Below are 113,971 nucleotides of genomic sequence, written 5' to 3'. Positions count from 1 at the left end.
GACCGTCCGTGGACTCATCACGAGCGGTGTCGAGGTCGGGGGTGCGCCGTTCCCGCTCGAGGCCGCGCTGATCGGCGTCGGGTCGGCCGTGGCCGTCGGTGCGCTCGCCGGGTTCCTGCCGGCGATCCTCGCTGTGCGCGTGAAGGTGATCGACGCGATCCGCTACTGACCGGTGGGTCGCGTCCGGCGCGACCTGCCTGGAGGCCGTCTCGCGTCCGTCACGGATGCGGCGGGCCTCCCTTGGTTTGTCCTGGGAGGGGATTAGGGTTCTGCCCATGGCCGGAGGCACCAAGTCGACCACGCGCTCGCGCGCGTCCTCGTCGTCCCGTGGAAGCGGGACGCGCGGTACGTCGCGCACCCAGGCCACGACGAAGAAGCTCCCGCAGGCGGCACCGACACCGGTGTTCCGCGAGCAGAACCCGCTCGTGACCTTCTGGCTGGCGATGGCGCACGGCGTCGGGGCGATGTTCCGCCTGCTCGGTCAGGAGACCCTCGAGAAGGACCAGCGCCGCGACGGCTTCCCGTTCCTGCTGTTCGTCCTGGCGATCGCGGGCGCGGTCGTCGAGTGGCTCAACCCGACGAACTCCGTCTCGGTGGCACTCGACGCCTACACGTTCGGCGGGCTGTTCGGACGGCTGGCCTTCGCGCTCCCCGTCATCATGGTCGTCTTCGCCGGCTGGCTCTTCCGGCACCCGGCTTCGGTGCACGACAACACCCGCATCGGGATCGGCCTCGGGCTGCTGCTCGTGTCGATCGCCTCGCTCTGCCACGTCTTCGGCGGCCAGCCGAGCGCCACGGACGGCATGCCCGCGCTCGCCGCTGCCGGCGGGGTGATCGGCTGGGTGGTCATCGGGTGGCTCGTGACCATCGCCACCGCCTGGGTCGCCGTCCCGGTGGCGATCGTCCTGCTCGTCCTCTCGCTCTTCATCATCACCAAGACGCCGCCGAACAAGCTCGGCCGACGCCTGCACGAGCTGTACGCGTACCTGTTCGGCGCGCCGGCCCCCGCCGCCGAGACCGAGGACGCCGTGGCCGAGGCCCCAGCGCCGCGCGCGAAGTCCTCCAAGCGCGGGAAGAAGGGCGACACCGACTTCCAGCTGTTCGACGACCTCGGCTTCGACGACGACAAGGCCGCTGCCGACGACGAGACCGAGGGCGGCACGATCCCCTGGTGGCGCCGCAACAAGTCCGGGCGCGAGGAAGACCCGGCCTACGACAGCCCCGTGATCACCGGCGCGACCTCGACGGTGCCCGAGGTACCGGCAGCCGCGGCAGCGCCGAGCCCGAACGCGGGCGCGGCGGCCGGGCTGATCGACCACACGCCCGCCGAGCCGGCGTCCGTGAACCTCAACGATTCCGTCGAACAGGACCTGCAGGACGCCGAGCAGGCGCTCCGCGACTTCGGGACACCCGTGCCGGAGCGTCCCGCGGCGACCGAGGTGATCCGTCCGGACGCGGCCGTGTCCCCGGTGGTCTCCCCGTCCCTCCCGGCCGACGACGTTCCGGAGGCTGCCGACGACGGTCTCCCGCCCGTCGCCGCTGCCGAAGAGGACCCGTCCGCGCCGTACCGCTTGCCGGCCGCGACCACCCTGAGCTCCGGCTCGCCGTCGGTCGCCCGCAGCCAGGCGAACGACGACATCGTCGCCGCGATCACCGGTGTCCTCACCGAGTTCAAGGTCGACGCGAAGGTCACCGGCTTCTCGCGCGGCCCGACCGTCACCCGGTACGAGATCGAGCTCGGCCCCGGCGTCAAGGTCGAGCGCGTCACGGCGCTGTCGAAGAACCTGTCGTACGCCGTCGCCTCGAACGAGGTCCGGATCCTGTCGCCGATCCCGGGCAAGAGCGCGATCGGCGTCGAGATCCCCAACTCCGATCGCGAGACGGTCTCGCTCGGCGACGTGCTCCGGTCGAACGCCGCACGCAAGTCGAAGCACCCGATGACGATCGGCGTCGGCAAGGACGTCGAGGGCGGGTTCGTCGTGGCGAACCTCGCGAAGATGCCGCACCTGCTCGTCGCCGGCTCCACCGGTTCCGGCAAGTCGGTGTTCATCAACTCGATGATCACGTCGCTCCTGATGCGCGCGAAGCCGTCCGAGGTCCGCATGGTCCTCGTCGACCCGAAGCGCGTGGAGCTCTCGATCTACGCGGGCGTCCCGCACCTCATCACGCCCATCATCACGAACCCGAAGAAGGCGGCCGAGGCGCTGCAGTGGGTCGTGAAGGAGATGGACATGCGGTACGACGACCTCGCGTCGTTCGGGTTCCGCCACGTCGACGACTTCAACAAGGCGATCGAGAACAACGAGATCGTCCTGCCGGCGGGCAGCGAGCGGAAGCTCAAGCCGTACCCGTACCTGCTCGTCGTGGTGGACGAGCTCGCCGATCTCATGCTCGTCGCCCCGCGCGACGTCGAGGAGTCGATCGTCCGCATCACCCAGCTCGCCCGTGCCGCGGGCATCCACCTCGTGCTCGCGACGCAGCGGCCCTCGGTCGACGTCATCACCGGTCTGATCAAGGCCAACGTCCCGTCGCGCATCGCGTTCGCCGTCACGAGCGTCACCGACTCCCGCGTCATCCTCGACCAGCCCGGTGCCGACAAGCTCATCGGGCAGGGCGACGCGCTCTTCCTGCCGATGGGGTCGTCGAAGTCGCTGCGCGTGCAGGGTGCCTGGGTGAACGAGAGCGAGGTCGCCGAGGTCGTCCAGCACGTCACGCGCCAGGCCCGCCCGGAGTACCGCCAGGACGTCCAGGCCGTGGTCGAGCGCAAGGAGATCGACGCGGACATCGGCGACGACCTCGAGCTGCTGCTCGCCGCCGTCGAGCAAGTGGTGTCGACGCAGTTCGGCTCGACCTCGATGCTGCAGCGCAAGCTCCGCGTGGGCTTCGCCAAGGCCGGCCGCCTCATGGACCTGATGGAGTCGCGCGACATCGTCGGGCCGTCCGAGGGGTCGAAGGCCCGCGACGTGCTCGTGACGGCCGACCAGCTGCCGTCGGTGCTCGCGAAGCTCCGGGGCGAGGAACCGCCCGCCGCTGCAGCGCCCGCCGCCGGCGCCGGGTTCGTCGGTACGACCGCTGCACCGGCTGCGCCCACGTCCGCGCCGTCAGACGACGGCGACCGCTACGGAGCCGACCCGGTGGGGGACATGACGCGCGGGTACGATGAAGCCGACGACGAGCCCGATGAGGACGCGTGGGGACTGACGGGCAGGGAGTGACGGCGATGACCGCCTCGAACGGTACGGACACCACGCACGGCGCGAAGTTCCCGTGGCGCGGACGACTCATCCGCAAGGGCCCCGGCCCGGCGTCGACGGGCAACGTCGCGAACATCATCACGGTCATCCGGATCCTGATGGCCCCGCTGTTCTTCGTGCTGCTCCTGACGGACGCCGGAGCCGACGGGCCGCTGCGGATCTGGGCGGCGATCACCTTCGTCGTGGCGATCGTCACGGACAGCGCCGACGGCATCATCGCCCGACGCCAGAACCTCGTCACGGACTTCGGCAAGCTCGTCGACCCGATCGCCGACAAGGTGCTCATCGGCGGTGCCCTCGTGGCCCTGTCGATCCTGGCTGAACTGCCCTGGTACGTGACCGTGCTCATCATGGTGCGCGAGATCGGCATCACGGTGTTCCGCTTCGCGGTGCTCTCCGACCGGGTGATCCCGGCGAGCCGCGGCGGGAAGATCAAGACCGTGCTGCAGGCCGTGGCGCTCACGGCGGCACTCTTCCCGTGGTGGAACCTCGTGGGGGACTGGGCGCACTGGGTCAACGGCATCCTGATGACGGCGGCGTTCCTCGCGACCGTCCTGAGCGGCATCGACTACCTCTGGCAGGCCTGGAAGCACAACCGGACCGCGGCGTGACGCACGGGTCGGACGCGGCGGCCCTGGTCGCCGAGCTGACCGCCCGCGGGGAGACCGTCGCGGTCGCCGAGTCCCTCACCGGGGGACTCGTGGTGGCGACCCTGGTCGGTGTGCCCGGCGCCAGCGCGGTCGTCCGCGGCGGCGTCGTGGCCTACGCGACCCCCGTCAAGCACACCGTCCTCGGTGTCTCGGACACGCTGCTCGCCAGCAACGGCGCCGTCGACCCGGAGGTCGCCCAGCAGATGGCCAGCGGCGTCCGCACGGCTCTGGCGGTCGACGGAGCAGCCGCGACGTGGGGGATCAGCACCACCGGGGTCGCCGGCCCGGACCCGCAGGACGGCAAGCCCGTCGGCACGGTGTTCGTCGGGATCGCCTCCGAGGACGGCGCCACGGCGTTCGAGCTGCACCTCGACGGCGACCGCGAGGCAATCCGTCAGGCGACCGTCTCCGAACTCCTGGCACGGATGTCGTCCACGATCCGGGGCCGGGAATAGGTCCCGTTTCCACTGGGTTACATCTCACGCAATCTCCAGCGGTACAGCAGCCGGCCTCGCTAGCATGCTGCAACCGGCAACGCTACAGTTGCTCAACCCGAACTCGGCCATCCGGTCCGAGCGGGCGCGGAGACGACAGAGAGGAGGAGTTCTCATGGTTCTCGTTCGTCAGGAAATCGGCGACGTTCTGCGGGACTTCCGCTTGCAGAAGGGCCGGACCCTCCGTCAGGTCGCGTCCAAGGCCAGCGTGGCTCTCGGGTACCTCAGTGAGGTCGAGCGTGGTCAGAAAGAGGCCAGCTCGGAGATCCTCGCATCCGTCGCGGATGCGCTGGACACCCCCATCTCCACGATCATGCGCGAGGTGGGCGACCGCCTCGCCATCGTCGAGGGGCTCACCCCTGTGCCGGACACGCTCCCGGACGACCTCGTCGCCGAGTTCGACAACGACCTCGCGGTGCGCTGACCCGTACCGCCCCACGACGCCCCCGCTGGTCCGCCAGCGGGGGCGTTCGTGCGTCCGGTGGTCCTCTGCCGTCTACGCTGGAACGATGCGCGTGAGTGAGTTCTGGCGAGCGGTCGACCAGGTGTTCGGCGATGCCTACGGCGCCGTCGTCAGTCGCGACGTGGTGCTCGAGGAACTCGGCGGGCGGTCCGCGGCGGAGGCCCTCGCGGCGGGGATCGACGCACGCCGGGTCTGGGAAGCGCTGTGCGACTCCCAGGACGTCCCGCTCGACAAGCGGCACGGCAAGGGGCTCGCCGAACCGCGGGACTGATCCGAACACGTGTTCGGCGTGTTGCTCGAACGCGTGTTCGATCGGTGGTACTTTCCTCCACATCGGCGCTGTACGAGGACTTCGTCCACAGATCGCGCGGCCGGCGGCAGTGATGTCGGTGGCCCGCTCTAGGTTCGAGGTCATCGGGAACAGCCCGAAGCCTTGTCGCTGAGACACCGGCCCTGCACCACCGGCCGGGGTGGACGCGACAGCCTACAGGCGGCCGACACCGAGCACGAAGGAGCACCCCATGCCATCACCCCAGGACCGCGAGAAGGCCCTCGAGACCGCCCTCGCCCAGATCGACCGGCAGTTCGGCAAGGGCACGGTGATGCGCCTCGGCTCGGACGAGCGCGCCCCCGTCGCCACCATCCCGACCGGTTCGGTCGCGCTCGACGTCGCGCTCGGCATCGGTGGCCTGCCGCGTGGCCGCATCATCGAGATCTACGGCCCGGAGTCGTCGGGTAAGACCACCCTGACGCTGCACGCGATCGCCAACGCCCAGCGCGCCGGCGGCATCGCGGCGTTCATCGACGCGGAGCACGCGCTCGACCCGGAGTACGCCAAGAAGCTCGGCGTCGACATCGACGCCCTCCTCGTCTCCCAGCCGGACACCGGTGAGCAGGCGCTCGAGATCGCCGACATGCTCGTCCGATCCGGCTCCATTGACCTCGTCGTCATCGACTCCGTCGCGGCGCTCGTGCCCCGCGCTGAGATCGAGGGCGAGATGGGCGACTCGCACGTCGGTCTCCAGGCGCGCCTCATGTCGCAGGCGCTCCGCAAGCTCGCCGGTGGGCTCAACCAGACCCAGACCACGATGATCTTCATCAACCAGCTGCGCGAGAAGATCGGTGTCTTCTTCGGCAGCCCGGAGACCACGGCTGGCGGTAAGGCGCTCAAGTTCTACGCGTCGGTCCGCCTCGACATCCGACGCATCGAGACGCTCAAGAGCGGCACCGACGCAGTCGGCAACCGCACCCGCGTGAAGGTCGTCAAGAACAAGATGGCGCCGCCCTTCAAGCAGGCCGAGTTCGACATCCTGTACGGCACGGGTATCTCGCGCGAGGGCTCGTTGCTCGACTTCGGTGTCGACCACGGCATCGTCAAGAAGTCGGGTGCCTGGTACACGTACGACGGCGACCAGCTCGGGCAGGGCAAGGAGAACTCGCGGTCGTTCCTCATCCAGAACCCGGAGATCGCTGCCGAGATCGAGGGCAAGATCCTCGCGAAGCTCGGTGTCGGCGGCGCGTCCGTCGAAGCGGCTGAGGCGCCGGTCGAGTCGATCGCGCCGAAGATCGCGGAGCGCAAGGGCGCGTGACGACCGACCACGACGACGACGCGGGCCTCGCACCGGTCACCGATCTGTTCGGTGCGCGGTCCCGTCGCGTCGCTCCAGCTCCAGCTCCCGAAACGGACGCTCCTGCTCCTGACAACGAGAGCGACATCGCTGCGGACGCGGACGCCCCGATCCCGCTTCCGATCCAAGGGGCGCGAGCGCAGGCCGAGTGGCTGCAGCCGGTGGTCGGGGACGGCTCCGGACGCAGTGCCCGGGCGGAGCAGGACGGCTACGACGACGACCACACCGCCGACGCCACCACCGCCTCGGTGTTCGCGATCGACGGCGGGGCGGAGATCGACCCGGTCGATGCACCGCGCCCGATCGACGAGCAACGCGCCGATGCCGAACGGCTCAGCATGCGGGCTCTCGGGCGCAAGGGTGTGAGCGAGTCCGAGCTCCGGACGATGCTGACGAAGAACGACCTCGACCCTGAGGTCGTCGAGCACGAGGTCGAGCGGCTCACCCGTGTGGGCCTGCTGGACGACGTCGCGCTGGCGACCGACCTCGTCGACCGTCTGCACGACCGGAAGGGCCTCGGTCGTCAGGGCGTGGTGGCGGAACTCCGTCGCCGCGGGATCGACCAGGCGGCGATCGACGCTGCGCTCGAGGCAGCGGCCGATGACGAAGACGACGAGTTCGTCCGCGCGATCGAGCTCGCCGAGAAGCGTGCGGGACAGCTCCGCGGGCTGGACCGAGCGACCGCGGAACGTCGCCTGTCGGGCTTCCTGATGCGCAAGGGCTACAACGGCGGTGTCGTCCGCATCGCGGTGGAGCGTGCGCTCGACGGCGGCGGTCGGGGTCCCCGTGGCCCCCGCGGCTCCGTCCGCTTCGAGTAGCCGAGGCGCGCTCCGGCGGATTTACACTGGGACGACCATGGCCACCGTCGCAGCGCGCCCCCGCACCTACGAAGTCCGCACCTACGGGTGCCAGATGAACGTGCACGACTCCGAGCGTCTGAGCGGCTCGCTCCAGGCCGCCGGGTACGTCATGGCCGACGGTGACCAGGCCGACGTGGTCGTCATCAACACGTGCGCCGTGCGCGAGAACGCCGACAACCGGCTGTACGGCAACCTCGGGCAGCTCGCGGGCATCAAGCGCGAGCGCCCCGGCATGCAGATCGCGGTCGGCGGGTGCCTGGCGCAGAAGGACAAGAACGTCATCCTCGAGAAGGCGCCGTGGGTCGACGTCGTGTTCGGCACGCACAACATGGGGTCGCTGCCGACCCTCCTCGAGCGAGCGCGGCACAACGACGAGGCGCAGATCGAGATCCTCGAGGCGCTCGACGTCTTCCCGTCGACCCTCCCGACCAAGCGGGACTCGACGCTCAGCGGCTGGGTGTCGATCTCCGTCGGCTGCAACAACACGTGCACGTTCTGCATCGTCCCGTCGCTCCGCGGGAAGGAGAAGGACCGCCGCCCCGGTGACGTCCTCGCCGAGATCCAGGCGCTCGTCGACGACGGGGCGATCGAGGTCACCCTGCTCGGTCAGAACGTCAACTCGTACGGGGTCGAGTTCGGTGACCGGCAGGCGTTCGGCAAGCTCCTGCGGGCCACCGGGCAGATCGAGGGCCTCGAGCGTGTCCGGTTCACCAGCCCGCACCCGGCGGCCTTCACCGACGACGTCATCGACGCGATGGCCGAGACCCCGAACGTTATGCCGCAGCTGCACATGCCGCTGCAGTCCGGGTCGGACCGGGTGCTCAAGGCGATGCGTCGGAGCTACCGGAGCGAGCGGTTCCTCGGCATCCTCGACCGGGTGCGCGCGAAGATCCCGCACGCGGCGATCTCCACGGACATCATCGTCGGGTTCCCCGGCGAGACCGAGCAGGACTTCGAGGACACCCTGCGCGTCGTCGAGCAGGCTCGGTTCGCCTCCGCGTTCACCTTCCAGTACTCCATCCGCCCCGGTACGCCCGCGGCGACGATGGACGACCAGCTGCCGAAGCAGGTCGTGCAGCAGCGCTACGAGCGACTCGTCGCGCTGCAGGAGCGCATCACGGCGGAGGAGAACGCCGCCCAGGTCGGCCGACGCATCGAGGTGCTCGTCGCGACGGGCGAGGGCAAGAAGGACGACACGACCCACCGGCTGTCCGGCCGCGCCGAGGACTCCCGACTCGTGCACTTCGCCGTGCCGGAGGGGTCCGCCGTGCCGCGGCCCGGCGACGTCGTGACGGTCGAGGTCACCCGCTCCGCGCCGCACTTCCTCATCGCCGACAACGCCGGGCCGCTGTCGATCCGCCGCACCCGCGCCGGCGACGCCTGGGACCGCGCGCAGGCGGAGAGCTGTGGCGTGCCGACACCGGCCGCCCCCGCCGACGGCCCCCGCGCGGTCTCGCTCGGCCTGCCCACGCTCCGTGTCGGCCGCTGACCGCGGGCCCGGCGACGCCCACACCGACGCGACGGGCGCCGACGCCGACAGCGACGCGGCGGCCACCGACGCCGATGGCGCCACGGCGGCCACCGACGCCGACGGCGCCACCGCGGCCACCGACGCCGACCTGATCGCCGTCGTCGGCGCCACCGGCACCGGCAAGTCCGACCTCGGGATCGCGCTGGCGGAACGGCTGCGGGCATCCGGACGCCCGGCGGAGATCGTCAACGCCGACGCCATGCAGCTGTACCGCGGCATGGACATCGGGACCGCGAAGCTCACCGTCGCGGAACGTCGGGGTGTCCCGCACCACCAGCTCGACGTGCTCGACGTCACGGACGAGGCGAGCGTTGCCGCGTACCAACGCGACGCCCGAGCCGAGATCGACGCGATCCACGGGCGCGGCGGCGTCGCGATCCTCGTCGGCGGCAGTGGCCTGTACGTGTCGGCGGTGCTGTTCGACCTCGCGTTCCCCGGCACCGACCCCGAACTCCGGGCACAGCTCGAACGAGAGCACGACGAGCTCGGCCCCGGCATCCTGCTCGAGCGGCTCCGGGCCCTCGACCCGACTGCCGCAGCGACGATCGACGCACGCAACCCACGGCGGTTGATCCGCGCCCTGGAGATCGCGAGCCGATCCGAGGTCGTCACCCCGAGCCTCCCGTCCGCGCCCCGCACCTGGCGACCAGCTCGGATCCTGCACCTGCACCGTGAACGGCAGCAGCTCATCGCCGGCCTGCACGAGCGCGCAGCGCGCATGTTCGCGGACGGTCTGGTCGACGAGGTCGACGCCCTGCGTGATCAGGGTCTGGAACGCGGGAGGACGGCACGGGCCGCGATCGGGTACGCGCAGGCGCTCGAGGTGCTGCGGGGCGAGTCCACCGTCGCGCAGGCCGTCGAGGCCACGGGCATCGCAACCCGCAAGTACGCGCGACGCCAGGTGTCCTGGTTCCGCCGCTACGCCGACGCCGAGGTGCTCGACGTCACCGGAGCCGACCGGACGGCACTCACCGAGACGGCCCGTAGGATCGTCCCGTGACCGAGCTGCACTTCACCAAGGGCCAGGGGACCGGCAACGACTTCGTCCTGTTCGCCGACCCCGACGCCACGGTCGACCTGACCCCCGAGCGGATCCGTGCGATCGCGGACCGGCGCTTCGGCGTGGGCGGCGACGGCGTCATCCGCGCGGTCCGGTCCGAGTCGTTGCCGGAGGGGCAGGCGCTCCTGGCAGAGGACCCCGCCGCGGCCTGGTTCATGGACTACCACAACGCCGACGGCACCGTCGCGGAGATGTGCGGCAACGGCATCCGCGTGTTCGCGCGCTACCTCACCGAGTCCGGCCTCGTCGAGCTCGCGCCGGGGGAGACCCTGACGGTCGGCAGCCGCAAGGGCCTGGTCGACATCCAGCGCACGACCAACGGCTTCGCAGCCGATCTCGGCCGCTGGGGTCTCGGCATCGAGGGCGGTGGGTCGGACGACGTCCTCGTCCGCGCGAAGAACCTCGACCGTGCGCGCCCCGGCCTCGGCATCGACGTGGGCAACCCGCACGTGGTCGTCGCCCTCGCGACCGACGACGAGCTCGCGGACGTCGACCTCACCTACGTGCCCGTCCTCGACCCGGCGCCGGCCGCGGGGGCGAACGTCGAGTTCGTCCTGCCCGGCGACCCCCTCGTCCAGGACGGCGTCGGGCAGATCACGATGCGCGTGCACGAACGCGGCAGCGGCGAGACGTTGTCGTGCGGCACCGGCGCGGTCGCCGCGGCGCTCGCGACGCGGTACTGGGCCGGCAACGGCGCGCCCGACACGTGGCGCGTCCGCGTCCCCGGCGGCGTCGTCACCGTGCGCATGTTCGCGGCGGAGGACGGCGAGCACGTCTCGTTGTCCGGTCCGGCGGAACTCGTCTTCTCGGGTGACCTGACGGTCTGACCCGACCGCGGTCGTCGGACTGGAGGCACGGATCACCGTGCCGACGTCGGTGACGCTGGTCGTGCCTCCAGACCGCATCCCGGCCCTGGCCGGGTCCTAGTCGGTCGCGATCGCTTCGGCTGTGCGGTGCACCCGCAGCACGCGGAAGCCCTTGTCCGTCGTCGCCCGCGCCACGTGGAAGCCCGCGTCGAGGGTGTCGTCGAGCCACCGCTGCAGCGAGTCGCCACCGAGGTCCTTCGAGACGACGAGCCAGGCGTCGCCGCCGACCTCGAGCCGCGGGAGCCACGTCAGCAGGATCTGGTGCAGCTCGTCCTTGCCGACGCGGATCGGGGGGTTCGACCAGATCGTCCGGAAGCGCAGGTCGGCCGGGACGTCGTCGGGCAGCGCGACAGAGACGTTCTCGGTGCCGGCGGCCTCGGCGTTCGCGCGGGCCAGCCCGAGGACCCGCTCGTTGACGTCGACGCCCCAGACCTGCGCGTCGGGGGACTCGAGGGCCATCGTGATCGCGATCGGACCCCAGCCGCAGCCGACGTCGAGCAGCGCGCCGTCGTGGGCGGGCGGCGGCACGGAACCGAGCAGGACCCGGGTGCCGCGGTCGAGGCCGTCCGGGCTGAAGACCCCTGCCGCGGTGGTGAGCGTGAGCGCCCGACCGGCGAGGGTGACCTGGATCTGCCGTTCGCGGGCGTCCGACGTCGGGCTCGCGGAGAAGTAGTGGTCGTTCGCCATGGATGAACCGTACCGGGAAGCCCGTGTGTCCCGGGCCGCGCGGAGGTACCCTGTGCACAGGATGACGGATACCCACCAGAACGACCAGATCAACGACGACAGCGCTGCCGGTGTCGTCGAACGGGTCCTGCGCAACGCGGACTCCCGCGCGGCCTCGTCCGTGTTCGCACCGGCGCAGGCGATCCAGACCCGATCGGTCGACGACCGCGGCTGGAACGGCGACGGCGACCAGTACGACCGCGAGGACCGCGCGGCCCTCCGACGCGTCGCCGGCCTCTCCACCGAACTCGAGGACGTCACCGAGGTCGAGTACCGGCAGCTCCGGCTCGAACAGGTCGTCCTGATCGGCGTCTACCCGCACGGCGACGCCTCCGACGCCGAGAACTCCCTGCGCGAACTCGCTGCCCTCGCCGAGACGGCGGGCGCCGTGGTGCTCGACGGGCTGCTGCAGCGCCGGCCGAACCCGGACCCCTCCACCTACCTCGGCAAGGGCAAGGCCGAGGAACTCGCGATGGTCGTCAAGGCGACCGGCGCCGACACGGTCATCGCCGACACCGAACTCGCGCCGTCCCAGCGTCGTGCGCTCGAGGACGTCGTCAAGGTCAAGGTCATCGACCGGACGGCCGTGATCCTCGACATCTTCAGCCAGCACGCCAAGAGCCGCGAGGGCAAGGCGCAGGTCGAACTGGCGCAGCTCGAGTACCTCCTGCCGCGACTCCGTGGCTGGGGTGAGTCGATGTCCCGCCAGGCCGGTGGTCAGGTCTCCGGCGGCGCCGGCATGGGTTCCCGTGGTCCCGGTGAAACGAAGATCGAGCTCGACCGACGTCGCATCCACACCCGGATGTCGAAGCTCCGACGGCAGATCGCCGGCTTCCGTCCCGCACGCGAGGCGAAGCGAGCCGACCGGCACCGCAACGACGTGCCGAGCGTCGCGATCGCTGGCTACACCAACGCCGGCAAGTCCTCGCTGCTGAACCGGCTGACGAGCGCGGGCGTGCTCGTCCAGAACCAGCTCTTCGCGACTCTGGACGCCACGGTCCGCCGGACCGAGAGCGCCAAGGGCCGCGAGTTCACCTTCGTCGACACCGTCGGTTTCGTGCGCAACCTGCCGCACCAGCTCGTGGAGGCCTTCCGCTCCACGCTGGAGGAAGTGGGCGAGGCGGACGTCATCGTGCACGTCGTCGACGGCTCGCACCCCGACCCGGTCGCGCAGCTGGCGACCGTGCGCGAGGTCATCGGCGACGTCGGTGCGCGGGAGATCCCGGAGATCGTCGCGTTCAACAAGGCGGACCTGATCGACGAGTCGCAGCGACTCGTGCTGGTCGGCCTCGTGCCGGACGCCGTGTTCGTCTCGGCGCGCACCGGTGAGGGCATCCAGGACCTGCTCGAGGCGATCGAGTCCCGCCTGCCCGAGCCCGACGTGTCGCTGACCGTCGTGATCCCGTACGACCGGGGCGACCTCGTGTCGTCCCTGCACGACGCGGGCGCCGTGGAGTCGGTCGACTACGTCGAGGACGGCACCCGGCTCGAGGTGCGGGTGTTCCAGCGGCAGGTCGCGGAACTCGACCCGTTCGTGGTCGCGCCCGTCGCGTCCTGACCGCGGGGCGTACCCAGCGCGTGCCTGCCAACGGCGTCGAGTGAGCAGGAATCGTCGGGTTGACGCGTTCGACTCGACGATTGCTGCTCCCTCGATGGGGACGCAGGTCAGATCGAGCGGAGGACCGCCACGACCTTGCCGAGCACGGTGGCCGCGTCGCCCAGGATCGGTTCGAACGCGGTGTTGCGGGGGAGCAGCCACGTGTGGCCGTCGCGCTGCCGGAAGACCTTGACGGTCGCTTCCTCGTCGAGCATCGCGGCGACGATGTCCCCGTTCTCCGCGGTCTGCTGCGAGCGGACGACGACCCAGTCGCCATCGCAGATCGCGGCGTCGATCATCGACTCGCCCACGACCTTGAGCATGAAGAGGTCGCCCGTCCCGACCAGCTGACGCGGGAGCGGCACGATCTCGTCGACGTGCTGCTCGGCCGTGATCGGCACACCGGCGGCGATGCGGCCGACGAGCGGGACGAGGGTCGTGGCGTCGACGTCGGGGCCGTCGACGTCCGGCGTCGGCTCGTCGACCAGCACCTCGAGCGCGCGGGGGCGGTTCGGGTCGCGGCGGATCCAGCCGCCGAGCTCGAGCTGCCCGAGCTGGTGGGAGACGCTGGAGAGCGACGACAGGCCGGCAGCGTCGCCGATCTCGCGCATGCTCGGCGGGTAGCCCCGGCTGGCGATCGACGCACGGATCGCGTCGAGGATCGCCTGCTGCTTCGCCGTCAGCGGCTTCTGGACCCGCAGTTCGTCCGCCACGTCGTCTCGCCCTTCGTCGGTGCTGGGACGGTGCCCGCGGGAATGTCGGTGGTCCCCGTTTGACTTGTCCCAGTCGATCGAAACAGTATCCGACCGGCCCACGCCGAACAAACACCTGTTCGAGCGTGTCGGCAGAAATCTCCCCAGAAATCTCCGGACAGGACTTGTGCGACCTCGCATTCGAAACTATGTTCGGTACAGGACTTCGGTTCACCCGAACGGGAAGGCAAGAACGACATGAGCACCATCGCCATCGCTGACATCCAGCGCCCCACGGCGCGCGCCGTGCGTACGCGCCTGCGCCTCACGCGCCGCGGGCGGTTCGTCATCACGACGCTCGCCGCGATCCCCCTGCTCCTGGTCGTCGCCCTCGCGGTGCTGAACGGCGGGCAGGCGTCCGCTGGCAACACCCAGGCGAACGTCCACTTCGACACCGTCACCATCCAGCCGGGCGAGACGCTCTGGCAGCTGGCGGAGGAGACCGCTCCGAACGCGGACCCGCGCGACTTCGTGCAGGACGTCATCAGCCTGAACGCACTCGACGGCTCCGGCCTGCAGGCGGGCGAGCAGATCGCGATCCCGGCGCAGTACACCTCCGCCAAGTAGCGGGCGGAAGAACCGAGCGGGAGCGGCGGACGGAAGCAGCACGCCTGCGCACCGTCCGGACGGCCGGTCTCCGTGGTGCACATGCGGCCTACGATGGATCGGTGGCATTCACGCTCGAAGACCTCCCGATCCGAGACGACCTGCGCGGGCAGAGCCCGTACGGTGCTCCGCAGAAGCACGTGCGCGTGCAGCTCAACGTCAACGAGAACACGCATCCCGTGCCGGCTGACGTCGCCGAGGACATCGTGGAGTCAATTCGGCAGGCCCTCACGACCGTGAACCGCTACCCCGATCGCGAGTTCACCGAGCTCCGACAGTCGCTGGCGGACTACCTCCAGCGCGGGCTCGGGTCCGACCAGGGAATCGGGACCGGCCAGACGATCAGCGCCGAGCAGATCTGGGCGGCGAACGGCTCGAACGAGGTCCTGCAGCAGCTGCTCCAGGCGTTCGGCGGACCCGGGCGTACGGTGCTCGGCTTCCCGCCCACGTACTCGATGCACTCGATCCTCGCCTCGGGGACCGGGACCACGTGGATCCCGGCGCAGCGTGACGACGTGTTCCGCATCTCGCCCGAGACGGTCGTGGCGGCGATCCGCGAGCACCAGCCCGACATCGTGTTCCTGTGCGGGCCGAACAACCCGACGGGCACGCCGCTGCCGATCGAGACCATCGAGGCCGCGTACGCCGCGACCGACGGCATCGTGATGGTGGACGAGGCCTACGCCGAGTTCATGCCGACCGACGTGCCGAGCGCGCTCACCCTGCTGCCGGGTCGGGAACGCCTCGTCGTGTCCCGCACGATGAGCAAGGCGTTCGCGTTCGCCGGTGCCCGCGTCGGGTACATGGCCGCACACCCCGCCGTGATCGACGCGTTCCGACTGGTCCGGCTGCCGTACCACCTGTCCGCCCTCACCCAGGCGGCCGCGGTCGCAGCGCTCCGGCACGCCCCGGAGATGCTCGCGATGGTCGACGACATCAAGCAGCAGCGCGACCGGATGGTCACCGAACTCCAGGCGATGGGCTACCGCACCTACGAGACCTGGTCGAACTTCGTCCTCTTCGGCGGCGTCGCGGACCCGCACGCGGCGTTCGAGGCACTGCTCGACCAGGACGTCATCGTGCGCGACCTCGGCATCCCGAACCACCTCCGTGTGAGCGCGGGCACGGAAGAGGAGACGACCGCCTTCCTCGACGCCATGCGCCGCGTCGCCGCCGACCAGCCGCCGGTTAGGGTTGCAGCATGACCGCGCGCACCGCCACGATCAGCCGGAGCACGAGCGAGTCGAGCATCGAACTCGCGCTCGACCTCGACGGCACCGGCACGTCCGACATCTCGACGAGCGTGCCGTTCTTCGACCACATGCTGACGGCGTTCAGCAAGCACTCCCTGATCGACCTCCGCGTGCGGTCGTCCGGCGACACCCACATCGACGTGCACCACACGGTCGAGGACACCGGCATCGTGCTCGGACAGGCGCTCAAGCAGGCCCTCGGCGACCGGTCGGGGATCGGCCGCTACGGCGACGCCCTCGTGCCCCTCGACGAGGCACTGGCGCAGGCGGTCGTCGACGTCTCGGGCCGTCCGTTCCTCGTGCACACGGGTGAACCCGCCGGCTTCGAGTTCCACCGCATCGGCGGACACTTCACCGGATCGATGGTCCGTCACGTGTTCGAGGCGATCACCTTCAACGCCGGGATCACCGTGCACGTGCGGCTCCTCGAGGGCCGTGACCCGCACCACATCGCCGAGGCCGAGTTCAAGGCGTTCGCCCGGGCCATGCGCAAGGCGGTCGAACTCGACCCGCGCGTCGACGGCATCCCCTCCACCAAGGGGAAGCTGTGACGGGCGCGAGGCCGAACGTCGTCGTCCTGGACTACGGATCGGGCAACGTCCACTCCGCGGCCAAGGCGCTGGAGCGCGCCGGCGCCGACGTCACGCTGACGTCGGACAAGCAGGCCGCACTGAACGCCGACGGCCTGCTCGTCCCCGGCGTCGGAGCGTTCGCGGCCGTGATCGACCAGCTCGAGGGCGTGCGGGGCGGCGAGATCGTCGACCACCGGCTCGCGGGTGGCCGGCCGGTGCTCGGCATCTGCGTCGGCATGCAGGTGCTCTTCTCGCGCGGCATCGAACGCGGGGTCGACGTCGAGGGGCTCGGGCAGTGGCCGGGCACGGTCGAGGAGATCCAGGCCGAGGTACTGCCGCACATGGGCTGGAACACGGTCGAGGCCCCTGCGGACTCGGTGCTGTTCGACGGCCTCCACGACGAGCGCTTCTACTTCGTGCACTCCTACGGCGTCACCGACTTCCCGCTCGAGGCGTACGGCCCGTTCCGCGCGCCGCGCCTGACCTGGGCCGAGCACGGCCAGCGGTTCGTCGCCGCCGTCGAGAACGGCCCGCTCACCGCCACGCAGTTCCACCCCGAGAAGTCGGGCGAGCCGGGCATCCGCCTGCTCCGCAACTGGGTCGACTCGCTCTGAACCCGTCCGACCCCACCGCAACCGAGAACAGGACCATGACCGACCTCATCGCCACCCCGCCCCTCGTCCTGCTGCCCGCCGTGGACGTCGTCGACGGCCAGGCGGTGCGCCTCACCCAGGGGGAGGCCGGTAGTGAGACCTCCTACGGCGACCCGGTGTCGGCCGCCCGCACGTGGCGCGACGAGGGCGCCGAGTGGATCCACCTCGTCGACCTCGACGCCGCGTTCGGCCGTGGTGACAACCGCAAGGTCATCGCGCACGCCATCCGTGAGGTCGAGGGCGTCGCCGTCGAGCTCTCCGGCGGCATCCGCGACGACGCCTCGCTCGAGGCCGCCCTCGCGACCGGGGCCGCACGCGTCAACCTCGGCACGGCCGCGCTCGAGAACCCCGAGTGGGCCGCCCGCGTGATCCGGACGTACGGCGAGCAGATCGCCGTCGGGCTCGACGTCCGCGGCACCACGCTCGCGAGCCGTGGGTGGACCGAGGACGCCGGGGACCTGTGGGAGGTCCTCGACCGGCTCGAGGAGGCCGGCTGCGCCCGCTACGTGGTGACCGACGTGACGAAGGACGGCACGCTGCAGGGCCCGAACGTCGACCTGCTCCGCGAGGTCTGCGACCGCACCGACCAGCCCGTCGTCGCCTCCGGCGGCATCTCGACGCTCGACGACCTGCGGGCGCTGCGTGAGCTCGTGCCGCACGGCCTCGAGGGCGCGATCATCGGCAAGGCGCTCTACTCGGGGGCGTTCACGCTCCCGGCCGCCCTCGACATCACCTCGGAGTAGCCGCGTGGCGGGCATCTCGAACGGCCGCGGCACCGGACCCGACGCACCGGCGGGCGAGGGCCACCCCGACGACGCGCACACCCCCGGCGGCGCTGCCGACTCCGCGGGCATCGCGTGGGCCGGCCGGACGTTCGAGCAGCACGACACGACGTTCGACGACGACGACGGCCTCGCCGACCCATCGCTCGTCGCGGCGATCACCGCGCTGCCCGACGGCGGCTCGCAGCGGTCGATCGTCGAGGCCCTGCGCACCGCGCGCCTGCTCATCCCGCTCGTCGCCGAGGCCGGGGACGTCGGACACACCGACACCGGGAAGCTCGTCGACAAGACCCAGGAACTCTCGATCGTCACGGTCGCCGGGCCGGACGGGCGCAGCGTGATGCCGGCGTTCACCTCGGTGGCGGCGATGCGTGCGTGGGACGCCGACGCCCGGCCCGTGCCGGCCGAGTCTCGCCGGGTCGCGATGGCGGCGGCGAGCGAGGAGACCCAGCTCGTCGTGCTCGACCCGACCTCGCCGACCGAGTTCGTCCTGCGTCGCCCGGCCGTGTGGGCACTCGGGCAGGACCTGCCGTGGACGCCCTGCTTCGAGGACCCGGAGGTCGGGCAGGCCTTCGCCGACTCCGTCGTCGGGGAGCGTTCGGTGGCGCGGGTCGAGCTGGCACCGGGGGACCCGCTCGGGCGGTTCGCCGGGGCGGAGCTGACCGTGGGCCTCGCGCTCCGCCCCGGGCTCGACCAGGCGCAGGTGCAGGAGCTCGTCGGTCGGCTGCAGCAGCGCTGGACGGCGGACGCCGTCATCGCGGAACGCGTGGACAGCATGAGGGTGGCGCTCCGCCCAGCGTGATCCGCGCCTCCAGTCCGATGAGCGGCCCACCCACGTGACGCGCATCGGTTGACCGTCTGGAGGCACGGCTCGCGTCCGCCCCGCGGCCAGCGACCTCCGCCGGTCGCCGCCACGGCGGTGCGGCCCGGCCCGGCGGCCGGTCGCCGGTACGATGGCCGGGTGAGCACGAACCCGACGACCACCCCCGGAACCGGCGAGACCACCTTCGGTCCGACCGGACGGCCCGTCCGGCAGTTCGCGGTGCCCGAGGAACTCGACGGTCACGGCCCCGCTCGCATCATCGCGCTCTGCAACCAGAAGGGCGGCGTCGGCAAGACCACGACGTCCATCAACCTCGGTGCGGCGCTGGCGGAGTACGGCCGCAAGGTCCTCGCCGTCGACTTCGACCCTCAGGGCGCGCTGTCCGCGGGCCTCGGCGTGCGGACCCACGACATCCCCACCGTCTACGACCTGCTGATGGGGTCGATCAAGGACCCGAACCAGGTCATCCAGCCGACGAACACGCCGTACCTCGACGTCATCCCGGCGAACATCGACCTGTCCGCGGCCGAGGTGCACCTCGTCAACGAGGTCGCTCGGGAGCAGATCCTCGCGAGCGTGCTGCGGAAGGTCGCGAACGACTACGACGTGATCCTGGTCGACTGCCAGCCGTCGCTCGGGCTGCTCACCGTGAACGCCCTCACCGCGGCGCACGGCGTGCTCATCCCGCTCGAGTGCGAGTTCTTCGCGCTGCGCGGTGTCGCCCTGCTCATCGAGACGATCGACAAGGTGCGCGACCGGCTCAACCCGGCGCTGACGCTCGACGGCATCCTCGCGACGATGTACGACTCACGAACGCTGCACTCGCGCGAGGTCATGGAGCGCGTCGTGGACACCTTCGACGACCGCGTCCTCGACACGGTCATCGGCCGCACGGTGAAGTTCCCGGACGCCACGGTCTCGGCCCGTCCGATCACGCAGACCGCTCCGGACCACGCCGCCGCGCACGCGTACCGGCAGCTCGCCAGGGAGCTCGTCGAGCGTGGCGCCGTCGCCTGACGACGCCGTCGTCCAGCAGCCGGCCGACGCGCCCGCCGGCACGCAGACCGCGCCCGGCTTCCGGGTTCGGCTCCGGAACTTCGACGGCCCGTTCGACCTGCTGCTGTCGCTCATCACGAAGCACGAGCTCGACATCACCGAGGTCTCGCTCGGCGCGGTGACGGGGGAGTTCATCGAGTACGTGCGCCTGGCCGAGTCGGCGGACGAGCTCGACGAGGCCAGCGAGTTCCTCGTCGTCGCGGCGACCCTGCTCGACCTGAAGATCGCCGGGCTCCTGCCGCAGGGTGAACTCGTCGACGCCGAGGACGTCGCCCTGCTCGAGGCCCGCGACCTCCTGTTCGCCCGGCTCCTGCAGTACCGGGCGTTCAAGCAGGCCGCCGACTGGTTCGGCTCCCGATGGCTGACCGAGTCCCGCCGGCACGTCCGGAGCGTCCGGCTCGAGGAACGGTTCCGCGCCAGGACGCCCGAACTCGTGTGGACCCTGTCGGTGCAGGACTTCGCCGCGCTGGCGACCCTCGCGTTCGCGCCGCGGGAGCTCCCCACCGTCGGACTCGACCACCTGCACGCCCCGCTCGTGAGCATCCGCGAGCAGGCCGCCATCGTCGTCTCGATCCTCCGGACCCGCGCCGACGAGGACGTCTCGTTCCGCGAACTGGTCGCCGGCGTCTCGGAGACGGGTATCGTGGTGGCTCGCTTCCTCGCGATCCTGGAGCTGTACCGGAACGCGTCCATCTCGTTCGAACAGTTCGAACCGCTCGGGGAGCTGACGCTGCGTTGGACCGCCGAGGACTGGTCCGACGAGAGCCTCGCCAACCTGGGAGCCGACTATGACGGATGACGTGCACGACACGTCCAGCGCCGAACCCGGCGGCGCCGACGAGATGGCCGACGCCCGCGCGATCGAGCAGGAGATCCACGCTCGCACAGCGCACGCGGTCCCGATCGACCGGCAGCTCGAGGCGATCCTCATGATCGCCGACGAGCCCCAGTCCCTCGTGTCGCTCGGCGCGGCCGTCGGTGCTCCGGTGCCCGCGGTCCGGCAGGCGATCGAGCGCCTCGTGGCGGACTTCGACGGTGTCGACGGCACCGTCCGCCGCGGGTTCGAGCTCCGGGAGGTCGGCGGCGGCTGGCGCTTCTACGTCCGACAGGACCTCGACGACGTCGTCGAGCAGTTCGTCGAGGCGGAACGGCCCTCCCGACTGTCCCAGGCCGCGCTCGAGACCCTCGCGGTCGTCGCCTACAAGCAGCCGATCACCCGCTCGCAGATCGCCTCGATCCGCGCGGTGAACGTCGACGGCGTCGTCCGGACCCTCGTCGCCCGCGGGCTCATCGAGGAGTCCTTCACCGACGCCGAGACCGGCGCCATCAACTACGTCACGTCCGACCTGCTCCTGCAGCAGCTCGGCATCAACTCGCTCGACGAGCTGCCGCTCATCTCGCCCCTCCTGGACGACGGTGCGGACGGCTTCGAGCAGAACGAAGGGATCCCCGATGGCCGCGTATGAGGAAGAACGACGAGGCGGCCCGCGGGGCGGTTCGAGTCGGACTGGAGGCGCGTCACGCGACCGCAACGCCGGCTCCGGTCGAGCAGGCGGCCGGTCTGGCGACTCGGGTCGCGACGACCGCGGTGGGTACCGGGGTCGTGACGAGCGTCCCGCTTCGGGTGGGTACCGCGGCCGTGACGACCGCCCGTCGAACGGTGGTGGGTACCGCGGGCGTGACGACCGTGCGGGTTCCGGGCGCCGTGAGGACGACCGTGGTGGGTACCGCGGCCGTGACGACCGCCCGGCATCCGGTGGCGGGTACCGCGGCCGCGATGAGCGTCCGTCGAACGGTGGCGGGTACCGGGGTCGTGACGACCGCCGGGAGGCCCCGCGCCGCGACGACGACCGCCGTGGGTACCGGGGTCGCGACGACCGTCCGACCTCCGGTGGGTACCGGGGTCGCGACGACCGTCCGACCTCCGGTGGGTACCGCGGTCGCGACGAGCGTCCGGCGTCGGGTGGGTACCGCGGTCGGGACGACCGCGGGGGAGACCGTGGCCGTTTCGTCGGCCGTGACGACGACCGCCGTGGTGGCGACCGCGGCGGGTTCAACCGCCGTGAGGACGACCGCCCGGCATCCAGTGGCGGGTACCGCGGCCGTGACGAGCGTCCCGCTTCCGGCGGGTACCGCGGCCGTGACGAGCGTCCGGCGAACGGTGGTGGGTACCGGGGTCGTGACGACCGCCGTGACGCCCCGCGCCGTGAGGACGACCGCGGTGGGTACCGTGGCCGCGACGACCGTCGTGATGACCGCCGCGATGATCGCCGTGACGACCGGCGCCCTGCACCACGCCGCGACGACGACCGCCGCCGTGACCCGGCCCGCGAGGACCGCCGCGCCCCCGACGGCCGACCGAGCACGGTGTGGCACAACGGCCGACGCTACGTCGGCGGCACCACGACGGCGCGCAACGGCGACCGTCCCCGCAGCACCGGCCCGCGCGGCACCGACCGCCGCACCACCCCGCGGCCCGAGGGCGCCCGCGACCAGCAGGGCCAGCCGCTCGAGGGCACGCCCGAGCGCCCGATCATCCCGGACTGGGACGCGGCGGACGGGACGGCGACCGCCGGGGCCGCACCGGGCCTCCAGGCTGAGGGCGAGCGCCTGCAGAAGGTGATCGCCGCTGCGGGCGTGGCATCTCGCCGCGTCGCGGAGAACCTGATCGTCGAGGGCCGCGTGACGGTCAACGGCGAGGTCGTCGACGCGCTCGGCCGCCGGGTCGACCCCGAGACCGACCAGATCGCCGTCGACGGGGTCCCCGTGCAGATCGACAGCTCGCGCCGCTACGTGCTGCTCAACAAGCCGACCGGCATGGTGTCGAGCCTGCAGGACGAGCGCGGACGCCGCGACCTGTCCGAGTACGTCGACCGGTACGAGGAGCGCCTCTTCAACGTCGGCCGACTCGACACCGAGACGTCGGGCCTGCTCGTGCTCACCAACGACGGCGACCTGGCGCACGTGCTCGCGCACCCGTCGTTCGGGGTGACGAAGACGTACATCGCGAAGGTGCGCGGCAACGTGAACCCGGCGACGGTGCAGCGGCTGCTCGACGGTGTGGAGCTCGAGGACGGGCCGATCGCCGCCGACAAGGTGCGACTGCTGGAGTCCTCGCGCGGGGAGTCGCTCGTCGAGATCACGCTGCACTCCGGTCGCAACCGGATCGTCCGCCGCATGCTCGACGAGGTCGACCACCCGGTGCTCGAACTCGTCCGGCGCTCGTTCGGGCCGCTGCACCTCGGGTCGCTGCCGATCGGCAAGACCCGGGAGCTCTCGACCGTCGAGCTGGGCAAGCTCCTCCGCATCGCCCGCGAGGCGAAGGGTTCTGCACAGGGCGCCGACGACGGGGAGTCCTCGGACTGACGATCGGTAGGCTTGCCGGGTGACCGACGCCCCCGCCCCGCACGACGCCCCGGACATCGACCGGCGGCTGCGCGGACCCGTGCGGATCGTCGGCGCCGGACTGCTCGGTGCGTCGATCGGCCTGGCGCTCCGCGAGAAGGGCGTGGACGTCGTCCTCGACGACGTCTCGCCCGCGGCGCTCGCGCTGGCCGTCGACTACGGCGCCGGGCGACGTCCGGCCTCTGGCGACGATCCGGAACTCATCGTGGTGGCCGTCCCGCCGGACGTCGTGGCGAGCGTGGTGTCGCGGGAGCTCGCCGCCTCCCCGCACGCGGTGGTCACCGACGTCGCGAGCGTGAAGTCCGGTCCGCTGGACGCGCTGCGTGCCGCGGGTGCGGACGTCAGCCGCTACATCGGCTCGCACCCGATGGCCGGACGCGAGCGCAGCGGCCCGACGGCAGCGCGCGCCGACCTGTTCCTCGGGCAGCCCTGGGTGATCGCCGGACACGACGACATCACCTACCAGCGAGCCGCCGTGGTCGAAGACCTGGCGCTCGACGTCGGTGCGACGGTCGTCCCCATGGACCCGGAGTCGCACGACCTAGCGGTCGCCTACGTCTCGCACACGCCGCAGCTCGTCTCGACGCTCATGGCCGCCCGGCTCCGGGATGCCCCTTCGGGCTCGCTCGGCCTCGCCGGCGGGGGTGTCCGCGACGTCACCCGCATCGCCGCGAGCGACCCTGGCCTGTGGGTGCAGATCATCGGCGCGAACGCGTCGCGCATCCGGCCGGTGCTCGCGGACCTCCGTGACGACCTCGACCGTGTCCTCACGGCGCTGGACGACCCGGCCGGGTCCGGTTCGCCCCGTGCCATCGCCGAGACCATCGCCGCGGGCAACCGCGGTGTCGAACGGCTGCCGGGCAAGCACGGCACCACCAAGCGCTTCGCCCAGGTGGTCGTCCTCGTCGACGACACCCCCGGGCAGATCGCCGCCCTCCTCACGTTCATCGGGGAGATCGGCATCAACCTCGAGGACATGCGCCTCGAGCACTCACCGGGCGCGCAGATCGGCATCGTCGAGGTGTCGGTCGTGCCCGAGCAGGAACAGCGACTCGTCGAGGAACTCGAGGGTCGCGGATGGAGGATCGCAGCAGCATGGGCCTGAACGAAACGCACGCAGCCGCCGAGTCCGGTGTGACCGGTGGTCCGGACGGACCCGACACGGGGCTGCCCACGCCCGACGACCAGCCCGGCCCGATCGGCGGTGCCGGTGGCGGGCTCGACGGGCAGGGCGGTGGCGAGCCGGGTTCCACGAGCGCGCCGATCCCCGCCGGGCTGCCGGACGGCGCCTTCGTCGCGAAGTTCGTCATCGCGGTCGACGGCCCCGCGGGCAGCGGCAAGTCGAGCGTGTCCCGGGCCGCGGCTCGTGCGCTCGGGTTCGGCTACCAGGACACCGGCGCCGCCTACCGGGCGCTGGCGTGGCACGCCCTGCAGGAACAGGTCGACCTCGACGACGCCGCGGCGATCCTGGCGAGCTGGGACACCTTCGACTACGCGATCGGCACCGACCCCGACGCCTACTTCGTCCGGGTGAACGGCGCCGACGTCACCGACGCGATCCGCACGCCCGAGGTCACCGGCGCGGTGGCCCACATCGCGAAGCTGCCGGAGGTCCGCCAGCGGCTCGTGCAGCTCTTCCGGAACGTGATGCGCAAGGCCGATGGCCGGGGCATCATCACCGAGGGTCGGGACATCACCACGGTCGTCGCACCCGACGCCGAGGTCCGGATCCTGCTGACGGCCGACGAGTCCGTTAGAATGGCCCGGCGCTCGGCTGAGGTCACCACCCAGTCGGCCGCCGAGACCTCCGCCGCACTCGCTCGTCGCGACGCGGCGGACGCGAAGGTCGTCGACTTCATGAACGCCGCCGACGGCGTCACGACGCTCGACTCCACCGACCTCGACTTCGACCAGACCGTGCAAGCGGTCGTCGACCTGGCCCGCGCGGCCGGGCACTGACCACCAGGGCCACGCGCGGCCAAGCACTGACAACACGCGGCCGAACGGTCGCCGGCAAGGACACCCACATGGCGCAGCTGGACAACTCAGACCGAGACGACTTCCCGGAGTACGACGACGCGCTCGGCGAGCGGCTCGCCGGGCTCGACGAGGCCGAGGCCGAACAGCGGGCGACCGCGCTCCGCGCCGGGCTCGAGGACTACGAGCTCGACGAGGAAGACGTCGCCCTGCTCGAAGCCGGCCAGCTCGGCGAGGACGGCATCACCTACCTGCCGGCGTACCCGGTGCTCGCGATCGTCGGGCGCCCGAACGTCGGCAAGTCGGCCCTCGTGAACCGCATCCTCGGCCGTCGCGAGGCCGTCGTGCAGGACGTCCCCGGCGTCACGCGCGACCGCGTCTCGTACAAGGCGGAGTGGAACGACAAGCGCTTCACCCTCGTCGACACCGGCGGCTGGGAGCCCGACGCACAGGGCATCAACGCCTCCGTCGCCGCCCAGGCCGAGGTGGCGATCGACCTCGCCGACGCGGTGCTCTTCGTCGTGGACGTCACGGTCGGCATCACCGCCACCGACGAGCACGTCGTGAAGATGCTCCGCGGCACCGACCGCCCGGTCATCGTCGTCGCGAACAAGTCCGACGACGACCGCCGCGACCTCGACGCCTACGAGCTCTGGAACCTCGGTCTCGGCGAGCCGCACCCCGTGTCGGCCCTGCACGGCCGTGGCGTCGCGGACCTCCTCGACCTCATCATCAAGACCCTGCCCGACACGTCGGCCGTCGCCAAGCAGGAGGTCGGCGGGCCCCGTCGCGTCGCCATCCTCGGCCGTCCGAACGTCGGCAAGAGCTCGCTCCTCAACAAGGCCGCGGGCGAGGAACGCGTCGTGGTCAACGACCTCGCCGGCACCACCCGCGACCCGGTGGACGAGCAGATCGAACTCGGCGGCCGCGTCTGGCGCTTCGTCGACACCGCCGGCATCCGGAAGCGCGTGCACCTGCAGCAGGGCGCGGACTTCTACGCCTCGCTCCGCACCACGGCCGCGCTCGAGAAGGCCGAGGTCGCCGTGGTCGTCCTCGACGTCACCGAGCCGATCTCCGTGCAGGACCTCCGCATCATCGACCTCGTCCTCGAGTCCGGTCGCGCGCTCGTCCTGGCCTACAACAAGTGGGACCTGCTCGACGACGACCGCCGCCGCTACCTCGAGCGCGAGATCGAGCAGGACCTCGCGCACGTCGCATGGGCCCCGCGCGTGAACATGTCGGCCCGCACCGGCCGCCACCTCGAGAAGCTCGTGCCGGCCCTCGAGACCGCGCTCGAGTCGTGGGACACGCGCATCCCGACGGGCAAGGTCAACGCCTTCATCGCCGAACTCGTGCAGGAGCACCCGCACCCGGTCCGAGGTGGCAAGCAGCCGCGCATCCTGTTCGGGACGCAGGCCTCGAGCCAGCCGCCGACGTTCGTGCTGTTCACGACGGGCTTCCTCGACCCGCAGTACCGACGGTTCATCACCCGTCGTCTGCGCGAGGTCTGGGGCTTCTCGGGGACGCCGATCAACGTCAACATGCGCGTGCGCGAGCGCCGCAAGCGCTGAGCGACACTGGGGGATCGCACATGACGGGGGCGAGACGACGATGGCTGTTCGCAGCCGCCGCCGTGCTCGCCCTCGTCGTGGTCCTGTTCGCCTGGCGCACCATCCGGGCCGAGCGTGGGATCGATGCCGCGACGCCGGTGGCGACGTCGACCCCGCTCGCCGAGCAGGGGGTGCAGGGCGGCACGCGCGTGTCCCCGTCGAACACGCTCGGCGCTCCGGTTCCGGTGCCCGCCACCGATGACGATGCCCAGGGATCGCCGATCGACCCCTGGTGGCGACGCGTCCCGCCGGTCGCCGGCGACCTCCTCCCGATCGACCGGTTCGCCTCGGGGCACGTCCGGATCGCGCGCACCGGGGAACACCTGCTCGTCACGATCACCGACCTCAAGGTGGCGTCGTACGACTCCGAGCTGCCCGACGTCCGGGTGCTGCTCTCCGAGGGCACCGTGGTCGGAGAGCGTCGCGGGTACTGGACGCGGCACGGCGAGGACGACGACCTCGGCACGATCCCGTCCGACGTCGGGTCGATCACCTTCGACCTCGAGGCGCCCCGCGGTGTCCCGGACCCGGTCCGCTCGCTCGTCGTGTTGGACCCCGACTCCGGCGACGTCCTCGGTGGTGCTGCCCTCATCCCGACCGAGTGACCGACCGACCGACCGACCGGCTGACCGACCGACCAGCTGACCGTCGCCCGCCGGGGGCTCGGTGCGTGTTCCCGACGCGGGATGCGGCACCATGGGAGGGTGACGCAGCAGAACGCCGGGCTCGGTGCCCTCGCCGACCGACTGTGGTGCCGTCTGCACCTCGACCGGTTGGCCGGTGGACGCCAGGCGGGCTACGTCATCCGCGAGGACATGCTCGAACACCCCGAGACGGTCCGCTCGTTCCGGTGGATCCGGTGGCTGCTCGTCGCCGAGACGGTCGTGGGGCTCGCAGCGATCGTGGTCGCCGTGCTCCTGACGAACGCCGGGCAGACCATCCCGTGGGCGGTGTGGTTCCGGGCGACGGTCGTGCTGCTGATCACCCTGACGCTCTACGTGTTCGCGTGGCGGGCGCAGCTCGGCTACTACTGGGCGTACCAGCGGCTGCGGTTGTTCAGCCGGATCTTCCCGGTCGTCACGCTCGTGATCGCGGCGATCCCGGGGCTCTACCCGTTCTGGATGGTCATCGAGCAGATCGTGTTCTCGTTGCTGATGATCGGCATCGGTGACGTGCTGACGACCGACCACATGCGGGCGACGTTCCCGAAGCCCGCGCGGCGGTGACGGTCGGGGGCGGACTCGGAACGACTTCGTCGATGTCGTACGACGTCGGTCTTGTCGCACCGTGCACGCGCGGGGAGTTGCATGCGCGCGGAAGCGACTTCGTCGATGTCGTACGACGTCGACATCGTCGTTCCGAGTCGGTCGGCACTACCCCCGCCCCCGACCGCAGCCTGGCCCTGGTGGTCCCAGGGTCGGACGGGGCCTGCCTCAGGATCGACGACGAGAGCATCGTGGTGGACATGACCGACACGACACTCCCCGGCGGCACCTACAGCCTCGCCGACGACCTCGAGCTCACCCGCGTCGGGTACGGCGCGATGCAGCTCGCCGGCCCCGGCGTCTTCGGACCGCCCACCGACCGGGCCGAGGCGATCCGCGTCCTCCGCACCGTGGTCGAACTCGGCATCCTGCACATCGACACGGCGGACTTCTACGGCCCGCACGTCACGAACGAGGTCATCCGCGAGGCGCTGCACCCCTACGCCGACGGACTCCACATCGTCACGAAGGTCGGCGCCCGCCGCGATGCCGAGGGCGGGTGGCCGCACGCCCGCGAGCCGCACGAGCTCGTCGCCCAGGTGCACGACAACCTCCGGAACCTCGGGCTCGAGCAGCTCGACGTCGTGAACCTCCGCGTGGGCGGCTTCGACGCACCCGAGCCGGGCAGCCTCGCGCCGCAGTTCGAGGCGCTCGCCGAACTGCAGCAGCAGGGACTCATCAAGCACCTGGGCGTGTCGACCGTGAACGCCGAGCAGCTCGCCGAGGCCCGGTCGATCGCCCCGGTCGTCTGCGTGCAGAACCTGTACAACGTCGCCCGGCGCGAGGACGACGCGCTCGTCGACCTCACGGCAGCCCAGGGCATCGCCTACGTGCCGTACTTCCCGCTCGGTGGCTTCTCACCGCTGCAGTCCGGTGCACTCGACGCCGTCGCCGAGCGCCTCGGGGTCTCCCGGCTCACGGTGGCGCTGTCGTGGCTCCTGCAGCGATCGCCGAACATGCTGCTCATCCCCGGGACCTCGTCGGTCGCGCACCTCCGTGACAACGTCGAGTCGGCAGGCTTCGCCCTTCCGGCCGACGCGCTCGCGGAACTCGACGCGATCAGCGCAGCGACCGAGTGACCCCGGGTCAGGCGACCGTGGCCAGCGCGAACGGCAACACGGCCGACGCCCCCGCACGCCGGAGCTCCCGTCCTGCCACGGTCATCGTCCACCGGCTGTCCACCAGGTCGTCGACGAGCAGCACCGGCCCCGCGTGCGACTGCAGCGCCGCAGCGAGCGCGGGATCGACCACGAACGTGTCCCACACCCCCGACAACCGGTAGGCGCTGTTCGTTGCGCCGTCGCCTCGGGGTGTTCCGCCACTCCGGCCGAGCGTCCCGAGGAACTGCAGCCGCCCGATCGAGGACAGCGCCTGCGCCAACGACCCGACGAGCTCGGGCCGTGACAGCGACGACATCGCCACGACCCCGGTCGGCCGGGTCTCCCACGGCCAGTCCTTGAGCGCTCGGACGCAGCCGTCGACGAGCTCGCGGGAGATCGGTGCGTCAGCGGTGGTCGAGGCGAAGAGTGCTCGCAAGGGGCCACCCCACCCGAGGTCGGTCAGACGGGCGACGGCCCGGCCGGGCTGGACCAGTTCGTCGGGGCCGATCTTCCCGCGGACGGGGACGCCGAGCGACGACATGCCCGAGGGCCACTGCGCACGCGGAGCGATCTCGACGCCGACCTTGTCGAGGGCTGCGGCCGCCCCGGACGAGTCCGAGTCGGAGACGGCCGTCGGGAACCACGCACCGGCGCAGTTGTCGCACCGACCACAGGGTTCGGCGGACGGGTCGTCGAGGTCCTGCTGCAGGAGCTGCATGCGGCACTGCGAGGTCGTCTCGTAGTCGAGCATCGACGCGGCCTCGGCGGCACGGGCGGCGGCGACGCGCTCGTAGCGTGGCGCGTCGTACTCCCACGGTTGCCCGGTCGACACCCAGCCCCCGGTGACGCGGCGCACGGCACCGTCGACGTCGAGCACCTTGAGCAGGAGCTCGAGGGTGGACCGCTTGATGTCGACGAGGCCCTCGAGTGCGACGGTCGACATGGCGGTGTCGGTGGACAGGGCGTTGAGCACGGCGGAGGCCCGGGCCTCGGTCGGCATCGAGGCGCTGGCGAAGTACTGCCAGATCTCGCGGTCCTCACGGCCGGGCAGCAGGAGCACGTCGGCGTTGTCGGTGGCACGCCCGGCACGGCCGATCTGCTGGTAGTACGCGACGGGGGAGGACGGCGCGCCGACGTGGACGACGAACCCGAGGTCGGGCTTGTCGAACCCCATCCCGAGCGCACTCGTCGCGACGAGGGCCTTCAGCTCGTTGCCCTTGAGCTGCTGTTCGAGTTGTTCGCGTTCCTCGGTGTCGGTGCGCCCGGTGTACGCACGGACGGCGTACCCGTTCTCGCGCAGGAGCCGGGCGATGTCCTCGGCCGCCGAGACGGTGAGCGTGTAGATGATGCCGCTGCCGGGCAGGTCACCGAGGTGCGCGAGGAGCCACCCGAGGCGTTGCCGGGCATCCGGGAGCGTGAGCACGCCGAGCCGGAGCGATGCCCGGGCGAGCGAGCCGCGGATCGTGAAGACCGGGTCGGCGGGGCCGGCGGTGAGCTGCTCCGCGACGTCCTCGACCACGCGTTCGTTCGCCGTCGCGGTGGTCGCCAGCACGGGCACGCCGTGGGGGAGGGACCGGATGAGTTCGGCGAGCCGGCGGTAGTCCGGTCGGAAGTCGTGGCCCCAGTCGGAGATGCAGTGTGCCTCGTCGACGACGAGCATCCCCATCCGGGCGATCAGCGTCGGCATCTGCTCGTCGCGGAACTTCGGGTTGTTGAGTCGTTCGGGGGAGACGAGCAGCACGTCGACCTCGTCACGAGCCAATGCCGCCTGGGTCTCGCCCCACTCGTGCGCGTTCGCGGAGTTGATCGACACCGCGCGGACGCCAGCACGGGCGGCCGCAGCGACCTGGTCGCGCATGAGCGCCAGCAGCGGGGACACGAGCACCGTCGGGCCGCCCCCACGCCGGCGCAGCAGCAGCGTCGCGAGGAAGTACACGGCGGACTTGCCCCACCCGGTGCGCTGCACGACGAGGGCCCGCTGCCGGTGCTCGACGAGGGCGGAGATCGCCTCGAGCTGGCCGGGGTGGAACACCGCGTCGGGGCGCCCCGTGAGCGCAGCGAGCGCCTGCTGTGCCTCGGCGGCGATGTCTGCAGAAGGCGGGGCGGTGGTGTCCATGCCCCCATGCTGTCAGCACCGACCGACGAAACGCAGGTCGCGCCTCCAGGCTGTGGAAAACCCCTACTGGTAGGTGATCAACGAGGGCGTCGGCGTCACGTCCGCCATGGTCTGCTGTGGCGACAGCATCGGCTGGTCCTCGTCGTAGAAGTTCTTCCAGCCCCAGTGCACGCCCTCCGGCGCACCGTCGTGCAGCGCCTTCCACGTCGCCTGCTTGTCGGGCTGCGACCCCTGCCCGTCGACGTGGATGAGCATGTCCAGCTCGGGGTGCGACTCGAGCGCCGAGCGGTCCTGGATCATCGACAGCCGGAACTGGTGCAGGACGAAGGCCTTCGGCGGCAGCCCCTTCGACCGCACGAGCGACGCCAGCCACGAGGACACCGCGTTCACCTCGGACGCCTGCACGCTCCCGATCTGGGCGAGCGGGACCTGGTCCTTCGTCAGCCGCCACTCCGGGTCGAGCGCCAACCACACGCCCGGCTTCGCGAGCAGCGACTCGTACCGCTTCGCCTGCGACAGGAAGTCCGAGCGCCCCGGCTGCAGGTCGAGGATCACCGGCATCCCGGCGTCGTGCGCGGCATCGACGTACGGCTCGAGGGTCTCCACGGGGAGCTCGGTGGAGTAGTCCCCGTCTGCGCCGGCGTCCCCTGCCGCGACGGTCGCGATGACCTCCATCGCGGGCGTGATCGGCACGTCCCCGAGGCCCTTGTACGACGCCGCGACCGACCGCGCACGCTGCACGGTCGCCGCGGGGTCCTGCTCGCCGAGCACGCCGAGGGCCGGTGCTCCCGGCGCGCCGTACAGCGCCACGTACCGGTGCCCGTCGAACGGCCGCTGCCCGCCGTTCGGCAGCTGCCAGCCGTTCTCCGCGGCACGGACCGCCCACTCGGGGTCGCCGAGATCGTCGAACGCCGCGCCGACGAGGACCGTCGGGTGGTCCGCCCGGTCGTGCAGCGCCGTCACCACGCCGGGTGCGGCCGCCGGGTCGGTCACCCCGCTCGGCATCGTCACGACGTGCGCACCGGCGGCCTTCGCGGTCGCCACGACCGCGGCGTCGGCACTCGCGTCCGCCACGACGACGGTGGCCTGCCTGGAGGCGCGGCTCGACTCCGGCGCGTCGCCCCGGTCCGGTGCATCCTGCTCCGGGACGTCGGTGTCGACCGACACGTCGCCCTCGGCCTGGTACCAGTCGGCGCCGAGGCGCTGCAACTCACGGCCGACGGGAGCGTCGTCCTTCCCGGCGAGCAGGACCGGGACGTGCGCGGCCTCGGCGGCGCTCGCCGCGGCGCGGACCGCCGACGCGTCGTCGACCGGCGCGACGACGGCGCCGGGTGCGGTCGCGAACAAGGCCCGGCTGACCCGGACGGAGCGTTCCGCGGCGTCGGACTGCGCGGCCACCGTCACGGAGGAGGCGGTCGCCTTCGCCAGGGTCGGTCGCGCCGGCGCGTGCTGGTCCGCCGTGCAGCCGGCAGCCCCGAGCAGCAGTCCGGTGGCGGCGAGTGGGAGGAGGAGACGGGAGGTGGGACCGGAACGCATCGGGCCACCCTACGAGCCGTCCGGGGAGGTCCCTGGGAATCCGACGGGTGTCGTCTCGTAGAAGGGAGGCATGCCCGACGACGACCGCCCGCTCATCGGCGCGGTGCAGCCGCCCGACGTGCACTGCATGACGCTCAACGTCCGCCGTCGCGTGCCGCGCCCGGCCGGACACCCCGACGCGTGGGAACGGCGGCGGGACGCGGTGGTTGCGCTCGTCACCTCCGAAGCGCCCACCGTCCTCGCCGTCCAGGAGGCACTGCCCGCGCAGTCGGCGGACCTCACGGCCGCCCTCGGGTCGCGTTGGGAACCCGTCCTGGTCGGGCGCGGGCCGCGCGGGGGCGGGGAGCAGGTGGGACTGTTCCTGGACCGGTCGCGCCTCGAGGTCGTCGAGCGACGATCGTGGGCGCTGTCCCGCACGCCGCACCGGCCGGGCTCCCGGAGCTGGGCGACCGCCTTCCCGCGGCACGTCGTCGGCACCGTCGTCCGCGACCGGGCCACGGGGGTGACCTTCACCGCCATCGCCACGCACCTCGACGTCGCCTCGCCCTGGGCCAGACTGCGGTCCGGCGAACTGCTCGGGCGGCTCGTCCGGGAACGCGGCCTGCCCGCCGTCGTGATGGCGGACTGGAACTGCGGGGTGGGCTCCGCCCCCTGGCGAGAACTGGCGGAGGCGGGTGTCGTCGACAGCTGGGGTCGCGCCTCCAGGCCGGTGACCGAGCCGTACGGGACGTACCCGCACTACGCGACGCCGCGTGTCGGGGGCCGGCGCATCGACGGTGTCCTGGTGACGGCGGAGGCGACCGTCGAGCGCGTCGCCGTGTCGGACCGGAAGCCGGGCGGAGTGTGGCCGTCCGACCACGCGGCCGTGCACGCGGTCGTGCGGTGGGCATCGTGATCCGCACGCTCGGGCCGACGTTCCTGCGGCCGCGGTTCCTCGTCGCCGACGTGGTGCGTGCGCTGACGCTCGTGAGTCTCGTCGTCGCGACGATCGGATGGGGCGGGACCGCGTTCCCGGTGATGGCGCTGTGCCTGCTCGGGGTGGTCGTGCCGCGGATGCTCGGGCTGCGGCCGGCGTTCGACGTGCTCGTGTGCGTGCTCGTGCTCGTCGCCGGGTGGTCCAGCGTGCTCGAGTGGTACACCTCGGTGTTCCTCTGGGACAAGGTGGTGCACGTGCTGCTGACCGGGCTGCTCGCGGCGGTGGCGTACGTGATCGCCGCCGACCTGCGGGTCGTGCGGCCTGCGACGGACTCGCCGCTCGGGGTCGTCGTCATCGTGACGGCCGTGGCGGCGTTCGGCATCGGTGCCGTGTGGGAGATCGGGGAGTGGGCCGGGCACACGTACGTCGACTCGGCGATCTTCGTCGGGTACGTCGACACGATCGGGGACCTGGCTGCGGACGGGCTCGGGGGAGTGCTCGCCGGGTTCGGGTTGCCGTGGTTGGCGGCGCGGCGGTCGGTGGTGCGGCCGGGCGCTTGACGGTGCGGCGGGCGGGTCCGGCCGCGACGCGCCGTGGCGCGGAGGGGGTCCGGCGTCCGCTATGCTTGTCGGGTTGCTCCGCGCTCCGGTCGGACGCGGGCGACGTGAGCTCCTCGGGGCTCGCGGGCTGTGGCGCAGCTTGGTAGCGCACTTGACTGGGGGTCAAGGGGTCGCAGGTTCAAATCCTGTCAGCCCGACCGGATCGCCCCGGCGGAACCACGGTTCCGCCGGGGTTTCTTCGTTCCGTGCGGACGCTCCAGCGGTGTCCGCATGAGGTTCCCGCTCTGCGATCATCAGCGGACCATCCATCTGAGACATCGCGGCTCCTGTGGTTGCGTGCGACGCGGGCTCTGAGCGCTCTGGCTGGGGAGGACCGGCTGTCGGACGACCATCAGGACCCCCATCGGAGACGCTGATGGGCAGCGACGGCTCTTGCGAGATGGTCGCGGCCGCACTCTGACCTCCTCACGTACTACGGTTCGAGCGTGCCCGCGTTCTCCACCGACGACATCCTCGGCAACAGGCTGGACTTCGAGATTGCCCGCGACGGATTCGTCCGCAGTCTGCGAGACGATGCTGCGTTGCGCAACGCCGAGACGTGGCTTCGGCGCGAGGGCTATCGGGTCATCGGGCTGGACGCCGGGGTTTGGCAAGAAGACAAGCAGATGCACATCGCCTTCGCGACAGCCCTCCAGTTCCCCAGCAACTTCGGGAAGAACCTGGACGCGCTCAACGACTGCATGTCAGACGTAGCCGAGGCGGACTACGGGTGGGATGCGACCGAGACTGGTCTCGTCCTGATCCTCTCCGGCTTCGAGCGTTTCACTCAACGACTCCCACGGTTAGCCGACGACGTGCAGCACATTCTGGAGAGGCAGGGACGCTACGCATCACTCTTCGGGAACCGGCTCCTCACGATCCTGTCCTGAAGTGGATCGTCGTGCGGACGCCACGCCACGGCGGCTCGCTCAGAGTGCGATGGCCAGGCGGAGGTCCCGCAGGTAGACGTCGGGCTGCTCCCAGGCCGCGAAGTGGCCGCCGTGCTCGTGCTCGACGAATGCGTGCAGGTTGACGTACCGGGCCACGAACTGCCGTGGCGCGGGCTTGGTGTCGAAGGCGAACTTGCTGAGGACCGTCGGGGTGCCGACGTACGGGACGGACACCGCGAAGTCGACGTACGTGGCGAACGACGACCCGATGGTGTTCGAGAACCAGTAGGCGCTGATCCAGGTCAGGAGATCGTCCGGGTCAGGAGTGACCTCCGACCAGCCGTGCAGCTTCTCGAGCAGCCATGCTGCGAGACCGGCAGGTGAGTCGGCGAGACCCACCGCGAGGGTGTGCGGTTTCGATCCCTGCTCGGCGATGTAGCCCCCTTCGGCACGGGACCACCTGGCGACCACGTCGAGGTACGCCAGCTCCTCGTCATCGAGGACGGACCGGTCGGCGAAGACGGCATGGAGCGGGGAGATGTTCGTCAGGTGCAGGGCAGTGACTCGGTCGGGGTGCGCCGCGGCGAGCTGTTCGGCGACATCGGCGCCGACATCGCCAGCGGAGATGACGTACCGCTCGTAGCCGAGTTCGTGCATCGCCTCGGCGATCATCGTCGCGATCGTCGCAGCAGACATCCCGGTCACCGTCAGCGGCTCGGAGAACGGGAAGCCCGGCAGTGCGGGAACGACGACGTTGACGTCGTCGAGGAGGGGGAGGACCTTCTCGAACCGCAGCACCGAGTCCGGCCAGCCGTGCAGGAGGACGACGGCGGGGGCGTCTGACACGGGGGATGCCTGGTGGACGAGGTTCAGCCCGGCCGCGGTCGCCCAGGGCAGAGCCGCGATCCGCTCCTGGTGCGGGTGCCAGTCGTAGACGTACTGCCAGTGGGACAGCAGCGCCGAGAGCGCTCCCAGGTCCGTCCCACGGGTCCAGCCGGTGTCCGCGGGAACCTGCGGGAGCCGCGTGTTGCCCAAGCGACGGACGAGGTCGGCGATGTCCTCGCCGCTGGCGAGGGGGAACGGAGTGGTCATGTGCACGACCATACACACAATGTGCCCGACTGTACACATGACCGATCCTGGCCGTATCCTCGACGGATGGCTGCCCCTACTCGTCAGAAGAACGCCGCTGCCACCCGAGCGCTGATCCTCGATGCTGCTCGCCGAGAGTTCAGCCAGGTCGGGTTCGGGTCTGCCACCGTGCGCTCGATCGCGCACGCCGCGGAGGTCTCGCCCAACTTGATCACCCGCTACTTCGGCGGCAAGAACGGCTTGTTCGCCGAGGCGGTGCAGGTCGACCTCCACGTGGACGAGATGTTCGACGGGCCGTTGGACCGCCTCGGCGAGCGGATGGCGCGCACCATCGTCGCCCGGTGGGCTTCGGTGGCGAACGACCCGCTCCTGGCGCTGATGCGGGCAGCCGGTGAGCACCCCGAAGCTGCCCGCATGCTGGACCGGATCCTCGATCGGGAGTCCCTCGTTCCACTTCGCCGCAACCTCGAACGTGCTGGGCTCGATCCCAGCACCGCCTCGTCCGCGGCCCGCGCAGTCGACACGTTCCTCTACGGCCTCACCGGGCGCCTTCGAATGCTCCGCACGGGTGTGGACGATCCGGACGAGCTCCGGACCTTCATCGCCGACACCGTGCAGCGACTCATCCCCTCCGTGCCGTCGCCTTGAACTCCGACCGTGGGGCATCGGGAGCGACCGGCATCGTCGGCAACGAGGCACCTGGGTGCGATCCACTTCGAGGCGGGGTGTGCTCAGTGTCCGAGGAGCATGGCGTTGCGCGCCTGGATCTCGTCGTCGGTGGCCGGGAAGAAGGTCGGGACGCCGAAGTGCTCAGCTGTGGTCTGGACGCGTTCGGCGACGGGGCGCATCGTCCGTTCGTACTCGGCGAAGGCACGCTCGACGTCACCGTCCGTGACCTCGAAGGCGTCGAAGAGCGCCGTCGCGCCGATGATGGCGAGTGAGCCGCCCATGCCCGCTGCGGGCGACGCGCAGTAGCCGGCGTCGCCGACGAGTGCGATCCGTCCAGACGTCCACGCTGGCATCCTGATCTGGCTGAGCTTGTCGAAGTAGAAGCCGGCGGCGTGGACCGCAGCGTCGAGGTGGTCCGAGAACGGTGATCCGGCCCGCAGGACGTTCTCGCGGAGGATGCGCTTCTGCTCGTCCACGTCGTGGTGGTCGTACGGGACCTCCCACTCGGACCGGAAGCCGAGGACGATCTCGGTGGTGGTGTCGTAGGAGTTCACCAGCATCGTCACGCCCGGTGCGTTCGTGATCCGGGTCGTCTGCGGGGTGGTGATGAGTCCGTCGACGGACGCGACGGAGAAGTACGTCCCGAGGAAGCGGCTGTAGAGCGCCTCCTGCCCGAAGTGCAGGCGACGCACGGTCGAGTGGTTGCCGTCGCAGCCGAACACCATGGAGAAGTCTCGCTCCGCGCCGTCACGGAAGACGACGTGGACGGTCTCGCCGTCACGCTCGGTCAGTGACGCGATGGAGTTGTCCCACAGCATCTCGACGTCGCCCGCCGTCGCAGCGGCGAGGATGTCGAGCAGGTCATCGCGGTGGATCTCGTACCCATCCCCAGCGGATCCTGCTGTCGGCGGTTCCGGGTCCATGCGTGCGATGACGGAACTGTCGGGTGTCGCGAACTCGGTCACGCGTCCGGGCAGTGCCCTCGACGCGACAGCGTCGAGCAGCCCCATGCGCTCGATCATCCCGATGGTCTCGTCTCGGATGTCCACGGGCGTGCCGCCTCGCTTGAGGTCGGAACCGGTCTCGACGATGGTGACCTCGTGACCGAGTCGCCTCATCCAGAGGGCCGTGGTGAGCCCTGCGTAGCTCGCGCCTGAGATGAGGACTCGCTTGTCCGTCGTCGCGCTCATCAGTGCCTTCGTTCCTCCGGCTCCGTGCCGAACTTGTAGTGACCCCAGTAATTTAACGCTAGCACAAACTTGGAGTGACCCTAATCATTGTGGGAGGATCGGGTGGTGTCTGGGTTGCGGGAGCGGAAGAAGCAGGAGACTCGTTCGCGTCTCGGTGATGCGGCGGCGCGTCTGTTCGCGGAGCGTGGCTACGACGACGTGTCGATGTCCGATGTCGCCCGTGCGGCTGGTGTGGCTGAGCAGACGGTCTACAACTACTTCCCGACCAAGCCCGACCTCGTCCTCGACCACGCCGATGAAGTCCTCCGGCGCATCACCGTGGCGATCGCCGAGCGGCCGCCCGGCCAGTCTCCGGCCGACGCGATGCGAGCAGTGGTCCACGCGGACATCGAGCGGTACGTCGGCGACGACCCGGTCCTCGCGCGCGGACAGTTCCCTGCTCAGTGCCGTCGCAGTCCGACGCTGCGCCGCCGTGCGCTGGAGTTCTACGACGACCTCTCCACCGCGGTCAGCACAGCACTGGACGACACTGATCTGCAGCCGATGACCCGACGTTCTCGCGCGGCCGCCCTCGTCGCCGTGACGCAGCAGGTCACCGAGGCGATCGGCGATGCGGTCCTCTCGGATGCTGATCGGGACGAGACCCGCCGCAGCCTCCTGGCAGCCGTGGACGACGCGCTCGACGACATCGCGGCGCGATCGGCGTAGCGTGCCCCCATGACCGTGCCCTACCGTGTCGAGCGTCCGGAGTGGGACCAGATCACCAACTGGAGCGGCGAGTACCTCGAGCCGAGCATCCGCAACCTGATCACGATTGGACACACCGTCCGCGTGCAGCTCTCCGACCCCGCTGATCCGCCCGGCGCAGGCTCGGCCGGCGCGTACTACGCCACCATCGAGACCGACACCGACGGAGTGCTCCGCGGCTTCGTCAACGACCCGTACATCGACGAGGAGACCTCCTCGATTCCCAACGACGTCCACGGCGGGTTCGCGGCCGCAGACGTCATCGAGGTACCGCTGACCTGGTCCGGCAACGAGACCCTCAAGACTGCTGCGATCGGGACCGGACGTAACCGGACCGTGACCGGTCCGTTCGACGACGGCCCCTTCAGTCACGACGGGCCGATCGAGCGCTGATCGCTGCCTGGCCGACGGCACCGATGCCGTCGCCGCCTGCAGTGGTCGTGACCACGGACGGGAGGCACGGTGCCAGCTGGCACCGTGCCTCCAGTCCGACGGTCTGACGCCGTTCTCAGGCCGCGCGCTTCGGCGTCCAGCCCAGTTCGGGCCCGAGCCGTTCCGCGATGTCCGTGATGATCTGGGCGTAGTCCTCAGGCTCGAACGCGAACGGCAGGGCGAACGCGACCTCGGTGACCGCCTGGTACCCGGCGTCGGCGCGCAACCGGTCCGCGATCTCCGTCGAGGAGCCGACGAGGTCGGCCGCGAAGAGCATGCCCGCCGGCCCCATCGGTACGCCGACCCGCCCGGAACGCCCCTCGACGTAGGCGCGGTAGCGGGCCTCCTGCTCCCGCGTCGCGGTGTCGGTCGGGATGACGACCAGGCCCTGCGACACCCGGGCGGTGCCGGGGTCGGGGTGGGCCGCGAGGTACGCGTCGATCTGTGCCCGCTGGTTCGTGGCGAAGTCGGTGCCGTTCTCGCTGCGCGTGACACTCGAGGTCAGCAGGTGGAAGCCGTTCTCGCCGGCCCACACCGCCGACCTGGTGCTGCCGGTCCCGTACCAGATGCGGTCGACCAGACCGGGGCTGTGCGGCTGGACGGTGCTCGCGAACTCCTCGATCCCTCGACGTTCGACGGCATCGGTTCCGGTCACCGTGTCGCCGCGCACCAGGTCGCGGAACCGCAGCAGACGATCGTTCCCAAGGTCCTCCTGGTCGGCGGTGTCGGGGTAGAGCGCCTCGCGGTACAGGTCGTAGTGCATCGGGGTGCCGACCGAGAACCCGGGGTTCAGGCGTCCGCCCAACAGGACGTCGACCGTGCTGAGGTCCTCGGCGAGCCGGAAGGGGTTCTCCGCTCCGATGGGCGTGACCGCGGTGCCGAGGTCGATCCGCGACGTCCGCTGCGAGGCGGCGGCCATCACCGCCACAGGGGAGGAGATGCCGTGCTGCAGGTGCCGGTGCCGGAGCCAGGCGCTGTCGAAGCCGAGTGCCTCGGCGCGCTCGATGACCCGCAGCGTGTCCTCGTGGCCTGCGGACGGTCGGGCGGGGTCGAAGGACCCGATGGTGAGGAAGCCGAGCCGTGCCAGGGGAGTTCCGTCGAGGGGCATGTCCCGATCGTGCCAGACGGGCAGCAGGCGGCGCGCGCGGGCCGCACCGGGGTCCCCGAACCGCCGACCGACGCAAAGCGGACTGCCAGGCGAACACGCATCTTCGGCCCCTAGTGTCGCGCCAAGCGCAAACGCGTGAACTCACTCGCATTGGTTGAAGGACCGATCCGTAACGGAAGGTCGGTCCTCATGACCACCACTCCGCTCGCGCCGGGTTACACCCGCACTCGTCCCGGATCGGGGAGCCGCAACGGCACCTCGACCTACTCCGCGCTCCTGGCGCAGGTGAAGGAGAACGGCCTCCTGCGCCGCCGCACCGGGTTCTACTGGACACTGTTCGCCAGCCTGGCCGTCGGCCTCGCGCTCACCTGGGTCGCCTTCGCGTTCCTCGGTGACTCCTGGTTCCAGCTCATCGTCGCCGGAGCACTCGGCGTCATCTTCACGCAGTTCGCGTTCCTCTCGCACGAGGCCGCACACCGGCAGGTCTTCGCCTCGCAGCGGTGGAACGACCACGCCGGCCGTTGGCTCGGCACGTTCATGGTCGGCCTCAGCTACTCGTGGTGGATGAACAAGCACACCCGCCACCACGGCAACCCGAACACCGTCGGCAAGGACCCGGACATCGCCCCGGACGGCATCCGCTTCCTGCCGGAGGACGCCGCTGCCGTTCGCGGTCCGCTGATGACGACGTTCATGCGCTTCCAGGGCTGGTTGTTCTTCCCCCTGCTGACGCTCGAGGGCCTCAACCTGCACCGCTACGCGGTGCAGAGCATCGTCACCGGCAACGGCACGAAGGCCGACGTCAAGCACCGCTGGCTCGAGGCCGCCCTGCTCGTCGCCCGCTTCAGCATCTACCTGACGGTCGTGTTCTGGTTCCTGCCGTTCGGCATGGCCTGCGCGTTCCTCGGTGTGCAGCTCGCCGTCTTCGGCGTGATGATGGGCGCCTCGTTCGCCCCGAACCACAAGGGCATGCCGACCATCGCGCACGACGCGAAGGTCGACTTCTTCTCCCGCCAGGTCCGCACCTCCCGCAACATCCGGGGCGGCTGGTGGGTCTCGTTCCTGATGGGCGGCCTGAACTACCAGGTTGAGCACCACCTGTTCCCGTCGATGCCGCGTCCGGCCCTGAAGCAGGCACGCCTGCTCGTCCGGGACCACTGCGACACCCTCGACGTGCCCTACACCGAGACCACGCTGCTGCGCTCCTACGGCATCGTCGTCCGGTACCTCAACCGGGTCGGACTCGCTGCACGTGACCCGTTCGCCTGCCCGATGGTCGCGCAACTGCGCATCCACTAGGGGGCGGGGAACATGCCCACCGGAACCGTGAAGTGGTTCGACAGCAGCAAGGGGTTCGGCTTCATCACCCCGGACGACGGGTCGCAGGACCTGTTCGCCCACTTCTCCAGCATCGTCGTGACGACGGGTCTCCGATCCCTCGAGGGCTCGGAGCACGTGCGCTACGTGGTCGGGCCCGGTAAGAAGGGTCCGCAGGCGGACCAGATCTCGGTGATCCGCGGCTGACGTCCGTGCTTCCCGCTCGGGAGCAGTTTTCGCGCTGAGCGACAGATCACGGGCACACGCCCGCGTGATCAGTCGCTCAGCGCGAAGCTGCGTCTCCCGGGCGAATCGTGCGCGCTCCGTCAGCGAGCGGCGCGGCCTCACGCTCGAACGTCACGGAGTCGACCAGTCGCAGGACCAGTCGGATGACCACGGTGAACGGCGTCAGGGCGAAGCTGAAGGCTCCACGGAGTCCGACCTCCAGACACCACAGCGGCCCGAGCCACCTGCGCCCCGGGGTGTGTGCATCGGGGCGTGGTACGGCCGAGGACACCGCGGCGAGCACGGCCGTCGTGGCGATCAACGACCCGACGGCCAGCCCGAGCCCGGTCCGCCCGACGGCAACGGAGGCGGGCACGACGAGCGCCCAGGCGACCTCGTCGGTGTACCGCCCCGGGAGGAACACGAGAACTCCGGCCACCACAGCCGCAGCGAGCGCGACCGGAGCGAACTCCGGTCGTTGAAGCCACCGATCGACGGCATCGAGTGCTGACGTGTCCGTGACACCGAGAACGTGGAGCACGCGGTGCGCCGCGGTGGCCGGGGCGAGCACGAGTTCGTCCGATCGGCCCGACATGTTCTCGAGGATGACGCCGCCGAGCAGGGCCAGCAGCGCCACCGAGACCGTGTTCGCGACGAGCCACGAACTGAGTGACCGCAACCGACCGGTCAGGGCGCCGGTGAACGCGGCGCCGAGCAGTGTCAACGGTTCTGCCATCGCAGCCTCCTCCGTGTCGAGGATCGACCGTACCGTTGCGGACCGACACTCCGAGGCCGTGACCAGCGATGTCCTCAGGGCGTCAGCACGATCCGCCCGAACACCTCGCCGTCGTCCATCCGCCGGTGCGCCGCCGCCGCGCCCGCGAGCGGCAGGACGTCGTCGACGACCGCCGTCAGCGTGCCAGCCGCTGCCGACCGGAACAGCTCGGCCCGCTCCGCTGCCAGGGCATCGCGCGGCACGGAGTCGAGGCTGAAGGTCGCGAACGACCGCGACTGCTGGAACGCCGCGAGCAGCCGACCGCCGAAGTCCGCCGGCGGCATCCCGGCCACCGCGCCGACGAGCACGAGTCGGCCGTTCGGGGCGAGGCGGTCGAGGAAGTCGGGCATGGCGGACCCGCCGACGATGTCGAGCACGAGGTCGTAGGAGGACGGTCCGTCACCCTGCCCCTGCCGGTCGAGGACGTGGGTCGCGCCGAGTGCACGCAGCCGCTCACCGCGCGCGGGCGATCCCGCGGTCACCGCGACGGCCGATGCCCCGAGCTGCACGGCGAGCTCGACGGCGGCGATGCCGATGCTGCCGGCAGCGCCACGGACGAGGACCCGTTCGCCGGCCACGAGGTGCCCGTGCGCGAGAGCGAACCGGGCGACCGGCGCGGCGGACCCGAGCGCCACGGCGTCGATGGCGCTGAACCCGTCGTCGAGTGGTGTCAGGTCACCCACCGCGGCGACGACCCGCTCGGCGTACGCGCCGCCGACCCCCGTGAACGCCCACACCCGGCGGCCGATCCAGGCCCGGTCGACGTCTTCTGCGACGGCGACGACCGTCCCCGCTGCCTCGCTGCCGGGGACGTACCCGGGCTCGATGCCCGCACGCCCGATGGTGCCGCGGCGGATCACCGCGTCCACGCCGCCGACGCCGATCGCCTCGACCGCGATGACGACCTGACCAGGCCCCGGGACTGGGTCGGGGAGGTCGGTCGGGACGAGGCCCTCCGGGGGACCGAACCGTTCGATCGTGACGGCGCGCATGACTGCTCCTTCGACGTCCCGGGGGTCTGACCAGGACGGTGCCGACGCTAACGGACGCCCGCGTCCACTTGACTAAAGTGGGAGTGATGACCGACGACCTGTCTCACCTCCGTGCCGACGCGCAGGAGAACCGCGACCGCCTGCTGCAGGCGGCCCGCGACCTGTTCGGCGCCCGCGGCCTCGACGTCACGATGCGTGAGGTCGCTCGGCACGCCGGGGTCGGACCCGCCACGCTCTACCGGCGGTTCCCGACCCGGCAGGACCTCGTCGACGCGGCCTTCGAGGACGAACTCGAGCTGTGCCGCGCCATCGTCCTCGAGGGCGCCGCGCACCCCGACCCCTGGCACGGTCTGCGCACCGTCGTCGAGCGGACCGTCGAGCTGAACGCCCGCAACCAGGGGTTCGTCGACGCGCTCGTCGCTGCGGGGCAGGTTTCCGACCGGCTCACCCGGCACCGCGCCGAGCTCCTGCACGCGATGGCCGCGCTCGCGGTCCGGGCGAAGTCGACGGGGCAGCTCCGGTCGGACTTCGTCGTCGACGACCTGCTGCTCGTGCTGCTGGCTGCGCGGGGGCTCCGCGGCGAGGACGCGGGGGAGCGGCTCGTCGCAGCCCGGCGGTTCGCCGCGCTCGCGCTCGACTCGTTCCGGGCATCGGCCACGAACGAGCGCTTGCCCGAGCCGGCGCGCGTCGCGGGCGCTGCGCTCCGCGCAGCAGTCTGACGCGGGCGGCGCGTGGGGACCGGCCACGGGGCGGCCACCGGCCCGGCGCGACCCCCTGACGGCCTGGAGGCGCGGTGCCAGCCCGCCCCGCGCCTCCAGGCCGGTGGTCCGCGCGTTCCTTCCCAGCGCGCGTGACATGGAAGGCAGAATCGCGCATAGGAGGCTGGAAAATCCGGCTTCCTACGCGCGGAACGGCTTCCTACGCGCGGAATGGCCCCCCACGCGCGGTTCGGCCCCGCGACCGGGCACCCACGCCGGGGCCCCGAAGTCAACCCCGCGCGCGCGATCCGGCTGGCGGCTACCGTTCCCGTCGGAGCGGCCGAGATCCGGTCGTCCGGCGTCGCACCAACGACGCCATCAGTCACGTCAGGGAGTGACAGATCATGATCCAGCGCGCCACGAAACGGGCAGCACTCGCAGGAGCGATCCTCGGAGTGACACTCATCGCCGGCCCCCTCGGGGGTGGTAGCGCCGCGTCCGCAGGGACCCCGGCGCCGATCGGGAACGTCGGGAAGTTCCAGCAGCGGTTCGTCGAGGACTTCAGCACCGCGGCCGCAGCGAACGGACCCTTCGCGAAGATCTACGCGAAGTCCTGGCAGCCGTACCCGGACGGCGCCGGGGGCATGTACTCCTCCGGGTCGCAGGTCTCCGGGCACGGCGGCCTGATGGACGTCCGGCTCGACGGCGAGCACGGGGCGGCCGGGACCTTCGGGACGCCGACCGGCGCGTGGACGCACATCGGCGGCAAGTTCTCCGTCCGTGCCAAGGCGACCGGGGGCAACGGGAACGGCGCGGCGTTCATGGTGTGGCCGACGTCGAACACGTGGTCCGACGGAGAGATCGACTTCCCCGAGGGCAACTTCGACGCCACACCCATGGCGTTCCAGCACTCGATGACCCCCGGCCAGGAGGTCAACACGACGAACGCCTCGACGGGGGTCTCCTGGCGGGACTGGCACACGTACTCGGTGGAGTGGATCCCCGGGAGGTCGGTGTCGTACTCGGTCGACGGCCGGACGATCATGACCGTCACGAAGGACGTCCCGAGGACGGCGCACCGGTACATGTTCCAGGTCGGGAACTGGGGCGCCGCCGGACACCTCTACATCGACTGGGTCAGCACCTACGACTACGTCGGCTGAGCTCCGCGGCCGGCCGGAGGGGCGGGGGACAGACCGCCCCGCACACCCTCGGACTGGGTACCGTCGCACCCTCGTACTGGGGACGGAGCAGCCCGGATCCGCGTCCCCGCGCCGATTAGCGTTCACGGCGAACGGCCGACACCCGGCCGTTCCGGCGCCTCGGGACGGGCGCCGCAGGTCACCGAGGGAGTGACAGCGCATGCAGCAGCGCTCGACGGTGCGGGTGACGGTCGCGGCCGTCCTCCTCAGCGCCATGATCATCGCCGTACCGATGGGGCAGGGCTCCACGGCCGAGGCAGCCTCCGGGCCGCCGATCGGGAACATCGGGAAGTTCAAGCAACGCGTCGTCGAGAACTTCTCGACGAAGGCTCCCGCAGCGAACGGGAAGTTCGCGAAGACGTACGCGAAGAACTGGCAGCCCTACCCGGACGGCACCGGCGGCATGTACTACTCCGGCACGCAGATCAGCGCGCACGACGGCGTGATGGACGTGCTGCTCGACGGCAAGAAGGGCGCCGCGGGCACGTTCGGCACGGCGAAGGACGCGTGGACGCACGTCGGCGGGAAGTTCACCGTCCGGGCCCGGGCGGTCGGCGGCGACGGGAACGGTGCGGCCTTCATGCTCTGGCCGAACTCCAACCGGTGGGCGGACGGTGAGATCGACTACCCCGAGGGCAACTTCGAGGCGTCGCCCATGGTGTTCCAGCACTCGATGATCCCCGGCAACGAGGTCAACACCACCGAGCACTGGACGGGCGTCTCGTGGCGTGCGTGGCACACCTACTCGATCGAGTGGATCCCCGGGAAGTCGGTCACCTACCAACTCGACGGCAAGGTCATCAAGACCATCACGAAGGACGTGCCGACGACCGGACACCGCTACATGTTCCAGGTCGGCGACTGGGGGAAGTGGGGGCACCTCCACATCGACTGGTTCACCACGTACGACTACGTGAAGTGACCGGCGTCGCCGTCCTCAGTTGATGATCTCGCCCCGCTCGTCCGCACGGAGGGCGGCCAGCCGGTCCCTCCACGCCTGCAGTGCCTCTGGCGTCAGTCGTGGCCAGTCGAGCACCTCGGCGACGACCCGCAGCGGCTCGGCGCTGCGGTAGGAGCGCGTCGGGTTGCCGGGGAACTTCTTGTCGGTGACGTTCGGGTCGTCCTCGTACGCGCCGGTCGGCTCGACCTCGTAGACGCGGGGGAGCCCGTCGCCCGCTGCGAGCTCGGCGGCGAGCCCCGCACCGTCACGGAGAGCGGTGAAGTACACGTGGTTCATCACGACCTCGGGCCGGTAGTTCGAGCGGAACCCGGCGGTCAGCAGGTCGCCCACGCCGAGGTCCGCCTTCGTCCCGTGGAAGAAGGGACCGTCGTCCAGTGCGTCACTCACGGCGCCAGGGTAGCGCTGCCGATCGCCCGGACGGCGTGCCGTCCACGCTCCCACACCCGTACGCTGCCCGCATGACGTGGCAGACCGACCTCCTCGAGGGGATCCGCACACGGGCACCCGCCGGCAGCACCGTCGAGCCGTACGGTTCGGTGACCGAGCCCGGCACGCTCGACGGCTGGAGCGACGTGGACGTCGCGCTCACCCTCACGGCGGACGTCGACGCCGAGACGCTCCTCGGCGGCACACCGTGGGCGTGGCAGGAGCACCAGGACGGAGCCACGCAGACCGTCCGGCTCGTGCTCGTCGACGGGCGGCGGGTCGACCTGACCGTGCAGGGGGAGCGCGTCCGGCTGCCGGCATCCCCGGTGGACGCCTCCGTGCGGTTCGACGCCGCGCTCGCCGCGGTCCGGTTCGGCCGCGGGAACGACCTGATCGGGATGCACCTGGTGCTCGGCATCGTCCGGACGGCCCTCGTCGACGTGATGATCGCGGTCGACCGCGCGACCGGGACGGACCACCACCGGTCCGGATCGCCGCTGGACGCCCGGGCGTCGGAGGCCAGTGCGCTGCTCGCCGGACCGCTCGGACCCGAGCTGGCGCTCCGGGCCGCCGAGTTCGCGGGACGCTGCCGCTCGGAGATCGACCCCGACCACCGTGCGGACTGGTCGGGCCTCCGTGCCGTGATCGCCTCGGGCGCGGGCGGCTGACGGGCCGCACGGTCCGGGTCCGTCGCGGGGTGCACGGCATCTCCCCCTCAGGGCGGACGCGGTCGGCGGGGCCGCTCCCGTAGCGTGGCCGCCGTGATCGAAGTCGAGCACCTCACCAAACAGTACGGTCCGAAGACCGCCGTCGACGACGTCTCGTTCGTCGTGCGGCCGGGCAGCGTGACCGGCTTCCTGGGCCCGAACGGCGCCGGGAAGTCCACCACGATGCGCATGATCATGGGGCTCGACCGCCCCACCGCGGGACGGGCGACGGTGAACGGTCAGCCGTACCGGACCTTCCGCGACCCGCTCCGGCAGGTCGGCGCGCTGCTCGAGGCGAAGGCGGTGCACCAGGGTCGGAGCGCCTACAACCACCTGCTGTCCCTCGCGGCGACGCACGGCATCCCGAAGTCCCGCGTCCACGAGGTCATCGACATGACCGGCCTGGAGTCGGTCGCCAAGAAGCGCGTCGGCGGGTTCTCCCTCGGCATGGGGCAGCGGCTCGGCATCGCGGCGGCACTCCTCGGCGACCCGAAGACCCTCATCCTCGACGAGCCGGTCAACGGCCTCGACCCGGACGGCGTGCTCTGGGTCCGGCAACTCGCCCGGCGGATGGCAGCCGACGGCCGCACCGTCTTCCTGTCGAGCCACCTCATGAGCGAGATGGCGCAGACGGCGGACCGCGTCGTCGTGCTCGGCCGCGGACGAGTGCTCGCGGACGCCCCCATCCAGGAGTTCGTGGCCGGTGGCGCGGCGAACGGCGGCGGCAGTCGTGTCGTCGTCCGGACGCCCGCGCCGGACCAGTTGTTCCAGGCGATCGGCCCGAACGCGTCGATCACCCCACGTGAGGACGGCACCTTCCTGGTCGTCGGACCGGACGCCGTGACGGTCGGGAACATCGCCGCGCAGGTCGGCGTCCCGCTGCACGAGCTCACCCCGCAGGGCGCCAGCCTCGAGGAGGCCTACATGGCACTCACCCGTGACGACGTCGAGTACCGATCGGAGGGCACCCGATGACCGCCACGACCATGCCGGACACCGTCCGCCTCGGGTTCGGTCGTCTGCTCCGCAGCGAGTGGATCAAGCTCCGCAGCATCCGCTCCACGTGGTGGTGCTACGCGATCCTCGTCGTCGTGACCGTCGGCATGGCGGCACTGCTGGGCAATGCCGTCGGCGTGCCGGACCCCGACCAACCGAAGGACGCCCTGTACGGCGGCTTCGTGAACATCAACACGGTGAGCGTCAGCCTGACCGCACTCGTGGTCGGTGTCCTCGGCGTCCTGATCATCACCGGCGAGTACGGCACCGGTCAGGTCCGCTCGACGTTCACGGCCGACCCGCGGCGGACCGGTGTGGTCCTGGCGAAGGCGACCGTGCTCGCGGTGACGACGTTCGTCGTGAGCGTCGTCTCCACGTGGATCGGCGTGCTCCTGTCCGCTGCGCTGCAGTCGGCCAAGGGCGCCGAGATCGTGGTCAGTGACCCGTCGGTGTTCCTGCCGATCCTCGGTTCCTCGGTGTACGTGACGCTCCTCGCACTGCTGGCGTACGGCATCGGGCTGCTCCTGCGGTCGAGTGCCGGCGGCATCGCCGTGACGGTCGGCATCCTCCTGGTGCTGCCCATCCTGCTGTCCGGGATCGGAACCCTGATGGCACAGCAGTGGGTGCTCGACATCGCGAAGTTCCTGCCCGACCAGGCGGGGATGCAGCTCTACACGTACTCGTACACGGGCGTGCAGCAGGACGGTGTCGTGCTGAACGGCTGGGGCGGGTTCGCCGTCCTCGCGGCCGAGGTCGTGGTGGTGGGCGCGCTCGCCCTCACGGTCGCGCGCCGACGCGACGTCTGACGCGACCGTCTGCATTCCTGGAGGCGCGGTGCCAGCTGGCACCGTGCCTCCAGTCCGTCACGGGTCGCGCGTTGTCGACGGAGCAGCAATCGTCGGGTCGCCCGTCGGCACTCGACGATCGCTGCTCACTCGAGGTCAGCGCGCCGCCCCGCGTTCCGCAGGATCTCGTAGCGGTGCATCGTCACGCCGTTGTCGAAGCGGCGCTGCTCCAGCAGCTCGAGCTGCAGCGGCTCCCGGATCGCGTCGGCGGGGGAGTCGAACAGCGGCCGGCCGGCGCCGAGGACGGCCGGGTGCGTGAAGAGCAGGAGCTCGTCGAGGAGCCCGGCGGCGAGCAGCTGCGTGGCGACGTCCGCGCCGCCGACGCCGATGTCGCCCTCGGACTCCTGGCGCAGCTCGGCGAGCCGGGCGATCGCGTCGTCGCCGTAGATCGTCGTGTTGTGGTCGGCGGCCGTCCGGGAGCGTGAGACGAGGACCTTCGGCTGCTCGGTCCAGATCTCGCCGTACTCGCGGAGGTAGTCGGGCAGCGACTCGTCGGTCCGGGCGTCGGGCCAGAACGGGTTCATCATGTCGTGGATCACGCGACCCTCGACGCCCATCGTCATCGCCTTCGCTCGCTCGTTGAAGAAGCGGTGGAGCTGCTCGTCGATGCGGATCCAGTCCGGGCCGCCGAGGTCGTGGTGGTCCCCGGCCCGGGCTTCGATGAAGCCGTCGAGCGAGATGTTCATCCAGTACACGAACCGTGCGGGCATCGCTGACTCCTTCGTCGGGCCGGTCGGTGGCGTTGAGGGTACGCCACCGGCCGGCCGACGTGTCAGCGCACCTGCGGGTCGTCGATCGCCCAGTACCAGGCGTTGTCGGCGTCCGTCAGGGCCCACTGCACCCGGACCTGCTTCGCGCCGGCGGGGACGGTCACCGGCACCGAGGCGGTCTGCGCGATGTGGTCCGACGCGTACGAGGCGACCTGCCGGAAGGCACCGCCGTCGAACGAGACGAGCACGGTGGCCCGCTGCGTGCCGTCCTGCCGGTAGTGGTTGCCGAACGACACCGTCGCCGAGGTCTTGCCGGCCACCGAGTACGGCTGCGACGTGATGCGCGAGTCGAACGTCCCCGTGTGGGTCTTGTCCGCCCACTCGTCCGAGTCCGCGACGGCGAAGACCCCGCGTTCGCGGACGTTGGTCTCGCGGGACTGGTCGCGCTGGGACTGCGTCCAGAACTCGTCGGTGGTCAGGCTCCAGCCCGCCCACTCCGTCACGCCGCCCGTGCCCATGCCGGTGTTGTCGACGCTCCACCCGGACGGCATGCTGTGCGTCCACCCGAGGGTCCCGGCGGGGATGCCGGTCTCGTCGACGCGGGGTCGCAGCGCACCGACCATGGTGTCGAACGGGTCGGTCGAGACCGTCGCCAGCGGACGTCCGTCGAGGTCCGCCGGTCGTGCGACCCCGAACGTCGCGAGGACGTCGGCCGCGATGTCCACGTTCTTCGGCCGGATCGCCGGGGTCTGCTTCGCGATGCCGGGGCCGGTCTTCAGGATGAACGCCGACCGCTCCGCCGGGGTGCTGCCGCCGTGACCGCCTGCGTCGGTGTGCCCGTGGTCGGCGGTCACGATGAACGACCAACGTTCGGACGAGTACGTGGGACGGGACTGCACGGCGGCGCGGAGCTGCCCGACGTAGCCGTCGACCTCGGCGATCGCGTCGAGGTACTGCTGCGACGCGGCGCCGTACGAGTGACCGGCGTGGTCGACGTCGTCGAAGTGCACGAAGGACGCGTTCGGCCCGGTCGTCCGCAGGGTCGAGACGGCGTTCGCCGCGGCGTCGGCGTCGCTCGACGCGGCGTACCGCTGGTCGACGGTCTGGACGAGCGGAGTGCCGACGGAGCCGTCGACGATGGGGTTCCAGCTGGCGTCCGCGTAGGTCGTCAGGGCACTGTTCGCCCGCTCGAGCCGGGTGAGGAAGTCGGGGTACCGGTCGAGCCCGGTCGTGGTGCCCCAGGTGTTGCTGAGCACCCGGTGCTTGTCCGGCCAGACACCGGTGAGGTTCGTCGCCCAACCCGGGCCCGACAGGGTCGGCGCCATCGGGGAGGCGTACAGCGAGGTCTTCGACGAGTAGCCGGACGCGATCATCGCGTCGAGGTTCGGGGCGTCGGCCGCGGCGATGCGGTCGAGGAGCGCGCCGTCGATGCCGATCACGACGACGTGCTCGGTGCTGGCGGCCGCGGCCGCGGAGGGTGTGGCCGGAGCGGGTGCCGCGGCGACGGCGGTGCCGCCGACGAGGGCGGTCGCGGCGACGGTGACCGCCGCGACGGCGAGGGGGATGGTCGTTCTGGTGCGCAAGGTCGAGGCCTTTCTCGAGGTCGGACGAGCCGCCAGACCATCGGGGCCGCGTGACGGCGGGCGTTCGGCCCGGCACCCCTCCGACGAACGCCCGGTGAACCGGCACCCGCACCTGTCCGGACAGGTTGGCGCTCGCCGCCCGACCGGTGTTACCGTGCCCTCGACAGCGCCTAGGGTTCCGGGACACACCGGCCGTCTGGTCCGAGCGGCGCCACGGCCCGCCGCCGAGTGCGGACCGTCATCTGAACGGACAAAAGCCTGGAGGACCTGGTCCCGACGCGCCGCGCGCCGGGCGGAAGGTCCTGCCCGTGTCGTCGTTCGCCGTCCTCCTCGTCCTCGCCGCCGCCGTGGCGCACGCCGCCTGGAACGTCATCGCCCACGGGGTGAGCCGGATCGGGATGCCGTTCCTGTGGCTCGGCGCCGTGTCGAGTGTCGTCGTGTGGATCGGGGTCGTGCCGTTCACCGGGGGCCTCGGCACCGGGACCGTGTCGGCGTTCCTGCTCGGCATCGTCGTCTCGGCGCTCCTGCACGTGGCGTACATGCTCGTGCTTCAGCGCGGGTACCGGGTCGGACGGCTGTCCACGGTGTACGCGACGGCGCGGGGGACCGGGCCGACGATCAGCGTGGTGCTCGCGGTGACGCTGCTCGGGGAGCGGCCCTCCTGGCTCGCGCTCGTCGGAGGCCTGCTCGTCCTCGTCGGCGTCGTGGCCGTGGGCCTCGCCGACGCCGGGGCGGATCCCGGAGCCGTTGCCTCCGGTTCTGCTCCCGTGGTGGCCCGTCCACGCCGTCGCATCGACCCCGGCATCGTCGCCGGACTGCTCACCGGCGTGGCGATCGCGGCGTACACGATCTGGGACGCGCACTTCGTCCGCGGCGGAGCGGCACCGGTGGCGTTCATGGTCGGGTGCACGGCGGTGGAGGTGGTCCTGTTCGGCGCACTCCTCGGTCCCCGGCGCCGCGAGGTCCTGCCCGTCCTCCGCGCGCACTGGGGCCGGGTGCTCGCGTTCGGGGTGCTCTCGCCGCTGTCCTACATCCTCGTGCTCGTCGCGATCACGATCGCACCGGTCGCCCTCGTCGCGCCGATGCGTGAGGTCAGCGTCGTCCTCGTGAGCGTGTTCGGCGCGCTCGTGCTCCGGGAGGGTCGCGCGACGACGCGCATCGCCGCGTCGGTCGTGGTGCTCGCCGGGATCGCGCTGCTCGCGATCTGACGCGGTGCGCGCGCCGCGCCGTGCGCGCCGGGCGGCTCGCAGTGTGCGAGGTTCCGTGCGCGGTGCGAGCCGCGTGCGCTGCCACGGTGCGCGGAACCTCGCACGCTGCGCCGGGTGTGCCGCGCGCCGTGCGTGCCCTGGTGGTGCGTGTGGTCGGACTGGAGGCGCGTGGCGGCGCCGCGCCGTGCCTCCAGTCCGTAGTGTGCGAGGTTCCGTGCGCCGTGCGAGCCGTGCGCGATGCCACGGTGCGCGGAACCTCGCACGCTGCGCCGTGCGCCGTGCGCCGCACGCTGCGCCGTGCGCCGTGCGCCGCACGCTGCGCCGTGCGCCGTGCGCCTGTCCGGACAGGTGCACGCCGTGTTCACCTGCCGGACACGATCGGTGCACCGCCTGGGCACGACCCTTCACCTGTCGGCTGGCACAGTTGCGCCCGTCCTGAGCGGACACCAAGCCACCGCCCGAAAGGTCATCATGCCCATCCCCGTCCTCAAGCCCCTCGTCGCCCTCGCGGGTGCCCTGGTGCTCGCCGCCACGCTCAGCTCCTGCTCCGCCGGGTCGACGGCCGCGGCCGGCAGCGACGAGACGTCGTCGACGAAGTACGCCGTCGACGCGGACACCATCGTCTTCGGTGTCGTGCCCGACTCGGTGGACACCGAGACGAACTACCAGCCGCTGATGGACTACATCGCGAAGGAGACCGGCAAGAAGGTCGAGTACCACGAGTCGACCGACTACGCCGCGCTCATCGAGGCCAGCGTCGCCGGCAAGATCGACGTCGCCTCGTTCTCCGGGTTCACCTACGTCACCGCGAAGAACAACGGCGCGAAGATCACCCCGATCTCCTCGATCATCACCGCCGAGGGCCAGGAGCCGGGCTACTACTCCGAGGCGATCGTGCCGAAGGGCAGCGACATCACCTCGATCGAGGACTTCAAGGACAAGAAGGTCTGCTTCGTCGACCCGTCCTCGACCTCGGGCTACCTGTTCCCGAGCTACAACCTGCTCAAGGCCGGCATCGACCCGACGAAGGACGTCACCCCGGTGTTCGCCGGCAAGCACGACGTCAGCGTGCAGAAGGTCGCCGCGGGCACCGAGTGCGAGGCCGGCTTCGCCGAGGACAGCGAGGTCGAGAAGAACAAGGACGTGAAGGTCATCGACAAGACGATGGTGCCCGGCGCGCCGATCGTGGTGTCGGACACGCTCCCGCAGGACGAGAAGGACACCCTGACGAAGACGCTGTCCGAGGTCACCATCGACGACATCATCGCGGCCGGCATCACGAGCGCCGACAGCGACGGGTTCCGGAGCGTCTTCTACGGCACCAAGCCGGTCGACGACGGGTACTACGACCTGATCCGCGACATCTGCAAGACGACCAAGTCCAGCACCTGCCAGGCATGACGCGCGACGACCCGGCGGTGGAGATCACCGCACTCACCAAGCGGTTCGGTGACACCACGGCCCTCCGCGACGTGTCGCTGAGCGTGCAGCCCGGCGAGGTCGTCGTGCTCCTCGGACTGTCGGGGTCGGGCAAGTCGACGCTGCTCCGGCACGTCGACGCCCTGGAGCTCCCGACCTCCGGCAGCGTCCGCGTCGCCGGGACGGCCGTGTCGGAGCTGTCCGGGCGGCCGCTCCGCCGACTCCGGCAGCAGGTCGGGTTCGTGTTCCAGCAGTTCGAGCTCGTGCCGTCCCTGACCGTGCTCGAGAACGTGCTCACCGGGGCCCTCGCCACGCTGCGCGGCCCGCGGCTCGGCCTCTGGTCGTACCCGCGCCGACTCCGGCACCGTGCGCTCGGGCACCTCGACCGCGTCGGCCTGCTCGACCGGGCCTACCAGCGGGCGGACACGCTCTCCGGTGGCCAGCAGCAGCGGGTCGCGATCGCCCGCGCGCTCATGCAGGACCCGTCGGTGCTGCTCGCCGACGAGCCCGTCGCGTCGCTCGACCCGGAGTCGAGCGCCCAGGTGATGACGCTCATCCGGGAGATCGCCGCCGACCAGGGCCTCACCGTCCTGTGCAGCCTGCACCAGGTCGACCTCGCGCTGTCCTGGGCGGACCGGATCGTCGGACTGCGGCACGGCGGGGTCGTGCTCGACACCCGGACCGAGGGGCTGAGCAAGGCGCAGGTCATGGAGATCTACGGGCAGGTGGCCACGACGACCGACGAGTTCGCCGCGGTCGAGGCGCTGGCGGCGCGGACGGGACAGCCCGCATGACCGCCGTCACCGACCGTCCCCGGGTCCACGCGCCCCGGACCATCGCCCAGGCGGTCTCCGCCGCACCCCGGCGCCGGATCTCCCCGGAGCGGATCGCCGCCGGACTGACCCTGGTCGTCCTCGGGGTCCTCGCCTGCGTCGCCCTGGCACGCATCGACATCTCGGTGCCGAACATGATCGCGTCGTGGGCGAACGCGCAGCACTTCTTCGCGCGGGTCGGCACCGTCCGGTTCCCCGAGCTCCCGGTGCTCCTGCAGCAGACCGCGCTCACCGTCGGCCTCGTGCTGCTCGGCACCCTGCTCGCTGCCGTGCTCAGCGTGCCGATCGCGTACCTGGCCGCGGCGAACACCAGCCCGGGACGCGGATGGATCGCCGCCGCCCGGTTCGTCAGCGTCCTCACCCGGGCGGTCCCGGACGTCGTGCTCGCCATGGTGTTCGTGCTGCTGTTCACGATCGGACCGCTGCCCGGCATCCTCGCCATCGGCATCCACTCGATCGGGATGATCTCGAAGCTCTTCGCGGACGCGATCGAGCAGATCGACGAGGGGCCCCGCACCGCGATCCGCGCGACCGGGGGCAACCGCGTGCAGCAGTTCACCGCCGGTGTCCTGCCGCAGGTCCTGCCCTCCTGGGTCGCGACCGTGCTGCACCGCAACGACATCAACCTGCGCGGCTCGGTGATCCTCGGCTTCGTCGGGATCGTCGGCCTCGGCCGGGAGATGTCCTTCGCCTTCAAGTCCCTCGACTACTCGCTCGGCATCGGGTACGCCATCGTCATCTTCGCGCTCTGCGTCCTCATGGAGATCGTCTCGAGCGCCGTCCGGGCCACCATGCTCGGACGCACGAGCCGGGCGACCCGCGGACGCCCCGTGCACTTCCGGACCCCCGAGGAGGCCCTCCGCCGCCCGTGGACCGCCGCCCGCGTCCGCACCACCGTCTGGTCCTGGGTCGCCGTCCTCGTCGTCGTCGGCAGCGTCGTCGTCTGCGACATCGCCTGGGGTGACCTCGCCACGGTCTGGGGGAAGATCGCTCCGGTGGCCGCGCGGTTCTGGCCGCCGTCCTTCGGCAGCTACGGCACCTCCGTGATGCTCGGCGCCGTGTTCGACACCGTCGCCATCGCGCTCGCCGCGACCCTGCTCGCCCTCGCGGTCTCGGTCGTCATCGGGTCGTTCGCGGCCCGCAACGTCGCACCGACCCGAGGCGTCCGCGGGGGAGCGCGCCTGCTGCTCGTCGTCGTCCGCGGCATCCCCGAGACGATCCTCGCCGTCGTGCTCATCGTGATCACCGGCCTCGGCGCCCAGGCCGGCACCCTCGCCCTGGCGTTCGGCGGCATCGGCCTGCTCGGCAAGCTCGTCGCCGACTCGCTGGAGGAGGTCGCGGCCGGCCCGGAACGCGCCCTCACCGCGACGGGAGCCACCCGGTTCCAGCGCTACGCCGGGGCCACCGTGCCGCAGGGCATCCGCGCGATGCTCGGCCACACCTTCTACCTCGTCGACACGAACATCCGCGCCGCGACCATCCTCGGCGTCGTCGGGGGCGGCGGCATCGGCTACTACCTGCTCAACGCCGCACAGGGCTCGAACTACGGCACGGTGACCGCGATCGTCCTGATGATCCTCGTCGCCGTCCTGGTCGTCGAGGGCATCGCGATGTGGATGCGGCGGGTGTTCCGGTGACCGGGCGCACCGACGACCACGTCGACGTCCTCGTCGTCGGCGCCGGCATCGTCGGCCTCGGCATCGCCTACGAGGCGATGCTCCGCGGCGCGCGGGTCGCGGTCGTCGACCGCGCCGCCGGCATCGTCGGCGCCAGCGTCCGCAACTTCGGACACGCCTGCATCACCCCGCAGACGGGCGAGGCCGCGCGGTACGCCCAGGAGGCACGGCGTCGGTGGACGACGCTGGCTCCGCTCGCGGGGTTCACGGCGCGTGAGCGCGGGGCGCACGTCGTGGCGCGTCGCGCGGAGGAGCTCGCGGTGCTCGAGGAGCACCGGTCGACGGGCGCCGACCTCCGGCTGCTCGACGCCGCCGCGATCGCGGACGCCGTCCCCGTCGACGCGGCCACGGCCGTCGGGGGAGCGCACCTCCCACAGGACCTCCAGGTCGACCCCCGGGAGGCAGCACCCGCGATCGCCGCCTGGCTCGCCACCCAAGGGGTGCAGTTCCACTGGCGGACCGCTGCGCTCGGCATCGAGACCGGTGCGGTCCGCACCGCGCGCGGCGACCTCACGGCCGACCGGATCGTCGTGTGCACGAACCACGACGTCGACCAGCTGTTCCCCGCGCTCGCCGAGGCCGCCGAGGTGGTCCGCTGCCGCCTGCACATGCTCCGCGCCGCGATCCCGCTGGCGTTCCCGCTCGCGACGCCGCTGCTCACCGGGTGGTCCCTGCTCCGGTACTCCGGGTTCGCCGGCATGCCGAGCGCCGGAGCACTCCGCACCGCGCTCGCCGAGGCCCTGCCCGAGGGCATCCGCTGGGACCTCAACCAGATGTACACGTCCCCGCCGGACGGCAGCGTGATCGTCGGGGACACCCACGAGCGCGAGGCCGACGCCCCGCCGTTCCAGGACGAGGACGGCTTCCGGCTGCTCCTCGCCGAGACCGAGCGACTGTTCGGCGCCCCGGTCCGCGTGCTCGACCGTTGGCAGGGCGTGTACGCGTCCTCGCCGCGGCAGGAGTTCCTGGTGGAGCGTCCGGTGCCCGGCGTCGACGTCGTCACCGTGACCACCGGCATCGGGATGACGACCGGGCTCGGGCTCGCGCCGTTCGTCCTCGACGGAGCCTGACGGTTGGCGCGCCTCAGGTGCGCGCCAGCACCTGCTGCCCGGCGACCCACACGCCGACGACGCGCTCGCCGCGGACCGCCACGAAGTCCGCGCGTCGGCCCGGCGTGAGCGTCCCACGGTCGGCGAGGCCGGTCCTCGTGGCCGGGGCGGCGGTCACGGTGCGGACGAGTGCGTCGAACGGTGCGACCCCGGCGACGGCCGCTGCGCGGAGACCCGGCAGCAGCGACCCGAGGTGGTAGTCGGACGTGACGACGTCGGCGTTCCCGGCGGCAACGGTTTCGCGGGCGGATGGGCCGGAGCCGTGCGAGCCGCCGCGCCAGAGGTTCGGGGCGCCCACGACGACGCCGAGGTCCGCCGCCCGGGCCTCGGCCGCGGCCTCGGTGGTGACCGGGAACTCGGAGATGCCGGAGCCGAGGGCGATCGCGGTCCGGACGGCCTCGGCGGAGTCGTCGTCGTGCGCGGCGAGCACGACCCCGGCGGACCGGGCGATCGCGGCGATCCGTCCGCGCCGGCGCGGGATGCCTGCAGCGCCGTCGCGGAAGCGGGCGAGCCGAGCGTCGAGGGCGTCGTCGTCGAGCCGGTCGAGCGTGCGGTAGGCCCGGCGCCACCCGGCCTCGTCGGGGTACTGGCCCCGGCCGGGTGTGTGGTCCATCGACGACACGAGCCCGATGTGCTCCGGGAACGCCGCGACGAGCTCCTCGAGCGCGGCGACGGTGTCGTCGTGCGTGACGTCGACGCGCAGGTGCACGCGGACGTCGATCGGGAGCGGTGTCGCCTCCAGCGCCTCGAGGACCTCGCGGGCGTGGGCGGCGCCGCGCGCGGGGACGGTGTCCGGCTCGAGCGAGCAGCAGAGGAACGCCGTCGTCACCCCGGCGAGCACGGCGTCGGCGGCGAACGCGTCGAGGGCGTGCGGCAACGGGACGCCGACGCCGGGCCGGGGCTGCTCGAACCGGGCGAGGGAGTCGGCGTGCACGTCGACCAGGCCGGGTAGGAGCTCGACGTCGCCGAGGTCGACCACCGGGTCGTCGTCGGGGGACGACGACGCGACGACACCGTCCCGCACGTGCAGGACGGTGTCGTCGGTCTGGTCGGTCGCCTCGGCGCCGGAGTGGACGCGGGCCGCGCGGTACGTGGTCACCGCACCGTCATGGCGTCGGCGTCGCCGTGGGCACGATCGCGCGCCGGAGGTACCCGGACGACGGCGGCGTGACGACCGCGTGGGCAACCCCGTCCAGCCCGACGGCGGGTTCCACCAGGTCCGCGAACGGCAGGTCGGTCTCCGCCAGGAACGCCACCGCCGTCGCCAGGTGCTGCGGGGCGTAGTTGTGCACGCCGACGATCCGGAGCAGCCCGCGGACGATCCGCTCGGGGTCGAGCGAGACCGGTCGGCTGGACGACACCGCCCCGACCAGCACGGCGGTGCCGCCGACGTCGAGCGCGTCCACGGCGGTCTCGACGGCGTCCGCGTAGCCCGAGAGCTCGATCGCGACGTCGACCGTGCCGACGGGGTCGCCGGGGGAGACGGCCCGGTCGGCGCCGAAGCACACGGCCCGGGCACGGCGCTGGGCGTTCGGGTCCGACACCGTGACGGTCGCTCCGGCGGCGGCGGCCATCGCGACCGCGGTGATCCCGAGCATCCCGGCCCCCGTGACGAGCACCCGGGTGCCGGCGAGCGGGCGGTCGACGGCGTCCAGCGCGGCGGCGACGGTGGCCGTGGCGCACGCGGCGGGCGCGGCGACCGTGGCGGGCATGGTGTCCGGCACGACGGCGATCCCCGTGCCGGGCAGCAGGACGCAGTGGGTCGCGAAGCCGCCGTTCAGCGGCCAGTCGGGAGTCGACTCCTCGTGGCCGTACTTCCGGAGCGCGCGGCACTTCTGCGGGAGACCGGACGCGCACCGGTCGCACGTGCCGCAGGACGCCGCGACCGACCAGACGACCCGGTCCCCGACGGCGACGGGCGCTCCCGTGACGGTCGGTGCCGGTGCCCCCGGGCCGAGCGCGACGACGTGGCCGACCTGCTCGTGGCCGAGGACGCTCGGCGCCGGACCGGGTCGGTGCCCGAGCGCGGTGTGCAGGTCGCTCCCGCAGACGGTGGCCGCCTCGATCGCGACGAGCACGCCCCCGGCGGGCAGGGGCACCGGGCCGTCGAGCCGCTGGACCGTCACGGGCTCGCCGACACCGTGCCAGAGCGTCGAGCGGACGTCGAGGTCCGTCACGCTCCGACCGGCGTGGCCAGTGGGGCGTCGACCCCGGCGTCCACCCGTTCGAGCAGGGCAGGCAGGTCGGCGACCGAGTCGATCACGTGCGTGTGCGGCACCGCCCGGAAGTCCGCGTCCCCGTGGGTGCCCGTCCGCACACCCGCGACGACGGAGGCCCCGGCACGCGACCCGGTGAGGAGGTCCGCCACGGTGTCCCCGACCACCGCCACCCGGCGGACGTCGTCGGTCTGCGTGCGCAGCACGGCCTGCAGGACCATGTCGGGGAACGGGCGGCCGCGGCCGGCGTCGGCGGGCGACAGCGCCAGGTCGACGAGGTCCCGCCACCCCAGCGCGTCGAGTACGGCGTCCCGGGTCGCCGGGGAGAACCCCGTCGTCAACGCGACCCGCCTGCCGGAGGCGCGCAGTGCCTCCAGGCTGTCCACCGCACCGTCGACGGGCCGGACGCCGCGTTCCACGGTGTCCGCGTACGCGCGCTCGAAGGCCGCGTTGGCGGCATCGGCGCGGACCTGGTCGCCGTCGAACAGCGCGGTGAAGACGGCGATCTTGGACTGCCCCATCGTGTCGAGCGCGTACTGCACGGCGTCGTCGTGCCCGGCGGTGCCCGGCTCGAGACCGACGTCGGTCAGTGCGGTGCGGAAGGCGTCGACGACGACACCGCCGTCCTGGACGGTGGTCCCTGCCATGTCGAGGCAGACGAGCGAGATCATGGGGCTCCTGGTGGTCCGGGGCCTCGCGGCTGCGGGGCTGCCGACAGCGTCCGGGGGCGCGGTGACGGCGATCCGGTCGGGAGGTGTCCGGCAGGTGAACAGCACCGGCCGGAGGTCGCGGGCCTGTCCGGACAGGTGTGCGCCGGGGCGGTCGGGTCCGTTACAGTCCGCAGCGTGCCGGAAACGCGTTACCTCGACATCGCGGCGGTCCTCGAGGAGGAGCTCGCCGACGCCGCCGTCGGCACCCGTGTCGCCAGCGAGGCCGAGCTGTCCGCCCGCTTCGACGTCGGACGCTCGGCAGCCCGGGCGGCGTTGCAGCACCTGCAGCGCCGGAACCGGATCCGCCGGGTCAAGGGCGTCGGGAGCTTCGTCGCGCGGCGCATCGACTACCGCATCGGGTCGGACGCGGCACCGTCGTGGAGCCACACCGTCCGGTCCGCCGGCGGGGAGCCCTCGAGCGTCACGCTGTCGTGTGCGCTCGCGCCCGTGCCGATCGGGGTCGCCGGGCACCTCGGTCTCGAGCCGGGTGCGCCGTGCCACCGGCTGACCCGTCGCTCGCTCGTCGACGGGTTGCCCGCGGCGTGGGGTGTCGAGTGGGTGCCGCCCGCCGTCGTCCCGGAGCTCGGGCAGGCGCTGCGGGTGCGGAACTCGCTGTACGAGGTGCTGCGCGAGGCGGCCGGTGCGGACCCGGTGCGGCGGTGGGTCCGCGCCAGCGCCGACGTCGTCACCGAGGAGGTCGCCCGGCACCTGGACCTCGACGAGGTCACGCTCGGGTGGTTCATCGAGAGCGGCACGGTGGACGCGGGCACCGGGAGGCCCCTGCTCGTGAGTGAGCGGTGGATCCGGGCGGATGCGATGCGGGTGCTGTTCGAGAGCGGGGCGCTGGCGGGGTAGGGCGTCGCGGTCGTCGGCTCCCGACGCGCGGTTCTGCTGGGAGGGTGACCGGGTGACGGCCTGGAGGCGCGGGGCGGGGCCGCCACGTGCCTCCAGGCCGGTGGGTCGGTGCGTGCGTGCGTTCCGGCGCTACGCGCCGTCGGGCTCGGTGAGCGCGGCGGCGTAGGCGCGGACCGAACGGTTGTAGCGGGGGAGGGTGGGCTCGACGGCCTCGATCGCGATGCGGAGTGCCTCGTCGTGTCGGCCGGCGCTGTGCAGGGCGAGCGCGAGGAACACCCGCGGGGCAGCGCCCGTCGTCGGGTGGGTGGGTGCGTCCCGGAGCATCGCGATCGCCTCGTCGACGCGGTCCAGGTTCCGGAGCGTCGACGCGTGCTGCACCACGAGCCGCGCGGCGCGGTCGGGGTCGACCTGCGCGAGGCCTGCGGCGGTGGCAGCGGTGTAGTGGACGTCGGCTTCGGCCTCGTGGCCGGCGGAGTCCAGCGATCCGCCGAGTTCGAACGCGCCGAGGGCGGGGTGCGGGGCGGTCTCGGCGAGCTCGCGCATGCGGTCGATGCGCGTGGTGTCGTCGATCGTGTCGTCCGCCCAGAGCGCTGCGACCCGGGCTTCCCAGTCGGTGTCGGTCATCCGGACACCGTAGCGGGGGTGTTCTCGCGTGCGTTCCTTCCCATGACAGGAGCGGTGGGAAGCGGAATCGCGCGTAGGAGGTCGGAAGGTCCTGCCTCCTACGAGCGATTCGGCCTCCTCTGCGCGGATCGGCCTCCAACGCGCGGAATCGCCCGGCGGCCCGCCCGCCGCCCGCCCGCCGGGCGCGGGCCGCGCGTCAGCGGGCGTCGAGCTCCTGGAGTGACAGGCCCTTCGTCTCGCGGGTCCAGAACGTCGCGACCGCCGACAGCACGCAGAGGCCGAGGGCCGTCCCGCCGATCACGAGCGGCACGTTGGCGGTGCCGGGCGGGGCGATCGCGACGAAGATGCTCGGGAAGAACGCCGCGATCATGAGCCCGAGGTTCTGCGACACCGCGAAGCCCGTGACGCGCATCCGGGTGGGGAACTGCTCCTGGAAGAAGGTGGCGAACGTCGCGTTCCACATCTGGAAGAAGACCGCGTGCAGGATCAGCACGAAGACGATCACGAGCACGATGTTCCGCTGCGAGATCGCCCACAGGTAGGCGAAGGTGCTCAGGCCGCCGAGGACGGTGCCGCCGATCATGAACACGCGCCGACCGAACCGGTCGGACAGCGAGCCGAACAGCGGGATCGTCGCTGCCGCGACCACGTTCGTGATGAGCGTCACGACCAGGAACTGGCTCGTCGAGAAGCCGTTGCCGTAGCTCTCCTGCGTGCCGTACGAGACGCCGAAGGTCAGGGCGACCATCCCGAGCGCGTTCGTGAAGGTCATCACGACGCAGCGCGCGACCGCACCGGGGTGGGAACGGATCAGGTCGATGAACGGGTACGGGCGTCGCTCGATCGTGTTCCCGGTGGTGTCGACGACCGTGTAGGCCGGGGACTCCTCGACGTGGCGGCGGACCAGGTACCCCGCGAGCACCACCACGGCGCTCAGCAGGAAGGGGATGCGCCACGCCCAGGCGAGGAACGCCTCGTCGCCGACGATCGCCGCCAGGGGCAGCATGATGGCCGTCGCCAGGATCGATCCGATCTGCGTGCCCTGCAGGCTGAAGCTGGCGAACCAGCCGCGCTTCTCGGCCGACGACTGCTCGATGATCATCGCGCTCGCACCACCGAGTTCCCCGGCGACGGCGAAGCCCTGCAGGAGTCGGAGCGTGACGAGGAGGATCGGCGCCCAGACCCCGATCTGCGCGTACGTCGGCAGGAGCCCGACGGCGAAGGTGGACAGGCCCATCAGGACCATGGCGAACACCAGGACGTTCTTCCGGCCGTGCCGATCGCCCCAGGAACCGAGGACGACCGCTCCGATGGGCCGCGCGACGTACCCGACCGCGTAGGTGCTCAGGGAGGCGATGATCATCACCGCCGGGTCCTCGGTGGCGAAGAACACCGCCGGGACCCCGAGCGCCGCCGCCTGCGCGTACAGGGAGAAGTCGTAGTACTCGAGGGCGCTGCCGACCCAGCCGCTGAGGGCGGCTCGTCGGGCCCGCTTGGAGGAGGTCGTCGGGTGGTCCGCCGCCTGGAGAACGTCGTCGTTCTGCTGCATGCCACTGCTCCGGAATCGTCGTCGATTGTTGTGGATAGCGCTTTCCGAGACGCTAGCACGCTGCGCCGAAACGTTTCAACACCCGCGTCGACACCATCCGGAGCGGCCCGACGAAGGGGTGCTCAGTCGGTGATCGTCGCGCGGAACGAGCGCACGAAGGGGATGCCGGGTCGGACCAGCGTCGGCTCGTCCCAGGCCAGTGCAGACCCGATCGCGGGGTAGTCCGCGGCGCGGACGAACCACGGGTCGCGGTGGTCGAGCGCCTCGAGGCGGACCGTCGCGGGTGCTCCGTCGAACACGGCCGACCACTCGACCCAGGGCGCGACCGACCCGTGCACGGCGTCCTCGCCGATGACGTCCGCCGTCCGCACGGTGGCGTCCGCACCGGGTGGGAACCGCCAGAAGAACCCGCCGTAGCCGGCACCGACGCGTCCGTTGCTGCCCGGGCCGCCGAGGTGCACGACGGCGTCACCCGCTGTCCGGAACGACGAGGACCACGTCAGCTCCCACCCCTGCGCGACGGCGCGCCACGAGGTCGAACGGTCCTCGTGGAGTGCGACGGCTCGGTCGGGGCGGCGCCAGACGACCTCCTGCTGCAGCGAGCGTCCGTGCGCCTCGGTGTGCGGCACGTCGGCGCTGCCGTGGTCGTCCCGCCAGACGTAGCCCTGACCGTGCACGTACGTCGGGCCGCCCCAGCAGTTCACCCCGTCCAGGTCCGGGATCGCGAACCCGACACCGCAGTGCCAGTCGTGGTCCGGCGGGCGGCGCGCGCTCACGGTCGTGCCGCCGAGTGTCCGCACGGGGTGCAGGTACGGGCGCGGGGACGACGACGGGATGGTGCCAGCGCCGTCGAGCACCGTCGCGACCCGGGTGCCGTCGACGACGAGTTCCTGCAGGACCTCGTCGTGGGCGGTGTGCGCCCAGGGGGCGCCGACCTCGGAGAACAGGGCGCGCTGGTCCGCGGCTCGGTCGACGATCGCCTCGACGTCCGTGACGAGGGGGCGGCGCTCGGCGCCGTCGCCCTCCCACGTCACCCAAGGGTGGTCGATCCGCACCGGCTCGGTCGCGCGGACGGCCTCGAGGACCTCGACGAAGGCACCGGTCGACTCGAGCGGCACCAGGAGGTCGTCGCCGCGGGAGCGGTGGGCGAGCAGGTTCTCGAGCAGGTCCGTCCGCCCGAGGTCCCGCGTCACCCCGTCGACGGTGACCTCGTCGGTCGTGTACCCGAGGGTCGCCGTTCCGGTCGTGCCGCGGACCCGCACGGTGGGCGGGACCTCGGCGGGGGCGCACAGGGTGAGCGCGGCGGTCGCCTCGAGCCCGGCCGTCGTCGTGACCCGGACGGTCGAGGTGTCGTCGCCCTCGATCGCGTTCGCCCGGTAGAGCTCGACCTCGACGCGGGCGACCTGGTCGGCACGGCGGCATCCGACGAGTGCGAGTGCGGTGGCCACGGCGTGCGCGAGCGGGTTCGTGACGACGCCGTCCAGGACGTCCACCCCGCCGACCCGTCGACGTCCGGCCCACGCGGAGCGGTCCCAGTACGCCTGGTTCCGGGTCCAGGTCCCGACGGCGGCGGCGGAGCGCACGGCCCCGACGAGCTCGCCGGACCGGAACGCCGGGACCGCGTGCGACCCGAGGCTCTGGAACCCGACCTGGACGACACGGCCGGTCCGGTGCGCGGCGTCGAGCAGGGTCGCGAGTGCCGCGCGCGTCGTCACCGGGGGCTTCTCGAGCAGGACGTCCGCGCCGGCCTCCAGGGCGGCGAGTGCCAGCGGCAGGTGCGCGCCGATCGGGGCGGCGACGACCACGACGTCGACCGACCCGAGGCGCTTCGCGGCGGTGACGTCGGCGACCACCGGGACACCGCCGTCGGTGTCCGTGCCGAGGGTAGGGTCGATGACCGCGGTGAGCGTGCACGCCCCCGTGGCGACGAGCCGGTCGATGTTCGCGCGGTGGTGCAGGCCGAAGCCGCGCGCGCCGACGAGCACCACGCCGGGCAGGTGATCCGAGACATCCATGGTCTGCAACGGTAGCAAGCGCTTTCCCCGTGGGCAGGCTGCGCCTTCCCTCGGTCGGTATCCTCACCATGGACCGTTTACATGCGGACGGACTGGAGGCACGACATGCCTGAGCGAGGCACCGTCACCCTGGCCGACGTGGCCGAGCGGGCAGGCGTGTCGCTCGCGACCGCCTCGCGCGCGCTCAACGGCAGTACGCGGAAGGTCCGTCAGGACTCGTCGGACCGGGTGCACGCGGCGGCATCGGAGCTCCGCTACACCGCCAACGTCCAGGCGCAGGCGGTCGCCCGCGGGACCACGACGACCCTCGCGCTCGTCGTCGGGGACATCGCGGACCCGTACTTCGCGGCGATCGCCGCCGGGGCGATCCGGGCCGCTGACGAGGCCGGACTGGTCGTCACGATCACGTCGACCGGGGGCGACCCCGCACGGGAGGCCACGCTGCTCGGAGTCGTCGCCGGACTCCGGCCACGCGCGGTCGTGCTCGCGGTGAGCCGGCGGCTCGGTGCCGGCGACGAGGTCGCGGCCGCGGTGTCCGGGCTGGTCTCCGCTGGTGCCGGAGTGTCGGCGCTCGTCTCCGACCTCGACGGTGCCGTGCCGGGCGTGCCGGGCGTGCAACCCCTGGTGATCCGCAACCTCAGCGGTGCCGCGGCACTCGCCGGAGCGCTCGTCGAGCAGGGGCACGACTCGTTCGCGGTGCTCGCCGGCGACCCCGAGCTCGTCACCGCCCGGGCGCGGGTGGACGGCTTCGTGGCGGGACTCGCGGCGCACGGCATCCGGGTGCCCGACCGTGCGGTCGTGCCGTCGGAGTTCTCGCGGGACGGCGGGTATCGGGCGATGTCGGCGCTGCTCGACGCCGCTGCCGACGGCGGTCCGGTGCTGCCGCGGTGCGTGTTCGCCGTGACGGACCTGATGGCGGTGGGGGCGGTCGCGGCGATCCGGGACCGCGGCCTCGTGCCGGGTGCCGACGTCGGCGTGGCGGGGTTCGACGACGTGCGGATGCTCGCCGACGTCGTACCGGCGCTGAGCACCGTGCGGTTGCCCCTCGAGGAGATCGGGGCGCGGGCGGTGCGGCGGGCCCTCGGGGTCGAGGTCGACGGAGCCGTCGACGGCGAGGTCGTCCTGCGCGCGAGCACGGCGCGGTAGCGCCAGGGTCCGCGCCTGGGTCCGCGCCCACCGGGCCGACGGGGGCCTCGAGAGGGCACAAAACGTCGCGCTCGGCGTCCGGCGGCGGCAGTTCGTGCGCTCTCGGTGGACGTGAGCGGCATGTCGTGCCCGCTCGAGGGCGCCGAAGGCCATGCGAGCCCGCGCCCGCCCCGCGCCCGCCCACCCCCGGGGTGTCGCGATGAGTGGGCACGAACTGCCGCCCGGGGCGCTCGAGCGTGACGTTTTGTGCCCTCTCGGCGGAGGTGAGCGGCGTGTTGTGCCCGTTCGGCGCGCCCGCCGCGCCGAACGCACGCGGCCGAACACGCGCGTGCGGCCTCCCCGACCCGTGGTGTACGGTTCCGGCAAGCGCTTTCCCGCTCGACCGGGAAGCGGGGCACAGCGAGCAAGGGAGCACGCGTTGACCACGCGCACCATCGGCATCATCATGAACGGCGTCACGGGACGCATGGGCTACCGCCAGCACCTCGTCCGGTCGATCCTGGCCATCCGCGACGACGGCGGGCTTCCGCTCCCGGACGGTACGAGGCTGCAGGTCGAACCGATCCTGGTCGGTCGGAACGCCGCGAAGCTCGAGGAGATCGCCACGCGCCACGGCCTCGAGCACTGGACGACCGACCTCGACGCCGCCCTCGCCGACCCCCGCTGGGACGTCTTCGCCGACTTCGCCGTGACGAGCGCCCGCGCCGATGCCCTGCGGAAGGCGATCGCCGCCGGCAAGGCGGTCTACACCGAGAAGCCGACGGCCGAGACCTCCGCCGAGGCCCTCGAACTCGCCGGACTCGCAGCCGCAGCCGGCGTCCCGAACGGCGTCGTGCACGACAAGCTCTACCTGCCCGGCCTCCGCAAGCTCCGCCGCCTGATCGACTCCGGCTTCTTCGGCAAGGTCCTCAGCGTCCGTGGCGAGTTCGGCTACTGGGTGTTCGAGGGGGACTGGCAGACCGCGCAGCGGCCGAGCTGGAACTACCGCAAGCAGGACGGCGGCGGCATCGTCGTCGACATGTTCCCGCACTGGAACTACGTCCTCGAGCAGCTCTTCGGCCGAGTCGAGTCGGTGTACGCCCGCGCGGTCACCCACATCGAGGAGCGCACCGACGAGCAGGGCTCGGCGTACGAGGCCACGGCCGACGACGCGGCCTACGGCGTGTTCGACCTCGCGGGCGGCATCACGGCGCAGATCAACTCGAGCTGGGCGGTGCGCGTCGACCGTGACGAACTCGTCGAGTTCCAGGTCGACGGCACCGACGGCAGCGCGGTCGCGGGGCTGTTCGGCTGCCGGATCCAGCCGCGGACGGCGACGCCGAAGCCGGTGTGGAATCCGGACCTCAAGGACGAGCGGGACTACCGCGGGCAGTGGCTCGAGGTCCCCGACAACGAGGAGTTCGGCAACGGCTTCCGTGCGCAGTGGGAGGACTTCCTGCGTGACCTCGTCGCCGGTCGCCCGCACCCGTACGACCTGCTGTCCGGTGCCCGCGGCGTGGCGCTCGCGGAGGCCGGTCTGCGGTCGAGCGCCGAGGGCCGACGCATCGACCTGCCGGAGCTGGCGCTGCCCACCGGGGCCGAGCCGCGCCTCCAGGCCGACAGCACGGAACGCGCCGACAGCGCCGACAGCGCCGACAGCGCCGACAGTGCCGACAGCGCCGACAGCGCCGTCGACGCGGAACGCACCGACACGGCGGACCGCACCGAGACCGTCGGGGCACGCGCATGAGCACGCTGACCCTCCTCGCACCCGACGGCACGACCAGCCGGGTCGACCTGCGCGAGCCGGCCGTGACGGCTGTGGAGAGGCCGACCGCCCCGCTCACCGAGCGCGTGGTCTACGCCGCAGCCCACGTCGTCCCGCGCGCCGCCGCCGACAACACGCCGGGCGCCCCGGCCGACCTCGACTGGGACGCCACCCTGGCGTTCCGGCACCACCTCTGGTCGTGGGGCCTGGGTGTGGCGGACGCGATGGACACCGCGCAGCGGAACATGGGGCTCGACCCGGCCGCCACCCGCGAGCTCATCACGCGCAGCGCTCGCGAGGCGCAGTCCGTCGGCGGCCGGATCGTCGTCGGGGTGAACACCGACGACCTGCCGGACGAGACAGCCACCGAACCGGAGATCGTCGACGCCTACGTCCGGCAGCTGCACCACGCCGAGGACGCCGGCGCCGGGGTCGTGCTCATGGCGAGCCGGCACCTGGCCCGCCTCGCTGACGGCGATCCCGCCACCTACCGCCGCGTGTACCGCGCGGTCATCGCGCGCGCGGGCGGCCCCGTCGTCCTGCACTGGCTGGGGGAGGCGTTCGACCCCGCCCTCGTCGGCTACTTCGGCGGCCTGCAGGGCCCCGACACCGTGCTCGACATCATGGGCGACGCCGGGTCGAAGGTCGCCGGCATCAAGATGAGCCTGCTCGACGCCCGTGCCGAGGTCTCCCTCCGATCCCAGCTGCCCGCCGGCGTCCGGATGTTCACGGGCGACGACTTCCACTACGTCGACCTCATCGCCGGGACCGACCGGACGCACTCCGATGCCCTGCTCGGGGCGTTCGCCGCGGTGGCGCCGATCGCGTCCGCCGCTGTCCGGGCCCTCCCCGACGAGGCCGCCTACCGTGCCCTCCTCGGGCCCACCGAGGCCCTGTCCCGGCACGTCTTCAGCGCCCCGACCTGGCACTACAAGACCGGCATCGCGTTCCTCGCCTGGCTGAACGGCCACCAGCCCGCCTTCGCCATGGTCGGCGGCCAGCACGCCGGCCGCTCACTGCCGCACCTGTCCGAGACGGTGCGGCTCGCGAACGCCTGCGGCGCGCTCGAGGACCCGTCGCTCGCCGCGTCGCGCTGGCACGACCTGCTCGCGCTGGCAGGGGTGCCGGTGTCTGCCGGGAGGCGCGGCTCGGCACCCGCCGACCGCCCGCTCTCCGAGGCGGTCGCGTGAGTACGCCCACGGTCCGTGCCACGCGGGACGGGGCGGTCCCGGGCACCGGACTTCCGCACCCGCGGCTGTCGATCAACCAGGCGACGATCAAGTACGCCTCGCTGCGGGATGCCCTGCACACCGTCCGCGCCGCCGGTGTCCAGGCGATCGGCACGTGGCGGGAGCCCGTCGCCGAGGTCGGCTTGACCGAGGCCGTACGGATGGTCGCCGACTCCGGGCTCCGGGTGTCGTCGCACTGCCGTGGGGGCTTCTTCACCCTCCCGCCGGGCGCCGAACGGCAGCGGGCGCTCGACGACAACCGCCGAACGATCGACGAGACCGCGGCGTTGGCGGGCGCCGGGGCTGATGGTTCCGCCGCCGTGCTCGTGCTCGTCGCCGGGGGACTGCCCGAGGGGTCCCGCGACCTGGTCGGTGCCCGCGGTCGTGTCGCGGACGCCCTCGCCGACCTCGTCCCGCATGCGCTCGACGCCGGCGTGCAGCTCGCCGTCGAACCGTTGCACCCGATGTACGCCGCCGACCGGGCCGTCGTGTCGACCCTCGCGCAGGCGCTCGACCTGGCGGCGCCGTTCCCGGCAGCGGCCGTCGGGGTCGTCGTGGACACGTTCCACGTCTGGTGGGACCCGGCACTCTCGGCCTCGGTGGCCCGCGCGGGCGCTGCGGGTCGGATCGCGAGCTACCAGGTCTGCGACTGGACGACGCCGATCGCCGCCGACCCGCTCCTGTCGCGGGGCGTGATGGGGGACGGGCACATCGACTTCGGGCCGGTGACCGCTGCCGTGACCGCGGCGGGCTACACCGGTGACGTCGAGGTGGAGATCTTCAACCAGGCCGTGTGGGACGCCCCGGCGCCGGAGGTCGTCGACCGTGTCGTCCGGGCGTTCGCGTCCGAGGTGCCCCTGCCCCGCTGAGGTCAGGTGCGCCGGGCGAGCACCACGCTGTCGAGCACCTCGTGCGGCGCACCCTCGGGCGTGGTCGCCGTGCGCGGGCGGAGCTCGGCGGCGAGGACATCCCACCCGTCGTCGAGGTCGAGGGCTGCCAGGTCCTCCTCCGGCGTCGGGAACCGGTACGTCCGCAGCTCCTCGGGCAGGTCGCCGTGCGGCGGTGCGGCGTGGGCCGTCACGAGCAGGTGCCCGCCCGACCCCACGAACCCGGCGGCCCGGCGCAGGATCGCCGCACGCGGGATCTGCACCGGCCACGACTGCAGGAACGAGGCCGTCACCAGGTCGAAGCGTGCCGCGGTGTCCCACGCGTCGAGGTCCGCTGCGACGAACGCCGTCCGGTCTTCCACGCCCGCGGCGACGGCCGCCCGGGAGCCGCGCGCGACCGCCGTCACGGACAGGTCCACCCCGGTCGCGTCCCACCCCTGCTGGGCGAGCCACACCACGTCGCCGCCCTCCCCGCACCCGAGGTCGAGCGCGCGCCCCGTCGGCAGCGAGGACGCGACGTCGGCGAGCACCGCGTTCACGCGCCCCGACCAGATGCCGTCCTGCTGCGCGTAGCGGGCCTCCCACCAGGCGCGGGCGGTCGGGTCGGTCGACTCCTGGTGCGTGTGCATGGCGTCACTCCACCGCATCCCGCGCGCGCTGGACAAGAACCGTTGCCGATCCGGCAACGCCCGGGCCCGACGGGGTGAACGGCAGGGTGAGCCGGGGGACACGTCCCGATCGGCAGCGCGCTGCCGATCGGCTCCTCGGCCGCACGACACCAGGGGGACGGGTGTCCCCCGTTCGAGGGGCACACTGCCAGGTGCGCGTAACCGGCCGGTCACTCCGCATGCACGAGCAACCGTCAACATCGAACGATCACCGCACGGCACCGCTGCACCGCACCGTACCCGCACCACTGCAACGCCATTCGTCACGCCTGAACCAGGGGAAGGCCCGACATGACGTCCACGGACACGGTGGTCGACGCACGCAACGCGTCGACCACGAACAGCACGGATCAGGAGTCCCGGCCACCGGCGGCCGTGCGGGAGCAGCAGTACCTCCCCGCCCCGCCCACCGACCGCGAGAAGTACTGGTACATGGGCGCGCAGCACCGCTGGATGCTCTTCGCCCAGGCCGCCGCGTTCGCCCTCATCGCGTCGAGCATCTGGCGGTTCTCGACATCCGCTCCGGGGCTGCTGCTGTTCCTCATCCCGACGACGCTGTACTGCCTGACGCTGTGCATCTCGCTCACCACGAGCTCCCGGCGCAAGCGCTTCGGCAAGCGCGACCACATCGAGCGCGTCCGGAGTTGGCAACCGGGCCGGTACCCGACCGTGGACGTGTTCCTGCCCACGGCAGGGGAGCCGATCGCGATCCTCGAGAACACCTACCACTGGGTCGCGCAGCTCCACTGGCCGACGACCCTGACGGTGTACGTGCTCGACGACGGGGACCGGCCCGAGGTCGCCGAGCTCGCCCGCCGACACGGGTTCCGGTACGAAGTGCGACCGAACCGCGGCCACCTCAAGAAGGCCGGCAACCTCCGGCACGGCTACGAGCAGTCGGACGGGGACCTCATCGCCGTGTTCGACGCCGACTTCGTGCCGCGCGCCGACTACCTGTACGAGCTGGTTCCGTACTTCGACGACCAGGAACTCGGCATCGTGCAGTCGCCGCAGTTCTTCGACGCGCAGAAGGGCATGCACTGGCTGCAGCGCACCGCCGGCGCGACGCAGGAGCTCTTCTACCGCTGGATCCAGCCCGCCCGGGACCGCTCGAACGCCGCGATCTGCGTCGGCACGTGTGCGATCTACCGTCGCGCGGCCCTCGAGCGGGCCGGTGGCTTCGCCCAGATCGGGCACTCGGAGGACGTCCACACCGGCGTGAACCTCATGCGCGTCGGGTTCCTGGTGCGCTACGTGCCGATCCTCGTGTCGAAGGGCATGTGCCCCGACGACCTCGCCTCGTTCCTCAACCAGCAGTACCGCTGGTGCACGGGTTCGATGTCGCTCCTCGCCGACACGACCTTCCACGAGAACCCGCACATCAGCCTGCGGCAGCGCATGTGCTTCTGGTCGGGGTTCCTCTACTACATCTCCACCGCGGTGAACGTGTTCCTGTCGCCCCTGCCCGGGCTCGTGATGCTGTTCGGGTTGCCGCAGTGGATCATGCCTCAGAACTCGGTGTGGCTCCTCGGCGCGATGGTGATGTGGCTCGTGGTCGTCCCGATCATGTACAAGTCCCGGTGGCGCATCGACGTCCTGCGGATCCAGACGCTGTACTCGTTCGCCCACGCCGTCGCGATCGTGCACGTCCTCACCGGCAAGACGCGCGAATGGGTGCCGACCGGTGCCGCGAAGAAGGTCACCACACCGCTCGGCACGCAGATCGCCCGGGTGATGCGCATCACCGTCACCGCTTCGCTCCTCGTCACGTGGACGGGGCTCGCCTGGGCAACCGTCCGGTACGGGTTCGACGTGCTCTGGGCGATGTGGATCCTCGCCGCGATCCACGCCTACGTGCAGGTCCCGATGCTGTTCCTGTCGGTACCGACGGCGCCGAAGCGGGTCCCGCGGTCGCCGGTGGTGACCCCGTCGACACCGGTCGGCTCCCTGCCGGAGCCGAGCCGCGCCTCCAGTCCGACACCTCCTGCATTCGGTGAGCGGCTGGACCCGGTCGCGCTCGCCGCGACCGCCGCCCCGGTCGAGGAACCGGTGCAGGCCGAGCGTCCGCAGGCCGCCGGGCCGCGCCGTTTTCGGCCGGACATCCAGGGGTTGCGGGCGATCGCCGTGCTGCTCGTTGTCGTCTACCACACGGGTGCGCCCGTCCTGACGGGCGGGTACGTCGGGGTCGACGTCTTCTTCGCGATCTCGGGCTTCCTCATCACCGGGCAGCTCCTGCGCGAGGTCGAGCGGAACGGCCGCATCGACTTCGGGTCCTTCTACGCCGGTCGCATCCGACGGTTGCTGCCCACGGCGCTCCTCGTGATCGCCGTCACGGTGGTCGCGACGCGGGTGTTCGACTCGATCCTCCGGGCGTCGAACGTCGCGTGGGACGGCGTCGCGGCGACGTTCTTCGCACTGAACTACCGGCTCGCCGCACAGGGCGTCGACTACCAGGCGGCGGACGGCCCGGCATCGCCGCTCGAGCACTTCTGGTCGCTCGGTGTCGAGGAGCAGTTCTACCTGCTCTGGCCGCTCGTCCTCACCCTGGCGATCGTGCTGTGGAAGCGCCACCGTCGCCAGGCGATGACCGCGGTCGTCGCGCTCGTGTTCGGCGGGTCGATGTGGGCGTCCGTCACGATCACGGCGCACGACTCACCGCTGGCCTACTTCTCGATGCAGACCCGCGCATGGGAGCTCGCCGCCGGGGCGTTCCTGGCGCTCGGCGCCCGGTACCTCGCCAGGATCCCGGGCGTGCTGCAGATCGGTCTGACCTGGCTCGGCCTCGGCGCGATCCTGGCGAGTGCGCTCGTGTACTCCGACGAGACGCCGTTCCCCGGCACCGCCGCACTGCTGCCGGTCCTCGGTGCCTGCGCGGTCATCGCCGGCGGTGGCGCCTACCGTCGCGGCTCCGTCGAGACCGTGCTGCAGCTGAAGCCGTTCCAGGCGATCGGCAAGGTGTCGTACGGCTGGTACCTGTGGCACTGGCCGATGGTCGTCCTCGTCCCGGTGATGGTGAACCGCGACCTCGGCTGGCTCGAGAAGCTCGAGGTGATGGCGGTCGCGCTCTGGGTCGCCACGGTCACGTACCACCTGATCGAGTCGCCGTCGGCGCGTGCCCGGTGGAAGCGGATCCGCTGGGCCGCGATCGGAGCGGGCGCAGCGGCCGCGACGACGGCGACCGCGGTGGTGGTCGTGTTCTCCGTACCGGCGCTCGTCGGCAGCGGCGGCACGGTGCAGGCCGCACAGCTCGACCAGGGTGACTCCGCCGAGATCCAGGCGACGATCCGGTCCGCGCTCCGGACCTCGGACGTGCCGGCGAACCTCACCCCGAGCCTCACCGCCGCGGCCGACGACCAGCCGGACTCCACGGACGACGGCTGCCACGCGGGCTACCTGCAGATCGAGCAGAAGGCGTGCGTGTACGGCGACCCGACCGGCGCCCGCACCGTCGTGCTGTGGGGCGACTCGCACGCGCAGCAGTGGCTGCCCGCGTTCGACGCCGCCGGCAGGTCCGAGGGCTGGAAGGTCGTCGCGTGGACGAAGGCCGCGTGCCCGGTCGCCCAGGACGTCGAGCTGTTCAACTCCTCGTTGAAGCGCACGTACACGGAGTGCCCGGAGTGGCGCGACGCCTCCATGCGGCGCATCGAGGCCCTCGCCCCGGACCTCGTGGTGATGGCCCAGTCGGACAACGTGCCCGGCAAGCAGGTGTCGAACACCACGTGGGCGGACGGCACCGCTGAGACCGCGGCGACGATGCAGGCCGCCGGCCTCAGGACCGTGTACATGCTCGACACCCCCGTACCCGAGGGCGATGCGGTGTCCTGCGTGGCCGAGCACCTCGACACCGTGGGGGAGTGCAACCAGTCCGAGCGGCGGGCCTACGCGGTGTCCGGGCGGCACGAGGACGTCGCGGACACGGTGCGGGCGGCCGGGGTCCCGACCGTGGAGCCGCGCGACTGGTTCTGCACCGAGGACGGGTGCCCGGTGGTGGTGCAGGACAAGCTCGTGTACCGCGACCAGACGCACATGTCGACGGCGTACTCGGCGTGGCTCGAGCCGCTCGTGGCGCCACTGCTGCGCACGTAGGCGGCCGGCCGGGCGGGCCGCGCGCGCCGTGCCCGGGCAGGCTCACGCGCTGGGCGACAGTTCACGTGCCGGCGAGCCCGTGAGGTGTCGCTCAGCGCGTGAGCACGGGCGGGCGCGGTGGCCCGCCCCGCGTCAGTCGGCCGGGCCCGCGTGCTCGATGCGGGCGCTCGCCGTCGCCATGTGGTCGTCCATCGCCCGCTGCACGGCGAGGACGTCCCCAGCGCGGAGTGCGTCGAGGATCGCCCGGTGCTCCTCGTACGCCGCCTCGGTCGCCTGGCGGGTGCGGACACGACGGCCGACCCACACGCTGAGCATCGAGCGGAGGCTCTGCAGCAGGTCGGCGAGGACGTCGTTCCCGGCCGAGCGCGCGAGCAGGACGTGGAACCGGACGTCGGCGTCGATGAAGGCGTCCGGGTCGTCGAGCGTCTCGTGCTGTCGGTCGATGTAGGTCTGGAGCTCCTCGAGCTGCGCGGGCGTGGCACGCTGGGCGGCGAGGATCGCGGCCGTCCGTTCGAGCGAGGACCGGATCTCGAGCAGCTCCCGCGTGCGGTTCGACGCGAGCATGAGCCCCCACGACAGGGTCGTCGGCAGCAGGTCCGACGTGCCGCCCTGCAGGTAGGTGCCGGAACCCGGCCGGATCTGCACGATGCCGAGGATCTCGAGTGCGGCCAGGGCCTCGCGCACGGCGGACCGCCCGACGCCGAGCCGCTCGGCCAGGAGCCGCTCGGAGGGCAGCCGCGAACCAGGGGCCAGTTCGCCCGCGGTGAGCAGGGAGACGAGCTGTCGGGCGACCTCGGAGGCGGGCGACCCCGCGGGCACCGACTCGAGTTCGAGTCGGATGTTGAGCGGGTCGTCCGGGCTGAACGCGGGCATGCAGTGAGCGTACCGTTCGGTCAACCGGTTCGGCCTCGACCCGTTTGGTCAACCGGTTGACAAGTTGCTGCCGACCGCGCACACTTGTCCGTGCGCACCGATGCGCCACCTCCGTGCCCGGCGCAGCAGCCCCGCGGAGCACCACCCCACCGAGCAGGAGTCATCGTGGACATCCCCGCCACGCGAGGCATCCCCACCTCGGTCGTCGAGAAGACGGCCATCCGCAAGATCGCGATCCGCATCGTGCCGTTCGTGGCACTGATGTTCTTCATCAACTTCCTCGACCGCACCGCGATCTCCTTCGCGGCCCCGAACGGCATGGAGGCGGACCTCGGTCTGACCGCCGCCCAGTTCGGGTTCGCCTCCGGCGTGTTCTTCATCGGCTACCTCGTGCTCGAGGTCCCGTCCAACCTGGCGCTCCACAAGTTCGGCGCGCGCATCTGGCTCGCGCGCATCATGATCACGTGGGGCATCGTCTCGCTGCTCTTCACGTGGGTGCAGAACTACCCGCAGCTCGTCGGGCTGCGCTTCCTGCTCGGCATCGCCGAGGCCGGGTTCTTCCCCGGCGCGATCCTGTTCCTGTCGACGTGGGTGCCCGCCCGGCACCGCGGCAAGATGCTGGCGCTGTTCTACCTGGCCCAGCCCCTGACGAGCGTCATCGGCTCCCCGCTCGCCGGCTGGCTGATGACCCACGAGGGCCTGCTCGGCGGCCTGGCCGGCTGGCGTTTCATGTTCCTGTGCGTCTCGATCCCGGCGATCATCGTCGGTGTCCTGTGCCTCTTCGTGCTCAAGGACAAGCCGTCGCAGGCGAAGTGGCTCGACGAGGACGAGAAGCTGTGGCTCGAGGGTGCCCTCGCAGCCGAGAACAAGGCCAAGGGCGGGGGAGACGGGCACGCCAAGGGCGGTCTCCGTGCGGCCTTCGGTTCCGGCCGGGTGTGGATGCTCGCCGCGGTCTACTTCGGCTTCATCTACGGCCTGTACGCGCTGAGCTTCTTCCTGCCGACCATCATCGACGGCTTCCAGGAGCAGTTCGGCACGACGTTCGACCTGTTCCAGAAGGGCCTCATCACGGCGATCCCGTACGTGCCCGCCGCCGTTGTGCTCTACTTCTGGTCGCGTGACGCCTTCCGTCGTGGGGTGCGGGTGTGGCACATCGCGGTCCCGGCGCTCGTCGGCGGTCTGAGCATCCCGGTCGCGCTCTACATGAACAGCCCGGCCGCCACGGTCGCCGTCATCGCGATCACCGCGTGCTCGATCTTCGCCGCGCTGCCGAACTTCTGGACCGTGCCGACGCAGTTCCTCACCGGCGCGGCAGCGGCCGCGGGTGTCGCGCTCATCAACACCGTCGGCAACCTCGGCGGCTTCGCGGCCCCGTACATCACCGGCGCCGTCAGCGAGTGGACCGGCGGCTACCAGGTCCCGATGTTCATCGTCGGCTTCTTCATGGTCCTGTCGAGCGTCCTGATGTTCACGCTCGCCCGGAACACCAAGCAGCACGAAGCGGCCGAACCGCAGCAGACCGTCCAGGAGACCACCGCATGACCCGCCTGTTCAACGACCCCGCCGACTTCGCCGACGAGATGGTGGACGGCTTCGTCGCCGCGAACCAGTCCCGGGTGCGGAAGGTGCACGGCGGTGTCGCCCGCGCCACGACCAGCCCCGAGGGCACCGTCGCACTCGTCGTCGGCGGCGGCTCCGGCCACTACCCGGCGTTCGGCGGCCTCGTCGGGCACGGGCTCGCGGCCGGTGCGGCGATGGGGAACCTGTTCGCCAGCCCGAGCGCGCAGCAGGTCACCGCGGTCGCGAAGGCATCCGAGCACGGCGGCGGGGTCCTGCTGAGCTACGGCAACTACGCCGGCGACGTGCTCAACTTCGACGCCGCGGCACGCGCCCTGACCGCAGCGGGGATCGAGGTCCGCACGGTCCGCGTGACCGACGACGTCGCGAGCGCCCCGAGCGCCGAGGCCCACAAGCGCCGCGGCATCGCGGGGGACCTCTGCGTCTTCAAGGTCGCCGGAGCCGCCGCCGAGCAGGGCCGCAGCCTCGACGACGTCACGGCCGTCGCCACCCGTGCGAACGACCGGACGCGCAGCTTCGGCGTCGCCTTCTCCGGGTGCTCACTCCCCGGGTCGGACGAACCCCTCTTCACCGTCCCCGAGGGCCGCATGGCGATCGGGATGGGCATCCACGGCGAACGCGGCATCGACGAAGCCGACGTCCCCACCGCGTCCGGACTGGCCGACCTGCTCGTCGACAAGCTGCTCACCGAGCTGCCGTCCGGTGTCGCCGTCGACGGGGCACGCGTCGTCCCGATCCTCAACGGCCTGGGCAGCGTCAAGTACGAGGAGCTCTTCGTCGTCTTCGGTGCCGTCCAACGCCGGCTCCGGGGAGCGGGCGTCGAGATCGTCGAGCCCGAGGTCGGCGAGCTCGTCACGAGCTTCGACATGGCCGGGGTCTCCCTCACCCTCTTCTGGCTCGACGACGAACTCGAGCAGCTCTGGGCCGCGCCCGCCGACAGCCCCGCCTACCGCAAGGGCGGTGCCGTCCCGCAGGAGCGCGTCGCGGCCGAGACCCTCGCCGCCGACGAGCAGGCACCGATCACGCCGGGCTCCGAGGAGTCGCAGGCGTCGGCCGCCCGCGTCGCGACGGCGATCAGCGCCGTCCGCGCCACCATCGACGCGCACGCCGACGAGCTCGGCCGGATCGACGCGGTCGCGGGTGACGGCGACCACGGGATCGGCATGCAACGCGGGTCCACCGCCGCCGACGCGGCCGCGCAGGACGCCGCCGCGCGCGGCGGCGGCGCGGGTTCCGTCCTCGCCGTCGCCGGCGATGCGTGGTCGGACAAGGCCGGTGGAACGTCCGGCGCGATCTGGGGAGCCGCCCTGGAGGCACTGGGTCGAGTCCTCGGGGACGACCAGCGTCCGTCGGGTGCCACCGTCGCGCAGGCCGTGCACACTGCCGCCGAGGCCGTCCTGGCCTTCGGGGCCGTCCCCGGTGACAAGACCATGGTCGACGCACTCGTCCCGTTCGACGAGGTGCTCACCGCCCGCACCACGGCCGGCGACGACCTGGTCACCGCCTGGTCCGCCGCCTCCGCCGCCGCCACAGCGGCGGCGGACGCCACCGCCGACCTGCTGCCGCGGATGGGCCGCGCCCGCACCCACGGCGAGGACGCGGTCGGCACCCCCGACGCCGGCGCCATCTCGTTCGCCCTCATCACCGCCGCGGTCCTCGCGACACTGGCCGAGAAGTAAGGAAGTCCCCATGACCGAGCAGCAGTTCCGCATCGTCGTCGGCTCGGACGACGCCGGCTTCGACTACAAGGAGATCATCAAGGCCGACCTGGCGAAGGACCCGCGGGTGGTCAGCGTCACCGACGTCGGTGTCGACGCGGACGGGCACACCGCGTACCCGCACGTGGCGGTCGACGCCGCACGCCTCGTCGCGAACGGCGAGGCGGACCGCGCGATCCTGATCTGCGGCACCGGCCTCGGTGTCGCGATCGCGGCGAACAAGGTCCCGGGCATCCGTGCCGTCACCGCGCACGACTCGTTCAGCGTCGAGCGCTCGATCCTCAGCAACGACGCCCAGGTGCTCTGCATGGGCCAGCGCGTCGTCGGCGTCGAGGTCGCCCGGCGCATGGCGAAGGAGTGGCTCGGCTACACCTTCGACCCGTCGAGCGCCTCAGCCGAGAAGGTCCAGGCGATCTGCACCTACGACGGCTCCGCCCCGGTCGGGACCGACGCCCGGTGACCGCCACCACGGCAGCCGCCCCGATCACGATCGGGGTGTCGCTGAAGATGTACTTCTCCCACGCCCGGACGCTCGAGTGGGCGGCCGCCGTGGCCGACATCGCCCGGACCCACCCCGCGGTGCAGTCCGGCACGGTGGAGTTCTTCGTCATCCCGACGTTCCCCGCGCTCGTCCCGGTGCGCGAGGTGATCGGAGACGCTCCCGTGACGCTCGGCGCGCAGGACCTGGCGTGGGCGGACAACGGTGCCTACACCGGCGAGGTGTCCGGCGCCGAACTCCGTGAGATCGGCGTCGACCTCGTCGAGATCGGGCACGCGGAGCGGCGCTCCCTGTTCCACGAGACCGACGACGAGGTCGCGGGGAAGGTGCACGCCGCCTTCCGCAACCACCTGCGTCCGCTGGTCTGCGTCGGCGAGGTGAGTCGTGCCTCCAGTCAGACCGCCGTCGACGAGGTGACCGCGCAGCTCGACCGCTTCCTGGCGACCGCGACCGCGGACGGCCTCGCCGGACCGGTCATCGCCGCCTACGAGCCGGTCTGGGCCATCGGCGCCCCCGCGCCCGCGCCCGACGACCACATCGTCGCGGTGCTCGCCGGCATCGAGCAGTACCTCGCCGCGCGACCCGAGCTGCGTGGCAGCACCGCGATCTACGGCGGCAGCGCCGGACCCGGCCTGCTCACCCGCGGGCAGGGGCACATCGGCGGGCTGTTCCTCGGCCGCTTCGCGCACGACCCCGAGGCGATCCGCACGATCCTCGACGAAACCGCACAGCTGGAGGCGACCGCATGACCTCCCTGCTCGGCCTGTCCACCTACGCCTACTTCTGGCGGATGTCCGACCGCGTGGCGTCGCCGATGTCCCTCGACGACGCGCTCCGCGACGCGGCAGCGCACGACGGCGTCGACCTCTTCCAGATCTGCGACCACCTGCCGCTCGACACTGCGTCGGACGACCGCCTGGCCGCGATCCGGGCACTGGCCGACGAGCTCGGGCTCGCGCTCGAGGTCGGCACCCGCGGCACGGACCCGGCGCACCTCGCGCGGTACCTGCACATCGCGCAGGTGCTCAGCGCGACCCTCGTCCGGTCGATGTGGACGAGCGGCGACGACCAGCCCGACGCGGCGGAGACCGAGCGACGCCTGCGCCAGGCACTGCCCGCCTACGAGGCTGCCGGCGTCACGCTCGCGCTGGAGACCTACGAGGTGGTGGCGACCGCCGACCTCGTGGCCGTGGTCCGGGCGATCGGGTCCGACCGCCTCGGCGTCTGCCTGGACCCGGCGAACACCGTCGCGCGGCTCGAGCAGCCCGCCGACGTCGTCGCGATGACGGCTCCGCACGTCGTCAACTGGCACGTCAAGGACTCCGGCTTCACCCGCTCGCCGGGCTGGGTCGGGTTCCAGTACACCGGCGTCCGCACCGGCACGGGGGTCCTGGACCACGACGCCGTCCGCGCCGCCATCGACCCGGACGCCCGTGGGATCAACCGGGTCATCGAGTTCTGGCTGCCCTGGCAGGACACGTCCGTCGGCAACACCGACGACCCCGCACAGACCACCACCCGCATCGAGGCGGAGTGGACCGAACACACCATCGAGTACATCAGGAGCAAGGAATCATGACCGACACCGTCACCACCACCCACACCGTCGCTGCCGGATCCGGTACGGCCGACGTCACCGTCGCCGTGATCGGTGCCGGCGGCAAGATGGGCACCCGCGTCTCGAACAACTTCGCGAAGAGCGAGTACACGACGCTGTACAGCGAGGCCTCGCCCGCCGGTCAGGAGCGCATCGAGGCCCTCGGCCGGTCGCTCACCGACAGTGTCGAGGCCGCCAAGGTCGCCGACGTCGTGATCCTCGCCGTCCCCGACGTCCTGCTCGGCAGCATCTCCGAGCAGCTCGTCCCCGCCATGAAGGCCGGCGCCACGATCCTGACGCTCGACCCGGCCGCCGCCTACGCGGGCCTGCTCGCCAAGCGCGAGGACATCCACTACGCCGTGGCGCACCCGTGCCACCCGTCGGTGTTCCTCGAGCGCACGACCAAGGAGGAGTGGGACGACACCTTCGGTGGCATCGCCGCCCCGCAGGAGGTCATCGCGGCCTTCGACGCGTCCGAGTCGCTCGGTGACGCCGACGACAGCGCCAAGGCCATCGCCGAGTCCGTCATCACGACCATGTACGCACCGGTCATCCAGGTGCACTGGGTCACGGTGAAGCAGCTCGCCGTGCTCGAGCCGACCCTCGTCGAGACCATCGCCTGCATGATCGGCGACTTCCTCAACGACGCGCTCGAGGAGACCGTCACCGGCGTCGGCGTCCCGCGCGAGGCCGCCCGCGCCATGCTCTACGGCCACACCTGGATCGCCCTGACGAACGGCCTGCGCGGATCGAACCCGTTCTCGGACGCCTGCCACATCGCGATGGGCTACGGCCGCGAGAAGCTCATCAAGGAGGACTGGAAGCAGGTCTTCGACGACAGCGAGCTCGACTCGGTCATCGCCAAGATGCTGAAGATCGACGCCGTCAAGCGCTGATCGGCCCCACTGACCGGAACGCCCCGCCGACCCCCTTCCGGCGGGGCGTTCCTCGTGGTCCCCACGCCTCGGCGAGCGTGATCGAGGCGACGCCGGGCACCGTGAGCGCCTCCACGGCGGCGGCGAACCACGCCGCAGCTGCCGCCGAGTACTGCCCCGGATCCGTCGCGTCCGGCACGAACTGCGGCCCGTAGCCGGCCACCACGGACGTGTCCGTCACGATCCGTCGCGGCGACGTCGCCACCGCGTTGAACCGCGGCCGCAGGGTCACCGGTCCGACGTGGAGCGGCCTGCCGGCGGCCAGCCTGGAGGCACTGCTCATCACCCAGCGCTGCATCCGCACCGACTCGGTCACCTGGGCACGGGACCGGTCGTGCATCTGCGGCGTCACGCTGAAGGTCAGCGGGCCGTCCCAGTCGCTGTAGAGGTCGATCGTGCGGTTCAGCTCGGTGAAGTGCGCGCGCGTGCCGGCCACCACGCCGAGGCCGTCGCCGTGCGCCGCGACCGCCGCACGGAGTGCCCGCTGGAGCGCCGGCGTCGTCACGTGGGTCGACGGATCGAACGCACCCACCCGGACCACGGGCCCGGACTCGAGCACGTCGTCGATCGCCGCGCGCAGCAGGGCCGGGTCGTCGGTCACGAACCGGACGTCGAGCGGGGCGTCACCGGCGTCGTGTCGCGCCGAGGCGAGGACCGCGGCGACGTTCAGGTCGCCGAGGACGGGTTCGACGAGGATCGGCACGCCGCGCGCGAGCGCGAGGTCGTCCGGACGCGCAGCGGCCGGGGCCGACGCGGCGAGCAGCTGGATCGTCGGCGGGGTGCCCACGGGGGTGGAGGCCGCGCCGTCGAGCAGCGCGAGGTCCGTGGCGGGGGAGGTCGTGCCTCCAGGCCGTGGCGTGCCTGACGGACCGCAGGCGAGCGTCACGGACTGGTGGATCGCGGTGTCGGCGTCGAGCGCGACGGGGAACGGCTCGGACAGCGGCGTCGAGTACGTCTTGAACGAGGCGTCGGTCCAGTTGCGCTGGTCCTCCATCTCGAAGCCGTCGCCCGTCAGGGACACGTCGACGTCGATGCCGTCGACGGTCCACTCGTAGCCGACGACGTCCGTGGCCGGCTGGTGCGGTGCGATCCAGACCGGGAAGGTGCTCTCGGTCGGTGCCGCGGTCGTGTGCCGGGTGGTGAACGGCGTCCCCGCGAGGGCCGGCGGGTGCAGGACGACCAGGCCGATGCGGTTGCGGCGGAACGCGGTGGTCGTGGTGCCGACCGCGTCGACGTGCACCGTGCCGCCGTCGAGGACGACGTCGAGCCGGTACTCGAGCACGGGCGCGTCGTCGTACCTGCTCGTCGCATCGATGCGGACGTGGGCGCTCGGGACATCGTCGTCCGTCTCCACCGTGCGGCGGAGGACGGTGTCGTACGCGGTTCGCCAGTCGTGGTCGCGGGTGACGAACCGGATCGCCCGGAGGACGGTGATCCCGCGGTGGGTCACGTCGGCGATCTCGGCGCCCCGCAGCACGAACCGCCAGGGTCCGACGGCGACGACCTCGTCGGGCGGGTCGGCTGTGTCGTCCCAGGCATCGTCGCTCATGGTCCCTTGCTAGCAGTCGGTCAACCGGTTGCGCAATGATGGGCTTCGTGGAGCAAGGGTGCTCCGAGGACGGAGCACACGCATGACCGCACGACTGACCGGCCGGACCGCACTGGTGACCGGTGCCGGAGCGGGGATCGGCCGCGCGATCGCGGACCGCTTCGTCGCCGAGGGGGCACGGGTCGTCTACGCCGACCGGGACGCCGCTGCGGCGACGAGCGCGGCGGATGCTGCCGGGGACGGGGCGATCGCCCTCACCGTGGACATCGCCGACGAGGCCAGCGTCGCAGCCGGGTTCGCCGACCTCGCCGCCCGCGGAGCCACCCCCGACGTCGTCGTCGCGAACGCCGGCGTGCAGCTCTTCGGTCATGACGCCAAGGTCGCGGACGTCTCCCTCGAGACCTGGAACCGCACCGTGTCGGTCAACCTCACGGGCACCTTCCTGACGGTCAAGCACGCCGTGCGGGCGATGCTCGCCGGTGGCGGTGGGTCGATCATCGCGACGGGGTCCCCGACCGGACTGAACGGCGAGGGAGCGGACTTCGCTGCGTACTCGTCGACGAAGGGCGGCGTCCACGCGCTCGTCCGGGCGACGGCGATGGCGTACGCGCGGGCCGGCATCCGGGTGAACACCGTGGTGCCCGGCTACACCGAGACGTCGCTCGTGTCGACGATCTCGGGCGACCCCTCGGCGCGCGCGGCGATCGTGTCGCGGACGCCGCTCGGTCGCCCCGGGACGCCCGACGACGTCACCGGGATCATGGTCTACCTGGCGAGCGACGAGTCGGCGTACGCGACGGGTGCGGTGTTCCGCGTCGACGGGGGCATGACGAGCCTGTAGCGCCGACTGCGCTGGGTCGGGCCGGGCCGGGCCGGGTCTGGCCCGGCGGGCTGGCCGGTTCCGCCGAAGCGACAGATTCCCGCGGGGGTTCCGCGGCAATCTGTCGCCCTCGCGACGGAGACCGCGCGGCTTCCGAGCAACGTGTCGCTTTCCCGGGACGGACTGAACACCGGACTGGAGGCACGGGGCGGGCCCGCCACGCGCCTCCAGGCTGCAGACGGTGAGCAGAAAACGTCGGGTCCAGATCGCGGACCCGACCATTTCTGCTCACTGAACGGGCCGCGCGCCGCGCGGAGCGGCCCGCGCGCTACGCGGACTCGCGCGCCGCGAGCAGCGCCCCGAGCGCCGCCGCGCCGCGCTCGGCGTCGGGCACCGTCACCATCCGGGCGCCCCCGCCACGCAGCCGCGCGACGAGCCCGGGCCCGGACCGCGCCACGTACGCGACACCGCGTCCCGAGATCCGGTAGCCCCACCCGCCCCACTGTCCGGGCGAGACGTCCTCGAACCCGCACGACTCGATGCGGTCGAGCGGCACGCGCATGAGCGGGATCCGCGTCCAGGTCGAGGTGAGCCGCATCCCGCGCCGGTCGACGGTGACCTCGACCCGGGCGAGGACGAACGCGGAGAGGCCCGCGAGCACCATCACGGCGCCCGTGAACACCGCGATGCCGAGGTCCTCCGTCGCCGTCAGCCACGTCGCGAGCGCTCCGACGAGCACCACCGCGGCGCCGATCCCGGCGAACAACCGGCTACCGATCCGTGCACGCCAGGCGACCCGGGCGTCCGGGGCCACGTCGAGCGGCCGGACGTCGTGCGCGGGCACCGGGGGAGCGGCCCGGACGAGCACGAGCGCCGGCGGCAGGGCTGCGGCGACCGCCACCACGAGTGCGACCACGGTCCACCACCACGGCATCGTCGGGTCGCCGGCCGTGTTCGTCAGCGCGATCACGATCCAGACGGTGACGAGGACGCCGGCGAGCAGGTGCGCGACGAGCGTCAGCATCGCGGCGGTGCGCCGGTCGCGGAACCGCAGTGCGGCGACCGCGAGGACGATCGCACCGACCGCGACCGCCGCGGTGATCCAGAAGAACACCCACGGGGACCCCCACCCGTTCGGCGTGCCGCTGCCGTCGAAGTGCGTCGCGACCCCGGCCGGCAGTCTCGGCCCGACCGTCACGGCCACCACGACGAGCGCTGCCGCCACCACGACGGACGGTGCCACCACCGCCACCCGTGCCCCGGTCCCCATCGATCGTGTCGTCATCGTGCCCCCTTGATCATCGTGAACAGGTCGTCGAGCGGGACCCCGAGGGTCTCCGCCTGGTCACGGAGCTCCACGACGAGCGTGCGGAGCCGGTCGAACGACGCGTTGCCGGACCGGAGCACGGTCGCACCCCGGCCGCGGCGGAGCTCGATGAGCCCGTCGTCCTGCAGCTGGGCGTAGGCGCGGAGCACCGTGTGCATGTTGACGTCGACGGCGGCGGCGAGGTCGCGCGCGGACGGCAGGCGTTCGCCGCTCCGGAGCTCACCGCGGGCGATGGCGTACCGGACCTGGGCGGCGACCTGCTCGGCGAGCGATGCCTTCGCAGCCGGGTCGACGGTGATCAACATGTTTGCATTGTATGCGAACAATGCGCTGGCGTCCGGATAGCGCGGACTGGGTGCCCGGTCCGCATCGCTGTCCGGGGTGCGCGTAGCGTCACGCACAACGACGATCTCACTCTGCGTCCCAGAGGCGCTCCCGTGACACCTCCGTGACCCCGAGGACCGTCCTGGACGTCCGGCCAACCCGAAGAAGCCGACGCGGAACCAGGGGTCTCGAACAGGGAGCACGGCATGACCACGTACGAATCGAACGACGACGTCCAGCCGGTCCGGGTGACCACCTACCGGCACCTCCGGAAGGCGACACGGCGTGGATGGGCCGTGCCGGTCGAGTCGGAGCCCTCGCTCGCCGACCTCATGAGCAACGGCGGACGCCCTCGTGCCCGCACCCGTCGGCTCGACGGAGCGGAGCGCACGTGACCACCGCGACCGCCGGACCGGCGTCGGACGGCACGGAGTCCGCCCGCGCCGAGCCGGTCGGCCCGGAGTCCGCCCGCGTCGAGCCGGTCGGCCCGCTCACCGGAGTGCCGACCGAGGAGCTCCGCCAGACCGCGGTCCGCGAGACCGTCCGCAGCGGCACCGACCCCGACGAGGCGGTCGCGTTCTACCGAGGCGTCTACGACAGCCCCGACTTCGCCGTCGCCCTCGACGGCACCGGCTTCGGCTTCCGGTACCGGGCCACGGGCGACGGTCGCGTGAGCCTCCGCACCTCGTCGGTCTCCGCACGCCGGGCCGGCCTCCTCGCCCCGCAGCGGCAGTACCTGCTCGCGTGGTCGGTGGAGGGGAACGTCACGATCGACGGTGACCGCGACGAACCCGTCGGCCTGCACGCCGGGGTCCCCGTCATGCTCCCGGCGGGTCGCTCCTTCCGGGTGGCCGCCGACCCGGGGACCGTCCACTTCGTGCACTTCGACGCCGACTTCCTGGAGGCCGTCGCGGTCGTGGGCACCGAGTCCGCTCCGATGCCCCTCGGCTTCCCGGTGGCGGTGTCCCCGGAGCGCCTCGCCCCGCTGCAGTCCGTCCTCCGCGAGATCGCGCGCCCGATGCTCGACGTCGACGTGGTCGACGGCGACCGGGCGGTGCTCGACCTGCGACTGGCCGAGGCTGCCCTCGACGCGTTCCGGCCGGCCCCGGACGAGCTCGACCTCGGGGTCCCCGTCGGCACCCTGGCCCGCGCGAAGGCCTTCATGTACGCGCACTTCGACCGGTCGCTCGCGGCGACGGACATCGCCGCCGCCGCCGAGGTCAGCGTCCGCACCCTGCAGGAGGCCTTCCAACGACGGGAGGGCAGCACCCCGATGGGGTACCTGCGCGACCTCCGGCTCGAGAAGGCGCGACTCGGTCTGCAGCTCGCGGATGCGCGGGAGACGTCGGTCGCCGCGGTCGCGCAGTCCTGCGGGTTCCGGCACATGGGCCGGTTCTCGGGCGCCTACTTCGCGACGTACGGCGAGTACCCGGGCGACACGCTCCGCGGCCGCCGTCGGCTCATCGCCGTCTCGGAGCGGACCGACGGCACCGACCGGCGGGCATCCCTGCTCGGTTGACCACCGGTCCTGAGTCGACCATCAGGACGGACTGGAGGCACGGGGTGCGTTCCGTGGTCCCGCCCAGCCCGTCCCGTGGTCGCGCGGATATCGTCGGGTGATGCAGCCCGAGACGTGTCCGGCCGCGACCGCGGCCGGTGCCGAGGTCGCCACCCGCGGCGTCGGCGCACCGGTCCTGGTCGTGCACGGGACGCCCGGTGGCATCGACGTCGCGGAGATCATGGCGCGGTTCCTGCCGTCGACCGACTTCCGTGTCGTCACGCTCTCCCGGCCCGGGTACCTCCGGACCCCGCTCCCGACCGACGCTCCGTCGCTCGACGACGAGGCCGACCTCTACGCCGCCGTGCTCGACGGCCTCGGCCTCGACCGGGTCGGCGTGCTCGCCTGGTCGGGTGGCGGCCCGGCCGCGTACCGGTTCGCCGTCCGCCACCCCGATCGTGTCCGGTCCCTCGTGGTGGCCGCCGGACTGACCGGCCCCTGGGCGCCGCCGGAGGTCTCCGCGCCGGAACGGCTCGTCGGGGGCACCGCGTTCGGGGCGTCGCTCGCGCGGGCGGCCGCGCGACTGCTCCCGAGGACGGTCGTCCGGCTGGCGGTGGGCGGCGTGAGCTCGCTGCGCGGGTCGGCGCTGCGGGACCACGTCGCCGGCGTGCTGCACGATCCCGTCCGTCGAGCGTTCGTGCTCGACCTCGCCCGGACGGGCAACACCTCGGGGCCGCACCGCGACGGCTGGGACACCGACGTCCGGAACCTCGGGGCGATCGACGACCTCGGCCTGACGGCGGTCCGTGCCCCGACGCTGCTCGTGCACGGCGACGCGGACACCGACGTGCTCCCGTCGCACAGCGCCCGTGCGGCGGCCGAGGTGCCCGGCGCCGAACTCGCCGTCCTGCCCGGCGGCACGCACTTCGCGCTCTGGGACCACCCCGACGCCGAGGCCGTGCAGGCCCGCGTGCGCGAGCACCTCCGCCAGGCCTGAACGCCTCACGCCGACGCGCGGACGACCAACGTCGGCGGGAGCGCGATCCGGGTGCCGGGCGTCCGCGTCGCACCGGGCGGACGGTCGAGCAGCCGCAGGACCTCCTCGGCCATCCGGTCGGTCGGCTGGCGGACGGTCGTGAGCGGCGGGGACACGTACGGGGCGAACTCGAGGTCGTCGAGGCCCGTGACCGCGACGTCGGCGGGGATGTCGAAACCGGCGCCCCGGAGTGCGTGCGACACCCCGATGGCGAGCAGGTCGTCCGCGCAGACGACGGCATCGGGGCGCGCGGCACCGAGTTCGACGAACCGCTGCCCAGCCGCGATGCCGTCCGCGATCGTGAACGCCCCGGTCACCGTCCACGCCGGGTCGGTGCGGATGCCGACACGGGCACAGGCGTCGGCGAAGCCCGCGGCGCGCTCGCGGGTGGACGAGTTCGCCACCGCGGCCGTGACGAACCCCGCGGCGCGGACCCCACGCGCTGCGAGCCGGTCGACCACCAGGTCCATCGCCGCGCGGTCGTCGAGCCCGACCCAGTCCGCCACCGGTTCGGGCACGTGTCGGTCGAGCTGCACGAGCGGGACGCGTGCCGCCGCCTCGACCACGGCGGCGGTGCTCCGGTCGTCGGCGCAGGGGCTGACGACGATCCCGTCCACGCCGCGCGCGACGAGTGACCGCAGGTGCTGTGCCTCCACCGTGACGTCGTCGCGGGCGTCGCACAGGTACAGCACACGGCCGGTGGTCTGCAGGGTCCGTTCGACCGCGTCGACGAGCGCCGTGAAGAACGGGTTCCGGATGCTCGGGACCACCATGCCGACGGCGTCGGTGCGCTGTCGTCGGAGCGCGCGGGCGACCCCGTTGCCGGCGTAGCCGAGCTCCGACGCCGCCCGTTCGACGGCGGCCTGGACGCCGGGGGAGACCGCGCGTGAGCGCGCCAGGACACGCGACGCCGTCGTGGTCGAGACGCCCGCGCGGGCGGCGACGTCGGCGAGGGTGACGGCCATGCGGTCTCCGGAGGGTTTCTGGGGAACGTTTGCCGAGCCTCCAGGCCCGGCGTAACGCAACCGTAACCCATGCGCACGCCGCTCCGGATAGCGTTTCAGGGCAATCGATTGCCAACGCGATCGTCCCGACCCCGAACGAGAACCACAGGACACCCCATGGCCCGCATCCTCATCGCCGGCGAGAGCTGGATCACGACCACGACCCACGCGAAGGGCGTCGACGAGTTCACCGTCCACTCCTACGCCGAGGGCGTCACGCAGCTCCGGACCGCCCTCACCGCCACCGGCCACGAGGTCGTGCACCTGCCCGGCCACCTCGTGCCGACCGACTTCCCGGAGACCCCGGATGCACTGGCCGAGTACGACGTCGTCGTCCTCTCCGACATCGGCGCGAACTCGCTGCAGCTCGCCCCCGGCGTGTTCGAGCGCTCGGTCGCCGGGGCGGACCGCATCGCGACCCTCGCCGACTGGGTCACCGCCGGTGGCGCACTCCTCATGATCGGCGGCTACCTGTCGTTCTCCGGCTGGCAGGCGCGCGGGGCGTACGCCGGCACCCGGATCGCCGACGTGCTCCCGGTCGACATCGCCCCGTACGACGACCGCGTCGAGCGACCCGCCGGTTCGGTCGCCGTCGTGCACGATCCCGCCCACCCCGTGCTGTCGGGCGTCGACGGCGCCTGGCCGGCGCTCCTCGGGTACAACCGCCTCACCGCCAAGGCCGACGCCGAGGTCCCCGTGACGATCGACGGCGACCCGCTCGTGGCGGTCCGCACCGAGGGCGCCGGGCGCACCGCCGTCTTCACGAGCGACTGCTCGCCGCACTGGGCGCCGCCGGCGTTCTGTGAGACGTGGGCCGGGTACCCGGCGCTGTTCGACGGGCTCGTCCGGTGGCTGACGGCTCGGTGACCCTCGTGCCGGACGGACGCAGCGAGCGGGTGGTCGCCGCGTGCGCCGGTGCGCTCGCCCGCTCCGCCGAGGTGCGCTTCGTCCGCGAAGCCACCGACGGCACCGTCGACGACGACGCCTTCGCCGCCTACCTGGCGATCGAGGAGCGCTTCGTCCGGACCGCCACCCGCGTCACGGGCTACCTCACGTGGGCGGCTCCCGACTGGGCGGAGTCCGCCGCCCACGCCCGGACCGTCGGTGCGCTGGTCGGCGAACAGCTGGGCTGGTTCCGCGCGACGCGCGTCCGATGGCCGGGAGGCGCGGATCACCTCGCCGACGCCGTCGCGCGGTCCGAGGTGCTCGCCTCCCACGTCCTCCGGCTCACCACCGAGCACGGTGCGCCCGCAGCCGTCACCGCGATGTTCGCGGCCGAGACGCTGTACGCCGGCTGGTGCGGCCGCGCGGCGGCCCAGCCCGTCGAGCGGTTCACCGACCTCGAGGCCTGGATCGCCCTGCACACCGCGCCCCCGTTCGCCGCCGGGGTCCGAGCCCTCGCCGCCGCGGTCGACGCCATCCCCGAGGCGATCGACGACGACACCGTGATCGGCTGGTTCCGGGACACGCTCCGCGCCGAGGACGCCTTCCACGATTCCGTCTACGCCGACCCGACGAGGACCTGATGACCACCGAAGCCCACGCCCTGTCCCAGCTCGAGGCCCTGGTCGCCCACGGACCGCGGTTCCACGGCACCGAGACGATGCGGGCCGCCAGCGCCTGGGTGGAGTCCGAACTCGTCGCGATGGGCCACGCAGTCCGCCGTGAGCCCGTCTCGCTGCCCGGCTGGCACCCCGGCACCGTACGGCGTGTGCTCGTCACCGCGCCCGTCGAGCGGGAACTCCCGGCGTGGCCCATGCTCTGGAGCGCGGGCACCGACGGGGTCGTCCGCGGTCACCTCGAGGTGCTCGGCCCCGAGGGGATCTGGGGCGACTCGATCGTGTGGCAGCGGTTCGGCGTGCGGGACACCCGTGGCCGGATCGCCGCGGTCGTGCACGCACGGGACGACGGGCCCGCGGCACCCCAGCCCCTGCCCGCCGGCTCCGACGACGGTGTCGCGCACCTGGCGATCGGGCGGCTCGACGGCCTGCAGCTCGCCGAGTGGATCGCCGACCACGAGCGGGTGACGGTCGAGGTGTCGCTCGACTCCGGGCCGCGGGACCGCTCGGTGTCCGACAACCTGATCGTCGAGATCGCGGCGTCCGAGCCCGGCTCGTCCGACCCCGCGGTGTCCGGCACGGTCGTGGTCTGCGGCCACCTGGACTCCTTCTACAACACCGTCGGGGCCTACGACAACGGCAGCGGATCGATCGCGCTCCTCGAACTCGCACGGCTCTGGGCTGTCTCACCGCCACCACGCCCCGTGCGCATCGTGTGGTTCACCGCCGAGGAGTGGCACCTGCTCGGCTCCCGCCACCACGTCGAGCATCTCGACCCGGCCGCGCGCGACGCGATCGACTTCGTGCTGAACATCGACGGACTCGGCCGCGGAGACCACCTCGAGACGTTCGTCGGGCCGGAGCGGTTCGGGTTCGCCGTCCGGGACGCGATCTGCGACTACGCCCGCGCCACCGCACGAACGCTCACCACGGTGGACCGCTTCCCGCCGACCCGCGGCACCGACGACGCCTCGTTCCACGCCGCCGGGATCCCGTCGGTGTTCTGCACGTTCAACGACCTGCACCGGCTGCACCAGCCGGAGGACGTCCCGGACCCGGCCATCGCGCGGAACATCGCGTGGACGGTGCCGCTCGCGCGGTCGCTCGCCGAGACGATGCGGCGACCCGAGCGCACGCCGGCGCCCGGTCTGCTCTGAGGTCGATCACGGCGGTGTTCGTTCGGGACAGTGCTCGTTCGGGTCAGTGCTCGTTCGGGTCAGTCCGCCGCCTCGGGCGCCGGGGTGGTCGCGCAGTCCGCGATGAACGCCATCAGGGGCGTCGCGTCATCGTCGGTGAACAACACGTCGAGCGCCTGGTTGAACTCGTACTTGCGCGCGAACGGTACGTTCACCACCTCGTACCCCGCCGCCATGAGGACGCCCGACATCATCAACCGAGCGGTGCGCTTGTTGCCGTCGAAGTAGAACTGCGACCGGGTCGCCGCCGCGAAGTAGCCGAGTGCGCGTTCGCGTGGGTCACGAAGCGTGCCCAGGTAGTCCAGCATCCCCTCCAAGCGCTCCTGCAGCAGTTCCTGTGGCACGCCCTCGACGGAGCCGCCGTTCGCGAGCTGCACCGCCCCGCCGCCACCCGTGACGCCCTCGCCCCGGAACGCTCCTGACTCGATCGCCTCGTGTCGGGCGACCCGGCCGTGCAGGTCGTCGGAGGTCTCCTTGGTCAGCGTGAACGCACCGCGCCCCACCAGATCGTCCAGACGGCCGTACCCATCGACGAGGGCGAGCACCTGCTCTGCTTCCTCGATGCGTTTGCCGCCGATCGTGACGCCGTCCAGGAGCGTGCGCACCTCGGGGAGGGTGAACGTGTTCCCCTCGAGCGCGGCTGCGTTCCAGACCAGGTCCGGCATCGAGCGCTCGAACCGGAACCGCGACCGCGCCGTCGAGGTCTGACGGATGCGGCCGAAGTCGATCCGTGTCGCATCCCACCGCACGCCCGTCGCTGCGCGGGCGTCGTCCGGCGTCGAGACGGTGGAGACCGATGCGTCGACGTGTGCGGGGCGTTCGGGACGTCTGACGTACTGCTCCGAGCCGACGGCCCACCGAGGCGTGTCGCTCATCGGACTCGCTCCAGGTGTGCCAGCACCTGGTCCCGTGCATCCCCGCCGAGACCCGCCGTGTCGATGAACGCCTGCAGTGGGGCGACCAGTTCGACGTCGGAGACCGCGGTGGTCCCGGCGAACACGGACGGGTGCGCCGGGACGACGATGAGGTCGGCGTCGTCCGACCTGGTCGATCGGAAGCTGTCGTGCAGGAGCTGTCCCACCGCGTGCGCGTCCTCCACCCACATGATCGTCGGGGCGTGCGCATCGATGCCGAGCCCGTCGAGGGCTGCCCACCCGGACAGCGCCCAGCGTCTCCCGGAGGCCCGGCCCGCCGAGACGAGGCGGTCGATGCTCCAGTCGTCCCCCCGTAGGCGGTGCGCACCGGGGCGTCTCGCCGGAGCGGCGGCGCGACCGGCCTCGTCGACGAGCGCGATGTCCCGGTCGCTGTTCGGCCGAGCGGCGACGAACCGTCGGAGTCGCTCCTGCCATGGTTCGGATTCAGCCGCCCACGGCAGGGACGCCTCGTCGCCCAGCAGGACGCGGACGGCGACCGCGGCCAGCGGGTCGGAGAGCGGACGGAGGCTGATGTCGAGATCCCAGCCCGTCGCGAGTGCGAGTTCTTCGAGGTCGTCCGCGCGCGGAACGGCACCGGAGAGCAGTCGGTACATCGTGGGTCGGCTGATGCCCGCCCGGGCGGCGAGCTCCTGGACGCTGGCCGCCCCAGCATCCCGGAAGGACTCGAGCGCATCGCGGTACCGCATGCGACCAGTGTCTCACGATTGAGAATCGGACGCCAAGTGTCTCACGAATGAGAATCGATGACCGGAGCGGGTGGCACGGCGAGCCAGTCGCCGTGCCCGGTGACGTCCTCGGCGCCGTCGAGTGCCCGAGGCTCGCACAGGAACCCGAGCACACTCGACCCGTCCGCCAGCTCGACGACGCCGATCGCCATCGGCGCCGCCAGCCCCGAAACGAAGTCCGCGAACCCCGCGCGCGGGAACGCCCAGCGCTCGCCGACGATCGAAGCGCCGTCGGCGTCGGAGCGCCACACGCCCGGCTTCGGCGGCGTCGTCGCGAGCCGCGCCATCCGGTACGCCGGGGCGGTCGACACCGTGCCGAGCAGCCGCGCACCCGTCCGGGCGACCTCGTGGTGCAGGGGCTGCCCGGTGCGGTGCGCCCCGAACACGACGAGGTCGACGTGCCCGGCGCCCCAGAACGCCTCGATGGGTCCGGCGTCGTCGGCGAGTCCGGTGCGCACCGCCAGGTCGGCCAGCGCGAGGTCGGCGAAGGCCGGCCCGATCAGGCTCACCCCGGCGGGCGCGTCCCGGGTCGACCCGACGGCAGGCACCGCCAGGGCGCTGAGGTCGAGCAGGTTCACGAAGTTCGTGTACGTCCCGACCCAGGCGTTGACGCCGACCGGGTCGGCGGCGAGCTCCGCGAGGGTGGGGTGTCCCGGAGCGGTCGGGAGCAGCAGCGCGTCGACGGAGTCCCACAGCGCCTCGGAGCTCGCCCGGACCGCGACGAGCGCCTGCTGGTCACGGACGAGGTCGACCGCGGCGAACTCCCGCGCCGGCAGGACGATCCGGGCGACGGTGGGGTCCGCACGGTCGCCGAGGTCGGCGAGCCGGTCCCCGAACGCCTGGGCGCGCTCGGCCAGCAGCGCGCCGCCGTAGAGGAGGACCGCGACGTCGACGAGCGGGGAGACGTCGAGCTCCACGACCTCGGCGCCGCTCGCCCGGACGGCCGCGACGGTGTCGTCGTACGCCGCCCGCCAGGCCGGGGACATCGGCGTGAGGTCCTGTGGACGGGCGACGCCGACGCGCGGCGCGGCACCGGTCACGCGGGCGGCGAGCGGTGCATCGGCGGGCCACGGCCGCGGCGAGCCGGCAGCGGCGATGACGTCGGCCGCGACGACGGCCGTGGCGAGGTCGGCGGCGAACACCGAGACGGTGTCGTAGCTCGGCGACGCCGGGACGACGCCGTCGACGGGGAACACGCCGAGCGTGGGCTTGATCCCGACGACGTGGTTGAACGCCGCCGGCACCCGGCCGGAGCCCGCGGTGTCGGTGCCGAGTGCCACGTCGACGATGCCGTGCGCGACGGCGAGCCCGGACCCGGCGCTCGACCCGCCGGAGACCCGGGTGGCATCGCCGGCGGCGTGCGGCACCCCGTACGGCGAGCGGGCGCCGACGAGTCCGGTGGCGAACTGGTCGAGGTTCGTCTTGCCGACGACCACGGCTCCGGCTGCTTCGAGTCGGGCGACGGTCGGTGCGCTGACGTCCGGCGTGTGCAGCACCTCCGGCGACGCCGCGGTCGTGGGCAGCCCCGCCACGTCGATGTTGTCCTTCACGGCGACGGTCCACCCGGCGAGCGGGAGGTCCTCGCCCGCCGCGCGGCGTCCGTCGATCCCGGCGGCGAGTTCGCGCAGCTCGTCCTCGGTGCGGAGCGTGATCCAGATCTCCGGCTGGTCGACCTCGGCGAGGCGGGTCAGCGCGTGCTCGACCGCGGCGGTCGCGGCACCGGTGGTGGGTGTGGTGGTCGTCATCGGTGGTCCCATCGGGTGATCAGGTCGGTGTAGTCGGCGACGGCGCGGTGCAGGGCGTCGACCGCGACGGACTCGTCGCGGCGGTGTGCCAGGTCGGTCTGTCCCGGACCGAGCAGCACCACGCGGTCGCAGCCGAGCGCGCCGGTCAGCACGGCGGCGTCGGTGAAGTACCCGACGACGCGGTCGTCGGGTTCGATCCCGAGTCGGACGACCTCGGGGTCGTCCGGGTCGAGCAGCACGGCGGGCAGGGCGAGTTCGGGCTCGACCGCGGCGAGGTCCGGTTGCTCCCGCCACCACGCTGCGGGGTCGGCGAGCGGGTCGGTCGTCCGCAGGTCGACCCGGGCCCACGCGTGGTCGGGCACGACGTTGACGGCCGTCCCGCCGCCGATCGTCCCGACGTTGAGCGTGTCCCACCCGGTGCCCTCGGCTGCGGCGCGGTCGAGCACCCGGGTGAGCCCCGAGATCGCGTTCCGACCGAGGTGCGGGGCACTGCCGTGCGCTGCCACGCCGTCGGTGACGACCCGCAGCCACGTGACGCCACGGTGGCCGCGGACCACGCGTCCGTCGGTCGGTTCCGCGACGACCAGGAGGCCCGTGTCGAGTCCGTCGAGCAGGGTCGCAGCGTCGGCGGCGCCGCGACTGCCGGTCTCCTCCTCGACGGTGAACAGTGCGGCCACGGCGCTGCCGGCCGGCGCGGCGTCGAGCGCCGCGACGATCGCGGCGACGCCGCCCTTCATGTCGGTGGTGCCCCGGCCCCAGACTCGTCCGTCCGTCAGGTCGCCGGAGAACGGCGGCCGCGCCCAGGCGTCGGGATCGCCCGTCGGGACGACGTCGACGTGGCCGGTGAACACCATCGGCGGGCCGGTCGGGACCGCCGGCACGACGGCGACCGCCCGCAGTCCACCGTCCGGCCCCTGCAGCGTCCGGACCCGGTACCGGTCGTCGAACGACCCGAGCAGCAGCTCGAGCACGTCGGACTCGCCGGGTGAACCGGAGACCGAGGGGATGCGGACGAGGCGGCGGGTGAGGTCGACGACGTCAGTCGACACGGTGCGTCTCCAGCGCACGGATGACCTGGATGCCCCGCTGCTCGAGCGCGTCGGCGGTGTCGTTCGGGCCGACGGCGTCGGTGACGACGGTGGTGACGCCGTCGAGCGTGGCGACCGGGGCGAAGGAGACCTGGCCGAGGTGCCGGCCCTCGCAGAGCACGATGACGTGGTCCGCGCTGCCGATCATGGTGGCCTTCAGTCGCGCGTCGGTCTCGTCGAAGTCGGTCACCGAGTCGCTCTCGGCGCTGATGCCGGCGACGCTCACGACCGCGACGTCCCAGCGGTGCGCGCGGAAGAACTGCTCGGTGGCGGAACCGTGCAGGCTCAGCTCGCCGGCCTTCAGCTCGCCGCCGGGGACGAGCAGGTGGATGTCCTCCTCCTGTCCGAGGACCTCCATCACCTGCACGCTCGTCGGTGCGACGAGGGCCTGCAGGTGGCGGCCGCGCATCTCCATCGCGACGTGGTACGCCTTGGTGCCGAAGTCCATCGCCACGTTCGCCTTGCGCGGGATCAGGTCGACGACCGCGCGGGCCATGGCCTGCTTCTCGGCGACGTTCGTGCGCACCCGCAGGCTGAAGGGCGGTTCGAAGCTCCGCCCGGCGGCGAGCACCGCACCGCCGTACACCCGGCGTGCGATGCCCTGGGTGTCGAGGTGGTCGATGTCGCGGCGGATCGTGAGCTCGGTGACGCCGAGTTCGTGGCTCAGCGTGGCGGTCTCGACCTTCCCGCCCTCCTCGAGCATCTCGACGATGCGCAGCAGCCGCTGGTCGCGCTTGTCACCCACGTCGTGCCGCCCCTCCGTCGCCGATCACTGTACCGGCCGCCATCAGCCGAGCTCGGGGTGCACGTCGGACACGCCGAGGATGCGTTCGAGGCGATCACCCAGCGCGAGCAGCTCGTCGTCGGCGCCGTAGCGGCCGACGACCTGGATGCCGACGGGCAGGCCGGTCTCCGGGCCGAACCCGGCGGCCATCGCGAGCACCGGGTGCGCGGACGGGACGAGCCGGCAGGCCAAGCGCTGCCAGAGGAAGTACCGGTCGAACTCGGTGCCGTCGACCTCGGTGACCCACTTGTCGCCCGCGTCCGGAGCGACCACCGGTGCGCCGGGGACGACGAAGGCGTCGAAGCCCTCGAGCAACGTCGCCATCTCGGTGTACGCGCGGTACCGGCGGTCGAGTGCGGCGATGATCTGCCCGGACGGGTAGCCCGACGCCTCGGTGACGTTCCGGACGAAGTCGTCGCGGTACGCCTCGGGGTGCTCGATCGGGTCGGTGCCGAGCAGGGCGAACCAGCCGAACAGCTCGATGGTCTGCCAGGTCTCGTCGAGTCCCTCGGTGTCGATCGCGACGTCGACGACCTCGACCCCGGCGGCTTCGAGCGTGGCACGGGTGGCGGCGTGGGCGGCCCGGACCTCGGCGGAGATCGGCAGCCCGCCGAGGTCGTCGCTCCAGGCGATCCGGATCGGGGTGGTCGTGACGTCCCCGAGCTCGGTCGCCACGGCGCGGCCGGCGGAGAGCGGTGCGAGCTGGTCCGTGCCGGACATCCCGGTGAGCAGCAGCGCGACGTCGCGGCAGTTCCGGGCCACCGGGCCGTTCACCGAGTGCGGCTCCCACGAGGTCGCTCCCTGCGCGGCGGGCACGAGGCCCGGGGTGGTGCGGAGCCCGACGGCGTTGCAGAACGACGCCGGGTAGCGGAGGCTGCCGCCGGAGTCGGACCCGTCGGCGAACGGGAGCATGCCCGCCGCGACGGCAGCGACGCCGCCGGTCGAACCGCCGGCGTGCCGGGACAGGTCGAAGGGGTTGCGGGTGATGCCGAAGACGTCGTTCCAGGTGACGGTGCCGACGCCGAACTCCGGCGAGTTGGTCTTGCCGATGACGAGGGCACCGGCGGCGCGGAGCTTCGCGACGTGCGGGGCGTCGGTCGGCATCGGACCGCGGTCGGCGAACGCGCGGGACCCGCGCGAGGTCGGCATCCCGGCGACGTCGACCAGGTCCTTGATCGCGATCGGCAGGCCGTGCAGCGACCCGAGCGCCGCACCCGAGGCACGGTGCGCATCGGCCTCGGCGGCCAGGGCGAGTGCCTCGTCGCGCGGCAGCCGGTAGACGATCACGTTCACGGCGTCGTTCGTCGCCTCGATGCGGTCGTAGAACGCCGTCATCACCTCGACCGCGGTCAGCGAGCCGTCGGCGATCTGGTCGCGGAGGTCCGTCGCGGTCCGCCAGTGCAGCGGGGTGGCGGTGGCGGTCGGTTCGGTGGCGGGGATGGTCGTCACGGAGTGCTCCTGATCGGTTCGGTGGGACGGAGTCCGGGGGCCGGGCGGTGGAAGGGGAGGTCGAGGACGTCGGCGGCGACGACGAGGCCGTCCTGTCCGACGACGGTGAGCAGGGCGAGGACACGGGTGCTCCGGTGCACGCGTCGGGTGTCCGGGCCGAGGTGGAAGCGCACGGCGGTGGTGCCGGAGGTCGGGACGGTCACCGACTGGGACCCGACCTCCACCCAGGCGGTCGCCGCGGCATCCTCGTCGGTGATCGTGGCGTGCAGTTCGACGAGCACGCCCCCGTCGTCGGCGATCGTCGCGACCCCGTCGAGGACGGCGCTGCCGTGCGTGCGGTCGCCGGGCCGGCGGCCGGCGGACGGGGCCGCACCGGGGGAGCGCACCGCGCCGAGGGCGACCACCTGTGGGAGCGGCGGGCGCGTGCGCGGGGCGAGCCGTGCCTCCAGGGCGTCCGCCATGTCGACCAGGTGCGTGTCCGACCAGGCCGGGCCGCAGATGGTCGCGCCGACCGGCATGCCGGTGTCGGCCATCGTGCCCATCGGGATCGTGACGCTCGGGATGCCGACGCGGCGGAGTACGTGGTTCGTCGTCGAGAAGACGGCACCGTCCGCCCAGGCCGCACGGGCGGCCACGGGGTCGACGTCGGCGTCGTACGGGCCGACGTCGGAGTTCGCGGGGAAGGCGAGGACGTCGATGCCCTCCTGTCGGAGCCACGCCTCGAAGAGCTCGCGGCGGGCGCGGTCGAGTCCGGCGACCGCGGGCCCGACGACCGCGCGGACCGCGTCGTCGGGCAGGGGTGCGTCGCGGGTGATCGCCGCGAAGTCGAAGACGTCGCGACCGGGGTGGAGCCGGCCGTTCTCGACCGCGTCGACGGCGTACGGCGGGTCCGGGCGGATCGCGCCGGGGGCGAGGGCGGAGAGCGTGACGGGTTCGACGGCGTGGTCGTCGAGGAACCGCTGCCAGGACCACGTCACGAGTTCGCGCAGTTCGAACGCGGTCCAGCCGGCATCGAGGTGGCCGCTGTCCTCGAGCGAGGGGGCGGTGCCACGGCCCTCGTACGCCTCGACGAGCGGGAACCGGACGCGGACGACCCGGGCTCCGGCAGCGGTGAGTTCGCGCTCCAGGGCGTCCCAGCGTGCGCGGATGCTCGGCCGGAGCGGGATCGGGGACGGGACGTCGTCGGTGGCCCTGACCCCGGGTGCCGGGACGTACAGCGTCGGGACGCCGACGACCAGTCCGTCGAGGGGTGTCGGATCGGCGCCGGGCGTGCGGGTGCGGAACCGTGCGGCGACGGTGTCGGCCGCCGACACGTCCACCGTGTCCTGCTGCCGCCAGACGTCCCGGTCGTCGGGCCCCGCGATCACCGCGAGCACCTCGCGCAGGTCGGCGACGGTGCGGGTGTGCGGCACGACCACGTCGCGGTACGGGTGCAGCGGCCAGTTGCCGGCACTCGGCACCACGCCCCACGACGGCGTGTACGCCACCAGTGCGTTGTTCGACGCGGGGGACCGCCCGGAGGACACGGTCTCCTCGCCGAGGCCGAACGCGCAGAACCCCGCGGCGACGGCGACACCGCTGCCGATCGACGACCCGGAGTGCCACGCGGCCGCGAGCCACTCGGGGGAGTACGGGCTGCGGGTGCGGCCGTAGAGTCCGGCCTGGCCGCCGCCGATCGCCATCGGTGGCATGTTCGTCTTGCCGACGAGCAGGGCGCCGGCGGCGAGCAGGCGCTCGACGACGACGGCGTCGGTGCGGGCGACGGTGTTCGCGAACGCGGGGGACCCGGCGGCGGCGGTCAGACCGGCGACGGCGAAGCTGTCCTTGACGGTGAAGGGGATCCCGTGCAGCGGCCCGAGCGGCGCCGAGGCCCCGGCCGCGGCTGCGGCCCGTTCGGCATCGCTCGCCGCCGCGCGCTCGAGCAGCCGCGGGTCGAGCACCGGGACCGCGCCGAGGCGGGGGCCGTCACGGTCCAGCCGGGCCACCCGTCGGAGCGCGTGCTGCGCGAGGGCGAGCGCCGTGGTGTCGCCACGCTCGAGCCGTTCGCGCAGGGTGGCGATGTCGCTGTCCAGCATCGCGGGCCTCCAGGTGCCGTGGGGGAAGAAGGGGAGGGTGCGGAGCGGGCGGACCCGCTCCGCACCCGGGGTGGGACGGGTCAGCCGAGCTTCGAGCAGTCCGAGGTGTAGAGGTACTTCGCGACGTCGGCGTCGTCGACGTTGTCCTTCGTGACGAGCTTCCACGGCGAGTACACCGTCTGCTCCTTCACGTCGGAGGCCTTCGTGTCGCCCTTGACCAGCTTCGCCATGAGCTCGGTGGCGTCGTAGCCCTCGGTGTACGGGTCCTGCGCGACGAGGGCGTCGTACTCGCCCTTCTTGAGCGAGGCGACCTGGTTCGACGCGGTGTCGTAGCCGACGTGCACGATGTCGTCGTCGCCCGAGGCCGAGATGGCGTTCGCCGCACCGGTGCCGGCGCCGATGTTCGTCGAGAAGACGAGCTTGACGTCGGAGTTCGCCGACAGCTGCGACGAGACGGTCTGCGATGCTTTCGCCGAGTCGCCGCCGACGTACTGGATGTCGAGCGCGGTGAGCTTGCTCTCCTTCTCGATGGCGTCCTTGAAGCCCTTGGCGCGGTCGGACTGCACCTGGTTGCCGGGGGAGTCCGTGACGATGACGACCTTGCCGGTGGTGAGCTTGAAGTCCTTGATCGCCTGGACCGCCGCGTCGTACGACGACTGATAGTTGTCGGTGCGGATCGACTGCACGTAGTCCTTGTTGGACAGGAACGAGTCGGGCATGACGAGCGGCTTGCCGGAGTCGGTGTACGACTTCAGGGTCGAGTTGAACGCGGTGTTGTCCCACACGGTCAGCAGCAGGCCGTCGGGGTTCGTCGCGAGCACCGACTGCAGGACCTGCATCTCGGCGTCGGTGGTGGTCTCGGGGGTGCCCTGGATCTTGAGGGTCACGCCCTCCTTCTCGGCGGCGGCCTTCGCACCGCAGTACATGGTGCCGTAGAACTCGCCGGTGGACTCCGGGGTGACCATCGCGATGGTCTTCTTCGCCGAGGACGAGTCGCCGGAGGCGGCGCTCGAGCCGGTGGAGCAGCCGGCGAGGACGACGGCGATGCCGAGCGCCGACGCGGCGGCGAGGACGGAGGTGGTCTTGGAACGGAACACGGGGGTCTCCTAGCAGGGAGGGGGTGGACAGGAGGTGGTGCCGTGGAGCGGGTTGGGGTGGGGCGGGGGTGGAACGGTGGGTTCCTGGACCCGGGCGGCTCGACGCAGGGTGCGCCGTGCCTCCCGGCCGGATCGGAGCGACCGCTAGGTCGTGCGCCGGTTGCGGCTGCTGCGGTCCAAGCTGACGGCGACCAGGAGCATGGCTCCGATCGCGATGGTCTGGTAGAAGGGCGACAGGTTGATGATCACGAGCCCGGACTGCAGGATGATCGCCAGGAACGCGCCGACGATCACGCCGAGGAAGTTGATCCGACCGCCGGTCAGTGCGGTCCCGCCGATCAGGGCGGCGGCGATCGCGGCCATCGAGTCGTTCGTGTGCCCGGAGATGTTCGTGGTCGAGTAGCGCGCCAGGTCGATGAACCCGGCGAGTCCGGCGAGCCCGGCCGACAGGACGAAGATGCCGATCGTGTTGACCAGGGTCTTGATGCCGACGCGACGGGCGGCCAGGAAGTTCGAGCCCATCGCCAGCGTGTGGGTGCCCCAGGCGGTGTACCGGTAGAGCGCCCAGATCACGGCGAGGATCACGAGCCCGACGATGGTCGGGACCGGGAAGGCGCCGACCGTGGCCGATCCGAACCCGGCGGCCAGCTCCGCGGGGATCCCGACCAGGTTCACGCCCTTCGTGGCGACCTGCGCGATGCCGGTGGCGAGCGACAGCATGCCGAGGGTGGTGACGAGCGAGTTGATCCCGACGACCCCGACGAACAGGGCGTTCACCGCGCCGAGCACCGCGCCGGTGCCGATCGCGACGACCAGTCCGACGAGGATCACCACGCCGACGGGGGAGGACGTGCCCATCGCGATCATCACCTGCCCGGACACGACCGACGACAGGATCAGCACGGCACCCTGCGAGATGTCGATCTGCCCGGCGGACATGAGCACCGCCTGACCGGCCGCGAGCAGGAGCACCTGCGACGCCGTCAGCAGGATGCCGCGGAGGTTCGCCTCGCTGAGGAACGCACCGCTGGGCGAGAGCGTCTGGAACACCGCGATGAGGACGACCTCGACGGCGATGATCTGCACGGCACGGTTCCCGAACACGCGGGCGACGCCGTGCTTCAGGGCGGGCGCCGACCCCATGGAGGTGCTGGCGTTGGGTGCTGCTGCGGTCATGCTGCTTCCTCGTCTCCGACCATCACGGTCATCACGTCGGCCACGGAGAGTCCGGCTGGGCGCATGTCCGCGATGATCGTGCCGTGGCGGAGGATCACGATGCGGTCGGCCAGCTTCAGGACGTTGGGGATGTCGTGCGACACGAGGATCACGCCGAGGCCGTGGTCGGCGGCGATGCGGATCGAGTCGAGCACGATGCCGACCTGCTTCGGGCCGAGGGCGGCCGTCGGCTCGTCGAGCAGGATCAGGTCCGACGCCCACTTCATGGCGCGGGCGACGGCGAGCACCTGACGCTGGCCGCCGGACAGCGACCCGACCGGCAGCCGGACGTCGCGGAGCGTCGAGATGCCGAGCTTCTCGATCGCGGCGCGGGCCTCGGCGTGCATGCGCTTCCGGTCGAGCCAGGGGCCGCGACGGAGCTCGTTGCCGAGGAACAGGTTCTCGGTCAGGGACAGGTGCGGTGCCAGTGCCAGGTCCTGGTAGACGACGCCGACGCCGAGGCGCTTCGCGTCGGCGAGGCCGGACATCGGCTGCCCGCTGACGCGGATCTCGCCCTCGTCGGGGGTGTTCGACCCGCAGATGATGTTCATCAGGGTCGACTTGCCGGCACCGTTGTCGCCGAGCAGGGCGACGATCTCGCCGGCCTGCACGCTGAGGTCGATGTCGCGGAGGGCACGGACGGCACCGAAGTTCTTGCCGACGCCGGAGATGCCGAGCACCTCGCGGGGTGCGGTGGGTGCGTCGCTCATGAGAGGGGTCCTTCCTGCTGGAGCGTGGTGAGCACGGAGTCGTAGGCGTCGAGGAACGCGTCGGCGTCCTCGTGGGTGAAGACGAGCGGTGGGCGGACCTTCAGGACACGTCCGTCCGATCCGACCGCCGAGATGAGCACGTTGCGGGCGCGCAGCCCGTTGACGACGCGGCTCGCGAGCGCGCCGGCCGCGGGTCCGGCCATCTCGACACCGATGAACAGCCCGGCGCCGCGGACGTCCGCCACGAGTCCGGAACCGGCGGACCGCTCTGCGATGCCCTGCAGCAGCGATGCGCCGAGGTCGCGGGCGTGCTCGACGAGCCCGCGCTCCTGCACCTCGTCGAGCACCGCGGTGGCCGCGGCGATCGACGCCGGGTTCCCGCCGAACGTGTTGAAGTAGCGGTGGCCCTCGGCGTACCCGTCGCTGAGCGCCGACCCGAGCACGAGCGTGCCGATCGGGAGTCCGCCGGCGAGCGGCTTGCCGCAGGTCACCATGTCGACGTGGCCGTCGGCCCGGAGGCGCGGGTCGGCTCCCACGGGTCGCGGCGGCTCGGTCGCGGTGTGGCGTTGGAACCCCCACATCGCGTCGCCGGTCCGGCCGACGCCCGGCTGCACCTCGTCCGCGATGACGAGTCCGCCTGCGGCGTGCGTCGCGCGGTACGCCGGCACGAGCATCCCCGGCGCACCGGGGAAGATGCCGTCCGTCGACATGATCGAGTCGAGCAGCAGGGCGGCGAGGCCGAAGCCGTGCCGGTCCAGGTCCGCCGCCGCAGCGGTGATCGCGGCGGCGAACAGCTCGCCGGCGCGGTCGCCGTCCCGGTGCGTGTCCGGCGCCGGGACCGTGCGGACCCAGGGGTGCAACGGCATCGTCGGGCCGTTCTCCGGGGAGAGGCCCGCCAGCAGCCCGGTCGTGCCGTGGTAGGCGTTCTCGGTCACGATGACGCCCTGGTTGCCGGTCCGCCACTGCGCGATGGTGATCGCGAGGTCGTTCGCCTCGGACCCCGAGTTCGAGAAGATCACCCGGTCGAGGTGCTCCGGGTGGGTCTGCAGGAACCGTTCCGCGAAGGCGACGATGCCGTCCTGCAGGTACCGGGTGTGCGTGTTCATCCGCGTGAGCTGCTCGTGCACCGCGGTGGCGATGCGCGGGTTCGCGTGGCCGACCGCCGGCACGTTGTTGTACGCGTCGAGGTACTCGGTGCCGTCGGCGTCCCAGAGCCGCGCGCCGGCACCGCGGACCACGTGGATCGGTCGGGCGTAGAAGAGCGGGTAGATGTCGCCGAGGACCTCGCGGCGCCGGGCGAGGAGTGCCTGGTCGTCCGCCGGCAGGAGTCCGGCGTCGGCCGGGTCGAAGCGGTTCACCATGGCGGTCGCGGCCGGCACCGCGGGGACGTCGATCTGCTGCACGTGGTCACGCGCCTTTCGAGGTGAGGTGGACGGGGGCCGCGGGCAACGCGCCGGTGCGGTCGAGGAGTTCGACGGCGGCGCGGTCGTACCGGAGCACGTAGTCGGCGCGGGCGGGTTCCCGGCGGGCGGTGTCGCGGGCGAGCACGACGGCCTGCACGAATCGGCAGGCCGCGAGGGGCAGGACGAGCGCCTGTTCCACCGCCGACAGGTCGAGGGCGGTGGCGATGCGGTCCGTGTACCGGGTGACGAGCGGGTGCGCGAAGTCGCCGAGCGCGATGGCGAGGTAGCAGGCGGTGACCGCGACGTCGAGCACCCGGGGTGCCTCGACGGCGTCGCCGAAGTCGATGACGCCGCTCACCCGGCCGTCGGCGACGAGGACGTTCGACAGGTTCGCGTCGGCGTGCAGCACCTGCCGGGGCATGGTGGCGAGCGCGGGGCCGAGGTCGGTGCGGTAGGTCGCGACCGCGGCGTGCATGGCGGCGCGGTGCCGGTCGTCCGCGACGGTGTCCACGAGTCGTTCGTGCCGCTCGACCGTCTCGATCGACCAGTCGTTCTCGGTGGGCACGTGGGCCGCGGCGGCGTCGGTGTCGCGCAGGGCCGTGACGAGCGCGGCCTGCACGTCGGCGAGGTCGTCCACGAGTGACGGCCAGAGGTCGACGTCCTCGAGCGGGACACCGTCGAGTGCGGTCATCACGAACAGGTCGCCGGCGTCGGTCGGGGTGACGGCGGTGCCGTCGGCGTCGTGCAGCACGCGGGGGACGGGCAGCGTGGGGTCGTTCGCGGCGACGGCCTCGAGCAGTGCCGCCTGCATCCGGGAGGTCGACGACAGCTTCAGCACGACGGGGCCGCTCGCCGCCGCGACGAGCACGGTGCGGTCGGTCTCGGAGCCGGTGTCGCGCAGTCCGCGGACGCCGGAGACGCCGCGGGCGGTCAGATGCGGGTGGAGGTCAGACACGGGCGTCCGCCTCGGTCGCTCGCGCGGCGGAGGCGGCGCCGGCTGCCCCGTCCACACCGCAGAGGTCCAGGATCATCAGCGCCATCGCCTCGATGCACGTGCGGTACTCGGCGAGGTCGAGGTACTCGTCCGGCTGGTGCGCCACGCTGAGCTGGCCCGGTCCGAACGTGATCGTCGGGACGCCCGCCTTGATCGGCAGGCCCATGTCGGTGTGGCACGTGACGCCCTGCACGACCGGGGCGATGCCGAGTGCATCGAGGGCGGTCTGCGGCGCGACGACCAGCGGGTGCGTGTCGTCTGTCTCGCCGCAGTCGGCGTCGACGAGCCAGGTCACGACGGGCGGGTGCTCGGCGAGCCAGGCGTCGTCGCCGGCGAACTCGCGGACCATCTCCTCGATCTGGGCGCGGACCAGCCCGCCGCCGCCGTGCTCGTCGAGTTCGGCCGGCAGGTACTGCACGTCGAAGCGGATCGTGAACGAGCCCGCCCACGACGACGGGTAGGTGCCGGCGTCGATCTCGGCGACGTTGAGCTGGCAGGGCAGCGGCACGTGGCGGTGGTTCTTCTCCGGCAGCTCCCGCCACCGGGAGTTCAGCGCGTCGACGGCGTCGAGGAGCCGGCGGCCGTACGCGATCGCGTCCACGGCGCCGCCGTCCCGCCAGTCGGGCTGCTCGATCTCGATGTGCCCGCTCTTGCCGGGGATCGTGATCTCGCCCCAGACGATGCCGCGGCACAGCGGCGCGACCTGCAGGCTCGTCGGTTCCGGGATGACGATGCCGAGCTCCGGGCGGTACCCGCGGTGCACCAGGGCGAGGGTGCCCATGCCGCCGGTCTCCTCCTCCGTGACCGAGGCGAAGGCCACGTCGCCGGCGAGCTGCACGCCGCTCGACCGCACCGCGCGGATCGCCGCGAGGGCCGCAGCCATGCCGCCCTTCATGTCGCAGGCGCCGCGGCCGGTGACCCGACCGTCGCGCACCGAGCTCGTGAATGGGCCGTCGGTCCAGCCGGGGCCGCCGGGCACGACGTCGCAGTGGCCGAGGAACATCAGCGCGGGGGAGTCCGACCCGTCCGCGGCGGAGCGGAACCGTCCGACGAGGTTCGGGCGCCCGGTGAAGTCGCGGTCGGCGAAGTACCCGGGCCCGTCGGCGTGCACGGCGAGTTCTGCGGCCGAGGGCTCCCACTGGTCGATGCCGGCGCCGAGTCCCTCGAGGTGGCCGCGGAGGAAGGCCTGGACGGCGCCTTCGCCGCTCACTGCTGCCTCGTCGCCGAACCACGGTCCGACGCTCGGGATGTCGATGAGGTCGCGGACGAGTTGCACGGCGTCGTCGAACTGAGTGCCGACGAGGTCGAGCACCTCGCGTTGTTCGGGGGTGTGGGTCACCGTGTCTCCTGTCGCTGCGTCGAACGTTCACGAATCATGTTCGAGAAGTGACAAACAGCGCCAGCAGAATGATCGTGACGTTACTTTTCTTCACGATCGCGAAACACCGCGGAAACCGACTGAAGCCTGGTTTTGCAGCGCTCAGCCGCGGTGGAGAGCCCCGAGGAACGCGTCGAGCGCCCGGTCGAGGTCCGGCAGGGTGAGCCCGCCGTACCCGAGCACGACGCCGTCCGGAGCGCTGCCCGGAACCACCTCGTACTCCGCGAGTGCACTGACGAGGACCCCGGCCCGTGCCGTCCTGGCCACGACGGCACGCGCGGTCGCCGGACCCGACCACGTCACCACCGCGTGCAGTCCACCGTTCAGGGCACGTGCCTCCAGGCCGGGGACCCCGTCGAGACGCGACGCGATCAGCTCACGTCGGTGCGTGTAGTCCCGCCGGACCCGGCCGAGGTGTCGGCGCAGCGCGCCGGTCCGGAGCAGGTGCGCGAGCGCGACCTGCACGGGCTCGGCGACGACCGGGCCGCGCGCCACCCGCGCAGCCGCGACGGCGTCCGGCACGGCGCCGGGCGGCAGGACCACGTAGCTGCAGCGCAGCCGCGGGTCGAGCGTCTTCGAGAACCCGCCGACGTGCAGCACGACGCCGGCGGTGTCGAGCGCCGCCAGGGCGGGGACGGGGGAGCCGCGGTGCCGGAACTCCGAGTCGTAGTCGTCCTCGACGACGATCGTCGCCGTGTCGGTGGCCCAGGAGAGCAGCCGCTGCCGCCGGGCGACCGGCATGACGGAGCCGAGCGGGTACTGGTGCGTGGGGGTGACGACGACGGCGTCCACCGGCGGGAGTGCGCGCAGGGCGTCGACGTCGAGCCCACCGTCGTCCACGGGGACCCCGACGAGCTCGGCCCCGGCGCTCGTCATCGCACGGCGTCCGGAGCGGTAACCGGGGTCCTCGACGGCGATCCGCGGGGTGCGGCCGAGGTGGTTCCGCAGCGCCTCGACCACGAGCGACAGTGCCTCGGAGGTCCCGCCCGTGACGAGCACGCGGGAGACGTCGGGCGCGAAGCCGCGGCTCAGGCCGAGCTGCGCGACGATCTGCGCGCGGAGCTCGAGCAGACCGGCGGGGTCGGACAGCGCGTTCCGGAGTGGGGCGTCGGCAGCGGCACGCCAGGCCGCGCGCCAGTCCCGGGTGGCGATCGCGGTCACGGCCGGGATCCCGGGCCGGGCGTCGAGCACGGGGGCTGCCGAGGAGGTGTCGCGAGCCGGGGAGGGTGTCGCGCGAGGTGCGGATGCCCCGAGGGTCGCTGTCCGCGGGACCCCCGGAGCCACCCTCGCCGCAGCTCCCTGCCGCGTCCGGATCCACCCCTCGCCGTCGAGTTGCTCGTACGCCGCGACCACCGTGCCCCGCGCCACCCCGAGCTCCGCCGCGAGCGCTCGGGTCGACGGCAGCGCGTCCCCTGCCCCGAGCGTGCCGTCCTGCACCATCGCGCGCACCCGCGCCACGACGCCCGCCGTCTTGCCCGCGCCGGACTGGTCCACCGGAGTACCGCCCATCTGGTCCACGAACCGGACCACTCGCGAACCTAGCGTGGCACGCATGCGCACCACGAGCCTCCCGTCCGACGCCCCCGCCAGCCCCTCGCTCACCGTCCGCCGCCTGCGCGACCGCCAGTCCCACGACCCCGCCGACCTGCGGGCGGTCCTCGACGAGGCGATCGTCGCCCACGTCGGCTTCGTCCGCGGCGGCCACCCGCTCGTCCTGCCGTTCCTCTGCGGCGTCGGCGACCTGGGCGACGGCCCCGTGCTGCTGCTGCACGGCTCCACCGGCGGCGGCCTCTTCCTCGACGCCGGCGCGGCGGGCGTCCCCGTCGCCGCGACGGTCACCCACGTCGACGGGCTCGTCTTCGCCCGGTCGACCTTCGACAGCTCGGCGAACTACCGCAGCGCGATGATCGTCGGGAACGCCACGGTCGTACCCGACGACCTCCGCGCCGAGGCGCTCTGGCAGGTCGCCGACCACCTCATGCCCGGCCGTCGCGACGAGGTGCGCGAGATGACCGCCAAGGAGATCCGCGCCACCCAGGTCCTGCAGCTCCCGCTCGACCGCGCGAGCGTGAAGATCCGCGCGGCCGGTGTCGGCGAGGCCGTCGACGACGGCGAGGACCACGCGGTCTGGGCGGGCGTGCTGCCACTCGCCGTCCGTGCCGGGGCGCCGCTGGCGGGGGACATCTCGGGGGACAGCCCGGTCGACGGGTCGGTGCGTGCGTCGGCGGCTCGCCTCGACGCGCTGGCGGCCGGCCGGGAGGCACGGATCGCCGCCGTCATGCGGCCCACGCCCGCCTGACGGCTGGCCTGGCGAGCCGCGCGGGGTGGCCGACCGGCGCTCGCTGGTGGATCTGAGCAGGCTGCGAGGAACGGGTGAGGCTGTGACGACCCGCAGGAACGCGCCGGGACTGCCCAGCCGGGTTCAGGTTCGTGACCAATACGTTATCCAACCGAGTCGCCTCGTCTCCTGCTCGGGTCGGCTCGTGAAGACCCGGAAGGAACCATGGGACGCCACGCACTCCCCGCAGCACCCGACGCCGCCGTCAGCCCTGCCGTTGCTGATCGCCCGTCCGTCGTCGACACCGGTGCACCGCGTCGTCCCCGCGGTCGCCGCTCCGCGTTCGGCCCGGCCGTCGCCCGCTCGACGTTCGTGGAGCACACCAAGCCGGCCCGCTCCGTGTCGCTGTCGCAGCACCGCCCGCTCGCGTCGACCGCCGGGGCCGGGACCGCCGTGCTGAGCCGTTCCGCCGCGCTCCGCGCCGAGCGTGCGGTGGACCCGCGACACATCCGTCGGGCCGCGAACGCCAAGCGCGCCGCGATCCTCCTCGCACCGGCACTCGCCGTGACCTCGAGCCTGACGTTGTCCGTGCCGGCGAACGCGGCCACCCCGTCGACCGACGCGCACCACGGCACCACGACCTCGCAGCAGGCGCAGGAGTACACCGTCGCCCGCGACGTCCAGGTCCCGGTCGTGTCGACCGACGGCATGACGACCACCACGACGGTGGTGTCCTACCCGACGATCGTGACGAAGTTCGGCGTCAGCACACAGCAGGCCGAGGACGCCATCTCGAAGGTGCTCTCCGCCGGTGGTGACCGCGCGACGATCGTGTCGACGGCGCTGCAGTACATGGGCGACCCGTACGTCGAGGGCGGTGCGAGCCACCAGGGCATCGACTGCTCGGGCCTGACGATGGTGGCGTACGCGGCCGTCGGCATCCCGCTGGTGCACTACGTCCCGACGCAGGACGCCGCCGCGACGACGATCCCGGAGTCCGAGGCGAAGGCCGGCGACCTCGTCGTGTACGACAACGAGGACCACGTGGGCATCTTCCTCGGCGACGGCCTCGTGCTGCAGGCCCCGCACCCCGGCGACCCGGTGGACATCGTCCCGATGTACTCGGCCGCCCACCACTTCGCACGGGTCCTGCCGGCCGGCAGCTGAGCCGGCTCGTGGCCCGGCGTTCCCTCCCGTAAGCTGGAGTGATGGCCCCCGACACCCGCACCCCCTTCGAAGAGCAGCGCTCTGCTCGTCCGCAGGTGCGTCCGCGCACCGAGGGCTGGACCCAGGCGACCGACACCGCCGGCCGACCGCTCCTGCAGTTCGCGTCCCCGAAGAAGGGGAAGCCGCCGGTGCACCTCGCCGACATGACCGTGTCGGAACGCGAGGAAGCCGTCGTGGCGCTCGGGCTCCCGAAGTTCCGTGCGAAGCAGCTGTCGACGCACTACTTCACGCACTACTCGTCCGACCCGGACACGATGACCGACCTGCCGGCCGCCCAGCGCGAGGAACTCGTCGCGGGCATGCTCCCGCCGCTCCTCACCGAGACCCGTCGGCTCGCGACGGACAAGGGCGACACGATCAAGTTCCTCTGGAAGCTGCACGACGGCGCCCTGGTCGAGTCGGTGCTCATGCGCTACCCGGGCCGGATCACCCTCTGCGTGTCGTCGCAGGCGGGGTGCGGCATGAACTGCCCGTTCTGCGCGACCGGGCAGGCCGGGCTCACCCGGAACATGTCCACGGCCGAGATCATCGAGCAGATCGTCCGGGCCAACGCGGCCATCGCCGCGGGGGAGCTCGGCGGTGACCCGCGCAAGGGCGGGAAGGACCGCGTCGACGCCGAGCGGGTCACGAACATCGTCTTCATGGGCATGGGGGAGCCGCTCGCGAACTACAAGCGGGTGATGGACGCCGTCCGGACCATGGTGGCGCCGCAGCCGCACGGACTCGGCATGAGCGCCCGCGGCATCACGGTGTCCACGGTCGGCCTGGTGCCGGCGATCAAGAAGCTCGCCGACGAGAACATCCCGATCACGTTCGCCCTGTCCCTGCACGCGCCGGACGACGAGCTCCGTGACGAGCTCATCCCGGTGAACTCTCGGTGGAAGGCCGACGAGGCGATCGACGCCGCGTACGAGTACTACGCGAAGACCGGTCGTCGGGTCTCGATCGAGTACGCCCTCATCAAGGACATGAACGACCACGCGTGGCGAGCGGACCTGCTCGCCGAGAAGCTCAACAAGCGTGGCAAGGGGTGGGTGCACGTCAACCCGATCCCGCTCAACCCGACGCCCGGCTCGGTGTGGACCTCGTCCGAGGTGCACGTGCAGGACGAGTTCGTCCGCCGACTCAACGCCGCGGGCATCCCCACGACCCTCCGCGACACCCGCGGCAAGGAGATCGACGGGGCGTGCGGGCAGTTGGCCGCGGCCGAGTAGGTCGGTTCGGTCCGCGTTCGGATCGTTGGTTCGTCCGGGAGGCACGGTGCGGGTTCGCACCGTGCCTTCCGTCGTTCCCGGGGTCACGCCGGCGCGGGCGCAGGTGCGAGGTTCCGGGCACGGTGGGACCCCTACCGGGTCGCACACTCGTCGGGACCTCGCACGATCCGCGTGTTTCCGGGCCTCAGGCAGCCGACACGCCCGGGATGTGGGCCGGGTTGGTGCTGCCGTTCACCTCTGCGTAAAGTGATCACTCGTTGCCGCTGAGGCGGAGAACGGAACGGCCGAGACGGTCACCTGGTCACAGACCCGGAGATCTTGTCCGCCACGGTTCTTCCCCGGGCAACGAAAACCAAAAGCCTCTCTGGCGACGCTCGCTTCTGCGAGTCGAGTGGGGAGTGCGTCTGGTCCTTGAGAACTCAACAGCGTGCACATTGTCAATGCCAATT

The 113,971-nt window shown here is 72.1% G+C and carries 108 protein-coding genes and 1 tRNA gene (1 of these 109 cut by a window edge); 70 read left to right on the top strand and 39 right to left on the bottom strand.

Annotation, left to right across the window (positions count from 1 at the left end; translation table 11 throughout):
- The 11 genes from FS532_RS12235 to dapF form a co-directional block, all read left to right on the top strand.
- Positions 1-169 carry the end of an ABC transporter permease gene (locus FS532_RS12235; RefSeq protein ID WP_186322019.1) on the top strand. 1,064 nt of this gene lie to the left of the window's left edge, so 169 of the gene's 1,233 nt are visible here — the last part of the coding sequence; its start codon lies beyond the left edge, outside the window; it ends in the stop codon at positions 167-169.
- Between the two features lie 106 nt (positions 170-275).
- Positions 276-3,215 (top strand): FtsK/SpoIIIE family DNA translocase, encoded by a 2,940-nt coding sequence (locus tag FS532_RS12230; protein ID WP_144754633.1) that lies wholly within the window; start codon positions 276-278, stop codon positions 3,213-3,215.
- A gap of 5 nt (positions 3,216-3,220) precedes the next feature.
- Positions 3,221-3,865, top strand: coding sequence for a CDP-diacylglycerol--glycerol-3-phosphate 3-phosphatidyltransferase (pgsA, locus tag FS532_RS12225; RefSeq protein WP_186322018.1), 645 nt, complete (start codon positions 3,221-3,223; stop codon positions 3,863-3,865).
- Positions 3,862-4,359, top strand: coding sequence for a CinA family protein (locus FS532_RS12220; protein ID WP_144754630.1), 498 nt, complete (start codon positions 3,862-3,864; stop codon positions 4,357-4,359). The genes pgsA and FS532_RS12220 overlap by 4 nt, the downstream gene beginning before the upstream one ends.
- A gap of 154 nt (positions 4,360-4,513) precedes the next feature.
- Positions 4,514-4,822, top strand: coding sequence for a helix-turn-helix domain-containing protein (locus FS532_RS12215; protein ID WP_027464765.1), 309 nt, complete (start codon positions 4,514-4,516; stop codon positions 4,820-4,822).
- 85 nt (positions 4,823-4,907) lie between these two features.
- Positions 4,908-5,132 carry a DUF3046 domain-containing protein gene (locus tag FS532_RS12210; protein WP_144754627.1) on the top strand — a complete coding sequence of 75 codons (225 nt, stop codon included), beginning with the start codon at positions 4,908-4,910 and terminating at the stop codon, positions 5,130-5,132.
- A 250-nt stretch (positions 5,133-5,382) separates the two neighbouring features.
- Positions 5,383-6,450 (top strand): recombinase RecA, encoded by a 1,068-nt coding sequence (gene recA, locus FS532_RS12205; protein ID WP_079238644.1) that lies wholly within the window; start codon positions 5,383-5,385, stop codon positions 6,448-6,450.
- Positions 6,447-7,307, top strand: a complete 861-nt coding sequence (locus FS532_RS12200) for a regulatory protein RecX (protein ID WP_144754624.1) — start codon at positions 6,447-6,449, stop codon at positions 7,305-7,307. The genes recA and FS532_RS12200 overlap by 4 nt, the downstream gene beginning before the upstream one ends.
- A gap of 37 nt (positions 7,308-7,344) precedes the next feature.
- Complete coding sequence (gene miaB, locus FS532_RS12195) at positions 7,345-8,838, top strand: tRNA (N6-isopentenyl adenosine(37)-C2)-methylthiotransferase MiaB (protein WP_144754621.1); 1,494 nt, start codon at positions 7,345-7,347, stop codon at positions 8,836-8,838.
- Positions 8,839-8,968: 130 nt separating this feature from the next.
- Positions 8,969-9,880 (top strand): tRNA (adenosine(37)-N6)-dimethylallyltransferase MiaA, encoded by a 912-nt coding sequence (miaA, locus tag FS532_RS12190; protein ID WP_260852741.1) that lies wholly within the window; start codon positions 8,969-8,971, stop codon positions 9,878-9,880.
- Entirely contained in the window at positions 9,877-10,767 is an 891-nt protein-coding gene (gene dapF / locus FS532_RS12185; protein WP_144754615.1) for a diaminopimelate epimerase, read from the top strand. Before miaA ends, dapF begins: the two co-directional genes overlap by 4 nt.
- 96 nt (positions 10,768-10,863) lie before the next feature.
- Here dapF and FS532_RS12180 read toward each other — a convergent pair whose 3' ends face one another.
- Positions 10,864-11,493: a class I SAM-dependent methyltransferase gene (locus tag FS532_RS12180; protein ID WP_144754612.1), complete on the bottom strand. Its 630-nt coding sequence runs from the start codon at positions 11,491-11,493 to the stop codon at positions 10,864-10,866.
- Positions 11,494-11,554: 61 nt separating this feature from the next.
- Between FS532_RS12180 and hflX the strand changes: the two genes are divergently transcribed.
- Entirely contained in the window at positions 11,555-13,090 is a 1,536-nt protein-coding gene (hflX, locus tag FS532_RS12175) for a GTPase HflX (protein ID WP_144754609.1), read from the top strand.
- 107 nt (positions 13,091-13,197) lie between these two features.
- Here the strand turns inward: hflX and lexA are convergent, their stop codons facing one another.
- The gene (gene lexA / locus FS532_RS12170; protein ID WP_079238651.1) at positions 13,198-13,842 is read right to left on the bottom strand and encodes a transcriptional repressor LexA; all 645 of its coding nucleotides are present in this window, start codon (positions 13,840-13,842) and stop codon (positions 13,198-13,200) included.
- Positions 13,843-14,079: 237 nt separating this feature from the next.
- On the opposite strand from lexA, the gene FS532_RS12165 reads away from it, so the two are divergent.
- The 9 genes from FS532_RS12165 (at position 14,080) to scpB (ending at position 21,092) form a co-directional block, all read left to right on the top strand.
- On the top strand, positions 14,080-14,448 hold the full coding sequence (locus FS532_RS12165) for a LysM peptidoglycan-binding domain-containing protein (RefSeq protein ID WP_144754606.1): 369 nt from the start codon (positions 14,080-14,082) through the stop codon (positions 14,446-14,448).
- Positions 14,449-14,549: 101 nt separating this feature from the next.
- Positions 14,550-15,692 (top strand): histidinol-phosphate transaminase, encoded by a 1,143-nt coding sequence (locus FS532_RS12160; protein ID WP_144754603.1) that lies wholly within the window; start codon positions 14,550-14,552, stop codon positions 15,690-15,692.
- Entirely contained in the window at positions 15,689-16,291 is a 603-nt protein-coding gene (hisB, locus tag FS532_RS12155) for an imidazoleglycerol-phosphate dehydratase HisB (protein ID WP_144754599.1), read from the top strand. The genes FS532_RS12160 and hisB overlap by 4 nt, the downstream gene beginning before the upstream one ends.
- On the top strand, positions 16,288-16,926 hold the full coding sequence (hisH, locus tag FS532_RS12150; protein ID WP_144754596.1) for an imidazole glycerol phosphate synthase subunit HisH: 639 nt from the start codon (positions 16,288-16,290) through the stop codon (positions 16,924-16,926). Before hisB ends, hisH begins: the two co-directional genes overlap by 4 nt.
- Before the next feature lie 35 nt (positions 16,927-16,961).
- Positions 16,962-17,708, top strand: a complete 747-nt coding sequence (gene priA / locus FS532_RS12145) for a bifunctional 1-(5-phosphoribosyl)-5-((5-phosphoribosylamino)methylideneamino)imidazole-4-carboxamide isomerase/phosphoribosylanthranilate isomerase PriA (RefSeq protein WP_144754593.1) — start codon at positions 16,962-16,964, stop codon at positions 17,706-17,708.
- Positions 17,709-17,712: 4 nt separating this feature from the next.
- On the top strand, positions 17,713-18,549 hold the full coding sequence (locus FS532_RS12140) for an SseB family protein (RefSeq protein ID WP_144754590.1): 837 nt from the start codon (positions 17,713-17,715) through the stop codon (positions 18,547-18,549).
- Positions 18,550-18,708: 159 nt separating this feature from the next.
- Entirely contained in the window at positions 18,709-19,587 is an 879-nt protein-coding gene (locus FS532_RS12135; protein ID WP_079238658.1) for a ParA family protein, read from the top strand.
- The gene (locus FS532_RS12130; RefSeq protein ID WP_144754587.1) at positions 19,571-20,425 is read left to right on the top strand and encodes a segregation and condensation protein A; all 855 of its coding nucleotides are present in this window, start codon (positions 19,571-19,573) and stop codon (positions 20,423-20,425) included. The genes FS532_RS12135 and FS532_RS12130 overlap by 17 nt, the downstream gene beginning before the upstream one ends.
- Positions 20,415-21,092, top strand: a complete 678-nt coding sequence (gene scpB, locus FS532_RS12125; RefSeq protein WP_440130713.1) for an SMC-Scp complex subunit ScpB — start codon at positions 20,415-20,417, stop codon at positions 21,090-21,092. Before FS532_RS12130 ends, scpB begins: the two co-directional genes overlap by 11 nt.
- 52 nt (positions 21,093-21,144) lie before the next feature.
- Here the strand turns inward: scpB and FS532_RS12120 are convergent, their stop codons facing one another.
- Positions 21,145-22,002: a hypothetical protein gene (locus FS532_RS12120; RefSeq protein ID WP_144754584.1), complete on the bottom strand. Its 858-nt coding sequence runs from the start codon at positions 22,000-22,002 to the stop codon at positions 21,145-21,147.
- A 234-nt stretch (positions 22,003-22,236) separates the two neighbouring features.
- Between FS532_RS12120 and FS532_RS12115 the strand changes: the two genes are divergently transcribed.
- From FS532_RS12115 to FS532_RS12085, 7 genes are all read left to right on the top strand, one after another.
- Positions 22,237-22,992, top strand: coding sequence for a pseudouridine synthase (locus FS532_RS12115; RefSeq protein ID WP_255257577.1), 756 nt, complete (start codon positions 22,237-22,239; stop codon positions 22,990-22,992).
- Positions 22,993-23,011: 19 nt separating this feature from the next.
- Entirely contained in the window at positions 23,012-24,136 is a 1,125-nt protein-coding gene (locus FS532_RS12110; RefSeq protein WP_144754581.1) for a prephenate dehydrogenase, read from the top strand.
- Between the two features lie 170 nt (positions 24,137-24,306).
- The gene (gene cmk / locus FS532_RS12105; protein WP_260852739.1) at positions 24,307-24,990 is read left to right on the top strand and encodes a (d)CMP kinase; all 684 of its coding nucleotides are present in this window, start codon (positions 24,307-24,309) and stop codon (positions 24,988-24,990) included.
- A 68-nt stretch (positions 24,991-25,058) separates the two neighbouring features.
- Positions 25,059-26,579 carry a ribosome biogenesis GTPase Der gene (der, locus tag FS532_RS12100; RefSeq protein WP_144754575.1) on the top strand — a complete coding sequence of 507 codons (1,521 nt, stop codon included), beginning with the start codon at positions 25,059-25,061 and terminating at the stop codon, positions 26,577-26,579.
- A 20-nt stretch (positions 26,580-26,599) separates the two neighbouring features.
- A complete protein-coding gene (locus FS532_RS12095) occupies positions 26,600-27,223 on the top strand; it encodes a hypothetical protein (protein ID WP_144754572.1) in 624 nt (207 codons plus the stop codon).
- Positions 27,224-27,322: 99 nt separating this feature from the next.
- Positions 27,323-27,844 carry a hypothetical protein gene (locus FS532_RS12090; protein ID WP_144754569.1) on the top strand — a complete coding sequence of 174 codons (522 nt, stop codon included), beginning with the start codon at positions 27,323-27,325 and terminating at the stop codon, positions 27,842-27,844.
- Positions 27,845-28,083: 239 nt separating this feature from the next.
- Complete coding sequence (locus FS532_RS12085; RefSeq protein WP_144754566.1) at positions 28,084-28,962, top strand: oxidoreductase; 879 nt, start codon at positions 28,084-28,086, stop codon at positions 28,960-28,962.
- A gap of 7 nt (positions 28,963-28,969) precedes the next feature.
- On the opposite strand, the gene FS532_RS12080 is transcribed toward FS532_RS12085, so the two are convergent.
- Positions 28,970-31,099 (bottom strand): RecQ family ATP-dependent DNA helicase, encoded by a 2,130-nt coding sequence (locus FS532_RS12080; protein WP_186322017.1) that lies wholly within the window; start codon positions 31,097-31,099, stop codon positions 28,970-28,972.
- Between the two features lie 63 nt (positions 31,100-31,162).
- Positions 31,163-32,635 (bottom strand): hypothetical protein, encoded by a 1,473-nt coding sequence (locus FS532_RS12075; protein ID WP_144754563.1) that lies wholly within the window; start codon positions 32,633-32,635, stop codon positions 31,163-31,165.
- Positions 32,636-32,705: 70 nt separating this feature from the next.
- Here FS532_RS12075 and FS532_RS12070 point away from each other — a divergent pair, with 70 nt between their 5' ends.
- The 4 genes from FS532_RS12070 (at position 32,706) to FS532_RS12055 (ending at position 35,040) form a co-directional block, all read left to right on the top strand.
- Positions 32,706-33,530: an endonuclease/exonuclease/phosphatase family protein gene (locus FS532_RS12070; RefSeq protein WP_144754559.1), complete on the top strand. Its 825-nt coding sequence runs from the start codon at positions 32,706-32,708 to the stop codon at positions 33,528-33,530.
- Entirely contained in the window at positions 33,527-34,111 is a 585-nt protein-coding gene (locus FS532_RS12065) for a hypothetical protein (protein WP_144754556.1), read from the top strand. The genes FS532_RS12070 and FS532_RS12065 overlap by 4 nt, the downstream gene beginning before the upstream one ends.
- A 123-nt stretch (positions 34,112-34,234) precedes the next feature.
- A tRNA-Pro gene (locus FS532_RS12060) sits at positions 34,235-34,308 on the top strand.
- Between the two features lie 288 nt (positions 34,309-34,596).
- Positions 34,597-35,040 (top strand): barstar family protein, encoded by a 444-nt coding sequence (locus tag FS532_RS12055; protein ID WP_144754553.1) that lies wholly within the window; start codon positions 34,597-34,599, stop codon positions 35,038-35,040.
- 39 nt (positions 35,041-35,079) lie between these two features.
- Here the strand turns inward: FS532_RS12055 and FS532_RS12050 are convergent, their stop codons facing one another.
- Positions 35,080-36,132, bottom strand: coding sequence for an epoxide hydrolase family protein (locus tag FS532_RS12050; protein WP_144754550.1), 1,053 nt, complete (start codon positions 36,130-36,132; stop codon positions 35,080-35,082).
- 66 nt (positions 36,133-36,198) lie between these two features.
- On the opposite strand from FS532_RS12050, the gene FS532_RS12045 reads away from it, so the two are divergent.
- A complete protein-coding gene (locus FS532_RS12045; protein ID WP_144754547.1) occupies positions 36,199-36,780 on the top strand; it encodes a TetR/AcrR family transcriptional regulator in 582 nt (193 codons plus the stop codon).
- Between the two features lie 83 nt (positions 36,781-36,863).
- On the opposite strand, the gene FS532_RS12040 is transcribed toward FS532_RS12045, so the two are convergent.
- Positions 36,864-37,991, bottom strand: coding sequence for an FAD-dependent monooxygenase (locus FS532_RS12040; RefSeq protein ID WP_144754544.1), 1,128 nt, complete (start codon positions 37,989-37,991; stop codon positions 36,864-36,866).
- 105 nt (positions 37,992-38,096) lie between these two features.
- Between FS532_RS12040 and FS532_RS12035 the strand changes: the two genes are divergently transcribed.
- The gene (locus tag FS532_RS12035; RefSeq protein ID WP_186322016.1) at positions 38,097-38,699 is read left to right on the top strand and encodes a TetR/AcrR family transcriptional regulator; all 603 of its coding nucleotides are present in this window, start codon (positions 38,097-38,099) and stop codon (positions 38,697-38,699) included.
- Positions 38,700-38,708: 9 nt separating this feature from the next.
- Positions 38,709-39,131 carry a hypothetical protein gene (locus FS532_RS12030; protein ID WP_144754538.1) on the top strand — a complete coding sequence of 141 codons (423 nt, stop codon included), beginning with the start codon at positions 38,709-38,711 and terminating at the stop codon, positions 39,129-39,131.
- A gap of 115 nt (positions 39,132-39,246) precedes the next feature.
- On the opposite strand, the gene FS532_RS12025 is transcribed toward FS532_RS12030, so the two are convergent.
- The gene (locus FS532_RS12025) at positions 39,247-40,278 is read right to left on the bottom strand and encodes an LLM class flavin-dependent oxidoreductase (RefSeq protein WP_144754535.1); all 1,032 of its coding nucleotides are present in this window, start codon (positions 40,276-40,278) and stop codon (positions 39,247-39,249) included.
- Positions 40,279-40,467: 189 nt separating this feature from the next.
- Here FS532_RS12025 and FS532_RS12020 point away from each other — a divergent pair, with 189 nt between their 5' ends.
- Both FS532_RS12020 and FS532_RS12015 read left to right on the top strand, forming a co-directional pair.
- Positions 40,468-41,577: a fatty acid desaturase family protein gene (locus FS532_RS12020; protein WP_144754532.1), complete on the top strand. Its 1,110-nt coding sequence runs from the start codon at positions 40,468-40,470 to the stop codon at positions 41,575-41,577.
- Between the two features lie 12 nt (positions 41,578-41,589).
- Positions 41,590-41,802 (top strand): cold-shock protein, encoded by a 213-nt coding sequence (locus tag FS532_RS12015; protein WP_144754530.1) that lies wholly within the window; start codon positions 41,590-41,592, stop codon positions 41,800-41,802.
- Positions 41,803-41,878: 76 nt separating this feature from the next.
- On the opposite strand, the gene FS532_RS12010 is transcribed toward FS532_RS12015, so the two are convergent.
- Together FS532_RS12010 and FS532_RS12005 are read right to left on the bottom strand one after the other, a co-directional pair.
- Complete coding sequence (locus tag FS532_RS12010) at positions 41,879-42,556, bottom strand: hypothetical protein (RefSeq protein WP_144754527.1); 678 nt, start codon at positions 42,554-42,556, stop codon at positions 41,879-41,881.
- Between the two features lie 74 nt (positions 42,557-42,630).
- On the bottom strand, positions 42,631-43,587 hold the full coding sequence (locus FS532_RS12005; RefSeq protein WP_144754524.1) for a zinc-binding dehydrogenase: 957 nt from the start codon (positions 43,585-43,587) through the stop codon (positions 42,631-42,633).
- Positions 43,588-43,673: 86 nt separating this feature from the next.
- On the opposite strand from FS532_RS12005, the gene FS532_RS12000 reads away from it, so the two are divergent.
- From FS532_RS12000 to FS532_RS11990, 3 genes are all read left to right on the top strand, one after another.
- Positions 43,674-44,306 carry a TetR/AcrR family transcriptional regulator gene (locus tag FS532_RS12000; RefSeq protein ID WP_144754521.1) on the top strand — a complete coding sequence of 211 codons (633 nt, stop codon included), beginning with the start codon at positions 43,674-43,676 and terminating at the stop codon, positions 44,304-44,306.
- 383 nt (positions 44,307-44,689) lie between these two features.
- A complete protein-coding gene (locus tag FS532_RS11995) occupies positions 44,690-45,448 on the top strand; it encodes a glycoside hydrolase family 16 protein (protein ID WP_144754518.1) in 759 nt (252 codons plus the stop codon).
- Between the two features lie 199 nt (positions 45,449-45,647).
- Entirely contained in the window at positions 45,648-46,409 is a 762-nt protein-coding gene (locus FS532_RS11990) for a glycoside hydrolase family 16 protein (RefSeq protein ID WP_144754515.1), read from the top strand.
- 15 nt (positions 46,410-46,424) lie between these two features.
- On the opposite strand, the gene arr is transcribed toward FS532_RS11990, so the two are convergent.
- Positions 46,425-46,835, bottom strand: coding sequence for an NAD(+)--rifampin ADP-ribosyltransferase (gene arr / locus FS532_RS11985; protein WP_144754510.1), 411 nt, complete (start codon positions 46,833-46,835; stop codon positions 46,425-46,427).
- A gap of 71 nt (positions 46,836-46,906) precedes the next feature.
- Between arr and FS532_RS11980 the strand changes: the two genes are divergently transcribed.
- From FS532_RS11980 to FS532_RS11970, 3 genes are all read left to right on the top strand, one after another.
- Positions 46,907-47,542 carry a hypothetical protein gene (locus tag FS532_RS11980; protein ID WP_144754507.1) on the top strand — a complete coding sequence of 212 codons (636 nt, stop codon included), beginning with the start codon at positions 46,907-46,909 and terminating at the stop codon, positions 47,540-47,542.
- A 93-nt stretch (positions 47,543-47,635) separates the two neighbouring features.
- Positions 47,636-48,556 (top strand): ABC transporter ATP-binding protein, encoded by a 921-nt coding sequence (locus FS532_RS11975; RefSeq protein WP_144754504.1) that lies wholly within the window; start codon positions 47,636-47,638, stop codon positions 48,554-48,556.
- Entirely contained in the window at positions 48,553-49,383 is an 831-nt protein-coding gene (locus FS532_RS11970) for an ABC transporter permease (RefSeq protein WP_144754501.1), read from the top strand. The genes FS532_RS11975 and FS532_RS11970 overlap by 4 nt, the downstream gene beginning before the upstream one ends.
- A gap of 125 nt (positions 49,384-49,508) precedes the next feature.
- Here the strand turns inward: FS532_RS11970 and FS532_RS11965 are convergent, their stop codons facing one another.
- Both FS532_RS11965 and FS532_RS11960 read right to left on the bottom strand, forming a co-directional pair.
- Positions 49,509-50,132 carry a dihydrofolate reductase family protein gene (locus tag FS532_RS11965; RefSeq protein ID WP_144754498.1) on the bottom strand — a complete coding sequence of 208 codons (624 nt, stop codon included), beginning with the start codon at positions 50,130-50,132 and terminating at the stop codon, positions 49,509-49,511.
- A gap of 62 nt (positions 50,133-50,194) precedes the next feature.
- Entirely contained in the window at positions 50,195-51,715 is a 1,521-nt protein-coding gene (locus FS532_RS11960; RefSeq protein ID WP_186322015.1) for an alkaline phosphatase family protein, read from the bottom strand.
- A 308-nt stretch (positions 51,716-52,023) separates the two neighbouring features.
- On the opposite strand from FS532_RS11960, the gene FS532_RS11955 reads away from it, so the two are divergent.
- The 5 genes from FS532_RS11955 to FS532_RS11935 all read left to right on the top strand — a co-directional run bounded on the left by FS532_RS11955 (position 52,024) and on the right by FS532_RS11935 (position 57,921).
- A complete protein-coding gene (locus tag FS532_RS11955) occupies positions 52,024-52,923 on the top strand; it encodes an EamA family transporter (RefSeq protein ID WP_144754495.1) in 900 nt (299 codons plus the stop codon).
- Positions 52,924-53,394: 471 nt separating this feature from the next.
- On the top strand, positions 53,395-54,324 hold the full coding sequence (locus FS532_RS11950) for a phosphate/phosphite/phosphonate ABC transporter substrate-binding protein (protein ID WP_144754492.1): 930 nt from the start codon (positions 53,395-53,397) through the stop codon (positions 54,322-54,324).
- Positions 54,321-55,136: a phosphonate ABC transporter ATP-binding protein gene (gene phnC / locus FS532_RS11945; RefSeq protein WP_144754488.1), complete on the top strand. Its 816-nt coding sequence runs from the start codon at positions 54,321-54,323 to the stop codon at positions 55,134-55,136. The genes FS532_RS11950 and phnC overlap by 4 nt, the downstream gene beginning before the upstream one ends.
- Positions 55,133-56,812: a PhnE/PtxC family ABC transporter permease gene (locus FS532_RS11940; protein ID WP_144754485.1), complete on the top strand. Its 1,680-nt coding sequence runs from the start codon at positions 55,133-55,135 to the stop codon at positions 56,810-56,812. The genes phnC and FS532_RS11940 overlap by 4 nt, the downstream gene beginning before the upstream one ends.
- Positions 56,809-57,921 (top strand): TIGR03364 family FAD-dependent oxidoreductase, encoded by a 1,113-nt coding sequence (locus FS532_RS11935; RefSeq protein ID WP_144754482.1) that lies wholly within the window; start codon positions 56,809-56,811, stop codon positions 57,919-57,921. Before FS532_RS11940 ends, FS532_RS11935 begins: the two co-directional genes overlap by 4 nt.
- Positions 57,922-57,934: 13 nt before the next feature.
- On the opposite strand, the gene FS532_RS11930 is transcribed toward FS532_RS11935, so the two are convergent.
- From FS532_RS11930 to FS532_RS11920, 3 genes are read right to left on the bottom strand one after another with little or no spacing between them, the layout of a single operon-like run.
- Positions 57,935-59,059 carry an alpha-D-ribose 1-methylphosphonate 5-triphosphate diphosphatase gene (locus FS532_RS11930; protein WP_186322014.1) on the bottom strand — a complete coding sequence of 375 codons (1,125 nt, stop codon included), beginning with the start codon at positions 59,057-59,059 and terminating at the stop codon, positions 57,935-57,937.
- Between the two features lie 7 nt (positions 59,060-59,066).
- Positions 59,067-60,137 carry an alcohol dehydrogenase catalytic domain-containing protein gene (locus FS532_RS11925; RefSeq protein WP_144754476.1) on the bottom strand — a complete coding sequence of 357 codons (1,071 nt, stop codon included), beginning with the start codon at positions 60,135-60,137 and terminating at the stop codon, positions 59,067-59,069.
- Positions 60,134-60,847 (bottom strand): phosphonatase-like hydrolase, encoded by a 714-nt coding sequence (locus tag FS532_RS11920; protein ID WP_144754473.1) that lies wholly within the window; start codon positions 60,845-60,847, stop codon positions 60,134-60,136. The genes FS532_RS11925 and FS532_RS11920 overlap by 4 nt, the downstream gene beginning before the upstream one ends.
- Before the next feature lie 174 nt (positions 60,848-61,021).
- Here FS532_RS11920 and FS532_RS11915 point away from each other — a divergent pair, with 174 nt between their 5' ends.
- Positions 61,022-61,741, top strand: a complete 720-nt coding sequence (locus FS532_RS11915) for a GntR family transcriptional regulator (protein ID WP_186322013.1) — start codon at positions 61,022-61,024, stop codon at positions 61,739-61,741.
- Between the two features lie 129 nt (positions 61,742-61,870).
- On the opposite strand, the gene FS532_RS11910 is transcribed toward FS532_RS11915, so the two are convergent.
- The 3 genes from FS532_RS11910 to FS532_RS11900 form a co-directional block, all read right to left on the bottom strand.
- Positions 61,871-62,365 carry a tetratricopeptide repeat protein gene (locus FS532_RS11910; RefSeq protein ID WP_144754467.1) on the bottom strand — a complete coding sequence of 165 codons (495 nt, stop codon included), beginning with the start codon at positions 62,363-62,365 and terminating at the stop codon, positions 61,871-61,873.
- Positions 62,366-62,561: 196 nt separating this feature from the next.
- The gene (locus FS532_RS11905) at positions 62,562-63,914 is read right to left on the bottom strand and encodes an MFS transporter (RefSeq protein ID WP_144754464.1); all 1,353 of its coding nucleotides are present in this window, start codon (positions 63,912-63,914) and stop codon (positions 62,562-62,564) included.
- Positions 63,915-64,036: 122 nt separating this feature from the next.
- Positions 64,037-65,929 carry a DUF6807 family protein gene (locus FS532_RS11900; RefSeq protein ID WP_144754461.1) on the bottom strand — a complete coding sequence of 631 codons (1,893 nt, stop codon included), beginning with the start codon at positions 65,927-65,929 and terminating at the stop codon, positions 64,037-64,039.
- Between the two features lie 105 nt (positions 65,930-66,034).
- On the opposite strand from FS532_RS11900, the gene FS532_RS11895 reads away from it, so the two are divergent.
- The 4 genes from FS532_RS11895 (at position 66,035) to FS532_RS11880 (ending at position 70,920) form a co-directional block, all read left to right on the top strand.
- Entirely contained in the window at positions 66,035-67,075 is a 1,041-nt protein-coding gene (locus FS532_RS11895) for a LacI family DNA-binding transcriptional regulator (RefSeq protein ID WP_144754459.1), read from the top strand.
- A gap of 445 nt (positions 67,076-67,520) precedes the next feature.
- A complete protein-coding gene (locus FS532_RS11890) occupies positions 67,521-68,804 on the top strand; it encodes a Gfo/Idh/MocA family protein (protein WP_260852738.1) in 1,284 nt (427 codons plus the stop codon).
- A complete protein-coding gene (locus FS532_RS11885; RefSeq protein ID WP_144754456.1) occupies positions 68,801-70,012 on the top strand; it encodes a DUF993 family protein in 1,212 nt (403 codons plus the stop codon). The genes FS532_RS11890 and FS532_RS11885 overlap by 4 nt, the downstream gene beginning before the upstream one ends.
- Positions 70,009-70,920: a sugar phosphate isomerase/epimerase family protein gene (locus tag FS532_RS11880; RefSeq protein ID WP_144754453.1), complete on the top strand. Its 912-nt coding sequence runs from the start codon at positions 70,009-70,011 to the stop codon at positions 70,918-70,920. Before FS532_RS11885 ends, FS532_RS11880 begins: the two co-directional genes overlap by 4 nt.
- A 2-nt stretch (positions 70,921-70,922) precedes the next feature.
- Here the strand turns inward: FS532_RS11880 and FS532_RS11875 are convergent, their stop codons facing one another.
- Positions 70,923-71,567, bottom strand: coding sequence for a class I SAM-dependent methyltransferase (locus FS532_RS11875; protein ID WP_144754450.1), 645 nt, complete (start codon positions 71,565-71,567; stop codon positions 70,923-70,925).
- Between the two features lie 330 nt (positions 71,568-71,897).
- Here FS532_RS11875 and FS532_RS11870 point away from each other — a divergent pair, with 330 nt between their 5' ends.
- Positions 71,898-75,692 (top strand): SGNH hydrolase domain-containing protein, encoded by a 3,795-nt coding sequence (locus tag FS532_RS11870; RefSeq protein ID WP_144754447.1) that lies wholly within the window; start codon positions 71,898-71,900, stop codon positions 75,690-75,692.
- A 132-nt stretch (positions 75,693-75,824) separates the two neighbouring features.
- Here FS532_RS11870 and FS532_RS11865 read toward each other — a convergent pair whose 3' ends face one another.
- A complete protein-coding gene (locus tag FS532_RS11865; protein ID WP_079238696.1) occupies positions 75,825-76,565 on the bottom strand; it encodes a FadR/GntR family transcriptional regulator in 741 nt (246 codons plus the stop codon).
- Positions 76,566-76,730: 165 nt separating this feature from the next.
- On the opposite strand from FS532_RS11865, the gene FS532_RS11860 reads away from it, so the two are divergent.
- Genes FS532_RS11860 through FS532_RS11835 form a run of 6 tightly spaced genes read left to right on the top strand, consistent with a single transcriptional unit; the run spans position 76,731 to position 82,853 of the window.
- Positions 76,731-78,107: an MFS transporter gene (locus tag FS532_RS11860; protein WP_144754445.1), complete on the top strand. Its 1,377-nt coding sequence runs from the start codon at positions 76,731-76,733 to the stop codon at positions 78,105-78,107.
- Positions 78,104-79,822, top strand: coding sequence for a dihydroxyacetone kinase family protein (locus FS532_RS11855; RefSeq protein WP_144754442.1), 1,719 nt, complete (start codon positions 78,104-78,106; stop codon positions 79,820-79,822). Before FS532_RS11860 ends, FS532_RS11855 begins: the two co-directional genes overlap by 4 nt.
- 10 nt (positions 79,823-79,832) lie before the next feature.
- Positions 79,833-80,321, top strand: a complete 489-nt coding sequence (locus tag FS532_RS11850; RefSeq protein WP_144754439.1) for a ribose-5-phosphate isomerase — start codon at positions 79,833-79,835, stop codon at positions 80,319-80,321.
- Positions 80,318-81,109: a triose-phosphate isomerase family protein gene (locus FS532_RS11845; protein WP_144754436.1), complete on the top strand. Its 792-nt coding sequence runs from the start codon at positions 80,318-80,320 to the stop codon at positions 81,107-81,109. Before FS532_RS11850 ends, FS532_RS11845 begins: the two co-directional genes overlap by 4 nt.
- Positions 81,106-81,939: a sugar phosphate isomerase/epimerase family protein gene (locus FS532_RS11840; protein ID WP_144754434.1), complete on the top strand. Its 834-nt coding sequence runs from the start codon at positions 81,106-81,108 to the stop codon at positions 81,937-81,939. The genes FS532_RS11845 and FS532_RS11840 overlap by 4 nt, the downstream gene beginning before the upstream one ends.
- A complete protein-coding gene (locus tag FS532_RS11835; RefSeq protein ID WP_144754431.1) occupies positions 81,936-82,853 on the top strand; it encodes a phosphogluconate dehydrogenase C-terminal domain-containing protein in 918 nt (305 codons plus the stop codon). The genes FS532_RS11840 and FS532_RS11835 overlap by 4 nt, the downstream gene beginning before the upstream one ends.
- On the opposite strand, the gene FS532_RS11830 is transcribed toward FS532_RS11835, so the two are convergent.
- On the bottom strand, positions 82,843-84,441 hold the full coding sequence (locus FS532_RS11830) for a hypothetical protein (RefSeq protein WP_144754428.1): 1,599 nt from the start codon (positions 84,439-84,441) through the stop codon (positions 82,843-82,845). The two genes, FS532_RS11835 and FS532_RS11830, sit on opposite strands and share 11 nt — an antisense overlap.
- An 82-nt stretch (positions 84,442-84,523) precedes the next feature.
- On the opposite strand from FS532_RS11830, the gene FS532_RS11825 reads away from it, so the two are divergent.
- The gene (locus tag FS532_RS11825; protein WP_144754426.1) at positions 84,524-85,282 is read left to right on the top strand and encodes an SDR family NAD(P)-dependent oxidoreductase; all 759 of its coding nucleotides are present in this window, start codon (positions 84,524-84,526) and stop codon (positions 85,280-85,282) included.
- 307 nt (positions 85,283-85,589) lie between these two features.
- On the opposite strand, the gene FS532_RS11820 is transcribed toward FS532_RS11825, so the two are convergent.
- Both FS532_RS11820 and FS532_RS11815 read right to left on the bottom strand, forming a co-directional pair.
- Complete coding sequence (locus FS532_RS11820) at positions 85,590-86,546, bottom strand: DUF1648 domain-containing protein (RefSeq protein WP_144754423.1); 957 nt, start codon at positions 86,544-86,546, stop codon at positions 85,590-85,592.
- Positions 86,543-86,893 carry a GntR family transcriptional regulator gene (locus tag FS532_RS11815; protein ID WP_144754420.1) on the bottom strand — a complete coding sequence of 117 codons (351 nt, stop codon included), beginning with the start codon at positions 86,891-86,893 and terminating at the stop codon, positions 86,543-86,545. Before FS532_RS11815 ends, FS532_RS11820 begins: the two co-directional genes overlap by 4 nt.
- Before the next feature lie 225 nt (positions 86,894-87,118).
- On the opposite strand from FS532_RS11815, the gene FS532_RS11810 reads away from it, so the two are divergent.
- From FS532_RS11810 to FS532_RS11800, 3 genes are all read left to right on the top strand, one after another.
- Positions 87,119-87,307 (top strand): hypothetical protein, encoded by a 189-nt coding sequence (locus FS532_RS11810; protein WP_144754417.1) that lies wholly within the window; start codon positions 87,119-87,121, stop codon positions 87,305-87,307.
- The gene (locus FS532_RS11805) at positions 87,304-88,431 is read left to right on the top strand and encodes an AraC family transcriptional regulator (protein ID WP_144754414.1); all 1,128 of its coding nucleotides are present in this window, start codon (positions 87,304-87,306) and stop codon (positions 88,429-88,431) included. The genes FS532_RS11810 and FS532_RS11805 overlap by 4 nt, the downstream gene beginning before the upstream one ends.
- Before the next feature lie 100 nt (positions 88,432-88,531).
- On the top strand, positions 88,532-89,407 hold the full coding sequence (locus FS532_RS11800; protein ID WP_144754411.1) for an alpha/beta fold hydrolase: 876 nt from the start codon (positions 88,532-88,534) through the stop codon (positions 89,405-89,407).
- Between the two features lie 5 nt (positions 89,408-89,412).
- Here the strand turns inward: FS532_RS11800 and FS532_RS11795 are convergent, their stop codons facing one another.
- A complete protein-coding gene (locus FS532_RS11795) occupies positions 89,413-90,411 on the bottom strand; it encodes a LacI family DNA-binding transcriptional regulator (RefSeq protein ID WP_144754408.1) in 999 nt (332 codons plus the stop codon).
- A 156-nt stretch (positions 90,412-90,567) separates the two neighbouring features.
- Between FS532_RS11795 and FS532_RS11790 the strand changes: the two genes are divergently transcribed.
- From FS532_RS11790 to FS532_RS11780, 3 genes are read left to right on the top strand one after another with little or no spacing between them, the layout of a single operon-like run.
- Entirely contained in the window at positions 90,568-91,317 is a 750-nt protein-coding gene (locus FS532_RS11790) for a glutamine amidotransferase (protein ID WP_144754405.1), read from the top strand.
- Positions 91,299-91,976: a TenA family protein gene (locus FS532_RS11785; RefSeq protein WP_144754402.1), complete on the top strand. Its 678-nt coding sequence runs from the start codon at positions 91,299-91,301 to the stop codon at positions 91,974-91,976. The genes FS532_RS11790 and FS532_RS11785 overlap by 19 nt, the downstream gene beginning before the upstream one ends.
- Entirely contained in the window at positions 91,976-93,166 is a 1,191-nt protein-coding gene (locus tag FS532_RS11780; RefSeq protein ID WP_144754399.1) for a M28 family metallopeptidase, read from the top strand. Before FS532_RS11785 ends, FS532_RS11780 begins: the two co-directional genes overlap by 1 nt.
- A gap of 59 nt (positions 93,167-93,225) precedes the next feature.
- Here FS532_RS11780 and FS532_RS11775 read toward each other — a convergent pair whose 3' ends face one another.
- The 14 genes from FS532_RS11775 to pdxR all read right to left on the bottom strand — a co-directional run bounded on the left by FS532_RS11775 (position 93,226) and on the right by pdxR (position 110,333).
- Positions 93,226-94,080: a Fic family protein gene (locus FS532_RS11775; protein WP_222121986.1), complete on the bottom strand. Its 855-nt coding sequence runs from the start codon at positions 94,078-94,080 to the stop codon at positions 93,226-93,228.
- The gene (locus FS532_RS11770; protein WP_144754396.1) at positions 94,077-94,826 is read right to left on the bottom strand and encodes a helix-turn-helix domain-containing protein; all 750 of its coding nucleotides are present in this window, start codon (positions 94,824-94,826) and stop codon (positions 94,077-94,079) included. Before FS532_RS11770 ends, FS532_RS11775 begins: the two co-directional genes overlap by 4 nt.
- Before the next feature lie 41 nt (positions 94,827-94,867).
- Positions 94,868-96,610 (bottom strand): allophanate hydrolase, encoded by a 1,743-nt coding sequence (gene atzF / locus FS532_RS11765; RefSeq protein ID WP_144754393.1) that lies wholly within the window; start codon positions 96,608-96,610, stop codon positions 94,868-94,870.
- On the bottom strand, positions 96,607-97,659 hold the full coding sequence (locus FS532_RS11760) for a M20 family metallopeptidase (protein ID WP_144754390.1): 1,053 nt from the start codon (positions 97,657-97,659) through the stop codon (positions 96,607-96,609). The genes atzF and FS532_RS11760 overlap by 4 nt, the downstream gene beginning before the upstream one ends.
- Positions 97,649-98,443 carry a DeoR/GlpR family DNA-binding transcription regulator gene (locus FS532_RS11755; protein ID WP_144754387.1) on the bottom strand — a complete coding sequence of 265 codons (795 nt, stop codon included), beginning with the start codon at positions 98,441-98,443 and terminating at the stop codon, positions 97,649-97,651. The genes FS532_RS11760 and FS532_RS11755 overlap by 11 nt, the downstream gene beginning before the upstream one ends.
- A 42-nt stretch (positions 98,444-98,485) precedes the next feature.
- Positions 98,486-99,931, bottom strand: a complete 1,446-nt coding sequence (locus FS532_RS11750; protein ID WP_144754384.1) for an amidase — start codon at positions 99,929-99,931, stop codon at positions 98,486-98,488.
- The gene (locus tag FS532_RS11745; protein ID WP_144754380.1) at positions 99,928-102,006 is read right to left on the bottom strand and encodes an amidase family protein; all 2,079 of its coding nucleotides are present in this window, start codon (positions 102,004-102,006) and stop codon (positions 99,928-99,930) included. The genes FS532_RS11750 and FS532_RS11745 overlap by 4 nt, the downstream gene beginning before the upstream one ends.
- Positions 102,007-102,086: 80 nt before the next feature.
- Positions 102,087-103,103 carry a substrate-binding domain-containing protein gene (locus FS532_RS11740; RefSeq protein WP_144754377.1) on the bottom strand — a complete coding sequence of 339 codons (1,017 nt, stop codon included), beginning with the start codon at positions 103,101-103,103 and terminating at the stop codon, positions 102,087-102,089.
- 144 nt (positions 103,104-103,247) lie between these two features.
- Positions 103,248-104,279 carry an ABC transporter permease gene (locus tag FS532_RS11735; protein ID WP_144754374.1) on the bottom strand — a complete coding sequence of 344 codons (1,032 nt, stop codon included), beginning with the start codon at positions 104,277-104,279 and terminating at the stop codon, positions 103,248-103,250.
- Positions 104,276-105,028, bottom strand: a complete 753-nt coding sequence (locus FS532_RS11730) for an ATP-binding cassette domain-containing protein (protein WP_144754371.1) — start codon at positions 105,026-105,028, stop codon at positions 104,276-104,278. Before FS532_RS11730 ends, FS532_RS11735 begins: the two co-directional genes overlap by 4 nt.
- Positions 105,025-106,431 (bottom strand): aspartate aminotransferase family protein, encoded by a 1,407-nt coding sequence (locus FS532_RS11725; RefSeq protein WP_260852664.1) that lies wholly within the window; start codon positions 106,429-106,431, stop codon positions 105,025-105,027. The genes FS532_RS11730 and FS532_RS11725 overlap by 4 nt, the downstream gene beginning before the upstream one ends.
- Positions 106,432-106,435: 4 nt before the next feature.
- On the bottom strand, positions 106,436-107,386 hold the full coding sequence (locus FS532_RS11720) for a phosphotransferase (RefSeq protein ID WP_186322012.1): 951 nt from the start codon (positions 107,384-107,386) through the stop codon (positions 106,436-106,438).
- On the bottom strand, positions 107,379-108,764 hold the full coding sequence (locus FS532_RS11715; RefSeq protein ID WP_144754365.1) for an ArgE/DapE family deacylase: 1,386 nt from the start codon (positions 108,762-108,764) through the stop codon (positions 107,379-107,381). Before FS532_RS11715 ends, FS532_RS11720 begins: the two co-directional genes overlap by 8 nt.
- 141 nt (positions 108,765-108,905) lie before the next feature.
- Complete coding sequence (pdxR, locus tag FS532_RS11710) at positions 108,906-110,333, bottom strand: MocR-like pyridoxine biosynthesis transcription factor PdxR (protein ID WP_186322011.1); 1,428 nt, start codon at positions 110,331-110,333, stop codon at positions 108,906-108,908.
- 22 nt (positions 110,334-110,355) lie between these two features.
- On the opposite strand from pdxR, the gene FS532_RS11705 reads away from it, so the two are divergent.
- The 3 genes from FS532_RS11705 (at position 110,356) to rlmN (ending at position 113,522) form a co-directional block, all read left to right on the top strand.
- On the top strand, positions 110,356-111,102 hold the full coding sequence (locus tag FS532_RS11705) for a pyridoxamine 5'-phosphate oxidase family protein (RefSeq protein ID WP_144754359.1): 747 nt from the start codon (positions 110,356-110,358) through the stop codon (positions 111,100-111,102).
- Between the two features lie 204 nt (positions 111,103-111,306).
- On the top strand, positions 111,307-112,248 hold the full coding sequence (locus FS532_RS11700; protein WP_144754356.1) for a C40 family peptidase: 942 nt from the start codon (positions 111,307-111,309) through the stop codon (positions 112,246-112,248).
- Between the two features lie 41 nt (positions 112,249-112,289).
- A complete protein-coding gene (rlmN, locus tag FS532_RS11695; protein ID WP_144754353.1) occupies positions 112,290-113,522 on the top strand; it encodes a 23S rRNA (adenine(2503)-C(2))-methyltransferase RlmN in 1,233 nt (410 codons plus the stop codon).
- Positions 113,523-113,971 lie beyond the last annotated feature (449 nt).

Origin of the sequence: Curtobacterium pusillum, assembly GCF_007673235.1 — a bacterium.
GTDB lineage: Bacteria > Actinomycetota > Actinomycetes > Actinomycetales > Microbacteriaceae > Curtobacterium > Curtobacterium pusillum_C.
Note: the sequence above shows the minus strand (reverse complement) of the source record. Positions and strands in the feature narration are given on the sequence as shown.

Bases quoted from the DNA above. Each gene is read 5' to 3' on its own strand.
- FS532_RS12005 (WP_144754524.1), bottom strand. From the start codon at position 43,587: ATGCGCGCCGTCACGATCGAACGGTTCGGTCCCCCGGAGGGCCTCGTC.
- FS532_RS11950 (WP_144754492.1), top strand. From the start codon at position 53,395: ATGCCCATCCCCGTCCTCAAGCCCCTCGTCGCCCTCGCGGGTGCCCTG.
- FS532_RS11825 (WP_144754426.1), top strand. From the start codon at position 84,524: ATGACCGCACGACTGACCGGCCGGACCGCACTGGTGACCGGTGCCGGA.
- FS532_RS11800 (WP_144754411.1), top strand. From the start codon at position 88,532: ATGCAGCCCGAGACGTGTCCGGCCGCGACCGCGGCCGGTGCCGAGGTC.
- FS532_RS11815 (WP_144754420.1), bottom strand. From the start codon at position 86,893: ATGTTGATCACCGTCGACCCGGCTGCGAAGGCATCGCTCGCCGAGCAG.
- miaB (WP_144754621.1), top strand. From the start codon at position 7,345: ATGGCCACCGTCGCAGCGCGCCCCCGCACCTACGAAGTCCGCACCTAC.
- FS532_RS12030 (WP_144754538.1), top strand. From the start codon at position 38,709: ATGACCGTGCCCTACCGTGTCGAGCGTCCGGAGTGGGACCAGATCACC.
- FS532_RS11790 (WP_144754405.1), top strand. From the start codon at position 90,568: ATGGCCCGCATCCTCATCGCCGGCGAGAGCTGGATCACGACCACGACC.
- FS532_RS12000 (WP_144754521.1), top strand. From the start codon at position 43,674: ATGACCGACGACCTGTCTCACCTCCGTGCCGACGCGCAGGAGAACCGC.
- phnC (WP_144754488.1), top strand. From the start codon at position 54,321: ATGACGCGCGACGACCCGGCGGTGGAGATCACCGCACTCACCAAGCGG.
- FS532_RS12230 (WP_144754633.1), top strand. From the start codon at position 276: ATGGCCGGAGGCACCAAGTCGACCACGCGCTCGCGCGCGTCCTCGTCG.
- FS532_RS11895 (WP_144754459.1), top strand. From the start codon at position 66,035: ATGCCTGAGCGAGGCACCGTCACCCTGGCCGACGTGGCCGAGCGGGCA.
- FS532_RS12070 (WP_144754559.1), top strand. From the start codon at position 32,706: ATGCCCGACGACGACCGCCCGCTCATCGGCGCGGTGCAGCCGCCCGAC.
- FS532_RS11905 (WP_144754464.1), bottom strand. From the start codon at position 63,914: ATGCAGCAGAACGACGACGTTCTCCAGGCGGCGGACCACCCGACGACC.
- FS532_RS12015 (WP_144754530.1), top strand. From the start codon at position 41,590: ATGCCCACCGGAACCGTGAAGTGGTTCGACAGCAGCAAGGGGTTCGGC.
- FS532_RS11890 (WP_260852738.1), top strand. From the start codon at position 67,521: ATGAACGGCGTCACGGGACGCATGGGCTACCGCCAGCACCTCGTCCGG.
- FS532_RS12075 (WP_144754563.1), bottom strand. From the start codon at position 32,635: ATGCGTTCCGGTCCCACCTCCCGTCTCCTCCTCCCACTCGCCGCCACC.
- FS532_RS11705 (WP_144754359.1), top strand. From the start codon at position 110,356: ATGCGCACCACGAGCCTCCCGTCCGACGCCCCCGCCAGCCCCTCGCTC.
- FS532_RS11770 (WP_144754396.1), bottom strand. From the start codon at position 94,826: ATGCGGTACCGCGATGCGCTCGAGTCCTTCCGGGATGCTGGGGCGGCC.
- FS532_RS11875 (WP_144754450.1), bottom strand. From the start codon at position 71,567: ATGCACACGCACCAGGAGTCGACCGACCCGACCGCCCGCGCCTGGTGG.
- FS532_RS12020 (WP_144754532.1), top strand. From the start codon at position 40,468: ATGACCACCACTCCGCTCGCGCCGGGTTACACCCGCACTCGTCCCGGA.
- FS532_RS12210 (WP_144754627.1), top strand. From the start codon at position 4,908: ATGCGCGTGAGTGAGTTCTGGCGAGCGGTCGACCAGGTGTTCGGCGAT.
- FS532_RS12180 (WP_144754612.1), bottom strand. From the start codon at position 11,493: ATGGCGAACGACCACTACTTCTCCGCGAGCCCGACGTCGGACGCCCGC.
- FS532_RS11910 (WP_144754467.1), bottom strand. From the start codon at position 62,365: ATGACCGACACCGACTGGGAAGCCCGGGTCGCAGCGCTCTGGGCGGAC.
- FS532_RS11820 (WP_144754423.1), bottom strand. From the start codon at position 86,546: ATGACGACACGATCGATGGGGACCGGGGCACGGGTGGCGGTGGTGGCA.
- FS532_RS12045 (WP_144754547.1), top strand. From the start codon at position 36,199: ATGGCTGCCCCTACTCGTCAGAAGAACGCCGCTGCCACCCGAGCGCTG.
- der (WP_144754575.1), top strand. From the start codon at position 25,059: ATGGCGCAGCTGGACAACTCAGACCGAGACGACTTCCCGGAGTACGAC.
- FS532_RS11840 (WP_144754434.1), top strand. From the start codon at position 81,106: ATGACCTCCCTGCTCGGCCTGTCCACCTACGCCTACTTCTGGCGGATG.
- FS532_RS11810 (WP_144754417.1), top strand. From the start codon at position 87,119: ATGACCACGTACGAATCGAACGACGACGTCCAGCCGGTCCGGGTGACC.
- FS532_RS11780 (WP_144754399.1), top strand. From the start codon at position 91,976: ATGACCACCGAAGCCCACGCCCTGTCCCAGCTCGAGGCCCTGGTCGCC.
- FS532_RS12010 (WP_144754527.1), bottom strand. From the start codon at position 42,556: ATGGCAGAACCGTTGACACTGCTCGGCGCCGCGTTCACCGGCGCCCTG.
- rlmN (WP_144754353.1), top strand. From the start codon at position 112,290: ATGGCCCCCGACACCCGCACCCCCTTCGAAGAGCAGCGCTCTGCTCGT.
- hflX (WP_144754609.1), top strand. From the start codon at position 11,555: ATGACGGATACCCACCAGAACGACCAGATCAACGACGACAGCGCTGCC.
- FS532_RS11900 (WP_144754461.1), bottom strand. From the start codon at position 65,929: ATGGATGTCTCGGATCACCTGCCCGGCGTGGTGCTCGTCGGCGCGCGC.
- FS532_RS12095 (WP_144754572.1), top strand. From the start codon at position 26,600: ATGACGGGGGCGAGACGACGATGGCTGTTCGCAGCCGCCGCCGTGCTC.
- FS532_RS11870 (WP_144754447.1), top strand. From the start codon at position 71,898: ATGACGTCCACGGACACGGTGGTCGACGCACGCAACGCGTCGACCACG.
- hisB (WP_144754599.1), top strand. From the start codon at position 15,689: ATGACCGCGCGCACCGCCACGATCAGCCGGAGCACGAGCGAGTCGAGC.
- FS532_RS11940 (WP_144754485.1), top strand. From the start codon at position 55,133: ATGACCGCCGTCACCGACCGTCCCCGGGTCCACGCGCCCCGGACCATC.
- FS532_RS12215 (WP_027464765.1), top strand. From the start codon at position 4,514: ATGGTTCTCGTTCGTCAGGAAATCGGCGACGTTCTGCGGGACTTCCGC.
- FS532_RS11990 (WP_144754515.1), top strand. From the start codon at position 45,648: ATGCAGCAGCGCTCGACGGTGCGGGTGACGGTCGCGGCCGTCCTCCTC.
- FS532_RS11700 (WP_144754356.1), top strand. From the start codon at position 111,307: ATGGGACGCCACGCACTCCCCGCAGCACCCGACGCCGCCGTCAGCCCT.
- FS532_RS11995 (WP_144754518.1), top strand. From the start codon at position 44,690: ATGATCCAGCGCGCCACGAAACGGGCAGCACTCGCAGGAGCGATCCTC.
- FS532_RS11850 (WP_144754439.1), top strand. From the start codon at position 79,833: ATGACCGAGCAGCAGTTCCGCATCGTCGTCGGCTCGGACGACGCCGGC.
- FS532_RS11830 (WP_144754428.1), bottom strand. From the start codon at position 84,441: ATGAGCGACGATGCCTGGGACGACACAGCCGACCCGCCCGACGAGGTC.
- FS532_RS11730 (WP_144754371.1), bottom strand. From the start codon at position 105,028: ATGAGCGACGCACCCACCGCACCCCGCGAGGTGCTCGGCATCTCCGGC.
- FS532_RS11970 (WP_144754501.1), top strand. From the start codon at position 48,553: ATGACCGCCACGACCATGCCGGACACCGTCCGCCTCGGGTTCGGTCGT.
- FS532_RS11920 (WP_144754473.1), bottom strand. From the start codon at position 60,847: ATGATCTCGCTCGTCTGCCTCGACATGGCAGGGACCACCGTCCAGGAC.
- FS532_RS11855 (WP_144754442.1), top strand. From the start codon at position 78,104: ATGACCCGCCTGTTCAACGACCCCGCCGACTTCGCCGACGAGATGGTG.
- scpB (WP_440130713.1), top strand. From the start codon at position 20,415: ATGACGGATGACGTGCACGACACGTCCAGCGCCGAACCCGGCGGCGCC.
- FS532_RS12085 (WP_144754566.1), top strand. From the start codon at position 28,084: ATGACCGACACGACACTCCCCGGCGGCACCTACAGCCTCGCCGACGAC.
- recA (WP_079238644.1), top strand. From the start codon at position 5,383: ATGCCATCACCCCAGGACCGCGAGAAGGCCCTCGAGACCGCCCTCGCC.
- FS532_RS12165 (WP_144754606.1), top strand. From the start codon at position 14,080: ATGAGCACCATCGCCATCGCTGACATCCAGCGCCCCACGGCGCGCGCC.
- FS532_RS12050 (WP_144754550.1), bottom strand. From the start codon at position 36,132: ATGACCACTCCGTTCCCCCTCGCCAGCGGCGAGGACATCGCCGACCTC.
- FS532_RS11745 (WP_144754380.1), bottom strand. From the start codon at position 102,006: ATGCTGGACAGCGACATCGCCACCCTGCGCGAACGGCTCGAGCGTGGC.
- FS532_RS11775 (WP_222121986.1), bottom strand. From the start codon at position 94,080: ATGAGCGACACGCCTCGGTGGGCCGTCGGCTCGGAGCAGTACGTCAGA.
- FS532_RS12080 (WP_186322017.1), bottom strand. From the start codon at position 31,099: ATGGACACCACCGCCCCGCCTTCTGCAGACATCGCCGCCGAGGCACAG.
- FS532_RS11865 (WP_079238696.1), bottom strand. From the start codon at position 76,565: ATGCCCGCGTTCAGCCCGGACGACCCGCTCAACATCCGACTCGAACTC.
- atzF (WP_144754393.1), bottom strand. From the start codon at position 96,610: ATGACGACCACCACACCCACCACCGGTGCCGCGACCGCCGCGGTCGAG.
- priA (WP_144754593.1), top strand. From the start codon at position 16,962: ATGACCGACCTCATCGCCACCCCGCCCCTCGTCCTGCTGCCCGCCGTG.
- FS532_RS12025 (WP_144754535.1), bottom strand. From the start codon at position 40,278: ATGCCCCTCGACGGAACTCCCCTGGCACGGCTCGGCTTCCTCACCATC.
- FS532_RS11735 (WP_144754374.1), bottom strand. From the start codon at position 104,279: ATGACCGCAGCAGCACCCAACGCCAGCACCTCCATGGGGTCGGCGCCC.
- FS532_RS12040 (WP_144754544.1), bottom strand. From the start codon at position 37,991: ATGAGCGCGACGACGGACAAGCGAGTCCTCATCTCAGGCGCGAGCTAC.
- pgsA (WP_186322018.1), top strand. From the start codon at position 3,221: ATGACCGCCTCGAACGGTACGGACACCACGCACGGCGCGAAGTTCCCG.
- FS532_RS11835 (WP_144754431.1), top strand. From the start codon at position 81,936: ATGACCGACACCGTCACCACCACCCACACCGTCGCTGCCGGATCCGGT.
- FS532_RS11965 (WP_144754498.1), bottom strand. From the start codon at position 50,132: ATGCCCGCACGGTTCGTGTACTGGATGAACATCTCGCTCGACGGCTTC.
- FS532_RS11885 (WP_144754456.1), top strand. From the start codon at position 68,801: ATGAGCACGCTGACCCTCCTCGCACCCGACGGCACGACCAGCCGGGTC.
- FS532_RS11980 (WP_144754507.1), top strand. From the start codon at position 46,907: ATGACGTGGCAGACCGACCTCCTCGAGGGGATCCGCACACGGGCACCC.
- FS532_RS11795 (WP_144754408.1), bottom strand. From the start codon at position 90,411: ATGGCCGTCACCCTCGCCGACGTCGCCGCCCGCGCGGGCGTCTCGACC.